This is a genomic window from Nocardia jinanensis (assembly GCF_014645735.1).
Classification (GTDB): domain Bacteria; phylum Actinomycetota; class Actinomycetes; order Mycobacteriales; family Mycobacteriaceae; genus Nocardia; species Nocardia jinanensis.
In genome coordinates this window covers 337,566-452,264 of the sequence record NZ_BMMH01000003.1, presented here as the reverse complement: position 1 = coordinate 452,264, position 114,699 = coordinate 337,566, and the positions used below count along the sequence as shown (strand labels likewise).

106 protein-coding genes, 1 tRNA gene and 3 pseudogenes (2 of these 110 running past the window's edge) are annotated in these 114,699 nt (G+C 68.0%); 50 read left to right on the top strand and 60 right to left on the bottom strand.

Annotated features, from left to right (window positions below; genetic code table 11):
* Positions 1–281: the 3' end of a PEP-utilizing enzyme gene (locus IEY68_RS10945; RefSeq protein WP_058854185.1), read on the top strand. Its footprint begins 1,330 nt before the window's first position; 281 of the gene's 1,611 nt are visible here — the last part of the coding sequence; the start codon falls outside the window, past its left edge; its stop codon occupies positions 279–281.
* Between the two features lie 68 nt (positions 282–349).
* Here IEY68_RS10945 and IEY68_RS10940 read toward each other — a convergent pair whose 3' ends face one another.
* Positions 350–985, bottom strand: coding sequence for a TetR/AcrR family transcriptional regulator (locus IEY68_RS10940; protein WP_058854186.1), 636 nt, complete (start codon positions 983–985; stop codon positions 350–352).
* Positions 986–1,320: 335 nt separating this feature from the next.
* Between IEY68_RS10940 and IEY68_RS10935 the strand changes: the two genes are divergently transcribed.
* Positions 1,321–2,487, top strand: a complete 1,167-nt coding sequence (locus tag IEY68_RS10935) for a cytochrome P450 family protein (RefSeq protein ID WP_229718709.1) — start codon at positions 1,321–1,323, stop codon at positions 2,485–2,487.
* Positions 2,488–2,587: 100 nt separating this feature from the next.
* Here the strand turns inward: IEY68_RS10935 and IEY68_RS10930 are convergent, their stop codons facing one another.
* Both IEY68_RS10930 and IEY68_RS10925 read right to left on the bottom strand, forming a co-directional pair.
* Positions 2,588–2,845, bottom strand: coding sequence for a hypothetical protein (locus IEY68_RS10930; protein ID WP_229718708.1), 258 nt, complete (start codon positions 2,843–2,845; stop codon positions 2,588–2,590).
* A 358-nt stretch (positions 2,846–3,203) separates the two neighbouring features.
* Entirely contained in the window at positions 3,204–3,542 is a 339-nt protein-coding gene (locus IEY68_RS10925; RefSeq protein ID WP_058854189.1) for a hypothetical protein, read from the bottom strand.
* A 307-nt stretch (positions 3,543–3,849) separates the two neighbouring features.
* On the opposite strand from IEY68_RS10925, the gene IEY68_RS10920 reads away from it, so the two are divergent.
* Complete coding sequence (locus IEY68_RS10920; RefSeq protein ID WP_058854190.1) at positions 3,850–4,278, top strand: hypothetical protein; 429 nt, start codon at positions 3,850–3,852, stop codon at positions 4,276–4,278.
* A gap of 179 nt (positions 4,279–4,457) precedes the next feature.
* On the opposite strand, the gene IEY68_RS10915 is transcribed toward IEY68_RS10920, so the two are convergent.
* Positions 4,458–5,711, bottom strand: coding sequence for a cytochrome P450 family protein (locus IEY68_RS10915; RefSeq protein WP_058854191.1), 1,254 nt, complete (start codon positions 5,709–5,711; stop codon positions 4,458–4,460).
* 395 nt (positions 5,712–6,106) lie between these two features.
* Positions 6,107–6,676 (bottom strand): TetR/AcrR family transcriptional regulator, encoded by a 570-nt coding sequence (locus IEY68_RS10910; RefSeq protein ID WP_199804900.1) that lies wholly within the window; start codon positions 6,674–6,676, stop codon positions 6,107–6,109.
* Positions 6,677–6,753: 77 nt separating this feature from the next.
* On the opposite strand from IEY68_RS10910, the gene IEY68_RS10905 reads away from it, so the two are divergent.
* Positions 6,754–7,218, top strand: a complete 465-nt coding sequence (locus tag IEY68_RS10905; protein WP_063000215.1) for a cupin domain-containing protein — start codon at positions 6,754–6,756, stop codon at positions 7,216–7,218.
* On the opposite strand, the gene IEY68_RS10900 is transcribed toward IEY68_RS10905, so the two are convergent.
* Positions 7,215–8,051, bottom strand: coding sequence for a class I SAM-dependent methyltransferase (locus IEY68_RS10900; protein WP_058854253.1), 837 nt, complete (start codon positions 8,049–8,051; stop codon positions 7,215–7,217). The two genes, IEY68_RS10905 and IEY68_RS10900, sit on opposite strands and share 4 nt — an antisense overlap.
* A gap of 409 nt (positions 8,052–8,460) precedes the next feature.
* Here IEY68_RS10900 and IEY68_RS10895 point away from each other — a divergent pair, with 409 nt between their 5' ends.
* From IEY68_RS10895 to IEY68_RS10885, 3 genes are all read left to right on the top strand, one after another.
* A complete protein-coding gene (locus IEY68_RS10895) occupies positions 8,461–9,282 on the top strand; it encodes a class I SAM-dependent methyltransferase (RefSeq protein ID WP_229718707.1) in 822 nt (273 codons plus the stop codon).
* 115 nt (positions 9,283–9,397) lie between these two features.
* Positions 9,398–9,862: a peptide-methionine (S)-S-oxide reductase MsrA gene (msrA, locus tag IEY68_RS10890; protein WP_373292967.1), complete on the top strand. Its 465-nt coding sequence runs from the start codon at positions 9,398–9,400 to the stop codon at positions 9,860–9,862.
* A 206-nt stretch (positions 9,863–10,068) separates the two neighbouring features.
* A complete protein-coding gene (locus tag IEY68_RS10885; protein ID WP_229718706.1) occupies positions 10,069–11,577 on the top strand; it encodes a bifunctional phosphatase PAP2/diacylglycerol kinase family protein in 1,509 nt (502 codons plus the stop codon).
* Positions 11,578–11,798: 221 nt separating this feature from the next.
* Here IEY68_RS10885 and IEY68_RS10880 read toward each other — a convergent pair whose 3' ends face one another.
* Positions 11,799–13,445, bottom strand: a complete 1,647-nt coding sequence (locus tag IEY68_RS10880; RefSeq protein WP_058854195.1) for an MFS transporter — start codon at positions 13,443–13,445, stop codon at positions 11,799–11,801.
* A gap of 17 nt (positions 13,446–13,462) precedes the next feature.
* The gene (locus IEY68_RS10875; RefSeq protein WP_058854196.1) at positions 13,463–13,888 is read right to left on the bottom strand and encodes a VOC family protein; all 426 of its coding nucleotides are present in this window, start codon (positions 13,886–13,888) and stop codon (positions 13,463–13,465) included.
* A 365-nt stretch (positions 13,889–14,253) separates the two neighbouring features.
* On the opposite strand from IEY68_RS10875, the gene gad reads away from it, so the two are divergent.
* Entirely contained in the window at positions 14,254–15,693 is a 1,440-nt protein-coding gene (gene gad, locus IEY68_RS10870; RefSeq protein ID WP_058854255.1) for a glutamate decarboxylase, read from the top strand.
* A gap of 108 nt (positions 15,694–15,801) precedes the next feature.
* On the opposite strand, the gene IEY68_RS10865 is transcribed toward gad, so the two are convergent.
* The 5 genes and pseudogenes from IEY68_RS10865 to IEY68_RS10850 all read right to left on the bottom strand — a co-directional run.
* Positions 15,802–16,221 carry a hypothetical protein gene (locus IEY68_RS10865; RefSeq protein ID WP_058854197.1) on the bottom strand — a complete coding sequence of 140 codons (420 nt, stop codon included), beginning with the start codon at positions 16,219–16,221 and terminating at the stop codon, positions 15,802–15,804.
* A 176-nt stretch (positions 16,222–16,397) separates the two neighbouring features.
* Positions 16,398–17,603 (bottom strand): NADH:flavin oxidoreductase, encoded by a 1,206-nt coding sequence (locus IEY68_RS10860; RefSeq protein ID WP_058854198.1) that lies wholly within the window; start codon positions 17,601–17,603, stop codon positions 16,398–16,400.
* On the bottom strand, positions 17,600–18,178 hold the full coding sequence (locus IEY68_RS10855) for a TetR/AcrR family transcriptional regulator (protein WP_058854256.1): 579 nt from the start codon (positions 18,176–18,178) through the stop codon (positions 17,600–17,602). Before IEY68_RS10855 ends, IEY68_RS10860 begins: the two co-directional genes overlap by 4 nt.
* 773 nt (positions 18,179–18,951) lie before the next feature.
* Positions 18,952–19,137, bottom strand: a pseudogene (locus tag IEY68_RS36090) (hypothetical protein); the annotation flags it as partial.
* Between the two features lie 35 nt (positions 19,138–19,172).
* Positions 19,173–19,394, bottom strand: a pseudogene (locus IEY68_RS10850) (AAA family ATPase); the annotation flags it as partial.
* A gap of 215 nt (positions 19,395–19,609) precedes the next feature.
* On the opposite strand from IEY68_RS10850, the gene IEY68_RS10845 reads away from it, so the two are divergent.
* Positions 19,610–19,948 carry a hypothetical protein gene (locus IEY68_RS10845; RefSeq protein WP_156426107.1) on the top strand — a complete coding sequence of 113 codons (339 nt, stop codon included), beginning with the start codon at positions 19,610–19,612 and terminating at the stop codon, positions 19,946–19,948.
* 115 nt (positions 19,949–20,063) lie between these two features.
* Here IEY68_RS10845 and IEY68_RS10840 read toward each other — a convergent pair whose 3' ends face one another.
* Positions 20,064–20,414 carry a DoxX family protein gene (locus IEY68_RS10840; protein ID WP_058854199.1) on the bottom strand — a complete coding sequence of 117 codons (351 nt, stop codon included), beginning with the start codon at positions 20,412–20,414 and terminating at the stop codon, positions 20,064–20,066.
* A gap of 110 nt (positions 20,415–20,524) precedes the next feature.
* Between IEY68_RS10840 and IEY68_RS10835 the strand changes: the two genes are divergently transcribed.
* A complete protein-coding gene (locus IEY68_RS10835) occupies positions 20,525–21,424 on the top strand; it encodes a LysR family transcriptional regulator (RefSeq protein WP_058854200.1) in 900 nt (299 codons plus the stop codon).
* 102 nt (positions 21,425–21,526) lie between these two features.
* Here IEY68_RS10835 and IEY68_RS10830 read toward each other — a convergent pair whose 3' ends face one another.
* Entirely contained in the window at positions 21,527–21,970 is a 444-nt protein-coding gene (locus IEY68_RS10830) for a helix-turn-helix domain-containing protein (RefSeq protein WP_058854201.1), read from the bottom strand.
* A gap of 57 nt (positions 21,971–22,027) precedes the next feature.
* Between IEY68_RS10830 and IEY68_RS10825 the strand changes: the two genes are divergently transcribed.
* A complete protein-coding gene (locus IEY68_RS10825) occupies positions 22,028–22,657 on the top strand; it encodes a class I SAM-dependent methyltransferase (protein WP_199804901.1) in 630 nt (209 codons plus the stop codon).
* Positions 22,658–22,699: 42 nt separating this feature from the next.
* Here the strand turns inward: IEY68_RS10825 and IEY68_RS10820 are convergent, their stop codons facing one another.
* Positions 22,700–23,467, bottom strand: coding sequence for an IclR family transcriptional regulator (locus IEY68_RS10820; protein WP_058854202.1), 768 nt, complete (start codon positions 23,465–23,467; stop codon positions 22,700–22,702).
* Between the two features lie 111 nt (positions 23,468–23,578).
* On the opposite strand from IEY68_RS10820, the gene IEY68_RS10815 reads away from it, so the two are divergent.
* From IEY68_RS10815 to dmpG, 3 genes are all read left to right on the top strand, one after another.
* Entirely contained in the window at positions 23,579–24,427 is an 849-nt protein-coding gene (locus IEY68_RS10815; protein WP_373292964.1) for a 2-keto-4-pentenoate hydratase, read from the top strand.
* Entirely contained in the window at positions 24,424–25,386 is a 963-nt protein-coding gene (locus tag IEY68_RS10810; RefSeq protein ID WP_082681238.1) for an acetaldehyde dehydrogenase (acetylating), read from the top strand. The genes IEY68_RS10815 and IEY68_RS10810 overlap by 4 nt, the downstream gene beginning before the upstream one ends.
* Before the next feature lie 80 nt (positions 25,387–25,466).
* Positions 25,467–26,516 carry a 4-hydroxy-2-oxovalerate aldolase gene (gene dmpG, locus IEY68_RS10805; protein WP_058854203.1) on the top strand — a complete coding sequence of 350 codons (1,050 nt, stop codon included), beginning with the start codon at positions 25,467–25,469 and terminating at the stop codon, positions 26,514–26,516.
* A 162-nt stretch (positions 26,517–26,678) separates the two neighbouring features.
* Here dmpG and IEY68_RS10800 read toward each other — a convergent pair whose 3' ends face one another.
* A complete protein-coding gene (locus IEY68_RS10800; RefSeq protein WP_058854204.1) occupies positions 26,679–27,263 on the bottom strand; it encodes a TetR/AcrR family transcriptional regulator in 585 nt (194 codons plus the stop codon).
* A gap of 132 nt (positions 27,264–27,395) precedes the next feature.
* On the opposite strand from IEY68_RS10800, the gene IEY68_RS10795 reads away from it, so the two are divergent.
* From IEY68_RS10795 to IEY68_RS10785, 3 genes are all read left to right on the top strand, one after another.
* Positions 27,396–27,722 carry a hypothetical protein gene (locus IEY68_RS10795; RefSeq protein ID WP_058854205.1) on the top strand — a complete coding sequence of 109 codons (327 nt, stop codon included), beginning with the start codon at positions 27,396–27,398 and terminating at the stop codon, positions 27,720–27,722.
* Positions 27,723–27,759: 37 nt separating this feature from the next.
* Positions 27,760–28,185: a nitroreductase family deazaflavin-dependent oxidoreductase gene (locus tag IEY68_RS10790; protein ID WP_058854206.1), complete on the top strand. Its 426-nt coding sequence runs from the start codon at positions 27,760–27,762 to the stop codon at positions 28,183–28,185.
* A gap of 360 nt (positions 28,186–28,545) precedes the next feature.
* Positions 28,546–30,342 carry a hypothetical protein gene (locus tag IEY68_RS10785; RefSeq protein ID WP_058854207.1) on the top strand — a complete coding sequence of 599 codons (1,797 nt, stop codon included), beginning with the start codon at positions 28,546–28,548 and terminating at the stop codon, positions 30,340–30,342.
* A gap of 38 nt (positions 30,343–30,380) precedes the next feature.
* Here the strand turns inward: IEY68_RS10785 and IEY68_RS10780 are convergent, their stop codons facing one another.
* Entirely contained in the window at positions 30,381–30,890 is a 510-nt protein-coding gene (locus tag IEY68_RS10780) for a GNAT family N-acetyltransferase (RefSeq protein WP_058854208.1), read from the bottom strand.
* 71 nt (positions 30,891–30,961) lie between these two features.
* On the opposite strand from IEY68_RS10780, the gene IEY68_RS10775 reads away from it, so the two are divergent.
* On the top strand, positions 30,962–31,591 hold the full coding sequence (locus IEY68_RS10775) for a TetR/AcrR family transcriptional regulator (protein ID WP_058854209.1): 630 nt from the start codon (positions 30,962–30,964) through the stop codon (positions 31,589–31,591).
* A gap of 211 nt (positions 31,592–31,802) precedes the next feature.
* Here IEY68_RS10775 and IEY68_RS10770 read toward each other — a convergent pair whose 3' ends face one another.
* Positions 31,803–32,597 carry a thioesterase family protein gene (locus IEY68_RS10770; protein ID WP_058854210.1) on the bottom strand — a complete coding sequence of 265 codons (795 nt, stop codon included), beginning with the start codon at positions 32,595–32,597 and terminating at the stop codon, positions 31,803–31,805.
* Positions 32,598–32,756: 159 nt separating this feature from the next.
* Here IEY68_RS10770 and IEY68_RS10765 point away from each other — a divergent pair, with 159 nt between their 5' ends.
* Both IEY68_RS10765 and IEY68_RS10760 read left to right on the top strand, forming a co-directional pair.
* Positions 32,757–33,410: a GntR family transcriptional regulator gene (locus IEY68_RS10765; protein WP_058854260.1), complete on the top strand. Its 654-nt coding sequence runs from the start codon at positions 32,757–32,759 to the stop codon at positions 33,408–33,410.
* A gap of 26 nt (positions 33,411–33,436) precedes the next feature.
* Positions 33,437–34,609 (top strand): MFS transporter, encoded by a 1,173-nt coding sequence (locus tag IEY68_RS10760; RefSeq protein WP_229718705.1) that lies wholly within the window; start codon positions 33,437–33,439, stop codon positions 34,607–34,609.
* Positions 34,610–34,629: 20 nt separating this feature from the next.
* On the opposite strand, the gene IEY68_RS10755 is transcribed toward IEY68_RS10760, so the two are convergent.
* The gene (locus IEY68_RS10755; RefSeq protein WP_082681239.1) at positions 34,630–35,844 is read right to left on the bottom strand and encodes an NAD(P)/FAD-dependent oxidoreductase; all 1,215 of its coding nucleotides are present in this window, start codon (positions 35,842–35,844) and stop codon (positions 34,630–34,632) included.
* An 87-nt stretch (positions 35,845–35,931) separates the two neighbouring features.
* Positions 35,932–36,405, bottom strand: coding sequence for an RrF2 family transcriptional regulator (locus IEY68_RS10750; RefSeq protein ID WP_058854212.1), 474 nt, complete (start codon positions 36,403–36,405; stop codon positions 35,932–35,934).
* 66 nt (positions 36,406–36,471) lie between these two features.
* Between IEY68_RS10750 and IEY68_RS36740 the strand changes: the two genes are divergently transcribed.
* From IEY68_RS36740 to argS, 5 genes are all read left to right on the top strand, one after another.
* Complete coding sequence (locus IEY68_RS36740; protein WP_267886562.1) at positions 36,472–36,606, top strand: hypothetical protein; 135 nt, start codon at positions 36,472–36,474, stop codon at positions 36,604–36,606.
* Positions 36,607–36,755: 149 nt separating this feature from the next.
* Entirely contained in the window at positions 36,756–38,345 is a 1,590-nt protein-coding gene (locus IEY68_RS10745) for an AMP-binding protein (RefSeq protein ID WP_058854213.1), read from the top strand.
* A gap of 719 nt (positions 38,346–39,064) precedes the next feature.
* The gene (locus IEY68_RS10740; RefSeq protein WP_189094202.1) at positions 39,065–42,013 is read left to right on the top strand and encodes a beta strand repeat-containing protein; all 2,949 of its coding nucleotides are present in this window, start codon (positions 39,065–39,067) and stop codon (positions 42,011–42,013) included.
* Between the two features lie 603 nt (positions 42,014–42,616).
* Positions 42,617–43,138 (top strand): hypothetical protein, encoded by a 522-nt coding sequence (locus IEY68_RS10735; RefSeq protein WP_058854215.1) that lies wholly within the window; start codon positions 42,617–42,619, stop codon positions 43,136–43,138.
* A 240-nt stretch (positions 43,139–43,378) separates the two neighbouring features.
* On the top strand, positions 43,379–45,148 hold the full coding sequence (gene argS / locus IEY68_RS10730) for an arginine--tRNA ligase (protein ID WP_229718704.1): 1,770 nt from the start codon (positions 43,379–43,381) through the stop codon (positions 45,146–45,148).
* Between the two features lie 75 nt (positions 45,149–45,223).
* On the opposite strand, the gene IEY68_RS10725 is transcribed toward argS, so the two are convergent.
* The 6 genes from IEY68_RS10725 to IEY68_RS10700 all read right to left on the bottom strand — a co-directional run bounded on the left by IEY68_RS10725 (position 45,224) and on the right by IEY68_RS10700 (position 50,410).
* Positions 45,224–45,922: a TetR/AcrR family transcriptional regulator gene (locus IEY68_RS10725; RefSeq protein WP_229718703.1), complete on the bottom strand. Its 699-nt coding sequence runs from the start codon at positions 45,920–45,922 to the stop codon at positions 45,224–45,226.
* Between the two features lie 10 nt (positions 45,923–45,932).
* A complete protein-coding gene (locus IEY68_RS10720) occupies positions 45,933–47,132 on the bottom strand; it encodes a thiolase C-terminal domain-containing protein (protein ID WP_058854217.1) in 1,200 nt (399 codons plus the stop codon).
* 132 nt (positions 47,133–47,264) lie between these two features.
* Entirely contained in the window at positions 47,265–48,419 is a 1,155-nt protein-coding gene (locus tag IEY68_RS10715; protein ID WP_082681241.1) for a thiolase family protein, read from the bottom strand.
* Positions 48,416–49,486, bottom strand: coding sequence for a thiolase family protein (locus IEY68_RS10710; RefSeq protein ID WP_058854218.1), 1,071 nt, complete (start codon positions 49,484–49,486; stop codon positions 48,416–48,418). The genes IEY68_RS10715 and IEY68_RS10710 overlap by 4 nt, the downstream gene beginning before the upstream one ends.
* On the bottom strand, positions 49,479–49,952 hold the full coding sequence (locus tag IEY68_RS10705; RefSeq protein WP_058854219.1) for a Zn-ribbon domain-containing OB-fold protein: 474 nt from the start codon (positions 49,950–49,952) through the stop codon (positions 49,479–49,481). The genes IEY68_RS10710 and IEY68_RS10705 overlap by 8 nt, the downstream gene beginning before the upstream one ends.
* Positions 49,952–50,410: a hypothetical protein gene (locus IEY68_RS10700; protein WP_058854220.1), complete on the bottom strand. Its 459-nt coding sequence runs from the start codon at positions 50,408–50,410 to the stop codon at positions 49,952–49,954. Before IEY68_RS10700 ends, IEY68_RS10705 begins: the two co-directional genes overlap by 1 nt.
* 219 nt (positions 50,411–50,629) lie before the next feature.
* Here IEY68_RS10700 and IEY68_RS10695 point away from each other — a divergent pair, with 219 nt between their 5' ends.
* Entirely contained in the window at positions 50,630–52,165 is a 1,536-nt protein-coding gene (locus IEY68_RS10695) for an aldehyde dehydrogenase family protein (RefSeq protein WP_058854221.1), read from the top strand.
* A 24-nt stretch (positions 52,166–52,189) separates the two neighbouring features.
* On the opposite strand, the gene IEY68_RS10690 is transcribed toward IEY68_RS10695, so the two are convergent.
* Complete coding sequence (locus IEY68_RS10690) at positions 52,190–52,864, bottom strand: VTT domain-containing protein (RefSeq protein ID WP_082681242.1); 675 nt, start codon at positions 52,862–52,864, stop codon at positions 52,190–52,192.
* 126 nt (positions 52,865–52,990) lie between these two features.
* On the bottom strand, positions 52,991–53,509 hold the full coding sequence (locus tag IEY68_RS10685; RefSeq protein WP_058854264.1) for a UCP032817 domain-containing protein: 519 nt from the start codon (positions 53,507–53,509) through the stop codon (positions 52,991–52,993).
* Between the two features lie 288 nt (positions 53,510–53,797).
* On the opposite strand from IEY68_RS10685, the gene IEY68_RS10680 reads away from it, so the two are divergent.
* The gene (locus IEY68_RS10680) at positions 53,798–54,097 is read left to right on the top strand and encodes a hypothetical protein (protein WP_199804906.1); all 300 of its coding nucleotides are present in this window, start codon (positions 53,798–53,800) and stop codon (positions 54,095–54,097) included.
* Between the two features lie 520 nt (positions 54,098–54,617).
* Here the strand turns inward: IEY68_RS10680 and IEY68_RS10675 are convergent.
* Complete coding sequence (locus IEY68_RS10675; RefSeq protein ID WP_058854223.1) at positions 54,618–55,064, bottom strand: nitroreductase family deazaflavin-dependent oxidoreductase; 447 nt, start codon at positions 55,062–55,064, stop codon at positions 54,618–54,620.
* Positions 55,065–55,299: 235 nt separating this feature from the next.
* Between IEY68_RS10675 and IEY68_RS10670 the strand changes: the two genes are divergently transcribed.
* Positions 55,300–56,136, top strand: a complete 837-nt coding sequence (locus IEY68_RS10670; RefSeq protein WP_058854224.1) for a helix-turn-helix transcriptional regulator — start codon at positions 55,300–55,302, stop codon at positions 56,134–56,136.
* Positions 56,137–56,260: 124 nt separating this feature from the next.
* Here IEY68_RS10670 and IEY68_RS10665 read toward each other — a convergent pair whose 3' ends face one another.
* Together IEY68_RS10665 and IEY68_RS10660 are read right to left on the bottom strand one after the other, a co-directional pair.
* Positions 56,261–57,244: a saccharopine dehydrogenase family protein gene (locus tag IEY68_RS10665; RefSeq protein WP_058854225.1), complete on the bottom strand. Its 984-nt coding sequence runs from the start codon at positions 57,242–57,244 to the stop codon at positions 56,261–56,263.
* 16 nt (positions 57,245–57,260) lie between these two features.
* Complete coding sequence (locus IEY68_RS10660; RefSeq protein WP_058854226.1) at positions 57,261–58,004, bottom strand: SDR family NAD(P)-dependent oxidoreductase; 744 nt, start codon at positions 58,002–58,004, stop codon at positions 57,261–57,263.
* Between the two features lie 278 nt (positions 58,005–58,282).
* Between IEY68_RS10660 and IEY68_RS10655 the strand changes: the two genes are divergently transcribed.
* The 4 genes from IEY68_RS10655 (at position 58,283) to IEY68_RS10640 (ending at position 61,497) form a co-directional block, all read left to right on the top strand.
* Positions 58,283–58,356, top strand: a tRNA-Ile gene (locus IEY68_RS10655).
* A gap of 423 nt (positions 58,357–58,779) precedes the next feature.
* A complete protein-coding gene (locus IEY68_RS10650) occupies positions 58,780–59,298 on the top strand; it encodes a DinB family protein (protein WP_058854227.1) in 519 nt (172 codons plus the stop codon).
* 313 nt (positions 59,299–59,611) lie between these two features.
* Entirely contained in the window at positions 59,612–60,811 is a 1,200-nt protein-coding gene (locus IEY68_RS10645) for a GNAT family protein (protein WP_189094201.1), read from the top strand.
* 479 nt (positions 60,812–61,290) lie between these two features.
* Positions 61,291–61,497 carry a hypothetical protein gene (locus IEY68_RS10640; RefSeq protein WP_058854230.1) on the top strand — a complete coding sequence of 69 codons (207 nt, stop codon included), beginning with the start codon at positions 61,291–61,293 and terminating at the stop codon, positions 61,495–61,497.
* Between the two features lie 388 nt (positions 61,498–61,885).
* Here the strand turns inward: IEY68_RS10640 and pip are convergent, their stop codons facing one another.
* The 7 genes from pip to IEY68_RS10605 form a co-directional block, all read right to left on the bottom strand.
* On the bottom strand, positions 61,886–62,857 hold the full coding sequence (gene pip / locus IEY68_RS10635; RefSeq protein ID WP_229718702.1) for a prolyl aminopeptidase: 972 nt from the start codon (positions 62,855–62,857) through the stop codon (positions 61,886–61,888).
* Between the two features lie 69 nt (positions 62,858–62,926).
* Entirely contained in the window at positions 62,927–63,583 is a 657-nt protein-coding gene (locus IEY68_RS10630) for an ADP-ribosyltransferase domain-containing protein (protein ID WP_058854232.1), read from the bottom strand.
* 218 nt (positions 63,584–63,801) lie between these two features.
* Entirely contained in the window at positions 63,802–64,590 is a 789-nt protein-coding gene (locus IEY68_RS10625) for an ABC transporter ATP-binding protein (protein ID WP_058854233.1), read from the bottom strand.
* Positions 64,587–65,651 carry a taurine ABC transporter substrate-binding protein gene (locus tag IEY68_RS10620; protein WP_058854234.1) on the bottom strand — a complete coding sequence of 355 codons (1,065 nt, stop codon included), beginning with the start codon at positions 65,649–65,651 and terminating at the stop codon, positions 64,587–64,589. Before IEY68_RS10620 ends, IEY68_RS10625 begins: the two co-directional genes overlap by 4 nt.
* Complete coding sequence (locus tag IEY68_RS10615; RefSeq protein WP_082681244.1) at positions 65,648–66,526, bottom strand: ABC transporter permease; 879 nt, start codon at positions 66,524–66,526, stop codon at positions 65,648–65,650. The genes IEY68_RS10620 and IEY68_RS10615 overlap by 4 nt, the downstream gene beginning before the upstream one ends.
* A gap of 169 nt (positions 66,527–66,695) precedes the next feature.
* Positions 66,696–67,640, bottom strand: a complete 945-nt coding sequence (locus IEY68_RS10610; protein WP_058854235.1) for a TIGR03564 family F420-dependent LLM class oxidoreductase — start codon at positions 67,638–67,640, stop codon at positions 66,696–66,698.
* Between the two features lie 102 nt (positions 67,641–67,742).
* Positions 67,743–68,912, bottom strand: a complete 1,170-nt coding sequence (locus tag IEY68_RS10605) for an NAD(P)/FAD-dependent oxidoreductase (protein ID WP_058854236.1) — start codon at positions 68,910–68,912, stop codon at positions 67,743–67,745.
* 215 nt (positions 68,913–69,127) lie between these two features.
* Here IEY68_RS10605 and IEY68_RS10600 point away from each other — a divergent pair, with 215 nt between their 5' ends.
* Entirely contained in the window at positions 69,128–70,552 is a 1,425-nt protein-coding gene (locus tag IEY68_RS10600; RefSeq protein ID WP_058854237.1) for a WGR domain-containing protein, read from the top strand.
* A 111-nt stretch (positions 70,553–70,663) separates the two neighbouring features.
* On the opposite strand, the gene IEY68_RS10595 is transcribed toward IEY68_RS10600, so the two are convergent.
* Genes IEY68_RS10595 through IEY68_RS10565 form a run of 7 tightly spaced genes read right to left on the bottom strand, consistent with a single transcriptional unit; the run spans position 70,664 to position 77,680 of the window.
* Positions 70,664–71,410: an SDR family NAD(P)-dependent oxidoreductase gene (locus tag IEY68_RS10595; protein ID WP_058854238.1), complete on the bottom strand. Its 747-nt coding sequence runs from the start codon at positions 71,408–71,410 to the stop codon at positions 70,664–70,666.
* Positions 71,397–72,737 carry an FAD-binding oxidoreductase gene (locus IEY68_RS10590; RefSeq protein WP_189094200.1) on the bottom strand — a complete coding sequence of 447 codons (1,341 nt, stop codon included), beginning with the start codon at positions 72,735–72,737 and terminating at the stop codon, positions 71,397–71,399. Before IEY68_RS10590 ends, IEY68_RS10595 begins: the two co-directional genes overlap by 14 nt.
* A gap of 8 nt (positions 72,738–72,745) precedes the next feature.
* Positions 72,746–74,221: a styrene monooxygenase/indole monooxygenase family protein gene (locus tag IEY68_RS10585; RefSeq protein ID WP_058854240.1), complete on the bottom strand. Its 1,476-nt coding sequence runs from the start codon at positions 74,219–74,221 to the stop codon at positions 72,746–72,748.
* 53 nt (positions 74,222–74,274) lie between these two features.
* The gene (locus IEY68_RS10580; RefSeq protein ID WP_058854241.1) at positions 74,275–75,177 is read right to left on the bottom strand and encodes an aminotransferase class IV; all 903 of its coding nucleotides are present in this window, start codon (positions 75,175–75,177) and stop codon (positions 74,275–74,277) included.
* A complete protein-coding gene (locus tag IEY68_RS10575) occupies positions 75,174–76,214 on the bottom strand; it encodes a GNAT family N-acetyltransferase (protein WP_189094199.1) in 1,041 nt (346 codons plus the stop codon). Before IEY68_RS10575 ends, IEY68_RS10580 begins: the two co-directional genes overlap by 4 nt.
* A gap of 55 nt (positions 76,215–76,269) precedes the next feature.
* Positions 76,270–76,647: a nuclear transport factor 2 family protein gene (locus tag IEY68_RS10570; RefSeq protein WP_058855267.1), complete on the bottom strand. Its 378-nt coding sequence runs from the start codon at positions 76,645–76,647 to the stop codon at positions 76,270–76,272.
* Positions 76,637–77,680, bottom strand: a complete 1,044-nt coding sequence (locus tag IEY68_RS10565; RefSeq protein ID WP_058855266.1) for a cupin domain-containing protein — start codon at positions 77,678–77,680, stop codon at positions 76,637–76,639. The genes IEY68_RS10570 and IEY68_RS10565 overlap by 11 nt, the downstream gene beginning before the upstream one ends.
* A 478-nt stretch (positions 77,681–78,158) precedes the next feature.
* Here IEY68_RS10565 and IEY68_RS10560 point away from each other — a divergent pair, with 478 nt between their 5' ends.
* Together IEY68_RS10560 and IEY68_RS10555 are read left to right on the top strand one after the other, a co-directional pair.
* The gene (locus IEY68_RS10560) at positions 78,159–78,374 is read left to right on the top strand and encodes a hypothetical protein (protein ID WP_058855265.1); all 216 of its coding nucleotides are present in this window, start codon (positions 78,159–78,161) and stop codon (positions 78,372–78,374) included.
* 254 nt (positions 78,375–78,628) lie between these two features.
* Complete coding sequence (locus tag IEY68_RS10555) at positions 78,629–79,951, top strand: NtaA/DmoA family FMN-dependent monooxygenase (protein ID WP_062998594.1); 1,323 nt, start codon at positions 78,629–78,631, stop codon at positions 79,949–79,951.
* Between the two features lie 11 nt (positions 79,952–79,962).
* Here the strand turns inward: IEY68_RS10555 and IEY68_RS10550 are convergent, their stop codons facing one another.
* Genes IEY68_RS10550 through IEY68_RS10540 form a run of 3 tightly spaced genes read right to left on the bottom strand, consistent with a single transcriptional unit; the run spans position 79,963 to position 82,047 of the window.
* Positions 79,963–81,246, bottom strand: a complete 1,284-nt coding sequence (locus IEY68_RS10550) for an ArsB/NhaD family transporter (protein ID WP_058855263.1) — start codon at positions 81,244–81,246, stop codon at positions 79,963–79,965.
* Positions 81,247–81,277: 31 nt separating this feature from the next.
* The gene (locus tag IEY68_RS10545) at positions 81,278–81,775 is read right to left on the bottom strand and encodes a CBS domain-containing protein (protein WP_229718701.1); all 498 of its coding nucleotides are present in this window, start codon (positions 81,773–81,775) and stop codon (positions 81,278–81,280) included.
* A complete protein-coding gene (locus tag IEY68_RS10540; protein ID WP_058855262.1) occupies positions 81,772–82,047 on the bottom strand; it encodes a cation:proton antiporter regulatory subunit in 276 nt (91 codons plus the stop codon). Before IEY68_RS10540 ends, IEY68_RS10545 begins: the two co-directional genes overlap by 4 nt.
* 176 nt (positions 82,048–82,223) lie before the next feature.
* Here IEY68_RS10540 and IEY68_RS10535 point away from each other — a divergent pair.
* A pseudogene (locus IEY68_RS10535) lies at positions 82,224–83,236 on the top strand (sensor histidine kinase).
* A complete protein-coding gene (locus tag IEY68_RS10530) occupies positions 83,233–83,892 on the top strand; it encodes a response regulator (RefSeq protein ID WP_082681400.1) in 660 nt (219 codons plus the stop codon). Before IEY68_RS10535 ends, IEY68_RS10530 begins: the two are co-directional and overlap by 4 nt.
* Here IEY68_RS10530 and IEY68_RS10525 read toward each other — a convergent pair.
* From IEY68_RS10525 to IEY68_RS10510, 4 genes are all read right to left on the bottom strand, one after another.
* The gene (locus tag IEY68_RS10525) at positions 83,833–85,185 is read right to left on the bottom strand and encodes an MFS transporter (protein ID WP_063916315.1); all 1,353 of its coding nucleotides are present in this window, start codon (positions 85,183–85,185) and stop codon (positions 83,833–83,835) included. The genes IEY68_RS10530 and IEY68_RS10525 overlap by 60 nt on opposite strands.
* A 249-nt stretch (positions 85,186–85,434) precedes the next feature.
* Positions 85,435–85,977 (bottom strand): YaeQ family protein, encoded by a 543-nt coding sequence (locus IEY68_RS10520; protein ID WP_058855261.1) that lies wholly within the window; start codon positions 85,975–85,977, stop codon positions 85,435–85,437.
* A gap of 290 nt (positions 85,978–86,267) precedes the next feature.
* Complete coding sequence (locus IEY68_RS10515) at positions 86,268–86,930, bottom strand: MspA family porin (RefSeq protein WP_058855260.1); 663 nt, start codon at positions 86,928–86,930, stop codon at positions 86,268–86,270.
* A gap of 66 nt (positions 86,931–86,996) precedes the next feature.
* Positions 86,997–87,644 (bottom strand): MspA family porin, encoded by a 648-nt coding sequence (locus tag IEY68_RS10510; protein WP_058855277.1) that lies wholly within the window; start codon positions 87,642–87,644, stop codon positions 86,997–86,999.
* Between the two features lie 573 nt (positions 87,645–88,217).
* On the opposite strand from IEY68_RS10510, the gene IEY68_RS10505 reads away from it, so the two are divergent.
* The 8 genes from IEY68_RS10505 to IEY68_RS36735 all read left to right on the top strand — a co-directional run bounded on the left by IEY68_RS10505 (position 88,218) and on the right by IEY68_RS36735 (position 102,189).
* Positions 88,218–89,249: a FecCD family ABC transporter permease gene (locus IEY68_RS10505; RefSeq protein WP_058855259.1), complete on the top strand. Its 1,032-nt coding sequence runs from the start codon at positions 88,218–88,220 to the stop codon at positions 89,247–89,249.
* Positions 89,246–90,325 (top strand): FecCD family ABC transporter permease, encoded by a 1,080-nt coding sequence (locus tag IEY68_RS10500; RefSeq protein ID WP_229718699.1) that lies wholly within the window; start codon positions 89,246–89,248, stop codon positions 90,323–90,325. The genes IEY68_RS10505 and IEY68_RS10500 overlap by 4 nt, the downstream gene beginning before the upstream one ends.
* Before the next feature lie 43 nt (positions 90,326–90,368).
* Positions 90,369–91,196: an ABC transporter ATP-binding protein gene (locus tag IEY68_RS10495; RefSeq protein WP_058855275.1), complete on the top strand. Its 828-nt coding sequence runs from the start codon at positions 90,369–90,371 to the stop codon at positions 91,194–91,196.
* A gap of 152 nt (positions 91,197–91,348) precedes the next feature.
* Entirely contained in the window at positions 91,349–98,470 is a 7,122-nt protein-coding gene (locus IEY68_RS10490) for a non-ribosomal peptide synthetase (protein WP_058855258.1), read from the top strand.
* Positions 98,471–98,596: 126 nt separating this feature from the next.
* On the top strand, positions 98,597–99,595 hold the full coding sequence (locus IEY68_RS10485; protein ID WP_058855257.1) for an ABC transporter substrate-binding protein: 999 nt from the start codon (positions 98,597–98,599) through the stop codon (positions 99,593–99,595).
* Positions 99,592–100,932: an enterobactin transporter EntS gene (gene entS, locus IEY68_RS10480; protein ID WP_082681397.1), complete on the top strand. Its 1,341-nt coding sequence runs from the start codon at positions 99,592–99,594 to the stop codon at positions 100,930–100,932. The genes IEY68_RS10485 and entS overlap by 4 nt, the downstream gene beginning before the upstream one ends.
* Positions 100,932–101,771 (top strand): siderophore-interacting protein, encoded by an 840-nt coding sequence (locus tag IEY68_RS10475; RefSeq protein ID WP_058855256.1) that lies wholly within the window; start codon positions 100,932–100,934, stop codon positions 101,769–101,771. The genes entS and IEY68_RS10475 overlap by 1 nt, the downstream gene beginning before the upstream one ends.
* 175 nt (positions 101,772–101,946) lie before the next feature.
* A complete protein-coding gene (locus IEY68_RS36735) occupies positions 101,947–102,189 on the top strand; it encodes a phosphopantetheine-binding protein (protein WP_058855255.1) in 243 nt (80 codons plus the stop codon).
* Positions 102,190–102,236: 47 nt separating this feature from the next.
* On the opposite strand, the gene IEY68_RS10465 is transcribed toward IEY68_RS36735, so the two are convergent.
* Positions 102,237–103,889 carry a (2,3-dihydroxybenzoyl)adenylate synthase gene (locus IEY68_RS10465; RefSeq protein WP_058855254.1) on the bottom strand — a complete coding sequence of 551 codons (1,653 nt, stop codon included), beginning with the start codon at positions 103,887–103,889 and terminating at the stop codon, positions 102,237–102,239.
* Between the two features lie 86 nt (positions 103,890–103,975).
* On the opposite strand from IEY68_RS10465, the gene IEY68_RS10460 reads away from it, so the two are divergent.
* The 3 genes from IEY68_RS10460 to IEY68_RS10450 all read left to right on the top strand — a co-directional run bounded on the left by IEY68_RS10460 (position 103,976) and on the right by IEY68_RS10450 (position 106,678).
* Positions 103,976–104,782: an SDR family oxidoreductase gene (locus IEY68_RS10460; protein ID WP_058855253.1), complete on the top strand. Its 807-nt coding sequence runs from the start codon at positions 103,976–103,978 to the stop codon at positions 104,780–104,782.
* 9 nt (positions 104,783–104,791) lie between these two features.
* The gene (locus tag IEY68_RS10455) at positions 104,792–105,940 is read left to right on the top strand and encodes an isochorismate synthase (RefSeq protein WP_058855252.1); all 1,149 of its coding nucleotides are present in this window, start codon (positions 104,792–104,794) and stop codon (positions 105,938–105,940) included.
* An 81-nt stretch (positions 105,941–106,021) separates the two neighbouring features.
* Positions 106,022–106,678 (top strand): isochorismatase family protein, encoded by a 657-nt coding sequence (locus tag IEY68_RS10450; protein ID WP_058855251.1) that lies wholly within the window; start codon positions 106,022–106,024, stop codon positions 106,676–106,678.
* A gap of 54 nt (positions 106,679–106,732) precedes the next feature.
* On the opposite strand, the gene IEY68_RS10445 is transcribed toward IEY68_RS10450, so the two are convergent.
* The 4 genes from IEY68_RS10445 to IEY68_RS10435 are packed head-to-tail and all read right to left on the bottom strand — an operon-like array spanning position 106,733 to position 111,661.
* Positions 106,733–108,706, bottom strand: a complete 1,974-nt coding sequence (locus IEY68_RS10445) for a 5-oxoprolinase/urea amidolyase family protein (RefSeq protein ID WP_058855274.1) — start codon at positions 108,704–108,706, stop codon at positions 106,733–106,735.
* Positions 108,707–108,759: 53 nt separating this feature from the next.
* Positions 108,760–109,383: an urea amidolyase associated protein UAAP2 gene (locus IEY68_RS36080; RefSeq protein WP_058855273.1), complete on the bottom strand. Its 624-nt coding sequence runs from the start codon at positions 109,381–109,383 to the stop codon at positions 108,760–108,762.
* Positions 109,380–110,132, bottom strand: coding sequence for a DUF1989 domain-containing protein (locus IEY68_RS10440; RefSeq protein WP_058855250.1), 753 nt, complete (start codon positions 110,130–110,132; stop codon positions 109,380–109,382). Before IEY68_RS10440 ends, IEY68_RS36080 begins: the two co-directional genes overlap by 4 nt.
* Positions 110,133–110,164: 32 nt before the next feature.
* Complete coding sequence (locus tag IEY68_RS10435; RefSeq protein ID WP_063916314.1) at positions 110,165–111,661, bottom strand: high affinity choline transporter 1; 1,497 nt, start codon at positions 111,659–111,661, stop codon at positions 110,165–110,167.
* Between the two features lie 183 nt (positions 111,662–111,844).
* Between IEY68_RS10435 and IEY68_RS10430 the strand changes: the two genes are divergently transcribed.
* The gene (locus IEY68_RS10430; protein WP_058855249.1) at positions 111,845–112,504 is read left to right on the top strand and encodes a TetR/AcrR family transcriptional regulator; all 660 of its coding nucleotides are present in this window, start codon (positions 111,845–111,847) and stop codon (positions 112,502–112,504) included.
* 83 nt (positions 112,505–112,587) lie between these two features.
* Entirely contained in the window at positions 112,588–113,382 is a 795-nt protein-coding gene (locus IEY68_RS10425) for an acyl-CoA thioesterase domain-containing protein (protein WP_058855248.1), read from the top strand.
* A gap of 13 nt (positions 113,383–113,395) precedes the next feature.
* On the opposite strand, the gene IEY68_RS10420 is transcribed toward IEY68_RS10425, so the two are convergent.
* Complete coding sequence (locus tag IEY68_RS10420) at positions 113,396–113,863, bottom strand: MarR family winged helix-turn-helix transcriptional regulator (RefSeq protein WP_058855247.1); 468 nt, start codon at positions 113,861–113,863, stop codon at positions 113,396–113,398.
* Between the two features lie 146 nt (positions 113,864–114,009).
* On the bottom strand, positions 114,010–114,699 hold the 3' portion of the coding sequence (locus tag IEY68_RS10415; protein ID WP_058855246.1) for an NAD-dependent epimerase/dehydratase family protein. 330 nt of this gene lie beyond the right edge of the window; the window shows 690 of its 1,020 coding nt (coding positions 331–1,020); its start codon lies beyond the right edge, outside the window — the gene reads right to left on this strand; the stop codon is at positions 114,010–114,012.

Here is a 114,699-nt window from a genome sequence, read left to right as displayed (position 1 = left end):
TCGAGGGTCGGGCCCGGGTGGTTCGTGATCCGTCGACCACCGAGCTCGACGACGGCGATATCCTGGTCTGCGAGACGACCGACCCGAGCTGGGTGTCGCTGTTCCTGGTCGCGGCCGGGGTCGTCACCGATTACGGCGGCCTGCTCAGCCACGGGCCGATCGTGGCCCGCGAACTCGGAATTCCCTGTGTCTGTGGCACCGAGAACGGCAGCTACCGGATCCGCGACGGCCAGCGCATCCGTCTGGACGGCGATGCCGGCACCGTCACCGTTCTCGGATGAATCCGACGATGCGATATCGTGCCCGCCTCACCGGCCGATGGGACGGGCACCGGGCGCACTGTCCGCGGTTACCAGAGAGCGCCGCGCAACAGGGCGGTGAGATGGTCGATCATCGGTTCGAGCCGGCCGTCGGTTCCGACGAATCCCGCGTACATGCTCATTCCCCACACCACCGCGATGAGTACCTCGGTGGCGGTCGCGATATCGACATCCGGCCCGATAGTCCCGTCCGCCACGGCGGCCTCCAGTGCCGGCCGGATGAAGCCGCGCACATTGTCGATCTGGCCCTCTGCCCAGTCGCCGAGTTCCGGGTTGCGCAGGGCGTCGAACAGCGAGGCCGCGAGAAACCTTACGTAGGTGCGGTTCTCGGAATCGGCCCGCATGGTGATGCGCAGAAACGCGGCCATCCGGTCGGCGAGGTCGCCCGCCGCGCCGGCGTCGGCGATACCGGCCGTGATCACACTGTCCTTGTCCGCTTCGAACAAGGTGCGGTAGAGCTCGTCCTTGCTCCGGAAGTAGTGGTTGATATTGGTGCGGGACACCCCGGCCCGGGTCGCGATATCGGTGAACGTCGCACGGTCGTAGCCGACTTCGCTGAACAGTTCACGCGCCGACCGCAGGATAACGTCCCGCGTTTGTGCTCCGTCGGATCCGGGCGGGCGTCCCCGGCCGCGACGGGGTTGCGCTGCCGAGCCGGTCATCATCGCGCCACCTCCTGTCGGCCGCTTCTCGGGCTCGATCACCGACCGTCACACCGCCCCGGCGGAATTCCGGAAGCGAATACTCGCGGCGCGCACACCTTCCGCACGGACAGCACCGGAAAGAGTCTAGCTGTCCGATCTTCCGTGGTCCGGGAGCCGTCCTACGGGGTTCACGCCGAGTGTTCGGGAGCACGGGAGATCGGGCAGAGACATGGTTCATCGTTCGTCGTCCGCAACAGCTGTCTGGAGTCTTTTTCTTGAGCACCGTCCCACCCGGAACGCCCGACCGGTCGTGCCCGGCCCGTCATATCTCACCGTTCGATTCCGATGATCCACGAATGCCGCTGTTCGCCCCGGAGTTCGCCGCCGACCCCCACGCTCACTACCGTGAAATGCGCAAGCAGAACCAGTCTTTGATGCCGGTGGAACTGGCGCCCGGTGTTCCCGCCACACTGGTGATCGACTACCGGACCGCGGTGCGGATCCTCAACGATCCCGAGCATTTCCCGGCCGATCCGCGCACCTGGCAGAAGGATATGCCCGCCGACTGTCCCATTCTGCCGCTGCTGGAGTGGCGCCCGATGGCTACCCGGAGCGCCGGTGCGGAGGCGACACGCTATCGCCAGGCCACCACCGAGAGCGTCGGCACGGTCGATCTCTACGCCCTGCACGCAACGGTCGAGGAGATCGCCGTCTCGCTGATCAACTCCTTCTGCGAGGAGGGCAGTGCCGATCTGATCAGCCAGTACACTTTTCCGCTGATCTTCGGAGTTCTCAATGTGCTGTTCGGCTGCCCGCCGGAGCTGGGCCAGAAGATGGCTGCCGGTATGGCGTCGGTAGTCGAGGGTGTCGATGCCGATCAGGGCAATCTGATGATGAGTGAGGCGATGCTGGAGCTGGTGGCCCTGAAACGGGCCGAACCCGGCGACGATATAACCTCCGCGCTGCTACGGCATCCGGCGGACCTCGACGATCTGGAGATGGTCCATCAAGTGGCGTGCCAATACGGCGCCGGGATCGAATTCCAGCAGAATTTCATCGTCAACACGCTGCTGTTCATCCTCACCGACGACCGTCTGGGCGGCGGGGTGCTCGGCGGGAGTCTGTCGACCCGAGAGGCGCTCGACGACGTTCTCTTCAACGACCCGCCGCTGGCGAACTATCTGCTCACCTACCCGCGGCAGCCGATCCTCATCGACGACGCCTGGCTGCCCGCTCATCAGCCGATTGTTGTCAGTATCGCCGCCTGCAACAACGATCCGGCGGTCCGCAGCAGTGATCGCACCGGCAACCGCTCCCATCTCGGCTGGGGTGCCGGCCCGCGCACCTGCCCGGCCCAGTCCATGGCATACCTGATCGCCCAGGACGCCATCGATCAGCTGCTCGACGCACTACCCGAAATCCAGCTGGCCGAGGCCCCCACCTGGCGGCCCGGCCCCTTCCATCGATCGCTGGCCTCACTGCGCGTGGAGTTCCCGGTATCTTCCCCGCTGCACATATCCTGACGAGCCCACGTCGGCCGGCCGCCGGGAGGCAGATCGCCGGCGGCCGCGCACCGCGGTCCGGGACGAGATCGTCGCAGACCGCGGCGTACGCCCATCCGGGTCAGTTCGCCCGGCAGACGAACATCCATTCGGTGCCGTAGTGTTCGGCGGCACTGCCCTCGAGGTGCACCCACTCGTAGTGACCCGGCTCGCCGCCACCCGCGGTGCACGGGTCGCCGACCTTCTTGCCGTCGGGCGGTGGGGGTGGTCCGGGCTGTTCCGTGCCCGGGAGCCCGGGCAGCTCGGCACTACCGGAAGGGATCGCGGCGGCGGTAGCCCCCGAGAACCCGATGACTGCCAGGGACATTGCGGCGATCACGCAGGCCTTCTTCATAAATGCGTCTCCACTCGACGTGCGTGCACGGTCGGCCCTGTCGACCGATGCGGTTGTCAGGGGTGAACCGGAGCACGCCGCCTGCGTCCGAACCGGTCGGTCGTAGGAGCCGGTGCCATGGTAGCCGCACGGGTCGGTACCTGCGTCCTACGGTTTCCTCGGCGGGACTGCGGGTTTCGCCGGATCCTCGGCGGGAAAAGGTATTCGACCAGGTCCTGTGATCAGCGGTCTTCTTCCGCGCGACCAGCGGGCCGTGGATCGCTAGCCGGGGGTGCCGTCGGCGCCGGGCGCTGCCGAGTTCGCGGTATCGCTGGGCAGCGCCCGGGTTCCGGTCGGCGCGAACTCAGCTCTGGCCGCCGAGTACTTCGCCGATGGGGACCGGTGGCAGGGCGCGAACCAGCGTCATCACCGCATTGCAGTACGCGGTGCGGGCGGGCTCCCACTGGTTGGTGTTGCAGACGTAGTTGCCCATTTTGTCGTAGTGCGAGGAATGGCCCTTGTAGGACCAGGTGAGGCCGTCTTCGGAGTGGCTCCACGGGCATTGGTTCGGGGCCAGTCCCTTGCAGGGGCCCTCCACGCCCCATGGTCCGGCCGGATAGGCCATCGCCTGCGGTGTGCCGACAAAGGTCAGGGCCGCGAATGCCGCCGCGCCGGTGAGCAGGTATCTGACGGTCGAGTTCACAGCTGTCTCCTTCGGTACGCGGGCCGGTGACCCGTTGCCTGCCGTATCGCGTCGGCGCCGATTGTGTTAGCCGCTCACGGAATACTGCCACTGCCCGGTTGTCACGCTCGTGGCGGCCGTTCGCCGTGCCGGCCGGATCCTGATCGCGTGAGACCGGGCGAGTTCGACCGCGCGGCTGTGGAGGCCGACCGTGCGCCCGCGGAGCGCGCTACATCACGCCGTTGCCCTATTGGTAAACATGTGCCTATTGTAGGCGTATGTTTATTAATATCTGGTCCGCTGTCCGATCGACCGTGCGAGCGGCGTCGTGACCGCCGCGCTGCCCTTCTCCGAAGGCACAGTGCTCATGCCGTGGAAACCTGGTCCAGCCGCGGACTCCGCCGGGTCGGTATTCGTCAGCGTGACGGACTTCCTGGCGAAATCGGAGCCCGACGTCCAGCAGATCTACCAGCTCGGGCTGGAACTGGGTGAGACCTGGCCGGTACTGCAGGGTGCGGTCGGTGTATGGCTGTGGGGGCGGCCCGCGCAATTACGTGGCGGTTCGATCTCGGTATGGGACAGCGAGCACGATATGCGGCGATTCGTGCGCTGGCCGGTACATACCCGGATCATGCGGACCTGGCACGGTAAGGTGCGGGTCGCCGCCGATTCGTGGCAGGCCGAACGTTTCGATATCGAGAGTGTGTGGGCGCGAGCAGGGAAGACTATCGAACGCCCGCACCCCGGCGCCGGCTAGGGCCGGGGTGGCGGCGTCGATCGGTGTTCGCAGTGTGACGAGAAGCCTTGGTTGCGTTCGCCGTGCGGTTCGACGATGTGCCGTGACCGAGTGCTACGGCTCCGCATCCGGCGACTCGGAGCTCTGCCGGAAAATGCCGGCGGTGACAGGCCGGTTCGACCGGACCTGCCACCGGATCATCAGCGGAATGTGAACGGCGGTGACGGCGGAAATTTCACGGGGAGAGCCGTCAGGGACCGGTGGAAGGGGCCGGGCCGCCAGGAGGGCCCCTCGGACGGCAGGTCGAGTTCGAGTTCCGGCAGGGCATCCAGCAATTGGTCGATGGCGTCCTGCGCGACCAGGTAGGCCAGCGTCTGTGCCGGGCAATTCCGTTGTCCGAGTCCCCAGGACAGGTGGGAGCGGTTGCCGTGGTGCTCGTCGGCGCGGATGGAGGGGTCGTGGTTGCAGGCGGCGATGCTGATGACGACGGGTTGGTGAGCGGGTAGCCAGACGTCGTCGATGAGGATGGGTTGGCGGGGGTAGGTGATGAGGAAGTTGGCCATGGGTGGGTTGTCGAAGAGGACTTCGTCGAGGGCGTCGCGGGTGGAGAGGCTGCCGCCGAGGACGTGTCCGCCGAAGCGGTCGTCGGTGAGGATCAGCAGCAGGGTGTTGGCGATCAGGTTCTGCTGGAGTTCGATACCGGCCCCGTAATGGCTCGTCACCTGGTGGATCATCTCCACCTCGTCCAGTTCGGCGGGGTGCCGGAGCAGGATCGAGGGGACATCGTTGCCCGGCTCGGTGCGTTTGAGCGCCACCAGTTCGGCCAGGGCCGCGCCGATCATCTGGTTACCCGCGTCGGCATCGACCCCTTCGAACATCGCGGCCATACCCGCGGCGACCCGCTGGCCGATCTCGGGTGGGCACCCGAGCAGGGTGTTACATACCTCGAAGGCCAGTGGAAAGGCGTACTGCACGAGCAGATCGGCCCGACCGGTCTGGCAGAAAGAGCTGATCAGCGGTACTGCGATCTCTTCGACGGCGGCCCGGATGGCGTGCAGGTCGATCTCCGCCAGCGCCGTGACATTCGCCTCCCGGTAGCGCTGCTGGTCTATTCCGGTGCTGCGCGCCGCGATCGGCCGCCATTCCATGATCGGCAGCACGGGGCAGTCCGCGGGCATCCCCTGCTGCCAGGTGCGCGGGTCGGCCGGGAAGTGTTCGTGGTCGTTGAGGATGCGGACGGCGGTCCGGTGTTCGATCACCAGGGTCGCGGGGACGTCGGGTGCCAGGTCCACGGGCACCATGGCGCGGTGTTCGCGGCGCATCTGCTGGAACACCCGGTGGGGGTCCTCGGCGAATTCGGGTGTGTAGAGGGGGATGCGGGGGCCGCCGTCGGCGAGGGGTGAGCCGTGGACGGGGCGGGGTGGAATGTGGGCATCGGGCGGTGTCGTGCTCAAAGGGTGACTCCATACTGGTCGCGACATGTGCCGAGACCTCTCGGGCGGTTGTCCCGTCATCTCGGCACGATGTAGCACCCTACTGGATGCGCTCTCGAATTATGTTGTGGCGCTGTGTGTTTGAGAACAATCACGTCAGCCCGGGTAGACGTCCGGCTGCCGTCCCGGTCGTCGGATATGTGCGCGGAACCGGTGGGAGAGCCGGGGATTCCGGAGAACTCTACGGTCGACCACGGCCGCCTGCCAGCCGAGCGACGGTCACGCGGCCGCGCGCTTCTCTTCGGCCGTGGGAAGGGCGGTCGTGATCTCCGCCGGTGGGCCCGCCCGGCGGTCGATGCTCCGGAGCCGTTCTGTCGCCCGGATTTCCGGCTGGGCGGCCGGACTCTCGCGTCTTGCTACCGGCGTAGACCGTCGAGCGTGATGGCGAGCAATCTGCGCCAGTCGCCGCTGGAGGTGCGAATGGTCGCCGACAGGGCGCCCACGATCATGTAGACGTCGGTCACCGTGCAATCGGCGCGCAAGGTGCCTGCGGCGCGGTCGAGTTCGATGATCTCGCCGATCACGGTTTCGAGGCGGGCGCGGGTCTCGCCCCGCGGCTCGCTACCGGCCGAGTGCCGAGTCGATTCGATGGCGGCGGACAGGCCGCGGTCGGCTGCCAGGATCTCACCGACACGATTCAGGTAGCGGGCGAGGGCGGACCCCGGTTCCGCGCCGTCGAGGCACTCCCGGCGGGCGAAATCCTCGATTTCGGCGAACCGTTGCGCGGCGGCCGCTTCGACGAGGTCGCCATGGGTGGGGAAGTGGCGGTAGACGGTGCCGATGCCGACGCCGGCCGCGCGGGCGATCTCGGGTAGTTGGACGCCGCTTCCGTGTTCGGCGAAAAAGGTTCGCGCGGTGGCGAGTATGCGATCCCGGTTACGCGCCGCGTCGGCGCGCGGGGTGCGGCGGGGAGTGGGTCTTGACAACCGTGAACCTCTCGTGGCTAGCATTAATCGGAATCGGAATCCGCTTCCGATTCTAGCTCGTCGAGAGGTGTGAGTCCATGTCCGAGGATCGTTTTCGAGTGCTGGCGCCGCAGGAAGTGCGCCGCGGCCGGGTCCCCTTGCCACCGGCCTTCGCGGTGAAGGCGCTGACCGGTGATACCGAAGGAAGGTTTTCGCTGCTGGAGGTGACTCTCGCCCGCGATATACCCCGGCATACGCATCACGTGGCCGACGAATGCATCTATGTGCTGGACGGGGAGCTGGGCGTGGATTTCGCCGACCGGTCGCTCACCGTGACCCCCGGTATGTTCGTGCTGCTGCCGCATGGGGTCCCGCACGCGCTGCGCGCGGTGTCGGTGCCACCGCCCCGGCTGCTCCAGATCTCGTCGCCGGGCGGGTGGGAATGCTATCTGGAGGATCTCTTCGAGGCGGGACCGTCGGTACTCACCGACGGGGTGCTGGATCCGGTGAAGATCAATCCGATCGCGGCCCGCTACGACATCCGGTACGAGGAGTCCGCCTAGGACCGCAGCGGTGTTCGCGCGCCGTGGTTTCCGGCTCGGGCGCGGCGCGCGGACACGATCCAGGCACGGGAGTCGAACCGGACACCGTCCTCGTCCCGGTGCGCCGCGAGCTCCGTGCGCAGCCGGGCGATCGCATGCGCCGCGTCGGCCGGGCCCAGCCGGCCGAGCGCGTTCGCGGTACAGGTGAAACCGCGCACCCAGTCGAGAGCGGTGTCCGGGTCCGGGCCGTAGTACACGGGCTCGCGGACGTCGGTGAAGGAGATATCGGCGAACCCCGCACCGTCCAGCAGATCCAGCACCGCCATCGGGTCGGCGAGGGAGAACGGATCCGGTCCCGCGGGCGGGGGCGCTGCCGCTGCGCGGGGTTCGCCGAGAGCCCGGCGGATCGCGACGTCCCACTCGTTTCGCTCACCGGCCTGCCAGACCAGCATCACCAGTCGTCCGTCCGGACGCAGTGCCCGCCCGATGTTGGCGAAGGCAGCGGCGGGATCGCCGAAGAACATCGTGCCGAATCTGCTGATCGCCACGTCGAAGTATTCGTGTGGGAAGCGGTGGACCTGTGCGTCGGCCTGCTCGAAGGTCACATTGGGAAGCCGGTCGGCGAGTTCGCGGGCCCGGTCGATCGCCGACGCGGAGATATCGACACCGAGCGCGCTGCCCGCCCGGGCCGTGCGCGCGGCCTGCCGGGTGGTGTGGCCGGACCCGCATCCGATATCGAGGATGCGGTCGTGGAAGCGGAGGTCACCGGCACGACGCAGGACGTCGTCGTGGCGCCGCAGCTCGGCGTCGTAATCGCACGAACTCGGGCGCTGTTCGCGATCGGCGTTGGTCACGACCGGCGCCGGTGTTCGGTCCGCGCCCCGGCGACCGGCGGCGGTCCGGCTGGTACCGGAGGCCGGTGCCGAACGGCTCCGTCGACGCACACGATCCTGGCCACCCGGGCCCCTTCCGTCTGTCCCGATCCAAGCCCGGGTCCGGCCTGTACCCCGTCCCGGCCGGTCGGCCGGGTCGTCGCGAAGGCGTTGTTCCGGTATCCGGTCAGGCTACACAGGCCGGCGGTGTCCGCGGTTGGGGATCGGGCGGCGGGGTTTGCGGCGGCGGGTGGCCGGGGCAGACAATGAGACGTGCTCGGCACCGGCTGAGCTGGTGGAACGACTACAAGAGGCGGCCGCGAAAACAGCATCCGAGGGCGCGACCTGCCGTGAGCGGATCCGAGGTTCGATCGATCCCGAGGAGCAGATGATGACGCAGTTCGCGCCCAGTGATCTCAAGGGCAAGCACAGAGCGATGTGGGCGTCCGGCGACTACCCGCGGGTGGCCGCCGACGTGATTCCCGAACTCGGCAGGAGGCTTGTCGAGGCCTGTCGTATCCGACCCGGTCAGCGGGTACTCGATATCGCCGCCGGAGCCGGGAACGCGGCCATTCCGGCCGCGGAGGCGGGCGCGGAGGTGGTGGCCAGTGACCTCACACCCGAATTGTTCGAGGTCGGCCGGCGCAATGCGGCCGCCGCGGGCGTCGAGCTCACCTGGGAGCAGGCAGACGCCGAGGATCTGCCTTTCGACGCGGCCGCCTTCGATGCCGTCCTGTCCTGCGTGGGAGTGATGTTCGCGCCGTTCCACCAGACCGCCGCCGACGAACTGGTCCGGGTGACCAGGGCAGGTGGGACGATCGGACTGATCAATTGGACACCGGAGGGGTTCATCGGCCGGATGTTCGCCATCATGAAACCGTTCGCCCCCACCCCGCCGCCCGGCGCCCAACCGCCGCCGCTGTGGGGCGACGAAGCGCATGTCACGGAACTGCTGGGGGACCGGGTGACGGATCTGGAGTTACGACGGGAGCGCGCTGTCGTCGAATGCTTCGCCGACGGCGCCGCTTTCCGTGACTTCTTCAAGACCAACTACGGTCCCCTGGTCACGATGTACCGGACGCTCGCCGGCGATCCGGACCGGGCCGCGCAGCTGGACCGCGAACTGGCCGACCTCGGCGCCGCGCACGACCTGGGCGGCGGACGGATGGAATGGGAGTATCTGCTGGTGACCGCGCAGCGTGCTCGAGCGTAACGGCGGCCGGGATTTTCCCGGCCCGGTCGCGAGTTGTACACGGCGCAGACAACGCGAAGGAGGAAGCGTGACCGAAACGCGCAAGGCGATCCTGGCCGGTGGGTGCTTCTGGGGTATGGAGGAGCTGATCCGTAAGCAGCCGGGGGTCCTGTCGACGCGCGTCGGCTATACCGGCGGGCATAACGACCACCCCACCTACCGCAACCATCCGGGGCACGCGGAGGCCGTGGAGATCGTCTACGACCCGGCGCAGACCGATTACCGGGCGCTGCTGGAGTTCTTCTTCCAGATCCACGATCCGACGACCAAGGATCGGCAGGGCAATGATATCGGTAGCAGCTACCGCTCCGAGATCTTCTATGTCGACGACGAACAGAAGCGGGAGGCGCTGGCCACCATCGTCGATGTCGAGGATTCGGGTCTGTGGCCGGGCAAGGTCGTCACCGAGGTGACACCGGCGCCGGAGTTCTGGGAGGCCGAACGCGAGCATCAGGACTACCTGCAGCACTTCCCGAACGGCTACACCTGCCACTTCCCGCGGCCGGGTTGGAAGCTCCCGCGGCGGCAGAGCACCGCCTGACGGACGACGCGGCGCGGGGGGGCCTCATCCGCGTGGCCGGAGCGCAGCGAGGTCCACCCGATGCGGCATCGCGGACCGGGGGCGGCCCGGTGGATTCGAACCGGACCGCTTCGGTTCGCGGCCCGGCCGCGGCAATGAGTAGTCTCGGGCACGTGAGTGGTTGGGCGCGCCGTAGGTTCCAGAGGATCGGACGATTCGATCGCGCCGTGGGCGGCGCCGTGGCGGAACTGCCCGCCTCCCGGGTGGACACCGGGTTGCTGCGCCTGACCGGAAGCGCCGACCACAGTGTGCTGTGGATGGCCTGTGCGGGGCTGCTCGCCGCGCGTGGGGGAGCCACCCGGCGTGCCGCGTTACGCGGGGTCCTCTCGGTGGCCGGTGCGAGTTTTGTCGCGAATATCGTTCTCAAATCCGTTTTCGCCCGGCGCCGGCCGGCCGCGGAACTGATGCCCGAGTACCGCCGGCTCTCGCCGGCACCGTCCTCGTCGTCGTTCCCGTCGGGCCACAGCGCCAGCGCCGCGGCCTTCGCGACCGCTGTCGCGATGGAGAGCCCGCGTACCGCGCTGGCCGTGGCGCCACTGGCGGCCGCGGTCGTCTACTCCCGGGTCCACACCGGTGTGCACTGGGGTTCGGATGTCCTGGTCGGTGCCGCCGTCGGTTCCGGGATCGCGCTGGCCACCCGGCGCTGGTGGCCGGTGCGGGAATCGGACGAGGCGCAGGCGCGGCTGGTCCGTGAGGCGCCGGTACTGGCCGAGGGCAAAGGGCTCGTCGTCATCGTGAACCCGGTATCCGGTGATGCCAACTACGACCCGACCGACGATATCGCCGCGGCGCTGCCCGCGGCTGTCGTACTGCGTACCCAGCCCGATGTCGACTGCACCGAGCTGCTCGAACACGCCATCGCCGAACAGCCGGAACCGGTCGTGGCCCTCGGAGTGGCCGGTGGTGACGGCACGGTGGCAGCCGTGGCCGCGGTCGCGTTGCGTTTCGAATTGCCGCTGGTGGTGATCCCGACCGGCACGCTCAATCATTTCGCCCGCGATCTCGGTGTCTATGATCTGCTCGAAGTCGTCGACGCGACCGGTGTCGGAGAAGCGGTGGCGGTGGATATCGCCGGTGTCGAATACGGCGACGCGACCGAGATGCGGACGCGGCACCTGATCAACACCTTCAGCCTCGGCTCGTACCCGGATCTGGTCCGGCTGCGCGAGGAATGGCAGCCGCGCTGGGGCAAATGGCCCGCTTTCGCGGCGGCACTCGTGGTCACGCTGCGCCGGGCCGAACCGATCGAGATCTATCTGGACGATCATTGGCAGCGGGTGTGGTTCCTGTTCGTCGGTAACGGTCCCTACCATCCGCACGGTGCCGTTCCGGCCTTCCGGGACCGTCTCGATTCCGGACTGCTCGATATTCGCTGGCTGCGTGCGGATCTGCGCTGGTCGCGCACCCGGGCGGTGATCGCACTGCTGTTGGCCGCCATCGGGCACAGTCGCGTCTACGGGGAACGGCAACTGCCCGAACTGTTCGTGTACCTGCCCCGGGCCGAATCGCTCGCGGCCGACGGCGAGGTGTTCGGCAGCGCCACCCATCTGCGGTTTACCGTGGCCGGCCAGCTCACGGTCTACCGGCGTGACGAATCGAATCCGCTGTGGGTCAACCGTGCCCGGCCGCACCACCGCCGGGCACCCTGGCTACCCGAGATGTTCCGGTTCCGCTGAGCGGATTCCCGGTCGCGGACTCTTCGCCGTGGTCTCCGGCACCGTGGCGGCCGGTGGGTGGCCGGTCCGGGTGACACCGTGGCGCGCCCGCCACCGTCTCGCCGTACTCACCGCGGCGGCGGCGCCGCGGGACGCGGACCGGAGATCGTATCGACCGGCCCGGCGGGCTTCGCTGCCCGGATCAGCGGCTGAACCCGGTGCCCGCCGAGTGAACCGGCCGATCAGTCCCCTTCCGGGGGGACCGCGGTATCCGGCTCCGGCGGCGCGGTCGGCGAGCGTGCCGGGATCCGGCGGGTTACCAGCAGTGCCGCCGTCGCGAGCAGAGCGGTGACCGCGAAAGCGGTGTGCAGGGCGTTCAGGCGCGCCTCGGAGTTGACCGCGACCACCGCGTCGGTGGTCGGCCCGTCCACACCCGCGTCGGCGAGGGCGTCGCGTAACTGGGTATCGGAGAGAAAGGCGACGCCGTCGGCCAGTTCGGTCGTGGCCTGCTGTTGCACCGCGGCGGGTACGGCGGGGTTGTTCTCGATACCGTCGACGACCGATGAGGTGAGCGTCGTGATCAGGATGGAGCCGATCAGCGCGGTTCCGAGCGAAGCACCGAGATAGGTCGCCGTATTCTGCAGCCCGCCCACTTCGGCGCTGCGCGCTTCCGGCACCGACGACACCGTCACCGCGCCCAGCTGCGAGGCCAGCGCGCCCAGGCCCGCGCCCATCAGCAGCATCGGCACCGCGACGACGCGCGCGTCGGCTCCCGGGTCCATTCCGGCGGCGAGCAGCAGGATGCCGAGGATCATCGACAGCAGGCCGTTTCGAACGACCGTCCGGGGGCCCGCGCGCGGGGCGAATCTCGGTATGCCCACCGCGGTCACGATCAACGCCACCGAGAGCGGCAGGAGACGGGCGCCGGTCCCGAGGGCGCTCAGTTGCAGCACCACCGACAGGAACAGCGGTACCGCGAAGAACACCCCGGCCTGCACACAGAACTGGGCGAAGAACATACCGAGGCCGCCGGTGAGCTGCCGATTGCGCAGCAGATCCGGATCGAACAGTGGTTCGTATCCGCCGCGTACGCGGGCCGCCAGCCGTTCCCGGAGCAGGTACAGCGCGAACAGCCCTCCGAGCAGTAGCCAGACGACCGGCGACAGCCCGAACACCGTGGGCGCACCGGGCCGCTCCCGGATCCAACCCCATTCACTCGAGCGCAGGACGCCGTACACGATCATGGCCAGGCCGCCGACCGACAGCGCCGAACCCAGCAGGTCCAGCTGAGCGGATTCGACGGGGGTGTCGGTCATCCGGCGCAGCATCAGCATGATCACCACCACCACGACGACCTCGCCGAAGAATACGAACCGCCAGGAGGCGTAGGTGGTCACGGCGCCGCCGAGCAGCGGCCCCACCGCGACCGCCGCGGCGCCGGCTGCCGCGACCAGGCCGTAGGCGGCCGGTCTGCGTTCGGCCGCGACGTTCGCGGCCACCAATGCCACGATCGCCGGCATGATCAGCGCGGCTCCGATACCCTCCAGCAGCGACCAGCCCAGCAGCAGGACGCCCAGATTCGGTGCGAGGCCGGTGACGAAAGATCCCACGCCGTACACGACCAGGCCGATGCCGAACACCCGTTTACGTCCGGCGATCGCGCCGATTTTGCCGCCGGTGATCATCAGCGAAGCCATGACCAGCGTATAGAGGGTGATCGCGGTCTGGATGCCGGTGATGGTGGTGCCGATGTCGCGGGCCACCGTCGCCATCGACACATTCATCACCGAACTGTCCAGAGTCATCAGGAACTGCCCCGCGCACAGCACTCCCAGCACCAGCCCGGAACCCGGCCGGGTCGCGGGTGCCGCGGGTTGCTCGATGCTCATGGTGATTCGCGGGTGGGCTACTCGGCAGAGTTGTAGTCGATCATCCAGGGGATCGAGAACTTGTCGGTGAGCATGCCGAACAGTTCGGTCCATTCGGTGGTGGCCAGGTGCATATCGATCGACCCGCCCGCGCTCAGGGCACCGAAGACGCGCTCGGCTTCGTCCCGGTCGCTGACCTCCAGGCAGACGGTGAAGTTCGGCCGCTGCGGAACTTCCACAGTCTGTCCGGGCGGGCAGTCCGAGCCCATCAGGATCTGGCCGGTCCCGGCCAGCGGCAGCGCGGTATGAGCCACCAGGGTCTTGGCCTCGTCCGGCAGGTTCGCGCCCTCACTCATATCGCCGAACCGGATCAGCTGGAGTTCGCCACCGAACACCGACTGGTAGAAGGTGAACGCCTCTTCGGCACTGCCGTTGAACATGAGATACGCGTTGACGGATTTCACGGGTCTCCTCCTCTGGTGATGCGAATGAGCGGATGTCGTGACCAGGGGGAATCGGCACAACCCGAGGGCGCCGGCCGCGGTGGGCGGTGCCGCACGGACTGATCGGCCGAGCGTATCCCTCGCCACCTCGTTCCGGGGCAGATCCCGCCCACATGCGGATGCGTGACCGGCCCGGTTCCGTGGCACCGGCCGAAAGGGCGTCGGAGCTCGCGGCCGCGGAACGGATGGCAGGGGTCCCGGATCGCCGAGCCGACCCGCCGGGTGGCCCTCGTACGCCGGAACAGTCGTGCGCCAGGTGATACTCGGAGGTATCCCGCCCATCCCGGGCGAGCGCTCATCCGGCCCGAATGCTTGTGGAGGTCTCCATGGCATTGACCCATCCGTCTCGGTCCGATGGCCCCGGCCGTGACGATATCTCGGTGAATCCGGTGTTCACCCGGGAGCCGGTCGAGGTGCCCCGTAACCGGTTGCCGGCCCGGGAGATGGACAGCGATACCGCCTATCAGATCGTGCACGACGAACTTCTGCTCGACGGCAACGCCCGGCTCAATCTCGCGACCTTCGTCACCACGTGGATGGAGCCCGCGGCGCGGATCCTGATGAGCGAATGCTTCGACAAGAACATGATCGACAAGGACGAGTACCCACGCACCGCCGAACTCGAGCAGCGGTGTGTGCGGATCCTCGCCGATCTGTGGCACGCCGCCGACCCCGATCACGGCGTCGGCTGCTCGACCACGGGGTCCAGCGAGGCGTGCATGCTGGCCGGGCTGGCGATGAAACGCCGGTGGCAGAAGCGGCGGCGGGCGGCGGGGCAGTCCACCGAGCGGCCCAACCTGGTGATGGGGATCAATGTCCAGGTGTGCTGGGAGAAGTTCGCCGAGTACTGGGACGTCGAACCGCGCGTCGTACCGATGTCGGGGGGCCGGTTCCACCTCACCGCCGAAGAGGCGGCAGCCCGGTGCGACGAGAACACGATCGGTGTGGTGGCGATTCTGGGATCCACGTTCGACGGCAGCTATGAACCGGTCGCCGAGATCTGCGCCGCACTGGATCGCGTGCAGGCCGAACGCGGCTGGGATATCCCGGTGCACGTGGACGGTGCCTCGGGCGCGATGATCGCGCCGTTCTGCGATCCCGAGCTGGTATGGGATTTCCGGCTGCCCCGGGTCGCCTCGATCAACACCTCCGGCCACAAGTACGGGCTGATCTATCCGGGGGTGGGCTGGGTGCTGTGGCGCGACGCCGACGCGCTACCCGACGAGCTGGTGTTCCGGGTGAACTATCTCGGCGGTGAGATGCCGACCTTCGCGCTGAACTTCTCCCGGCCCGGTGCGCAGGTGGTGGCGCAGTACTACACGTTTCTGCGGCTCGGTCACCGCGGCTACGCGCGGGTGCAGGGCTATTGCCGGGAGGTCGCGTCCGCGCTCGCCGACCGGATCGCGGGTCTGGGCCCGTTCCGGTTGATCACCGACGGACGGCAGTTGCCGGTGTTCGCGTTCACCCTCGCGGCGGGCGAGACGGGCTACTCGGTCTTCGATGTCTCGGCGGCGCTGCGTGAACAGGGCTGGCTGGTTCCCGCCTACACTTTCCCGGCCGACCGGGAAGACCTGGCAGTACTGCGTGTGGTGGTCCGCAACGGTTTCAGTCACGATCTGGCCGATCTGCTGATCGAGGCGCTGGAACGGGCACTGCCGAGGCTGCGGGCTCAGCAGGCGCCGCAGCGGGGCCCCGAGGCCGCCTCGTTCTCGCACGGCGCCGATATCCGTCCGCATCATTCGGGTGTGCGGCACGCGGATTCCTGACAGAGCGGAACCGGCCGATCCAGTCGCCGCGGTCGGCCGGTTCCGTTCTTCCCGGGCCGGGCCGACCCGAGGCTTATCGACACTTGGTTGATGTGCCGTTGTTCAGGTTCAGAATGCGCTACCGGAGCCCGGCAGGAAGATCCGCGGGAAGGGCAGGCCGAAACCGTAGCCGGGGCGGTCGTAGCCGCGATCCCAGTTGTTGTGCCGGCCGTGATCCCAGCCGCGATCGTGATGGCGGCCGCGATCCCAGCCGCGATCGTGATGGCGGCCGCGATTCCAGTCGATCGGGTTGTCGTGCCGGCCGTTCCAGCTGCGGTCGCCGCGGCCGTTCCAGCCGCGATCGCCGTGGCCGTGTCCATGGCGGCCGGGGCGGCTGACATCCTGGACTTCGGTCGCGTTATCGGTGACCACGGGTGCCCCGTTATCGGCGAGTGCGGGTGCGGCGGTGACGGCGAGCGGCGCCAGGATGATCGCGGCGGTGGCCGCGATCCGGACGGCGAGTCGGCGGGTGCGTGCGGTTCGATGCATGATTCGGTCCCTCGGTCGTAGCACCGCCCGGAGGCGATTGCGGAAGCAGTTGCACTGGGGAAGTGCGGCTGTGATGACCTGAACCGTACCGTTATTCAACGGCGCATTCAACAGGTGTTCGTTAATTGGGGCTGACAAATCGTGTGAGCAGCGGATTCGCCGGCCTTGTCGTGCACCTATCCACCGGTGGTGGGGGTATCCAGGGTCGTGGATTCGAGTTGATCGAGGCGGAGTACGCACCGGGTGCGGCTGTAGATGGTGGGCATACATTCGTTGCAGTGCACGCAGGCCGACTCGGTACGCGCGTCGGATCGGATACGGTGCAACAGATCCGGTTCGCGCAACAGCGCCCGGCCCATGGCGACGAAATCGAATCCTTCGGCCATGGCCAGGTCCATCGATTCCCGGTCGGTGATACCGCCCAGCAGCACCAGCGGCATGGCCAGTTCCCGGCGGAACTGGCGCGCGCGTTCGAGCAGATACGCCTTCTCGTACGGGTATTCGCGCAGGAACGCCTTCCCGATCAGCCGGAAGCCCCAGCGGGTCGGGCCCGGAAGCGTTTTCGCGAACTCCCGGCGTGGAGCCGCGCCGTGGAACAGCAGCATCGGATTCAGCAGCGAACTGCCCGCGGTCAATTCCAGCGCGTCCAGGGCGCCGTCGGCCTCCAGCCACGCGGCCACCTGCAACGAATCCGGCAGGGTGAGTCCGCCGCGGACGCCGTCCTCCATATTCAGTTTCGCGGTGACCGCGATCCGGTCGCCCACTGCCTCGCGCACCCGGCGGGCGATATCGCGAGCCAGCCGGGCCCGGTTCTCGAGGGTGCCGCCGTAGCGGTCCTTGCGCCGGTTCAGCAGCGGGCTCAGGAACGAGCTCACCAGGTAGTTGTGTCCGAAATGTATTTCCACCGCGTCGAATCCGGATTCGATCGCCAGCAGTGCCGCGTCGGCATGGGCGATGACGAGTTCGTGGATCTCGGCCGGATCGGGCACCTTCATCGGGCTCATCCCGAGTGGGCTGAACATGCGGCTCGGCGCCAGCGCGGGCAGACGGTTGGACGCGGAATTGGCCACCGGCCCCGCATGACCGATCTGCGCACTGGCGGCCGCGCCTTCGGCGTGCACGGCGTCGGTGAGCCGCCGTAGGCCCGGCACCGCCTCCGGTCGCAGGTAGATCTGGTGCCGGTCGGTGCGGCCGCCCGGCGCGACCGCGCAATAGGCGACCGTCGTCATCCCGACACCGCCCGCCGCGATCTCCCGGTGGAATTCCACGAGGTCGTCGGTGACCAGCGCGTCCGGGGTGCGTCCTTCGAAGGTCGCGGCTTTGATAACCCGATTGCGCAGGGTGAGCGGGCCCAGCGCGGCGGGTGCGAATACATCGGTCACAGTGTGTCTCCTGTCGGTGCGGTCAGGCCGGCCACGACGAATGCGCGCAGCGTCGCCACGGCCTGCGGGCTCAGGGCCCGGTCCTCGGCGGCGGCTCGGCCGAATCGCATGATGACGAGGTCGAAGGCGAGCATCCAGCGGCGCCGGCTCTCCCGTTCGCCCAGCTGGGGCAGCAGCCCGGCCCACGAGTCGATCCGGAACCACTGCTGCTGCCACGGGCCCACCTGCCGGTCGATAACGCATTGCGCGAGCAGCCGGAGATGTAGTCGGCCCAGCGGGTCGGCGGCCAGATCGGTGAACGGGGTGAGGACCGCGTCGACGATGCCGGCCACTGGCCCGGCCGCGGCGGTGACCTCGGTGAGGCGGTCGGCCCACAGCGCCCCGAGACGTTCCTCGAGCAGAGCCGCCACGAGGGCTTCCTTGGATCCGAAGTGGTAATGGACGGCGGCGGGGTTGGCCCCGGCCTCGGTGCAGATGCGGCGCACCGAGACATCGTCGTAGCGCTCGGTGAGCAGCAGTCGTTCGGCGGCGGTGAGCAGACGCTCACGGGTCGCGGTCGAAACTCGCTGGGGCATGCGGCCAGTGAACCACCGCGCGGGATGCTTTTCAATCATTGATTGAAATACTGTTTGAAAACGCAGGTCGAAGCGCACGGAGTCAGTGGTTATCCGATCGCAAACGGCTTCGCGGACCACTCACCCGTCGCGACGGGCCGACCCTGTTCCACTGGTTCCGGGTGCGGTAGGCGGAACCCTACGTTCTCCTCGTGTGAAGCCCTCCGGCTTGTATCCGAGTTCGGATCCGAGCTCCTATCCAAGAGCTACGCGGTGCGCGATTCGTCCGGATGGCACGTGGACACGACTGCACTACGGTGCGCTCACCGCCTCCGGGCCCCGGCCCGGCCCGGGCAACCCGATATCCCGCACAGCCCGTCGTGGCGCGGCCGGACGAACGCCGAAGTAAGTGGTGTCGTCACGCGCGCGGACCCGACCGGCCCTCTCTGCGCCCGGTGGCATCCGATGTCACCGGACCGAGGTACGGTTCGCATGCCATCACTACTGGGGCCCCGGAATCCGGGCCTTGTAGTCCCGGGCCCGGTCACCGATAGTCGACCGATATGCGAACCGAAACCTCGAGTACTCGTTTTCGAAGATCTCTCACGACTGTCGTCGTCGGGCCGGCATTGGCCGGAGCCGGCGCCCCTGCCGCCTCGAAACCGGCCTGCTACACCGACGCGCCGACTCTCTGACACGCGCCCTTAGTAGCCACGAGCCGTACGCCTCGCCCTCCGCCCGATGTGCGCCGGCAGGGCCGGGCTGCCGGTACACATCGGAAATCCGTCTCCGCGTCAGCGGGGCGGTGCCTCCGGCGTGGCCTGCCGGGCGAGGCGGTCCTCGTGGATCCGGACCAACTCGCGGAAACCGATCCGGTCCCATCCCGGTTTCGGCTGAATACTCCATTCGTCCTGCGCCGTCCGTTGACCGGCCGCCTCGGGCGGTCCACCGAAGGGCGGGCCCGAGAGCGGATACGGGTTCGGCGGGGCCGGCGCGCCCGGTGAGAAGGGCTGGGAATCGTGAGGGTCATGAACCGCTGTCGGAAAGACGGTTTCAGCTCCTTGAGCGAACTGCGGTAGGCCGGGTTGTAGGAGCAGGCCAGCATGAACGTCTCCGGTGCGTGGACAACCTCGTCGGCCCGGTCCAGGTAGAGCGCGCGGCGATGGTCGGTGAGCGAATGCAGGATCGCCAGCGAGTCGTGCCGGGCCTCGACCACCTCGTCGAGATAGCAGATCGCGCATGTCAACGACACTTGTCGTTACGATGGGAGGGTTCGCCGCAGCGGTCCAGTGGCGGTGCGCTCGGTGGGGCAGCGGGTCATTGTCACCGCTCTGGTCGAGACCGGAGCGCGTCGCCGCTCGTGGGGGTCGCTTGCCGCCCCGGCGCTCGTCGCACGCGCGAAGTGATATCCGGCGCGATAACCCTCGCGCCGGCCGTTCTTCTGATTCTCAGATGACCGTAAAAACCGCGGCTGTGGATCGCAAAACCGCCACTGCCCCCATTAGATTGGCGATCGGCGCCGTTCGGAGCTACGTCGATATCCGGAGAGAGAATGTTATGAAACGTATCCAGATTACAACTGCGGCGGTAGCCGTTTTCGCCACCATTTCGGTAGGTATGGCCGGGACCGCGAACGCCGAATTCGTATCGAACCATGACAGTCAGAAAGAATGTAAAGCTGCGATGGCAGCTGCCATCGCCCATCCGGCCAAGAAAGTGACCAGGGCCTGTTACAGCTGGAGGAACGGCCCGCAATTCCCGATCCATTGGAGTTTCAGATACGATATGTAGCCGCGATCTTCGACGGTCACACCGGCTTCGCCGGTGGCGTCGGAATATCCCTCGGCTGACCGGTGGTCGTCTCTCGCCTTTCACTATCGACTTCGCGGCCGCTGGCATGGCGATACTACTGAACGACTATGAGTGCCGCGGTCGCGAGAGCGAGGGCGAAATATGTTCCCGGGAAGGCGATGTTGTAGAAGACACGGGCGCGGAGATGTGCGATGAGTGCGCCGATGAAGAACAGGACCAAGCCGACCGCCGCGGCAAGACCCACTCCTTTCATGCCCAGGATGCCGAGCACCACCCCGGCCGCGCCCGCCAGTTTGAGTACGCCGAGCCAGGGCAGCCAACTGCGCGGCACACCCACCTCGGCGGAGTTGGCGAGAACGAACTTCGCCCGGGCGAAACCGGCGAATGAGTCCGCGGCATTCAATACGGCGGTGACGATCGCGACGACGAGGTAGGTGGTGTGCACTGTTGCGCTCTCTGTTCGGGGGCGGTCCGAAAGACCACGATTCGCTACTGAAACCCATCCTGTCCGGCCCCGGAGAGATGCACCAATACCTGCATTCATAACCTGATGGAATGGATGTCGACACCCGATTACTGCGCTACTTCGCCGCAGTCGCGGCGGAAGGGAACCTGACCCGCGCGGCCGAACGGCTGTACGTCTCCCAGCCCGCCTTGACCAAACAGATCAAACAGCTGGAGAACCTGCTGGGTGTGCGGCTTTTCGTGCGGTCGCGGGCGGGTATGGCACTCACTGCCGCCGGGGAAGCCCTGGCGGGCCGGACGGCCTCGCTGCTCACCGGATGGGACCGGGCACTTCAGGAGACCCGGCGCGCCGCCGCGCAGGCCGACCGCTTACTACGCGTCGGGTTCCTCGCCAGCGCCGCCAACGAGGCGACACCGCGGATCATCGCGGAATTCTCCCGCCGGCTACCGGGCTGGCGGGTGGATATGCGGCAGGCGTCGTGGGCGGATCCGACCGGTGGGCTGGCCGACGCCGAAGTGGATGTCGCGTTGCTCCGGTTACCGTTCCCGGCACAGGACCGATTCCGGGTGCGTGAGTTGTTCGGTGAACCGCGCTGGGTGGCGGTGGCCTCGGCGCACCCGCTCGCGGCCCGCGAGGCCATTGCCTTCGAGGACCTGCTGGACGAACCCTTCGTGGCGGCCCCGGCGGAAACCGGTGCCTGGCGCGATTACTGGCTGAGCGCGGACGAACACACGGGCTGGACACCGCGGATCGGCGCGGTCACCGATCAGCCGGACGAGTGGCTGAGCGCGATCGCCAACGGCTACGGTGTGGCGCTGGCGCCGGAGTCCAGCGCACGATTCTATGCGCGGCCCGGGATCACTTACCGCCCGGTGACCGGGGTGGCGCCGAGCCGGGTGGGTGTCGTGTGGCACGCGGAATCCGATACCGACTCCGCAGTGCAGGCATTCGTCGATTGCTGCACGGAGTCGAGTGCCGGTACTACCTGATCTCAGTCTGCCGAACGAAGACGATGCCCACGACAAAGTCATCGGGAGATGCCCGACTCGCGGAGCCGGGAGTGTCACTCGATGGACAGTTCCCGCACTGTTCTATTCGCAATTGTCTCCGCAGGCCGCGAGGATCTCCGATCGGAATCGGGGGCATTCGGTGAAATCCTCGTAGCGGCAGTCGAGTACATGGGCTATCAGGTTCTTCGATGTCTGGATTCTGGTGAGCTGCTCGTCGAGTTCGTCCAGATGCGATCGGAGTACGCGGCGGCGGCCGGGACCGTCGCAGGCGTCGAGTAGCTCTCGGGTGCGGGACAGGCCGAGGCCGACCTGCTTGCTGTGCAGGATCAGCGCGACCCGGGCGATATGTGCCGGTGAGTAGCGGCGCCGCCCGCTGACCCTGGTCGCGGGAGTGAGCAGGCCGACGCTCTCCCAGTGTCGGAGCACATGGGTCGCGAGTCCGAAGCGAGCGGACAGTTCGCCGATGGAATAGGTCGTGTCGGACCGCTCGGGAGTCGACTTCGTGGCACCGCGGGTTGACTTCATGTTCACATTAACTTGCAGTCTGGGTGTAGACGTCAAGCACGAGATTCAGGAGCGATGATGGCAATGCCCGGAGCGGCCGAGATGTGGAACGAGCGGTATGCGGAACCGTTCCTGTCCTACGGCACCGAACCCAATGACTATCTACGCGAAGTGGCCGACCGCATACCCGAGGGCCCAGTGTTGTGCTTGGCCGAGGGGGAGGGTCGCAACGCGGTGTTCCTCGCCGGTCGGGGGCACTCCGTGACGGCTGTGGATCTGTCGGAGGTGGGGCTGGCCAATGCCCGTGAGCTGGCCGTGCGACATGGGGTGGAGATCGAAACCGTGGTCGCGGATATGACCGAGTTCGATCTGGGCGAGGCGCGCTGGTCGGGGATCGTTTCCATCTGGGGGCATCTGCCGTCGGCGCTGCGGCCCGGAGTGCACGCGGCCTGTGTGCGCGCGCTGCGGGCCGGGGGTGTGTTCGTGCTCGAGGCCTATACGCCGCGCCAGCTGGACCGGCCCGGGGTCGGGGGTCCGCCGGTCGCGGACGGAATGCCGACACCGGACGAGCTCCGTCGCGATCTGGCCGGGCTGCGCCTGGAGCACTGCCGGGAGGTGGACCGCGATATCGCCGAGGGCGTGTTCCATCACGGTCCCAGTACGACCGTGCAGGTCTTGGGGGTGAAGCCGAGCGGGCTCGGCGCTTAGCCGGGTGACCGGCCGCTCGCGACATGGGGTAACCGCCGCCGTTCACGCAGTGTTCTGGGCACGCCGGGCCAGGATGGACGCGACCCCCGTCGCAGCGGCCTGGACCGAGGCCGCATGCGCCTCGGGGTGGAATCGGGTGACCGGGCCGGTGACCGAGATGGCCGCCAGCGGTTGGTCGTCGGCGCTGAGTACGGGTGCGGCTACGCAGACGATGCCGAGGGCCGACTCCTCGCGTTCGTAGGCCAGCCCGCGTTCGGCGATCTGGGCCAGCTGGGTTCGTAGCAGGCCGGGAGCCACCACAGTGCGGGGGGTGCGCCTGATCAGCGGTCCGGCCAGGATGCGGTCGATCGTCTCGGGTCCGGAATGGGCGAGCAGCGCCTTGCCGATCGCGGTGCAGTACAGCGGCATCCGGCCGCCGATCCGGGACGGGGCGCGGGCCTGGCGGTGGCCGCCGATCTTGCTGATGTAGACGACCTCGTCGCCGTCGCGTACGCCGAAGTGCACGGTCTCCCGGGTGCGGGTGAAGAGGTCCTGGAGGAAGGGCACCGCGACTTCGAGCAGGGTGCGTTCGGTGGCCGCCCGCATCCCCAGTTCGAACAGTCCGCGGCCGAGCCGGTAGCCGTCCGGCGAGGAACTCAGTAGACGCGCGGTCACCAGATCGCGGCACATCCGGTGCACGGTGGCCTTCGGCAGCGCGGTGCGGCGGGTGAGTTCGGACAGTCCGACGGCCTGGTCCTCCACCCCGAACGCCTCCAGGATCAGCAACGCCCGGCCCAGCACGGACCGCTCGTCGAGTCGGTGTTCCGGCATGGCGGCCCTCCTGGTGAAACTGGTCCAGTCAGTGGACCATTTTACTGTTCAGCTGCCCTTCCAAGGTGTGCACTGGTCAATACCCCAACGAAGAGGAGAACGGAGGTCGTGGTGGCAACCACTGTCGACAGCATCAGCGACAGCGGGCCCGGTATCGACGAATCGATCGTCGCCCGGGCCGCGCAACGCCTGATCACCGCCGCGGAGACGCGCCGCACCTGCGCGCCGCTGCGGGACGGGTTGATCAGCCCCGACGATGTCGCCACCGCCTACCGGATCCAGGAGCGGTTCAATGCCGCCCGGGTCTCCCCGGAGGTCACGGTGGTCGGTCGCAAGATCGGCGCGACTTCGCAGGCTGTGCAGCAGCAGCTGGGTGTGGACCAGCCCGACTTCGGGGTCCTGTTCTCCGATATGGCCTACTCCGATGGGGATGTGATCCCGATCGACCGGCTGCTGCAACCCCGGGCCGAGGCCGAGATCGCGTTCATCCTGGGCGCGGACCTCGCCGACGGGCCGCTCGATATCGCACAGTGCCGGGCGGCCGTGGCCGAGGCGGTAGCCGCGCTGGAGATCGTGGACAGCCGGATCACCGACTGGAACATCTCCTTCGCCGATACCGTCGCCGACAACGCCTCGAGCGGGCTCTACGTGCTCGGGACCGAGCGCCGGACCCTCGACGATTTCGAGCCCGTCGATGTCGCCATGAGCATGCGTATCGATGGGGACGAGGTATCGACCGGTAACGGCGCCGCCTGCCTCGGCGACCCCCTCAACGCCCTGTCCTGGCTCGCCCAGCAGGCCCGCACCTTCGGCGAGCCGCTGCGCGCCGGACAGGTGATCCTCTCCGGTGCGCTCGGTCCGATGCGGCCGCTGCACCCGGGCGCCACCGTCACCGCCGCCATCTCCGGCCTGGGGACGGTTACGGCTTCCTTCACCACCGCCTCGGAGGTATCCCAGTGAGTGACAACAACAAACGCACCAAGGTCGCGATCATCGGGTCGGGCAATATCGGCACCGATCTGATGATCAAAGTGCTGCGCCATTCCCGGTTCCTGGAGATGGGCGCCATGGTCGGTATCGACCCGGAGTCCGACGGCCTGGCTCGCGCCGCCCGGCTGAAGGTGCCCACCACCCATGAGGGGGTGGAGGGCCTGATCGCGCTGCCGAATTTCGACGAGATCGAGATCGTCTTCGACGCGACTTCGGCCAAGGCGCACAAACAGAACCACGAGCGGCTGGCGCCGCTGGGTAAACGCCTGATCGACCTGACTCCTGCGGCCATCGGCCCGTTCGTGGTGCCGCCGGTGAACCTCGAGGAACACCTCGGCGCGCCGAACGTGAACATGGTGACCTGCGGTGGTCAGGCGACGATTCCGATCGTGGCCGCGGTTTCACGAGTGGTGCCGGTGCCCTACGCCGAGATCGTGGCTTCCATCGCCTCGAAATCGGCCGGGCCGGGTACCCGCGCCAATATCGACGAATTCACCGAGACCACCTCGCACGCCATCGAAACCGTCGGTGGGGCCGAGCGCGGTAAAGCGGTGATCATCCTGAATCCGGCCGAACCGCCGCTGATCATGCGCGATACGGTCTTCTGCCTGGTGACCGCGCCCGACGCGGATTCGCACGAGCAGATCAAGGCCTCCGTGGTGAAGATGGTCGACGATGTGGCGGCCTACGTCCCGGGCTTCCGGCTCAAGCAGGAAGTGCAGATCGACGCGATCCCGCCGGACCAGCCGGTGCACACGCTGCTCGCCAAGGACAATGTCGCGTTCCCGACCCACCGGGTGTCGGTGTTCCTCGAGGTCGAGGGTGCCGCGCACTACCTGCCCGCCTACGCCGGCAACCTCGACATCATGACCTCGGCCGGGTTGCAGGTCGCCGAGCGGATCGCGCAGAACACCCAGCAGGCAGCATGAGCGAGTCAGGCCCGGAGGCGGGAGCGCAGCGTAGCCATGCAGGGCCCTCGCTCATGCACGATAGACAAGGAGAACGCACGATGGGCTCGCCCGAAGCTGTGCCATCCGTTTTCGTCCAGGATGTGACCCTGCGCGACGGTATGCACGCCATCCGGCACCGGATCTCCCCGGAGAACGTGGGGAAGATCGTGGCCGCGCTCGACGCCGCGGGTGTCGACGCCATCGAGGTCGCGCACGGGGACGGACTCGCCGGTGGTTCGGTCAACTACGGGCCGGGTTCGCACAGCGACTGGACCTGGCTCGAGGCCGCCGCCGCGAACCTGAAGAACGCGCGGCTCACCAGTCTGCTGCTGCCCGGTGTCGGGACTGCCGAGGATCTGCGGCGGGCTTGGGGTCTCGGCGTGCGCTCGGTGCGCGTCGCCACCCATTGCACGGAGGCGGATGTCGCGGCCCAGCACATCGCGACCGCGCGGGAGATCGGCCTGGACGTCTCGGGATTCCTGATGATGAGCCATATGGCCGAACCGGCGGAATTGGCCGCTCAGGCCAAGCTGATGGAGAGCTACGGCGCGCACTGCGTCTATGTCACCGATTCCGGTGGCCGGCTCACCATGAACGGTGTGCGCGATCGGATCCTGGCCTACCGTGACGTGCTCGACCCGAACACCGAACTCGGGATCCACGCGCACGAGAACCTCTCGTTGTCGGTAGCCAATTCGGTGGTGGCCGTGGAGAACGGGGTGACCCGGGTCGATGCCTCGCTCGCCGGGCACGGCGCGGGCGCGGGCAACACCCCGATCGAGGCGTTCGTCGCGGTCGCGGATGTACTGGGCTGGAAGCACGGCTGTGATGTCTTCGCGCTCCAGGACGCGGCCGACGATCTGGTCCGGCCGCTACAGGACCGGCCGGTCCGGGTGGATCGCGAAACTCTCACGCTCGGCTACGCCGGGGTGTACTCCAGCTTCCTGCGGCATGCCGAGGCGGCCAGCGAACGCTACGGCATCGATGTCCGCACGCTGCTCATGGAAGCCGGCCGGCGCCGGTTGGTGGGCGGCCAGGAGGACATGATCGTCGATATCGCACTCACCATGCTGGCCGAGCAGAAGGCAGCCGAGCAGCAGGCCGTCTGATCGTTTCACCCGCTGTGGCGGGTCGCCGCCGGAGCGCCGGGTCCTGACCCGCGCATCCCGGTGGACGACTGGGGCATCCGGTTCCCTACCGGGTGCTCCAGTGGCGTGTCCGGGGGCGAGACGGAGCGGCTGCTGTCGTGGAAATCATTGTGGAAGAGCTGCTCACGACGCCGGGTTCCGGTCGGTGTCGCCGTGGGCGATCTCGTGGAAGGCCGGGCGTAGCAGTTCCACGATGCGGTCGGGGTCGGCGTCACCGACGGAATCCAGGTGCAGCAGGTGCCGGCTGATGACGACACCTATCGTGAGTGCGCCGATCAGTCCGGCGCGCAGTTCCGCGTCGTCGGGGCCCAGATGCCCGGCGGCCTGGCGCTGCCGGGCGGTCATCGCCTCGCGCACGCTCTCGGCGGTATCGGAGTGGGTGAGCATGGTCCGGATGGCGGCCAGCGTGGCGGTATCGGGTTCGCCCTCGATCTTCGCCGCGAGCGCGGCGAGCAGTTGTTCGGCCGCCTGCTCCGGTGTGCCGCTGATCGGCGCGTCGGGTTCGGGGACCGCGACTCGGGCGAACAATTCCTCTTTCGACCCGAAATATCGCATGACCAGGCTGGGATCGGTTTCCGCAGCGGCCGCGACAGCGCGGATGGTGGTGCGCTCGTATCCGGTTTCGGCGAACAGGCGGGTGGCCGCCCGCAGTATGCGTTCCTGGGTGCGGCGTCGCTGTTCGGCTCGGGTCGGTCGGGTTTCGGACACCCGACCAGCCTAGGGCCCGCTCGGTCGCGACCCGGGCGCGCGATCGGTGACGTTCGGACTACGTCTGTTGACTGAAATCGGCGTGGCTGATAGTTTCAGACTACAAGTGTTGACTGAATTAGGTGGTTTCCGATGTTGCTGACGGTGGTCCTGGGCTTGGCGGCGGGCGTGATGGGCGCGAACGCTTTTCCGCATTTCGCCAAGGGGATGATGGGTGAGGAGTTTCCCAATGTCACCGGAAACGCGCCCCTACGGAACGCGATCGCGGGAACGCTCGGCTTCGTGATGGCGGCCCTGCTCGGGTACGGGGCCGATCTCGCCTCGCATCCGTGGGCGGGATTCGCGGCATTGAGCGCCGGTGCGCTCGTTATGGCTGTTTTTCACGGGTTGCGCGGGGCATTCTGGTTGAACCGGGTGCTGGGCAAACCGAACCCCGCCCCGGCGATCGCGCTCCGCTGAACAGCGGTCCGCAGTATCCGACGCGGAGGACGCAGCCATGGCCGCCTGGGACGACGAGGTCATCGAGGAATTTCGTGCGGGTGAGGGGCGAGTCGGTGGGCCTTTCGCGGGCTACGATCTGCTCCTGCTCACCACGATCGGCGCGAAATCCGGTCTACCGCATACGAAACCGGTGATGTACCGGCGTGACGGCGACCGTCTCGTGATCGTCGCCTCGAACGCCGGTGCGCCGCGGAATCCGGCCTGGTTCCATAATCTGCGCGCACATCCCGCGGTGACGGTTCAGGTGGGGGTCGAACTCTTCGAAGCCGACGCCGAGGTGATCGAACCCGGACCCGAGCGCGATCGTCTCCATGCCGCGATGGTCGCGATCCTGCCCGCACTGGCCGAGTACGAACACACGGCCGGCCGGGCCGTACCGGTGGTCGCCCTCACCCGGCGCCCGGTGGGGGACGCGGGCTAGCGGTTCTCGATCCGTCGACTGGACGCGCCGGCTCATATCACGCGAAGCGTTCCCGGATCTCTCGGCGACCTGCTGAGCACGGCGTAGGCGTGGGCTGCAGTCTCGGCTCCGGTGGCGCCGAACCGGCCGCGATACCGGCACGGCGGCCCCGGAGATGAAGGCCGGACCGGAAGGCGAAGGTCGGCGGATAACCGGCGGTGCGGCTTCGATCGCGCTGGTTGTGTCGGTGCGGCTCAGACGGTGGCCGGGTGGTCGGCGGCGCGCTGACCGGGTGTACGCACCCGTCAATATGCCTGGAACGCCCGTTAGGGGTGCGTCAGGGCTCATCCATGCTCGCTATATCCGAAAATACCTTGCGGTGTGGGCATTTTCGGTTTCACCTGGGCGGATGGCGGCGCGTTCGTCGGTGGTGCGCTCGGTGCGGCCTTCTTCGGACCGCCGGGGGCAATGCTCGGGTCGGCGGTAGGTTCCTTCGCGGGCGGTGTATGGGGTGACGACAAGGGCAGTGGCGCTGCGGCGGAGGAAGCCCTCGTCGCCGGAATCGGAGCCGCGGGCGGGGCTTGGGCGACCAACCTCGCCGGGAAACTACTGAGGGACGGGATCGCTTCGGCGGCGACGAAGAAGCTGTCCGCCGGTGCCGCGCAGCGAGTGGACCGGATCGCCACCAAGGCGCTGATGCCCTGGAACTCGCACGGCGGCGGGCCGATCGCAGCGCTCGGCGGAGCATTCGGCGGATACGAGGTTTCGGCGCAGGCCCGGCTTCCGGTGCAGATCGCCACCACCGATATCGGAAACGGTGGCTGTCCCGCGCAGATGGCGAACCTGCGGATGCCGGCAGAGCTCACCGGTTCGGTGGGCGATATGTACCGCGATCTGCCCAGCTATCTGTGCGATGTCTGGCAGAGCTTCGGAACGGGTTCGCGCAAGGCCCCGCCCGCGCCGCAACCGCCGGCGCAGGTGTCCGGTACCGACGCCGGGATCCCCGGATACGCGGCGAAAGCGCAACGGCTGAACACGATGACGGCCGGTTTCGCGGAGCTCGACGCCCGCGCGGTGGAGCTGATCGCGAAAGGCGCCGACCGGATCTCCGATGAGGGGCACGTGGCGGTCGGCGCGCTCATCGACACCGTGAACCGCCGGGCGGCCGAGGCACCGCAGTCGGGCGCGTGGGTGCAGACCCACGCCCTGGACCTGCTGAACGAGGCCTTCGGGCGGGGCCGGGAGATACTCGGCCAGGCGGTGACATCGAGCGACCGGGTGGGCGGGCGGGCGAAAGACCTCGCCGACGAACTCGACTCCCTGCGTGCGGAGTTCGAATCCCACGAAAAGAGGCACGTGGACGAGCACCGGTCGCAACCCGTACCGCCGCCTGCGCCGCCTGCGCCGCCTGCGCCGCCTGCGCTGCCTGTGCCGCCGGTGGTGCTAGCGCCGCCGGTGGTGCCCTGCGTTATCCCGGCGCCGCTGTACAGCGGAACGTCCGTCCCGGACGGGGCGGACGCCGGAGGTACACAGCGGCAGGGTCGGGCCACGGATTCCGGCGTAGCGGTATCCGCGCCACCGCAGACCCGCTCCGGTCCGGGAAGAGCCACGGAGGTGCCCGGGTCGGCGGCTCCGATGCCGGTGCCGTCGACCCCGCAGATCGCGGCCGGCCGGCCGGCTCCCGATTCGCTCGACTCACGACCTCCGGCGCGCGCCCCGCGGGTGGCGGAGTCGGCCGCACCGATCCCGGCGATCCTCGGCCGGGTCGTACCGTTCTCCGTTCCGGCAGCCTGGTCCGGAGCCGGAGCCGGAGCCGGAGCCGGAGCCGGAGCCGGAGCCGGAGCCGGAGCCGGAATCGGAATCGGAATCGGAATCGGGACTCCTAGTGGGACCAGTGCTCCGAGTGGGCCCGCTGCTCCCGTCCCGTCAGGACGCACGCCGTGGACCGGACTCGACATCTCGCCGGTTATCGCGATGGCCGCGGTACCCGCCGGATCGTGGGGGGCTCCCGCCCCAGGGAGCGGTGGCGGCTGTACCAGAGGTGACACCGAGCGGGAACCCGGCACCGATGATTCCGAAGGCCGGCCGCCGGATGACGACCCGTACGCGGTTCTCGTCGACGCGCTGCCCGGGCCCTACTACACCGGTGTGTTCGTCGGGCACGAACCTCCTCGATAGGGCCGCCCGGAGACGAGCCGGTGGGATCCGCGCCGGCACTACAGCTCGCGGGACCAGTTCTGTCCGACCAGGTCCCGGCCGAAGCTGTGATGGCGGTATTCGTCGTCGAGCTCGAACCCGGGTGCCCGGTAGATCCGGCGCGCCGAGGTGAGCGCATCGTTGGTCCAGAGCGTGATCCGGCGGTAGCCGCTGGTGCGCGCGAAGTCCAGGCATGTCGTGACCAGTCGATCGCCCAGACCGCGACCGCGGGCCTTGGGATCCACCAGCAGAGTCCGCAGTCTCGCGGTCTCGTCGTCGCCGTGGGTGCAGTGCACGCACCCCACCCGTTCACCGTCGAGAGTGGCGATCCAGGCAGCTTCGCGGCCGGGGTCGTGCTCGGTCGCGTAACCGGCGACGATCTGGGCCACGAGTGCTTCGAAGCTGCTGTCCCAGCCGAACTCGGCCGCGTAGATCTCACCGTGCGCCTGCACCATCCAGACCGGATCACCCGGTTGTCCGAGGGCGCGGATCACCGGGCCGGGCTTCGTGCCGGCGTCTGTCTCGATCATGTCCGTCCTCCGGGTACGGCCTAGGCTGCCCACCACTGAAACGACTGTTTCAGTGGTGTCAGAACGCATGTATGGCGGACTCGGACGCAACCCCCTCGGCCCGGCGGAGCGAACCGCTCGAAGCGGCCTATCGGTACGTACTGGCCCATGGGCTGGCGGAGATGTCGCTGCGACCGCTGGCGAAGGAGATCGGGAGCAGTCCGCGGGTGCTGCTGTACCTGTTCGGCAGCAAAGAAGGGCTGGTCCGTGCTCTGCTCGCGCGGGCCCGGTCCGAGGAACTCGCGCTGCTGGCCGCCGTAGATGTGCCCGCATCGGGCCCGCCCCGCGATCGGCTGCCCCGGGTTGCGGCGGTGCTGTGGGCGTGGTTGTCCGACCCCGCTCGGCGAGCTCTGCTCACCCTGTGGCTGGAGGGTTACGTCCGGTCACTGGTCGAACCGTCCGGCCCGTGGGCCGATTTCGCCCGGGAGACCGTCGCGGACTGGCTGGATGTGTTGGCGGCGGCGCAGCCCGGGCGCATCCGGGACACCGATCAGGGCCGGGCCGAACGGACCCGGGTACTCGCGGTGCTGCGCGGGGCGCTGATCGACCTGCTCGCGACAGGTGAGGACGACCGGGTGGGCGCGGCGATCCGGCGGGAGTTCGGTGCACCGGCACTGGGGGAGCTGGGGGTCGAACCGGTGGTCGGCGCCTCGGGAGAGTAGGCGGGCGTCACCCGTCACGGTGGTCCGGATCGCGGCGCGACGGGCACCGATTCCGCGCCCGCACCGCGGCCGGCCGGCGGTATGACGGGCCGGTGGGGCCGGTCGGCGCGGGCCGAGTTCGGTGCGGGCCGAGTTCGGTGCGGGCGATGCGTGCCGTCGTCGGAGGGCCCGCGCGGTATGACGGCGGATGCGCGGTATGACGGCGGACGGGTCAGCGTGGCCCGAGGAAGAGGGTTTGGGTACTGCGGCCCAGCGGTCCCTTCTCGTCGAAGAGCGCGGATTCGGCCAGGCCGATCCCATGCGGCTGCGGATGAGTGACGGCGTCGAGGCATACCCATTCGCCCACCGGCTGGCGGTGCAGGGTCACGGTCAGATCGGTGTTGATGAACAGATAGCGGTCCCAGTCGAGGACCGCGCTCACGCCGTTACCGGAATCCGCGGCGGCGAGCGCGCGTTCCAGCGGGCTGGGTGCGGTGCCCGCGACGACCGGGTACTTCAACCGGATCCAGCACACCGCGGGGCCGGGTTCGCGGAACGAGCCGGTGATGTACCGGTATTCGATACCGGTGTGGAAGCCCACCGCCTGGGCCGAGGGGAACGGTTCGGGTGCGGGGGTCTGATCGGGGCCCGGTCGTGTCCCGGTCGGCAGCAGATGTTCGGGGATCGCGAGTTCGGGATCGGCGAGTTTGAAACGCCATGCGTTCGCTCGCATCACCGGGCCGCGGTCGGTGGACAGCGTCGCTTCGATGAGTTCCACGCTGCGACCCGGGCGGACGAGACGTGCCTGCGCGGTGAGTGGTGCCAGGGGGACCGGGCCGAGGATCTCGACGGCGACGCGGCCGACCTGGAAGCCCGGTCGTGGTTCGCACCGTTCGATCACATGCCCGAGCAGCGCCGAGGGTGGCCCGGCGTGCTGGGCGTCCGGTGACCACGGACCGCGCGTGAGCTCGGTGGACACGAACCGCTCCGGATCCGCCCGATCGGGTAGGTAGAAGGCCTCGTTCATATCGTGTCCGTTCGTCCGGTCGGCGGTCGCGCCGTCTGTTCGGTCGCTGTGCCGACCGTACCGCCGGGCCGGGACCCTCCCGCGCCGGTATCCCGTTCGGGCGCATGGACGAGTGCACGCTTGCATGCAAGCTTGTATCCATTCGATACAGTGGGCGGTGTGCAGACCTCCTCGTACCCCGCCGAAACGCCCGGACAGAGCGCGGCCGACCGGGCCTATCAGCTCACCAAGGAACTCGTCCTGTCCGGTGAGCTCCCCGGCGGTCACCTGTTCAGCGAGACCGAGATCGCCGGACGGCTCGGGCTCAGCCGGACGCCGGTACGGGAGGCCTTCGTCCGGCTGCAGGCCGAGGAACTGCTCACCCTGGTGCCCAAACGCGGTGCCATCGTGGCCCCGGTGCCGCCGGGCGAGGGCGAGGACGTGCTGGACGCCCGCGAAGCCATCGAGACGGCGGCCCTGCGCCGGCTGCTGCGCACTCCGGAGCGGATCCCCGCCGCGATCGCCCGGATGCGCGAGGCACTCGAGGTCCAGCGTGGGTACGCCGAACTCGGGGATTTGAACGCCTTCGCCGAAGCCGACGAGCTCTTCCACCGCACCCTGGTCGCCGCCGGGGACAACGCGCTGCTGATCCGCTTCTACACCGGCCTGGCCGACCGGCAGCGCCGGATGAACATCGCCGCCCTGGGCCCGGTGCCCGGCCATATCCCCGTCGTATTGCGGGAGCACGGCGAGTTGATCGACATCATCGAATCGGGTGACGAAGTCGCGTTCGCCACCGCCCTGCGCGCGCACCTCGACGGGACCCATCGGTGATGAGGCCGGGTACGTGGTGCGGTGCGGTGGCGGCGATCTTCATCTGCGCCTGGGGCGGTAACCAGTTCACGCCACTGCTGGTGATGTACCGGGACGAGGGCTGTTCCGCGCTCACGGTGAACGCGCTGCTCGGCGCCTATGTTCTCGGCTTGGTGCCGGGACTGCTGCTCAGCGGCTCGCTGGCGGCACGGTTCGGGCGGCGGCCGGTGGCGGTCGCCGGGGTGCTGGCCTCCCTGGTGGCCAGTCCCTTACTGGCGGCCGGGGTGTACGGCGTCGGCTGGATCGCGGCCGGGCGGCTGGTCTCCGGATTCGGAGTGGCCGTGGCCATGGCGGTGGGCACCACCTGGGTCACCGAGCTCGCCGCCGGTACCGGCCGCGGCCCGGCGGCTGGAGCCCGGCGGGCCGCGCTCTGGCTGACCCTGGGCTTCGGATTCGGAGCGGGGGTCGCCGGATTGCTCGCCCAGTGGGGACCGGCTCCGATGGTGCTGCCGTACTTCGTGCACGTACTACTCGCGGCGGCCGTACTGCCGGCGGTGTTGCGGACGCCGGAGACCCGGCCGGCCGGGACAGGCGCGGGCGGCCGATTCTCCGGGCTGCGTCATCCGCGCTTCCGGCGGGTCGTGCTGCCGATGGCCCCGTGGATCTTCGGCTCGGCCGGGGTGGCCTACGCGGTCATGCCGCAGCTGGTGGGCGACCGGGTCGGCGAGTGGGGACTGGTCTATTCGACCACGATCACGGTCGCCACTCTCACGGTCGGTGTCCTGGTGCAGCCGCTTGCCAAGCGGCTCGACCGGACCACCAGCGCGCGCGGTGTCGTGGTGTCGATGTCGGTCCTACCGGCCGGGCTGGTGGTCAGCGCGCTCGCCGCGATCGTCCGCTCGCCTGTACTCGCCCTGGCGGCGGCTCTCGCCCTGGGCTGCGCGTACGGTATCGCGCTGGTCTCCGGTCTGCTCGAACTGCAGCGGATGGCCGCGCCGGCGGAACTGGCCGCGCTCACCGGCGCCTATTACGCGCTGGCCTACCTCGGCTTCCTCCTGCCGTGGCTGCTGAGCCTGCTCAGCCCCGCCGCGGGTTACCCCGTGTTGCTCGGCGGGCTGGTACTGGTGGCGCTGTCGGGAACCGCTGTCATCACGCGGCATTCCCGGGCGCACCTGCCCATCGCTGCCGTACCGGAAAAGGAGCTGGTCGCGGCGCGGTGAGCAGGGCGCGGCCGCCGGGTTCAGGTGCTGGGCGCGGTGATCTGCCGGACCGAGAAGCGGTAGTCGGCCTGCCGCAGCAGTTCGGCCGGATCGTCGGTGGGCGGATAGATCCACAGCTCGTTCACCTTACGTTTGCGCGCCTTGGCGATCTCCCCGGTCGCCACCACCCGGCGGTCCCAGCCGTTGGTGAAGACCGCTCCGGCGGCGCCCAGGTCGAGACAGGTGACATACGGTGTCGCCGCGAACGGTACGGACGGCAATCCGAGGAGATCGGCGGCGGCGTTGTGGCCGGCGAACTTGCCGAGTTGCAGCGCGTGCTGACAGCACTGCAGCACGCGCTGCCCGGATTCGGCGCGGGTCGTCGCGGTATCGCCCGCGGCGTAGACGCCGGGCACCCCGGCGACCTCCAGTCGCTCGTTCACCTCCAGGCGTCCCAGCCGGTCGCGTCGAGCCGGGATATCGGCGGTGAGCGGACTCGCCTGCACCCCGGCGGTCCAGATCGCCGTGCGCGCCGCGATCCGGTCGCCGTCGGAGAGGGCGACGCCCGCGGGCTCCACCGCTGCCGCGCTCACGCCCAGTCGCAGTTCCACGCCGAGCGCGGCCAGGGCCGCGAGGATCTGCGGGCGCGGCCCGGGGCCGAGTTCGGGGCCGACCGTTGCGGCGCGCTCGACGAGGACGATCCGGACCCGCTCACTCGCCGCCCGGGGCAGCGCACCGAGCCGATCCACCAGTTCGGTGGCGATCTCGAGGCCGGTGAAGCCGGCGCCGATGACCACGGCGGTCAGACGGCCCTCGTCCCGTGGGAGTTCCCGCAGGCGGTGCAGGTGTTCGTCCAGTTTCGTCGCCGCGGGGAGGGTGTCCACATCGAAGAGCAGCTCGGCGCCGGGCACAGTGGGCCGGACGAGTCGGCTGCCGGTGGCCAGGATCAGCCGCTCCCACTCGATTTCACGTTCGCCGCCATCGCGTTCGGAGACGGTGACGGTCCGGCGCGCGGTGTCGATCCCGGTCGCGGCCGCCGCGATCCGGCGGACGCCGACGGGCCCCAGAATGTGATCCAGCGGCACTCGCATCCGGTCTGGATCGGCTTCGTAGAGGCGTGGGCGGATCACCAGGTCGTCGCCGGGGTCGATCAGGGTGACGGGCAGATCCCGTCCGGCCGCGCGAGCGACCCGGACCGCGGCAGCCGCGCTCCACACTCCGGCGAACCCGCCGCCCAGTACCACTGTTCCGGTCATCTTCTCCTCCTGAGAATAATCGGGATATCAAATGTCTCTATTAGGTGCCCGCGGCGGCGTGGTGTGATCTCGGCGGATCGCCGCCGGTCAGGAGTTCGCGAATCCGCGCCGGGTGCGTTCCGCGGAAGTGGCCGGTGCTCCGGCGGCGAGGTCGGCGATGGTCTGGGCGGCGAGTTCACGCCGCCACGCCAGCTCCGCGCGACGCATGGCCAGTGCGATACCGCACGGCTGGGTGAATTCCGCGCCCGTGGCGCGCCCACTGCCGCCGCGCTGCCGGATCTCGGTGCAGCGGAAGGGGTCCACGCCGCCCTCGATGGCGGTGACCACCTCGAGTACCGTGATCCGCTCGGGGGGGCGGGCGAGGCCGAACCCGCCCCGCACCCCCGCGGTGGAGGTGAGGATTCCGGCGCGGACCAGCGCCTGCAGCCGCTTCTTCAAGTACTCGACCGGCAGGTCGAACCAGGTGGCCAGCCGGGCGATCGGGACCGGCCATTGATCATCGAGCCAGGTCAGCGTGACACAGCAGTGCAAGCTCCATTCGACGCCCTCGCCCATCTTCATAACCGGGATACTAACTATCCCTATTTGGGTTCCGCAAGGTCGTGGGCGTCGCGGCCGGTGCGCGGGGTGAGCCCCAGCGAACTGGCGCTGGCCTGGCGGCGCGCGGACGCCCGTCCGCTGGTGCGCGGCTATGCCGAGGCCTGCCCGACCGCGCTCGCCGGTATGTCCGGGTCGGCGGGATCGGCCACGGAATCAAAGTAGAACGTGTTATAGTTTTCCCGGTTTGCGAGCCCCGTGTGTGGTTCACGGGCCGTGGCGCCATGTGGCGGTGCCCGCGGCCCGTGACCGCGCCGGGGCGCCGGTCGATTTTCACTGGGCCGCTTCTACGGGCCGGCCCGAAAGGCAGACGAATGAACACTGAACCGCACGTCGACGACACCGCCCTGCTGCACCGCGAGCCGCTCGCGGTGGATCTGCTGGGCAAAGCTCTCGAGCGTTATGCCGACCGCACCGCGGTCCATATCGACGACGCGACCCTGACCTACCGCGACGTGCGCGATCAGATCAGCCGCTTTGCCCAGGCGCTGGCCTCGACCGGACTCGGCGTGGGCTCTCCGGTGGCGGTGCTCTCGGCCAACCGGCCGGAGGTGATCTTCGCCCAGGGCGCCAACAACGTGAACGGGTCGCGGGCCATGGCGCTGCATCCCATGGGCTCACTCGACGATCATGCCTACGTCCTCCAGGACGCGGGTGTGGAAACCCTGATCTACGATCCGGCGGGTTTCGACGAGCGGGCCGCGCAGTTGCGCGAGAAGGTGCCCGGTTTGCGGAACTTGTTCTCGTTCGGTCCGTCGGCGGTGGGTACCGATCTCATCGAACTGGCGGCCGGCTTCACCCCCGAGCGGGTCCGCGGTCCGCGGGTGGATCCCAACGCGACCATGAGCCTGGCCTACACCGGTGGTACCACCGGTAAGCCCAAGGGCGTGGAGATGAGCTTCCGCGGCAGCACCACCATGCTGCGTATCCAGATGACCGAATGGGAATGGCCCGACGAGGTCCGGTTCCTGGTGTGCACCCCGCTCAGTCACGCCGGCGCCGCCTTCTGGAACCCCACCGCCCAGCAGGGCGGTTCCATCGTGGTGCTCCCGTACTTCCAGCCGGCCAAGGTGCTCGAGGCGATCGAGAAGTACAAGATCACCGCGACCATGCTGGTGCCCACTATGCTCTACGCCCTGCTGGACAGCCCGGACCTGGACAAATACGACCTGTCCAGCCTGCAGACGGTGTTCTACGGCGCGTCCGCGATCTCCCCGACCCGGCTGGCCGAGGCGATCGAGAAGTTCGGTCCCATCTTCTTCCAGTTCTACGGTCAGGCCGAGAGCCCGATGACGATCTCGGTGCTGCGCCGCGGCGACCACGATCTGAACAAGCCGGAACGCCTGTCCAGCTGCGGCCGGCCGGTGCCGTGGCTATCGGTGGCCCTACTCGACGAGAAAGGCGGCGAGGTACCCCAGGGCGAGCCAGGGGAGGTGTGCGTCCGCGGGCCGCTGGTGATGAACGGGTACCTGAACAAACCCGAACAGACCGCGGAGGCCACCGAATTCGGCTGGCTGCACACCGGTGATATCGCCAGGCAGGACGAGGAGGGTTACCTCTATATCGTCGACCGCAAGAAGGACATGATCGTCTCCGGCGGGTTCAACGTGTACCCGCGCGAGGTCGAGGATGTGCTGTCGGCGCATCCGGCGGTGAGCGCGGCAGCCGTGATCGGTGTCCCGGACGAGAAATGGGGCGAGGCGGTCAAGGCGGTAGTCGTGCTGCGTGACGGGCAGAGTGTCGCCACCGAGGAACTGCAAGCGCTGGTGAAGGATCGTAAGGGCGCGGTGTACACACCGAAGACGGTCGATTTCGCCGAGAGCATCCCGGTCAGCCCGCTGGGCAAGCCGGACAAGAAGGCGCTGCGCGCGCAGTATTGGGGCGAGGGCCGACAGGTCAACTGAGGCGGGGCCGATCGGCCGGTCGGGCGCCGGGCAAGTTCGGGCAGGCGCGGCAGTGCGCCTGCCTCAGCAGCGAACTTCGATTACAGCGGCACAGTGCGACGAAGGTCCGCGCCCCGTCCCGGCCGGGGCGCAGCACCCCGGCCGGGGTGCCGGTCCATTTCCGATAACGCTCATAGGCGCGCTCGTCGACCGGCCCTCAATAGCGTCGCCGCCGCTCCGTCGGCCATCCGACAGTTCGTCGGGCGGAACTCGTATGACCGCGACCGGTCTGCCCGAACGCGATCATGATCTCCGAGAACGCGAACGTCCGGGTGCCGTCTGCCGTTGTGAATTCTGAATCCTCTCCTCCAGCGACTCGAACGGGTCGCCGCGGGCGATGGCTCGCGTGTAGGCACCACCCATACTGTGCGAAAACGAAAGACAGACGCACAGCTTCCAGGGTTGGTTGCAACCCCTCAGCTCTGTGACGTACGTGATGGGAACACGCCAGGCTCGCGTGGGTCGTAAACATCAGGGGCACAGTGGGTTACAGGTTGATCGTTCGCAGTAGCGGTGCCTTCGGCGCACCGGAACGCGTCCGAAAACGGACGAAAACGGATCGGCCGAGGCATTGCCCGGTAACCGACACAGGGTGTTAATGGAAAGAGCCGGGATTCAATAAGAGTCGGGCGCCCCCCGGTGCAGCGGAATCATCAACTCAGCAACAAGGAGGCAGCACCATGCCTACCATCACTTCCCTCTCGCCGACCTCCGGGCCCGCCAATACCAGTGTCACGATAACCGGCACCGGCTTCGATCCTATTGTCACGAACGTGAAGTTCGGTAATGTGGCGACATCCTTCACGGTGGACTCGCCCACCCAGATCACCGCCATCGCCCCCGCCTTTCTGTCCGGTACGGTGCTGGTCACCGTTACCACTTCGACCGGTGGCACCAGCAACGGGGTTCCCTTCACCTATGTCCCGGTGCCCGCGTTGAACAGCATCAGCCCCAACCAAGGGTCGACCTCGGGCGGGACGACGGTCACGCTCACCGGGTCGGGTCTGACGGGAGCCACCGCGGTCGCCTTCGGTGGCACACCGGCGACTTCGTTCACCGTCGACTCCGATACGCAGATCACGGCGGTATCCCCTGCCGGAGCCGGGATCGTGCCGGTCACGGTCACCGGCCCAGGTGGTACCAGTGGCGCGGTCCCCTTCATCTACGTCGTGATACCTACTATCACGTCCATCTCGCCGACCGCGGGGCCCGCCTCGGGCGGTAACACTGTCACGATAACCGGCACCGGGTTCACCGGTCCGCTGACCGTGCGGTTCGGTACCACCGCGACCATTTTCACCATCAACTCCTCAACGCAGATCACCGCCATCGCCCCTCCCGGGACCGGAACCGTCCAGGTCACCGTCACCGGCTCGGGTGGAACCAGTAACGGGGTGTCCTACACCTATGCCGCGGTCCCCAGCCTGACCTCCCTGACTCCCGGTACCGGGCCGACAGCGGGCGGGACGACGGTCATCCTCACCGGGACCGGACTGTCCACTGCATCCGCGGTCAACTTCGGTGGTACACCGGCGACTTCGTTCACCGTCGGCTCCGATACGCAGATCACCGCGGTCGCCCCGGCCGGAACAGGCACCGTGCAGGTCACCGTCACCACCGCGGGTGGAACCACCAACGGTCTCGCCTACGTCTACGTCGCGGTTCCCACCCTGACCACGCTGGTTCCGAGCTCGGGCCCGGCCACCGGCGGGACGACGGTCGTCCTCACCGGAACGGGATTGACGGGAGCCACCGCGGTCACTTTCGGTGGTACGCCGGCCACTTCGTTCACCGTCGGCTCCGATACGCAGATCACCGCGGTCGCCCCCGCCGGAACAGGCACCGTGCAGGTCACCGTCACCACCGTGGGCGGAACCAGCAACGGCCTCGCGTACACCTACATTCCGGTGCCCACCCTCACCACGGCGGTTCCCAATGTGGGCCCGGTAACGGGCGGGACAACCGTCGTTCTCACCGGGACCGGACTGACCGGAGCCACTGCGGTCACTTTCGGTGCCACACCGGCGACTTCGTTCACCGTCGACTCCGCTACGCAGATCACCGCGGTCGCCCCGGCCGGAACGGGCACCGTGCAGGTCACCGTGACCACCGCAGGTGGAAACAGCAACGGCATCGCCTACACCTACGTCGCGGTTCCCACCCTGACGACGGTCGTTCCGAATGTGGGCCCGGTAACGGGTGGCACGACGGTTGTTCTCACCGGAACGGGATTGACGGGAGCCACCGCGGTCACTTTCGGTGCCACACCGGCGACTTCGTTCACCGTGGACTCCGCTACGCAGATCACCGCGGTCGCCCCGGCCGGAACGGGCACCGTTCAGGTCGCCGTGACCACCGCGGGTGGAGTCAGTAACGGCGTCGCCTATACCTACGTCGCGGTTCCCGCCCTGACCACTGTGGTTCCGAATGTGGGCCCGGTCGCGGGTGGCACGACGGTTGTCCTCACCGGGACGGCGCTGGCGGGAGCCACCGCGGTGACTTTCGGTGCCACACCGGCGACTTCGTTCACCGTGGACTCCGCTACCCAGATCACCGCGGTCGCCCCGGCAGGGACCGGGACCGTGCAACTCACCGTGACCACCGCGGGTGGAGTCAGTAACGGCGTCGGCTACACCTACGTCGCGGTTCCCGCCCTGACCACTGTGGTTCCGAATGTGGGCCCGGCGTCCGGCGGGACGACGGTTGTCCTCACCGGGACGGGGCTGGCGGGAGCCACCGCGGTGACTTTCGGTGCCACACCGGCGACTTCGTTCACCGTGGACTCCGCTACCCAGATCACCGCGGTCGCCCCGGCAGGGACCGGGACCGGGCAAATCACCGTCACCACACCCGGAGGAACCAGCAACGGTGTCGCCTACACGTACATTCCGGTACCCGTTCTGACCACGGTGCTTCCGAATGTGGGTTTGGAAGCCGGCGGGACAACGGTCGTCGTCACCGGCACCGGGCTGGCCGGAGCCACCGCGGTCAGCTTCGGTGCTACACCGGCGACTTCGTTCACTGTGGACTCGGCAACCCAGATCACGGCCGTCGTCCCCGCCGGTACGGGAACGGTGCAACTCACCGTCACCACACTCGGCGGTACCAGCAACGGCGTCGCCTACACGTATATTCCGGTACCCGTTCTGACCACGGTGCTTCCGAATGTGGGTTTGGAAGCCGGCGGGACGATAGTCGTCCTCACCGGGGCTGCGCTGTCCACTGCCTCCGCGGTCAGCTTCGGTGCCACACCGGCGACTTCGTTCACTGTGGACTCGGCAACCCAGATCACGGCCGTCGTCCCCGCCGGTACAGGTACCGTGCAGGTCACCGTGACCAGCGCAGGCGGGACCAGTAACGGCGTCGCCTACACCTACGTCGGGCTTCCCAGCCTGACCGTGGTGATACCGAATACCGGGCCGGAAAGCGGTGGAACGACAGTCGTCCTCGCCGGGATAAACTTGACGGGAGCCACCGCGGTGAACTTCGGTGCCACACCCGCGGCCTCGTTCACCGTGGACTCCGGCCTCCAGATCACGGCCGTCGCCCCCGCCGGGACGGGTACCGTACAAATCACTACAACCACCGCAGGAGGAACCACCAACGGTGTCGCCTACACCTACGTGTGACGACTGATGGGGCTGGGCCGTCGCAGGGGTTATTACCGGCGGCCCAGCCGCATTGTGGTGTGGGTTGAGCGAACAGCGACAGGCGGCCGTGGGCGCAAGCCGCAGGGGTAAGGGGTTTCGTTGGCAACCGTACTCAAGATGCTGCTGGCGGAGCGGCACCTCAATAGTCATCCAGATTTCCTCGCGGCGTACGACAGGTGCGCGGCACAGCTGGACCCACCCGTTCTCCGCGGTCACGGTCCGGCCAAAGCGCAGTACTACCAATGGCTCTCGGGCCGAATGGTCGGCCTTCCCCGCTACTATCACCGCCGGGTTCTCGAGAAAATGTTTCCGGGGTGGACGGTGGAAGGATTGTTTCAGATGGCCGATTCGGCCTCTGCCGCCCCTGGCTCGCACCATGCCGGGCAAACGGGTGCCGACATTCAACTTCAAGAATTCCTCGGCGCTGAGGCGGCCACCCTCGGGACAACCCTGGTGTACCCGACTCTCGAGCTGACCGGGCCATCCGTGGAAGCACGCTGGGAAGCCGAAATTCCCCGGCAGCGCCGATTCGGGAGGTCCGCCGGTCTTCTCACGCCTCATCGTCGCATAGACGCTCCGACCATGTTGCCGGAGAACGATATTCGCGGGCTGCTGTATGTGTTCTCCTTACTCCAGCGCTACACCAGGTTCCCGATCTATTTCCAGAGCGACCGCGAAATGGCCGCGCACTTCGACCGTCCGTATATCAGCTTCGGGTTCACGAGCAACGACTGCACACGTAAGCATCTCGAAAGCGTCGAATTCCCGCTGGCCACCATCCGGGACTGCCATGCCGACAGCGGCTTCTATCCGGGGCGCCTGGAGTTGAGCGATGGAAGCAGCTATGAGTCGAGCAGGGACCGCAATATCGGCATCATCGTGCGGTCGCGACCGAGCCCGGACCTGTACCCCGGTCGATACTGCATCTATTGCGCGGGATTGGGGCCGCGCGGTACTCCCGGAGCGAGTTGGTATCTGGCCAACAATTGGAGCTTGCTGCAGCGCCGTGCCGGTGATCGCGAGTTCGTCGCGGTCATCGGTGTCCGCAGCTACTCCGACCGGACTGCCAGCTTGGAGCATCTGCTGATGGAATCGACCGATTAGTACTCCGGAGGGTGCAGCCCGGTCGGCGTACCGCGCCGACGATGACGCGGACCGGGTCCGGTCAGTGCCTTCACGTCCACGCCATCGCGGCGGTAGCGGCATCGCCCAGTAGCGTCGACGCGACCGGCCATGTGCACCGCTGCCGTTCATCGATGCGAGCCGGAAACGGCGATTCGGTACCCCGTGCTGAACGAGTGGTGCTGCGATACTGAGCCTTTCCCTCCCACGAAAGGATCTCGGGTGCCCTCCACTGGTGTCGTGCCGCTGCTCGGACTAGTTCGCATTGCCGTATCCGAGGCGATGGTCCGAGTCCGACCGGAATTCGCCGGAGCCGACCCGGCGGTGCGCCGATCCGAGCGCGCCGATTTCCAGGCCGACGCGGCGCTTCGGCTGGCGAGGAAATCCCGGACGGCCCCGGCCGAGTTGGCCGCGGCCATCGCCGCGGAACTCGGCCTCGCCGATGGTTCGGCCCTCGCCGCGGTCGAACGCAGCGGGCCCGGGTTCCTGAACATCGACCTGGCCGACCACACGATATGGGAGCAGGTCGCGGCCAGGCTGGCCGATGACCGGCTCGGAATGGGCGCCCCCGAGACCGGCCGGCGGGTGGTGATCGACTATTCCGCGCCGAACGTGGCCAAGGAGATGCACGTCGGCCATCTGCGCACCACGATCATCGGTGACAGCCTCGCGCGGGTGTTCGGGTTCCGTGGCGCCGATGTCGTCCGGGTCAACCACCTCGGCGATTGGGGCACCCAGTTCGGCATGCTCATCCAGTATCTGGACGAACACCCCGAGCTGCGCTGGCATACCGCGGAGATCGACTCGGCGACCAGTGCGGTCTCAGCACTCGACGCCCTGTACAAGGCCGCGCGCGCTCGTTTCGACGCCGACGGCGAATTCGCCGACCGGGCCCGTACCCGGGTGGTGGCGCTACAGCGCGGCGATGCGGACACTGTGGCGCGGTGGCGGGATATCGTCGCGGAATCGGAGAAGGCGTTCGGGGCCATCTACGCCCGGCTCGGTGTGCTGCTCACCCCGGACGACTATGTCGGGGAATCGTTCTACAACGAGATGCTCGCCGACACCGTCGACGAACTCGTGAGCAAAGGCGTCGCGGTGGACAGTGACGGCGCGGTCGTCGTCCTCTCCGAACAGGTCACCGGTCCAGATGGCGAACCAGCGGTGCTGATGGTCCGCAAGAGCGACGGTGGCTACGGTTACGACAGCACCGATCTCGCCGCCATCCGCTACCGGATCACCGAGCTGCGCGCCGACCGCCTCCTCTACGTGACCGATTCCCGGCAGTCGCTGCACTTCCGGCTGGTCTTCGAGGCGGCCCGGCGGGCGGGCTGGCTCACCGACACGATCGGGGTCGATCATGTCTCCTACGGCACGATTCTCGGTCCCGATGGAAAGCCGTTCAAGACGCGGGCCGGTGGCACTGTGCGCCTGATGGATCTGCTCGACGACGCTGTTGCCGGAGCCCGCGCCGTGGTCGCCGAGAAGAACCCGGATCTGCCCGCACACGAGCTGGACTCGATCGCCGAGCAGGCCGGGATCGGTGCGGTGAAATACGCGGACCTGTCGACCTCACGGGTCAAGGATTATTCCTTCGATCCGGTGCGGATGACGGCGTTCAACGGCAACACCGGCGTGTACTTGCAGTACGCGCACGCCCGTATCCGCTCGATCCTGCGGCGTGCGGGTGAATCGACCGCGGCGGTGGTCGAAGCGGCGGTGCCCCTGGAGCCCGCGGAGCGCGAACTCGCGCTGGCACTGGATGGTTGTGCGACTGTCCTCGACGAGGTCGCCGCGACCCTCGAACCGCACCGCCTGGCCGGCTATCTCTACGACCTGGCGCGCGCGTTCACCGCGTTCTACGACTCCTGTCCGGTGCTGGTAGCCCCGGAACCCGTGCGCGGCAACCGGATCGCGCTGTGCCACTTGGCTGCACGCACCCTGGCCCAGGGTCTGGATCTGCTCGGTATCGCCGCACCACAGCGTCTCTGAACCGGCCGCCACTGGCCCGGGGGTCGGGGCGGGCGTCCGTTCGGCGAGGCAGGTCCGCACGGCCACCCGCGATTCTCATCGGTCCGGAGGGCCGGTGAGGATCGCGGTGACCGTATCGATCAGTTCGGTGAGTAGTTCACCGGCGGAGAGCCGGGTTCCGCTGAGCGCGAGCATGCCCCGCAGACCGTCCGGGTCGCCGAGGGTCTGGAAGGTCAGGTTCATCGCCTGGGTGAGCCGGAAGCGCCGCGTGCGGGGCGCGGTTTCCGGAGCGATCTGCTCCAGCAGGGCATTGAAGCGCTGGGCCTGTGGGGCGAACCCCTCGGTCAACCGGGCCAGGGCGGGGTGATTACCGCTCATGATGCCCGCGACCAGGCGGATCCACGGAGTCCCACCCGTGGCGGCGAGTTCACCGACCGGGCGGACGAAGGCGTCGGCGAGGGCGCGGGCATCCGGCGTACCGGAGGCCTCGACCGCGTCGAGCAGTTCGGCGCGGCGGGTGTGCAATTGTTCGCTGCGCCTGCTGATCAGCGCTTCGACCAGCGCGTCCTTGGAGCCGAAATGATAATGGACCGATGCGACGTTCGCGCCGGCCTCCGCCATCACCGAACGCAGGGATACCGCGTCGATCCCGCGTTCGGCGAAAAGCCGTTCGGCGGCCAGGACCAGGCGTTGATCGGTCGGTAGGGCCGGATCGTCGGCCGGATCCGGCCCGGACGAGGCCGGGACGGCAGGCGGCGGCACCTCGTCCATCGCCTTCGCCCGGGCTCGCGTCATGATCGAAACTCTAGGAGACCGTGCCCGGTGCCCCGTACAGGGTCACCACGCAGGCTCCGCCGAGACCGAGATTATGGGCGAGTCCCAGCTGTGCGCCCGCCACCTGCCGATCCCCGGCGTTCCCGCGTACCTGGGTGACCAGTTCGGTGCACTGGGCGAGCCCGGTGGCGCCGAGCGGATGGCCCTTCGAGATGAGCCCGCCCGACGGGTTCACCACCCAGCGTCCGCCGTAGGTGGTGGCGCCCGATTCGACCAGCTCACCGGATTCGCCCGCACCGCACAGGCCCAGCGCCTCGTAGGTGAGCAGTTCGTTGATGGAGAAGCAGTCGTGCAGTTCGAGGACGTCGATATCGTCGATCCCGACCCCCGCGGTTTCCAGGACCCGCCGCCCGGCCGCCCGGGCCATGGGCGCGCCCACCACGTCGATCATCGAACCCGATTCGAACGAGGCGCCGGTATCGGTCACCAACTCCTGGGCCAGGATCGGTACCGCACGATCGAGCCCGTGCTCCCGGACGTACCGCTCGCTCACCAGGACTGCCGCGCCCGCGCCGTCGGACATGGGGGAGCACTGCGAGCGGGTCAGCGGATCGGAGACGAGTTTGTCGCCGAGTACCTGGTCGAGGGTGTAGGCGTCCTGGAACTGGGCTTTCGGATTGCGGGTGGAGTGTTCGTGGTTCTTCACCGCGACCTGGGCGAGTTGTTCCCGGGTCGTCCCGTATCGCAACATGTGTTCGGCGGCCGCGGCGCCGAAGAACTGGGCGGTCATCGGGGCGCCGCTGAATCCGGCGGCGGCCTTCAGCGCGTCCATATGCCAGTCGACCGTGGTGACCTTCGGGATGGTGCCGTCACCGGCCATCGCCTGTTTGGTCATCTGCTCGAATCCGACCGCGAGCACGATATCGGCCAGCCCGGCCTGCACCCATTCGCGGGCCAGGACCAGTGCGGTGGATCCGGTGGCGCAATTGTTGTTCACGTTCACCACGGGGATACCGGTGAGCCCGATTTCGTAGAGCGCCCGCTGACCCGCTGCGGACGGCTGGAAGACGTAGCCGACCGCCGCGCGTTGCACCTGGTCGTAGGACACTCCGGCGTCGGCGAGCGCCTGGCCGGTCGCTTCCGCGACCATCTCCGGATAAGTCCAGTCCCGGGACTGGATCTTCTCGAATTTCGTCATCCCGACACCGGCGACGTACACCCGCTCGGTCATAAGCTCTCCTTAGAAGCTGATACCTGTGATCTGCGGAGGCCGCAGCGAAGGCGGAGATATCGCATCAGGGTCTCTCCTTCGAATCTGTTGCGTGCGGTCCGCGGAGGCCGCGGCGTCGGCGGAGGTATCGCATCAGGACTCCGGTGGTTCGGACCCGACCACCCACAGTGCGTGGAACTGCGCGGCCCCGCCCATGGCGTGCCCGATGGCCCGGCGCGCGTCCGGGACCTGATGCTCGCCCGCGGTGCCCCGCACCTGCATGGCCGCCTCCGCGAACCGCAGCAGACCCGTTGCGCCCGTTGGGTTTCCGGATAGCACACCTCCGGAGGGGTTGATCGGAAGATCTCCGCCGAAGGCGGTGCGGCCCGAATCCACCACCTTCCAGCCCGAGCCGACCTCGGCCAGACCCACGTTCTCCAGCCAGATCGGTTCGAACCAGCTGTAGGGGATGTAGAGCTCGGCGGTATCGATCTCGCCGGCCGGATCGGTGATACCGGCCTGCCGGTAGGCCTCGGCGGCGCACTGCCGTCCGGCCTCGGGGTTCACTTCGTCGCGTCCCGCGAAATGCCCGGTCTCGGTGCGCCACGCCATACCGTGGATCCAGGCCGGGGGCCGGCCGGTGTGGTTCGCGTCGTCCTCGCCGGTGATCACCACCGCGCACGAACCGTCGGAGGACGGGCACGATTCCAGGAAACGGATCGGATCCCACAGCATCCGGGATTCGCGCACCTGCTCGACGGTGATATCCGGCAGTTGTAGATGCGCGTACGGGTTGCGGGTGGCATTGAGCCGGTGGTTCACCGCGATCTGCCAGCCGATGTGCTCGGGCGCTTCGGAGCGGCGGATGTATTCCCGGATCACCGGCGCGAAATGCGCACCCGCGCCGGCGCCCAGCTGTGCGCTGAACGGCAGTCCCCGTGAGAGCGCCCAGGTGAAATCACCCTCGGACTCCTTCGAGTACGCGACCACCAGCACCCGCCGCGCCAGCCCGGCCTGTACCAGGTGGGCGCCGTAGATCGCGGCGTGCCCACCGACACTGCCGCCGGTGAACACCCGGGTCACCGGCAGTCCGCGCGCACCCATGGCGTCGGCCAGATACAGCTCGGGGTTCATCACGCCGTCGAACAGGTCGGGGGTCTTCGACAGCACGATCGCGTCGATATCACCGAATTCCAGTTCGGCGTCGGCCATTGCCTCGTCGACGGCTTCGCGCACCATCGCACCAATGGTGACCTTGCGCTTCTTTGCCTGTTTGCTCTGTCCGATTCCGACGACCGCGAGTTTCACCGGTCTCCCTCCAATAGGCAGATCATGTTCTGCTGGAGCGCGGGCCCGCTGGTGGCGTGCGCCAGCGTGCGGTCCGCGCGACCGGTCAGGATGTGCTGTGCCGCGGCACCGATCCGGATCAGGCCGGTGGCGGTCGTGGGCCGGGCGACCAGCGGCCCACCGCTGGGATTGACGATGGCTCCGGACAATTCGAGTGCCTGTGCCAGTAGTGGTTCCTGGTAGCTGTACTCGGTGTGCAGTTCGGCGATCTGGACCTCGCGGGCCGTGAAACCTGCCTGAACGGCCGCTTTTTCCGCCGCCAGTGTCACCGTGTCGACCCGGGTCAGATCGCGGGTGCCCGGATAGTGCGAATCCATCCGATGGTCGGCGCCGCGCAGCCAAGCCGGGCGCCGCGCCAACCGGCGCGCGGTATCACCGGCCGCGAGCACGATCACCGCGGCGGCATCGCCGATCGGTCCGCGATCGTGTTCGCGTAGCGGTGACGCCAGATACGGGGCGGCCAGTAGCTCGTCGACCGTGACCTCCCCGGACACCTGTGCGCCCGGATTGCCCACCGCGGCGGCCCGGGCCCGGACCACCACCTCGGCCATCTGCTTCTCGTCGAGCGCCCCGGCGGCGACCAGCGCCTGTGCCTGGAGGGCGGCGAGCGCGTCCTGATGCGGCCGCAGTGGGGCCAGGAAGTAGGGGTCGAGCTGGGTGGCGGTCACCTGATCGAGATCGTCGGCCAGCGATCCGCGTCCGACGCCGTAGACCACCGCGATCTCGCCCTCGCCGAGCTGCAGCCACGACCACGCCTCGTAGGCGGCCCAGGCCGCGTCCATCTCGACATGTGATTCCGAGATCGGCGGCCACGCGCCCACCGCGTCGAGCGATTCGATGTAGGCGAAGGTCCGGCCCTCGTGGAAATCGTGGCTGCCCGAGGCCCAGAAATCGACCTCGCTGCGATCTATACCCGCCGTTCCGAGTGCTTCGCGCATGACCGGCAGCAGGATCTCGGCCATATCGTCCTGCCGGTCGGCCGATGTCCCCGGCGACTGCGCGAATGCCACCACCGCGATATCACGCATCGGAACCTCCTGCGACCGGCCGGTAGTAGCGGATGCTGTTCATGGATGTGTCCAGGTCCTCTTCGGCGCACCACACCGGTTCCACCCGCAGGCCGATATGCACATCGGCCGGTTCGACATCACGAACCAGGTGCATGAGCGTGGTGTCCGCGCCGTCCACCTGGATGTAGGCGACCAGGTACGGCGGGTCGATCATCTGGCCGGGGAACGGAAAGTTCACCACGCAGAACGTTTTCACCACGCCGGTGCCGCCGAGTTCGAACGGTGCGCAGAGTTCGGCGAGGCAGCGGGAGCAGAACTCCGGTGCGGGCAGATAGACGCGGTCGCAGGCCGGGCAGCGCCGGGCCAGCAGCCGACGCCTCTTCAGCCCGCGCAGGAACGCCGACCGGCCGGTTCCGGCGACGAAGGTGTAATCCACCTTGTGCGGGCTGGTGAACGATTCCACGGGGGTGGGCAGGCCGCTCATCACGCCTCCACCGGTTCGAAGCAGACGATATCGCGGATACTGCCCACCCGTTCGGCACGCCAGCGGGGTGCCACCCGCAGGCCCGCGGTGAGGCGGGACGGGTCGCCGCCGGTATCGACGGCATGGAACAGCGCGCCCTCGGTGCCGTCGATGGCGATCAGCGCCCAGGCGAAATGGTCGGCCTCGATATCGTCGCCCGGCCGGGTGGGAACCCAGGTCCAGTTCGTGACGGTGCCCGAAGGCGTCAGCCGGACCAATTCACCGGTGGGGGCGGCGGTGGCCGGATCGAACTCGAGGGCGGGGCAGAGCGCCGCACCGGAGGCGGTGCGCACCCCGTACAGCTCACCGTCGCGCAGACCGCCGAGGAACGTACCGATCTTCTCGCCGACAGTTCTGTTGTACGGGAATTCGATGCTGTAGGGCGCGGTGAGGCTCGCGTCCGAGGGCTCGGCTGTCATCGGTCTCCTGCCGATCGGGTGCGCGGTCCGGCACTGGACCGCGTTTCGATCGTGTCCCCCTCAGCGGCCTGTGTCAATCACTTGATTGAATCGTTCGATAGATCCATCGTAGGAAGTCCGGAGCGTCGGGGCGATCCTTGGTGCGTTGCCCGCGGGCATGACGTAAGCTCCGGATTAAAGTAGAACCTGTTCCAATTCCTCCGGTGAGGAGAGATCACCATGGCCATCGTTGAACAGCTGGAGCCGACCGCCGAGGGACGCCGGCGGCTCGAGCTGCGCAGCCCCGCTACTCGTGAACGCGTCGGCGAGATCGAGGTGAGCACGGCCGACGATGTGGCCGCGGTGCTGGCCACGGCGCGCGCCGCGCAGCCCGGCTGGGCCGCCCGGCCGATCGCCGAGCGTGCCGCGATCATTCGCGACGCGGTATCGGTACTGCTGGCCCGCCGCGACGAGATCGTCGAAACGGTGATGCAGGAGACCGGTAAACCCCGGGTCGAGGCGCTGGCCGTGGAAATGGTGCCGGCCTGCGACTTCCTGAACTACTGGAGCGGCCGCGCACCCAAGGACCTCGCCGACGAGAAGCGCCGCCTGCACGGCTACATGCTGCCGCTGAAGAAACTCGTCATCAACTATCAGCCGCTCGGTGTGGTCGGGGTGATCACGCCGTGGAACGGCCCGTTCATCCTCTCGCTGAACCCGATCGCACAGGCCCTGCTGGCCGGTAACTCGGTGGTCCTCAAACCGTCCGAGGTCACCCCGCATTCGGGTGAATGGGCGGTCAAGGTGCTGCACGAGGCAGGTGTCCCCGCGGATGTCCTGCAGGTCGTGCACGGCGACGGCGAAACCGGCGCGGCGCTGGTCGACGGGGATATCGACAAGATCTCGTTCACCGGCAGTGTCGCCACCGGCAAGAAGATCGCCGCCGCCTGCGCGAGCCGGTTGATCCCCGTCACCCTCGAACTCGGCGGCAAGGACGCGATGATCGTCTGCGCCGACGCCGACCTCGATCGGGCCTCGCTCGGCGCGGTGTACCTGTCGATGTTCAACACCGGTCAGGTCTGTGTCGGGGTCGAGCGGATCTACGTGGTCGAGAGCATCGCCGACCGGTTCATCGAAGAGGTGCGCAAACGTGCCGCCGAGGTCACCTATGGTGCCGTCGGCAAGGATGTCGGCCCGCTGTTCTGGGACCGGCAGCTCGAGATCGTCGAGAAGCATGTCGAGGACGCCAAGGCCAAGGGTGCCACCATCCTGCTCGGCGGCGAATCCGATACCGCCGAGGGCGTGTTCTTCAAGCCGACGGTCGTCGTGGACGTCACCCACGATATGGACATCATGCAGCAGGAGACCTTCGGCCCGATCGTCGCGATCATGCGCGTCCGGGACGAGGAAGAGGCCGTGAGAATGGCCAACGACTGCCAGTACGGCCTCAGTGGCAGCGTGTTCACCAAGGACAAGGCCAAGGTTCTGCGGCTGGCCAAACAGCTGAAAACCGGGTCGGTCGTACAGAACGACGCGTCGGTGATCTACGGCGTCGCCGAGGCGCCCTTCGGCGGCCGCAAGGACAGCGGACTGGGGCTGGTCAACGGGCGCGACGCGCTGCGCGGCTTCGCCCACCCGCAGCCGGTACTGCTGGACCGCTGGGGCCTGAAGAAGGAGAACATCTGGTACCCCTACAGCGAGGCCACCGCCGCCACGCTGGAGAAGACCATCGGTACCCTGTTCGGTAACAAGATCCTGCGCCGGCTGGTGCGCTGACCGGTGCCCCGGCCGCCCGCACCGTCAGGCGGCCGGGTGGTCGGCCGGTTCGTCGTCGCCCACGGCCGGGGACTTCCCGCGGCCGGACCGATAGCGCTTGACGACCTCCCACACGATCGGCAGTACCGAGACGGCCACGATGAGCAGGAAGATCAGGTCGACATTGTCGCGCACGATCGCGATCTGGCCGAGCAGGAAGCCCAGCATCGTGACCCCCGCGCCCCAGAGCACACCGCCGACGACGTTGTAGGTGAGGAACACCGAGTACTTCATCTTGGCCGCGCCCGCCACCAGCGGCGCGTAGGTCCGCACGATCGGTACGAACCGAGCCAGCACGATGGTGATCGGCCCGTGCTTCTCGAAGAACGCGTGTGATTCGTCGATATAGGACTTCTTCAAGATCTTCGCGTCGTCGTTCTTGAACAACGCTGTCCCGCCCTTGGTGCCGATCAGGTACCCCACCTGATCGCCCGCGATGGCCGCCAGCGGGATCAGCACCAGTAGCACCCCGATCGGTGCGAAGGGCTCGATTTCCGCCGATTTCGAGGCCGCGATGAGCCCCGCCGTGAACAGCAGCGAATCACCGGGCAGTAGCGGGAACAACAGGCCCGACTCGATGAACACCACGACGAGCAGGCCCAGTAGCACCCAGGTGCCGAAGGAGTTGAGCAGATTCACCGGGTCCAGAAAACCCGGCATCAGGGCAAGTTCGGTGGTGGCCGCTGCGACGGCTGAGTAACTCACCCAGCCGAAGATACCGCAGCAGAGTCCGTCGGGTTCATCCGGATTGCCCGATTAGTGAATATATAGCGAATGGGTAGCCGCTCAGTGGTCGACGGTTTGCCGCCGCAGAGTTTCCTCGATTGCCGCCACGCGCTCCGCGGGGATCCCCCAGGGTCGCTCCAGTCCCAGCCGGGAATCCAGATCCCACAGCACGCACTCCTCACCCGGCCGCGCCACCAGCGACCAGGCCACGACCGTGCGGCCCAGTCGGCCCGCCATATCGCCCTGCTCGGTGCTCGGCGTGGCAGCGTCGCCGTCCGGATAGTGGTGCAGGAACCGCCCGTAGGCGCTCTCGCAGAACCGCCCGTACCGCCGGGTGCACAGGATCAGGCCGTGCCATGCCTCGTCGACCGCGTGTGACGGCATCCCGATCACCTGGTCGTCGGCCATCGCCGCACCGCAGCAGCGTAGCCATTGCCGCAGCCCGGTGGCGACGAGTTCCCGCGGTTCCCAAGGGCAGGTCTTGTAGACGGCCTCGGGGAGTTCGAGTTCGCCGACCGCGCGCTCCACTGCGGCGGGGTCGATACCGCGGTGGCGCCGGGGCCGGGTGAAAGTGAACACCTCGCCATTATTCCGCCCACACTCGCCGGGCGTGTTCATCCATCAAACTTCCGGCCCGCGGACGGGCAGGACACCTCCCGGCACGCCCTGGTCCCTCGGCGAGCAGATGCGTGCCCTGTTCCCGCGCAGGCGGTGGCGACCGGGATCGCGGGTTCGGCGATGAGCGGGCCGGTGCCGAGGATGTGGAAGAAAAAGGTGAGCAGCGCGCTGCCGGACCAGGTGGCCCATGTGACGGTTTCCGGCGAAAAACGCTCTGTGTCAAATTGTTCTCCCCGGTACCGTTGAGTAATGGATCTGGCACCGTTGATCATTCTGCTGGCGTTCGGGGTGGGCTGCGTCGCAGTGGTCGTGGGGATCGTGCTGGTGATCGTCAAAACGAGTTCGCCGCGCGGCGGTGCGCGGACGCGGGCGCGGCGGCGAGGCGGATACGCCTCGTCCGGCGGTGTCTGGTTCGCCGACGGTGGTTCGGGCGGTGGCGGTTCCGGCGACAGCGGTTCGTCCGGTAGTAGCTGTGGCGGAGGCGGCAGCAGTTGTGGGGGAGGCGGCGGCGGAGGGGGTTGTGGCGGTGGAGGAGGAGGCGGTAGCTGACCGGTCCGCCGGTGAGCGCCCGAATCGCACCGTCCGGGTACCGTCCGACTGTTGGCTGTAACCTGAAGTTGCGTGTAACATTTCGAGTGAATGAGCCGAAGCGGATTGTGAGAGTGCACTCCCCGTCGATTGCCGACTGAGACTTCGCCCGCCGAACCGGATGTCCCGGAAGGTTTTCGGCGCGTCCGATTTATACCAATTTGGTATATGTTGAAACTCAATGGTTTCACACTGTATCGAGTGGATTCGCTGTAGGCCCCAAAATATTCGGCGGATGCGTGATGTGACGGAAGAAACCGAAATGGATCGTATTCGCTGCTCGCTGAACGGGATCCGCCGGACACGCCGTAGACCGTTCTCGGATGCGGCGCCATCTTGCGATCGTTACTGTGCGTGCCGTGGTTACCGCATTGGTAGTGCTCGCAATCCTGATTCTTGTTGCCTCCGTAGTTCATCTCGCCAGCCGCCCGCCGGAGGACCTGCGCCCCCGGAGAGAGCGGGCGCGGGTCGGCTCGGAGAGCTACTCCGACTGACCCGCATTCGCGGGCGATAGCACCACCACCGCAATCGGACGCTTCGTCTTCTTCTGGTACTCGCTGTACCGGCCATGATTCACAGCGTCCACCAACCCCCAGCGGCGCGCGTACTCCGGATCGTCGGGCAGAGTGGCTCGGGCCCGAACCGGAAACGCGCGCCGCCCGACTTGGATCTCGCACTCCGGCCGCGCTTTCAGATTCGCCAACCACCCCGGCGGCCGCGGCGACCCGCCGTTGGACGCGGTAACCAGATAATCGGCCCCATCCTCGGCGTAGGTCAGCGCGGACGTCCGCTCCAGCCCCGTCTTACGTCCCACGGTCCGCAGCAGCAGGGTCGGATTCCCGAACAGCAGCCGATGCCCCACCAGCCCGCCGCTCTTCTCGTACAACCACTGATGTGCCTGCAACGCCCGTACGAACAGCCCGGCCACACGCCCTCCTTTGTGCTGGGTCGACGATCTCACCCTATCGAGCCGCCGGGACAGGCGCCGCCGCGGCGACGAGCGACCGGGCCGGCGCCCTCGCCGTCCGGCCGGGCAGCCGCTCCTTCCCGGACCCGCACGATCCGGGGAACGGGCGCGGCGCCCGGAAAGATCTGTGAGAGGGAGTACCGCACCCAGGAACAGGTATCGCCGCGGTAGCCCGGGCGGCGGTAACGTCGCTCTCATGGTGGATGTGTCGAGTAACCCGCTGGGCCGGTTTCTGCGTGCTCAGCGTGCCAAGGTGACTCCTGCCGAGACGGGACTTCCCATCGTGGGTGGTCGGCGCGTCCCCGGTCTGCGCAGGGAGGAGGTCGCCGTCCTCGCCGGTGTCAGCGCGGACTACTACACGCGGCTGGAGCAGGGGCGCGAGCGCGCGCCGTCCGCCCAGGTCGTCGACGCTCTGTGTGAGGCGCTCCGGTTGGCGCCGGACGCCCGCGAGCACGTTTTCCGGCTCGCCAAGCTCACCCCCAGCGTGCGGCGCACCGAGGAAATGGTCGCCCCCGAACTGCTGCAGACCATGGATGCCTTCCCGCACGCGGCGGCCTATGTGACCAATGCCGCCTTCCGTGTCCTCGCGGCCAACCCCACCGCTGCGGCCCTGATCGCGCCCGTGCAGGGGGACGGCAATGTCCTCCGTACGATCTTCCTCGACAAGGCGGCACGCGACTACTACCTCAACTGGGACGATGTCGCCCGCGCGGCCGTCAGCGCGCTCCGGTTGGCGCACGGCTTCGTCCCGCCCCATCCGGAGGTGAGCGATCTGGTGTCGGGCCTGTACGGGGGCAGCTCCGCGTTCCGTGGTCTGTGGGACGACCAGACCGTCGCGGGTCTGACCATGACGCGGAAGTCGATCCACCATCCCGATGTGGGCCTGCTCCACCTGAACTACCAGACTTTCGACGTCCGCAGTGCCCCCGGCCAGCAGCTCACCGTGGCGACCGCGGCCGCGGATTCGCCCAGCGCCGACGCCTTGGCGCTACTGGGCGCCCTCCACGTCACTCGTCGTGGGGCCGCCACCTGAGCGTCCTCATCGAGTCCTGACCTCGTCGACCCATTCCGACAGCCGGGTGAAGATCCGGTCCGTGGTGGTGCGCCGCCCGGCTCCGTATCGAGGCCTGGCCCTTCGCTCGGTCCAGGTGCTGCGATCACAGCGTCACGATCCGGCTGTCGGCGATGGTTTCGACGAATCCGTTGCCGAAGAGCTCCGCCGGTGTGTGGAAACCCGGACGGTGTTCGCCGTCCAGCACCCGGCGCGCGGCCTCCGCTGCGGCCATGGGCGTGAATGTGTAGCCGTTCACCGTGTCCAGGACCGATCTGACGACCGAGCCGTCCGCGCCGGCCACTTCCACCGAAGCCTGGTATCGGGCGCGCCGCCGCTCCGCGGCGGTGGGGCCCTCCGGCAGCAGTGCCGGATCTCCCTCCGGGAAGGCGTCGCCCGATACATGCACGTAGGTGCCGATATCCGGTGCCTTCGTCGCGCGCCAGAGAGTGACCAGATCGGGCAGTGTCGTCGGGAAACAGGCCACGGGCCCGGCACCGAAGTCGAAGTCGCGCGGCTGTTCCGGGTCGTGTGGCACGAGTTCTCCGGCGACCCGTCGCAGGCACCGCGTCGTCAAGCCTTCGGCCGCGCTCACCGCCGATCCGCGTGACATACCGCCGGCGATATGGAGCGCGATAGCGATACTGCGGATCCCGTCCATTCCTTCGGCCGCGCGGCCGGCGAGGCATCCGAGCATGGCGACGCTACCGCCGCTGCCCGGCAGTAACAGCACACCCGCCGCCGTAGCCTCTTCGTCGAGTGCTTCGGCCAGGTGGTAGCTGTCGAGTTCGGCGGCGATATCCAGGTAGTGCGTACCAGTGCGGACGGCGGCCGTCATCAAGGGCTCGGCGGTCCGGGCGAAGGGGCCCGCACAGTTCAGCAGCACATCGATATCCGCCAGGGCATCCGCGGTTCTGTCCTTTTCGTCGAGCCCGAAGCCGCGATATCCGGTGCCGAGTTCCGCGGCGAGCGCCGCCACCCGTGCTTCGTCGCGCCCACCGAGAATCACCTCCGATCCCGCCGCCACGGCATATTCGGCAGTCATCCGGCCGGTGTAGCCGGTCGCTCCGTAGACCATGAGTGCAGCCATGCGATGTTCCCTCCTGTCAGATGTTGTAGCCGCCGGCCACTTCGATCGATTGCGCGTTGATCCAGCCGCTGCCCTCGGAGAGCAGATTCGCGACCACCCCGGCGACATCCTCGGGTTCGCCCACCCGGCCCAACGCGGTCCGACCGGCCAGCAGCGCCTCGAACTCGTCGTTCAACCCACCACCGAGCTCGGTGCGGATGGCCCCCGGCGCGACCGAATTGGCCCTGATCCGCCGATCGCCGAGTTCTTCGGCCAGATAGCGGGTCAACACCTGCAAACCACCCTTGAAGCTGGCGTAGGGCGCCACCCCGGCGGTCGCGACCCGGGATGTCGCACTCACCATATTGACGATCTGACCACCGTCCGCCATCACCGGAAGCAGCGTCTGAGTGAGGAAGAACGGACCCTTCAAATGCACATCGAACAACCCGTCGAACTCTTCCACGGTCACAGTCGTGAACGGGTGATACATGCCGTAACCCGCATTATTGACCAGGTATTCGAAATCGGTGCGATGCCAGGTGGTGTCCAGTGCCTGCCGGACGGCGTCGCGAAAAGCCGGGAAGGAAGAAACGTCGGCCACATCCAGTTTCAACGCGACCGCGGTGCCGCCGGATTCGGCGATCGTGGCGACGACGCGGTCGGCGGAGCCGGGATTGTTGTTGTAGGTGAGGATCACGCCCATACCGCGCGCGGCGCATTCGACTGCGGTAGCCGCTCCGATACCGCGGCTACCTCCGGTGATGATGACGACGGACATGTATGTCTACTTTCTCGCGTCGCGGTGGCCGGGGTTCTCACCTGTGTATCCCACCGGCGGCCTCCCCGACCCTGCGGATTTGTCGGTTCGAACCGAGTCAACGCCGAACGCGAGATCGGGAGAAGGGTGCGTTTGCCCGGGTGCGCCACACCCAGGCACGCCCCGGGCAGCGGCGCCCCACCGTGCTGCCTGCCCGCCGCGCACAACTCGCCGGAGCGGTTGGCCCTCACCTTTCCGAACGGGTACCATCCGGAACTTGCGGCCCCAGGTCGCTGCGAGGGGCGGTAGCTCAGTCGGTTAGAGCCGTGGACTCATAATCCATTGGTCGTGGGTTCGAGCCCCACCCGCCCCACAAATAGGGTTCTACCAGCGGAAACGCTCAACTCGACAGCCGGGTTGGTCCGGGACGACGCTGCTCTCGGGTACGATTCGAGCAACGCTTGCGCGCGGTGTCAGAGGACGGTGACATCCCGAACCCCCGCGACGCGCGGATCTTGCGACTCGAGGCTGGCAACCGCGCACTCAGCGAGCGACCGGTCGAGGTCAGCACGCTCGACGAACTCTCCTACTTCCGTGCACAAGCTCTCGTACACTCGGCCACCCGATACGGGAAATCATCCGTCCACGCCCGACGGCGGCCGCCGCCGGAACGTCGATCCCACGCCTGAGAGGGCACAACGCCCGCGTCGGTCCGCCGACGAGGTGAAAGACCTGAAAGACCTGCCGCCCGAGTACGACATGAAGATCCGAACCGACCGACAGAATCGAGCCGACAATGACATGGTCGATACCGCAGATCACCACCGGCGCCGAACGCCACCTGCTCGAGTGCATGCTCGACCGCAATCGCACCGAATTGATCCATACGGTGCGCGGTCTGTCCGACGATCAGGCTCGCTACCGTCTCGTTGCGTCGCGGACCACCCCGATCGGGCTGCTCAAGCATGCCGCGGTCGCCGAACGGATCTGGTTCCAGCACGTCCTGGCGGGCCTGCCCGAGAGCGAATGTGGCGGTGGCACGGCGGGGGGCGACGCCAGTTTCGTGGTCGGCGACAACGAGACATTGGCGGATGTGATCGCTGAATTCGAGCGCGCCAGTGAGCGTTCCCGCGTGGTCGCCGCCGACTTCGACCTCGACGATATCAAGACACACCCCCGCGTCGGCGACGTCAACCTGCGGTTCATCTACCTGCTGCTGAGCGAGGATTTCGCGCGTCACGCCGGCCACGGTGACATCCTCCGCGAGCAAATCGAGCATTCCACGCCGCTGACCGATATTCCCGAACAGCCGTAGTCGAATGGTTCAGTCACGCCGGCCCGCTGCACACCCTGGCAGGGGTCAGGCGGTGACGCCGAGCCGTGCCGCGAGCGCCCGCGATTCGCGCTCATCGAGCCGACCGCCGTGCGTGACCGGTTCGGCCGCCGGCGACCGCGCCGGCGGGTGACACCGGGTTTCGACGGGCGAGAGCTGTCGTTACGGTGATCGGCCCGGTCAGGCGCGGGGGATGTCTTTTCCGGCCGGGCGGTACTCCGGTCCTCGCGCGGTATAGCCGAGTTCGGTCGTGACCTGGACACAGGTGTGCACAATGCACTGACCCCGGTCCGGATTGTGGCCCGTCGAGACATACCTTCGACTTCGTACCCGCATTAGCCTTTGCAGAACGACTCTTCATGATCCGCTCGGACTGCAGCCCACCACGACGCACCGGGCGATCGAGGAGAACAGCGCCCGGCTCGCCGACAACGATATCCACTGGAGGCGAAGTGAACGATCGCTCCGTACACCGGTTACCGTCGCGCCTTCTCGTTCGCCGCCGCCTGGCGGGGCAATGCCCCGGACCGTGCGGACGATGATCGGGGTGAGCCGCGGGCCGGCGTCCGGTGATCTGTTCGAGCAGTCGCCCAGTCGGCTGCTCGAACAGCACGGCGCGCTGCTGACCCGGCGGATGTATAAGTGGTCGGCGGGTTTCGAACACGAACTGCGGAACTACTCGGGTGTGATCACCGGGATCGCGCGCAGTCAGGTCGACAACGACGTGACATCCGCCGTGAAAGTCTATTCCGTGCCGTTCGGCGCGGACCGTGCACGGCGTGCAGATCTCGATCGGGTACCACGGCACCCGATCACCGACCTGTCGGACCTGTCTCCGCTCGGTGAACTGGTGGACGGGGCCTATTCGCGATCGATGGACCATACCGCGCTGACAGCTGCCGTGGCCGGGCTGGAACGCCGGTTCGGTCCCTATCGGCTGAAACGAGTATCCCTGGGGCTCGATACCAATGACTTCGGTGAAGAAAAACTCTACTTGGATGCGGAAATCGTCGCCGACGACGGTGCCCATGCGGGGGCTGTGTTCCGAAGCTTCCGCCGGGACAGCCGAGGAGATCTGGTGGTGTGCAACGAAAGTATGCGGCTGAAGGAAGGGTATCGGAAGCAGGGATTCGCACGCTCGCTGTCCGCGTCACTCGAGGAGTACTACCGGCGTTGCGGAGTGGCCCGTATCGAGGTGAAAACCGAAGACGACGGCGGGCTGGTCTGGGCGAAGGAAGGCTATCAGTGGAACTCGCGCCGCGATCTGCTCGCCGCGTCCCTGGCGAATATCCGGACCCGTCTCGACGCCGTCGTCGACAGCGGGACGATTTCGTCCGCCGACAAGAGTCTGCTGGAGGACTATCGCGGTCGGCTTCAGGTGAACAGCGAGACCATCCCGACTCCGGCGGAACTCGCTGCGCTCACCGGTGATGCGCGCGATCTGGGTGAGCGGATCATGAAGGATTCCGTATGGCACGGCGTCCGCTATCTGTGAATATCTCGTGGCGGCTCGGGGCGGCCGCCGCCGGCCGGGCATCGACTCCGCTATCTCCTGGACGGACGGAGATTCAGGGCCGGCAGCCGTGGCGGTGTCCCGCCGCATTCTCGACGAGTCCAGCGGAACCGAAGCGTCCACGAGAGCTGCGGGATGCCTTGACCGAGCTTCGTCGAGCGGTGACCGGCGATGTCTCGCCTGAGGGCTCGATCGGCGTAGATGTGGCCGTCCGCGGTACCGGGTTCGAGGCTGCGCTGTCGGCACAGCGGTCCGGCGGATTCGGGGGCGTCCGGCTGAAACGCGCGCGGCCGGGAACGAGGTCCGGTCAGCGGTGGGAATTTCTCGTCCTGCCGAAATAGTCCCCCGGGGATAACATATTCTGCGGTGGACAAATTGTGCGCGACAATGCCACATCTTGGAGACCACACCGACACCGAGTGCGCAGCCGTCACCGGTGACCGTTCCCGAAGGGAAATAACATGTTCAGTACCGTTGTGAAATTCGTCGGTCTTCCCGTGGTGGCAGCCTCCGCTGCTGTCATGATTTCGGCGGGCGCGGCCTCCGCGCAGCGCAGCGATGCCGCTCCGCCCCGTGTCGATCTCGATGTCGTCGCCGACCAGTGCATGATGGAATCCGCTGGTTACAGCCAGTTCCTGGCCTGTGTTGTCGCGTCGCTCGAGTCCTGACGACCGGATCGGGTAGTGTGCCCGAACCTCGTGAGAGGTTCGGGCACACTCGGCTGTCGAACATCCAGGAGTGATTGTTCACGTTTCTCGTGGGGGACGCCTGTGGCGACGGCGGGTGCGAGTGTTCACCAATTCGGAACCGGGTCGAAGAAACCTTCCGGCTCGATTCTTATGCGCAATGGACTCACTAGGAATTACCGAATATATGGGCACGTGGCACAAATAGATAATGCGTCTTTGTCCGCACTGCACAAAAGGCCGTAGTCGGCTGATCTCCCGGTCGGAATCAGCGGTCGGCGATATCGGCCCGGGCGAGTACGCTGCTGAGCGCGATGACCAGGAGGGCACGTACGAGCCGTGCTCGGTGCGGATGCGGTCACGGCCGGATTCAGGTGGCGAAGCGGGCGATCGCGTCGAGGATGCTCGCCGACAGTTCGGGGCTGCCGGTATGCCCCGAGTCCTCGATGATCCGTAGTTCGGCGCCGGACCAGGCGCGTGAGAGTTCCCACGCTGTGCGCAATGGTGCGGACAGGTCGAGGCGGCCGTGGATGAGTACCCCCGGTATGGCGGCGAGGCGGTGGGCGTCACACAGCAACTGCCCGTCTTCGAGCCAGGCGGCGTGCGCGAAGTAGTGGGTGCAGATCCGGACGAACGCCAGTCGTGCCGCATCCGGTTTCGTGCTGTACTGGCCCGGCGCGCCGAGGGTTTCGTGTGCGATCACCGCGTCCTCCCACGCGCACCACTCCCGGGCCGCGGCTGCGCGCACCTCAGGATCCGGGTCCTCCATCAGCTGCCGATAGGCCTCTACGGGATTCCCGTCCGGGGCGGTGCCCGGGGCGCCGCCACGGAACCGCTCCCATTCGGCCGGTAGCAGCAACCGCAGGCCGCGGTAGAGCCAGTCGATCTCCTGTGGGCGGGTCGTGGTGACACCGGCGAGCACGATCCCGGTGACCCGCTCCGGATGACGTTCGGCGTAGGCGAGGATCAGGGTCGACCCCCATGAGCCGCCGTAGAGCAGCCACCGGTCGATACCGAGATGCTCGCGCAGCGATTCCATATCCGTCAGCAGATGTGCGGTGGTGTTGTTCCGCATATCGACCGCCGGATCCGATGCGTGCGGCAGGCTTTCGCCGCAGCCACGCTGATCGAACAGGACGATCCGGAACACATCCGGATCGAACAGAGTGCGCGCGCCGCGGCGGCCGCCGCTGCCCGGCCCGCCGTGGACCACCAGCGCGGGCCTGCCGTCCGGGTTTCCACTGGTTTCCCAGTAGATCCGATTATCGGCACCGACATCGAGCAGACCCGAATCGTACGGTTCGATTTCGGGAAAGGGCTGTCGCGCTCCGGAAGTGGTCACGGTGCCCAACGGTAGTGCGCTGTCGCCACCGAGATATCCGGGCGGTAGTCCGGTGCCTCGTGGGGCGGCCTACCCGGCGATACCACGGTCCACCAATTCGATATCCGTTCTGCGCCAATGCTTGTTGTACTTCACGTCGACGACTTCGAATCGTGTGCCGGGCGGAAAGATCACCTCCTTCTCGTGCGGTTTGGCAGAATATCTACCCAGAACCTTTCCGGTGCTGGACCGGATCTTGAAGTGCGTATTTCCGCCGAAGGCGCCACTTTTGCGCTTGCTCGTGCTGGTGAAGGCCGGCTCTGTGACGATGCTGCCCTTCTGATAGCGCGCCAGTGCGTCCAGGTAGAGGTGCGCGCCGCGGAACACTGTCCCGGAGTAGCTGCGCAGCTTTGCTATGGCTGTGCGGAGTTCTTCGACGAAGGCCCGGTCGGAGGGGCTGAGGTTCCCTGACCTGAGCCCCCTGCCGATTCTTTCGAAGAGATCTGTCCCGGCCGTCATTTTCTGTATGACACCGATATCGCGGTCTGTGATCCTCGAAGATTCGGTGCTCGGGTTCTCGTCTCGTCTGTTCCCCTGCGCCGATGGATGGGCGGGGCCGGATTCGGTTGTGGAGGAGTTCGACTTCGACACGACACCATCGCCGAGGCGGTCGGCGTCGGGCAGCTGCTCCGATTCGCGGACGAATTCGGCGCCCTTCCTGCTCATCCCGGCCGCACCGGTACTCATTCCCTGAGTCGTATTGAGCATGCGGTCACGAATCCGCCGCCCGAGTCCTGCCAAACTGCCGAATTTCAACACCACTCCTGCCCAATGGTGAGGATTCTGCACCACGGCCCCCCGTGGCAGCCTCGCCGGTTCCCGATCCTGGAGATTGCGGGATACGGGACAGGTGCGGTTCGGTCGGCCGATATCGCACACCCCCGGATACCGCGAGCGAGAACCTCTCAGGCGGCGTGGGCGGTATAGATGTGCCGGGCGACCTCGTCGCGCATCGCGATGAACCCGGGGTCCGCGCGGATCCCCGGGAAATCCGCTTCGCCGAGACCTGTCTTGAAGGCGGTCGGTTCGTCGTAGATGATCCGGCCCGGTCGCGTTCCCATGACGATAACGCGGGTGCCCAGCAGTAGCGCCTCGTCGATGCTGTGGGTCACGAACAGGACGGTCTTGCGGCGTTCCCGCCACAATGTCAGCAGTTCGCCCTGCAATTTCTCCCTGGTGAGGGCGTCGAGGGCACCGAAAGGTTCGTCCATGAGGATGATCCGGGGATCGTTGATCAGGACCCGGGCGATCTGGACCCGCTGCTGCTGCCCGCCCGACAGTTCATAGGGGCGCCGGGCGCCGAGATGGTCGAGACCGACGAGGGTCAGCAGACGGTCGGCCTCGAGCTGCCGCCGGGCGCGGGCCACGCCGCGGGCCCGCGGACCGAATTCGACGTTCTGCCGCACCGTCAGCCATGGGTAGAGGGTGGGCTGCTGGAACACTACGCCGCGATCGGGGTCCGGTCCGGTGACCGGTTCGCCGCCCACCCGGACCGTGCCGCCGGTGGGTTCCAGGAATCCGGCGAGAATGTTCAGCAGGGTGGTCTTCCCGCAGCCGGACGGGCCGGCCACACAGACGAATTCACCGTCCTCCACGGTCAGATCGGTGGGAGCGAGTATCGGGGCGGGCGTTTCCCCACCCGGGTAACTCATGGTCACCGACGACAGGGTCACCCGGTGGGTGGTGGATGTCATTGCGCCGCTGCCCGCGCCGCGTCCGGGTAGATGGCCGCCCGATACGCCTGTTCGCCGCCGACCTCCTCGATACCGCCCTGGCTCAGCAGGAATTTCGCGGTGTTGTGCAGGGCGCCGGCGAAATCTCCGCCCAGATAGTCCGGTCCGGCCTGCTCGGCCGCGGTCGGATAGGTGTAGCCGGCCAGCTGGGGCCGCACCTTCTCCGGGGCGATACCGAGCTGGGCGCCGAGCGATACCGCGGCTTCCTCCGGATTGTCACGCAATCGCCCGATCGCATGGCTCTGGACCTTTGCCCATACCGCCGCGAAAGCGCTGTTCTGGTTCAAGAACGGGGTGGTCGCCGCGGCGACGTCGAAGGTCGGGGCGCCCTGTGCCGCGGTCTCTTCGCTGGAGGTGATCACCGTGCCGCCCGCGCCGGTGAGTTCGGACAGTGTGGGGTCCCATACCCACGCGGCATCGATCTGACCGCCGGTCCACGCGCCGGGGATCGCGGCGGGCTGCAGATTGATCAGGTTCACCTGGTCGGCCAGTCCTGCCTTGCCGAGCGCGGCGAGCAGGCTGTAGTGCGCGGTACTGCCGAACGGTGTCGCGATCCGCTTTCCGCGCAGACCCGCGATCGAAGTCACCGACTTGTCCTTGACCACCAATGATTCCGATTTCCCGATCACATCGTGGATCCACAGCACCCGCACCGGCAGGTTCAGCGGTGCTGAGACCGCTTTGGTCGCCGGGCTGGACCCGAGGGTGCCGATATCGATGCTGCCCGCGCCGAAGGCCTGCACCACATCGGCGCCGGAGGAGAACTGACTCCAGGTGATCGTCGCATTCGGCAGGCACGCCTCCAGCAGACCGCGGTCCTTGACGTACAGGTCGGCGTTGGGGATGGCCTGGTACGCGATGCGCGCCGTCGCGGTGACACCGGTGTCCGGGGTGAACGGGCAGGCTGCCGCGCCGCTCTGGTCGCCGCTGTCGCCGCGTCCGGATTCGACACAGCCGGCCGTGGCGGCGGCCACACCGAGGGCGGCGACCAGCGCCGATACCGTGCGAAGAGTGCGTTTCATGCCTTGCCTTTCCAGGGGACCGCCACGTCGCCGGCCAGTGTGAGAAGAGAGTCGAGGACCAGCGCCGCGCAGCCGATGACGATGATGCAGGCGATGGTCAGCGGGGTGTCCAGCTGGGTGCCGGAGATATAGGCCAGTCCGCCGATACCGGGAATGCCGTTGTTGAGTTCGGCGGCGACCACGGTCGTCCAGGCGAACGCGGTGGCGATACGGATACCGCTGATGACCTCCGGCAGGGTCGCGGGCAGTACGACCCGCGTGATCACCTGGACGCGGCCGGCGCCCAGTGAACGGGCGGCGTGGAGATAGTCCTGCTTTACGCCGGTGACGCCGTTGAGGGTCGCGATCGCGATGGGTGGGAACGCGGCGAGGAACAGCAGCCAGATCTTCGATACGTCACCGATGCCGAACCAGACGATCAGCAGACCGATATAGCCCAGCGGGGGCAGCGCGCGCAGGAAGTTCAGGATCGGCTCGGTGATCAACCGGACCGGGGCCAGCATGCCCATGACGAACCCGGTCAGCGGTCCGGCCACGACGGCCAGTCCGACACCGGCGCCGATGCGTTGCAGGCTGGCGACCAGATGTTCCCACAGGTAGTAGTTCTGTTCACCGACCACCGTCCGGTCGACGCCCGCTGCGATCGGGTGCCGGGTACTGGCACGGACGAACGCGTCCCAGACCGCCCCGGGCGGCGGCAGATACAGCGGATCGACCAGCCCGGTCGCGGTGACCAGCACCCAGAGCGCGAGCACCAGTACGAGTGCGGCCAGCCGTGCCGCCACCGGCCGGATCAGTCGCCGGTAGCCGGCCCGGCGTCCGGCCGGAACCGGTTCCACCGCGGAGGTCTCCGCCGCGAGTCCGGTCGCGGTCATCGCTCATCCCCGGGGATTCGACCCACGTCGGTCACGACACACTCCACACTTCCGCCCGGCCCGGGCCACTGAGCCGATCGTCGGCGAACGGCGGAAGTGGGGACGGTACCGGTCGCGGTCGCCCACGGGCAGGGTTGCGCGCGGCGTGATCGAAAACCGGTGGCCGGGGTCAGGCCGGGATACCGCCGAGCGCGCCGAGAAAGCGCCAGGTCGTGAGCTCGTCCGCGTAGCCGCCGAGTTCGGTCTGGGTGACCAGCAGTTCGGTCGCGCCCGCCGCGACGTAGCGCCGCAACTGTGCTTCGACCTCGGCTTCGGTACCGATAACGGCCAGTTCGGCGGCGGTGGCGACACCTTCGCGGTCCAGGACCGCGCGGTAGGAAGGTATCGCGTCGTAGAAAGCCATCTGCTCGGCGGCGCGGGCCCGTGCTCGGTCGGGGTCGTCGGTGACCACCACCGCGACTCCCGCGATCACCCGGGGACGGGGCCGGCCGGCATCCCGGGCGGCGCGCTCGACTCGCGGCACGATATCGCTGTCGAGGGTGCGCGGCCCGGCCAGGAACGGCACGATTCCGTCGGCGAGTTCACCGGCCGCGGCCAGGGCCTGCGGGCCCATGGCCGCCACGACGATATCGGGACTGTCGCCGCCGGCCACAGCCGCCGGAAGCGGGGGTGCGGCGGTGACCGTTTCGCCGGCGAAGTCGACGGTGCCCGTGGTGAGTATCGAACGCAACACCGTCAGATACTCGCGCAGGCGGCGGATCGGGCGCTCGGTGGTGATCCCGAACGCCGGTTCCTCCAGCGCGCGGGCCCCGAGACCGAGTCCGAGCGTGAAGCGGCGGTGGCTGGCGGCGTGGGCGGTCTGCGCCTGGCTCGCGACGACCAGCGGGTGGCGGGGATTGATCGGCACCACCGAGGTGCCGACGTGCAGACCGGGAACGGCCGCCCCGACCACGGCCGACAATGACAGCGAGTCGAAATCGAACCGCTGCGCGAACCAGGCCCGATCGAGCCCGACCCGCTGTAGCAGGCGGGCTCGATCGATCACATCGTCGACGACGTTCGGTGCGTCGGGGCGGGGGCCGAGGGCGATTCCGATCGGTGCGCTGAGGGGCATGCCGGCGCCAACACCGTTGGCGGCGAATCGTATTCCAACTCGATTCACGGTGAGTCCGAACGCAGACAACCGCGCGTGGGACTGGTATACCGCCCGCGCGGTTCACGGTCGGGCGGTTGCCTCCGCAGTCGCGGTCTTCCGGCCGCCCTTCAACCAGATCGACGAGCCGGGTTTCTTCATCTCGCGCCGGATCTGCCACAGCGTGGCATTGCAGATCGTCTCCTTGACGGCCGCCGCGATCCGGCCGCCGAGGAATGCGTTCACCGGGGTGTCGTCGCGATGGGCGAGCTGGACGACCGCACCGCCGCGGCCCAGGCTGACACACGATCCGACGAACGCCTGGTCGATGGGTGCGGGTGTCCGGCCGGTGAGCCGGCTCGATACGGTATCCGCGGCCTGAGCGCCCAGCGGGATCGCGGCCTGGCAGCTCATCCGCAGCGGCCGCCCCGACGGTGCCGCGGCGTCCCCGGCCGCGATCACCCGGTCGTCGTCGACGCTGGTGAGGGTTTCGTCGGTATGCAACCGCCCCAGCGCATCGGTGCTCAGGCCGCTCACACGGGCCAGGTCGGGGACTCCGAAACCGACGGTCCAGATGGTCACCGCGCTCGGCAGCACGGTGCCGTCGTCCAGTACGACGGCGTCGGCGCGCACTTCGGTGACGACCGCGGTGCGCAGGATCTCCACGCCCAGCCGGCGCAGTCGCGTGGCCACCGATCGGCGTCCCGGGGCGCTGAGCGCGGGTGCCAGGACACCACCGCAGATCAACCGCACCGTCCGGCCGCGTTCGGCGAGTTCGGTGGCGGTCTCGAGTCCGGTCAGACCCGCGCCCACGACTGTGACGGGCGCGTCCGCGGCGGACCGCGCGATCGCCTCGTGGAGTCGTCGTGCTTCTTCGAGTTCGGCCAAGGGGTAGGCGAATTCGGCTACGCCGGGCACCGCCGATCCCACGGCCGCGGTACTGCCGACCGCGTAGACGAGGTAGTCGTAGGGCAGTGCGGCGCCGGAGGCGAGGTGGACCGTGCGGGCTCCGGTATCGATACGCGTGGCGGTATCGACCAGCAGACGAGTCCCGTCGCCCAGTAGTGAGTCGTAGCCGACGGTCGCGGTACCCGTATCGGCGACGAGTTGGTGCAACCGGATACGTTCGACGAATTCCGGACGCGGATTCACCAGGGTGATCTCGAGGTCCGGCTGTCGGCGCAGCCGGTTGGCCGCCAGGGTTCCGGCGTATCCGCCGCCGATCACGACCACATGGGCGCGCTGGTGGGGCATGGTGGCTCCGTTCTCTCGGGTTCCTGCTACCTCGGACGAGACCGGGCGGCGGTTCGTAACGCGGTGTGAGCAGCGTCTCCGCCGGTGTCGCCGCGTGCCGGCGCGCATATCGGTCGATACCCGCCCCGCTGTGGCCGTCGGCGAAGGTATTCCGTATGTCGGTGCCGCTTGCTAATTTTCGCGTCGAAGCGCAACGACGACGAGCGGGACCAAGTATGACCACGGCAATCACGACCTATCTCGAACTGTCCGAGGAAGGAGGATCAGCGCACAAGTTCTACGAGGTCGCCGTGGACGGCACCCAGGTGACCATCCGGTACGGCCGGATCGGTGACCTGGGGCAGCGCAAGGTCAGTTCTTTCGCCGACGCGCAGAAGGCGCAGGCAGCGGCACAGAAGAAGATCGGTGAGAAGGTCCGCAAGGGTTATGCCCCCGCGATCGCGGGGGCGCGGCCGGCACGATCGGTCACCCGGCGGGCGATCACCAGCAGTCGCTCCACCGCGCGCACGGCGCCGGTGTTGTGGACCTTCGATTCGGGTGCCGCGGCATTCGGTATCTTCATCGACGCCGAACGCTGCTGGGTCGGTAACGAGAGCGGCGATATCTTCACACTCACCCCGGCGGGCGAGGTCACGGGCCGGTTCCGGCTGCCGGACGCGGTGAAATGTATTGTCGCCGACGATTTCTGGATCTACGCGGGCTGCGACGACGGCCGGGTCTACGATCTGTCGGGCAAGGTGCCGCGGGCGGCCTACGATATCGCCGCCGATGTCGATATCTACTGGCTCGACATCCACGACGGGATCCTCGGTGTCTCCGATGTCCAGGGCGGTCTCACCGTGATCGACCACGAGGAGGAATCCCTGTGGTCCCGGCGCAGCGACGGTGATTCGGGCTGGATGGTGCGGATCGACGCGGACGGGGTGTACCACGGGCATTCGGGCGGGGTCACGAAATACGACCTGGGCACCGGCAACCACCAGTGGCACCGGGGCACCGGCGGCGCTGTGCTCTTCGGCTGGCAGGAATCCGATGCGGTGTACGCCGGTACCGCTCGTCACCAGGTGCGGATGCTGGACAAGGGCGGCCACGCCGACCGGACGTTCCAGTGCGACGCCGCCGTCTACTCCTGCGCGGCCTCACCGGACGGGCGCTATGTCTTCGCCGGCGACAACTATTCGTCGGTGTACTGCTTCGACGCCGCCGGCCGCCGCCTCTGGAAACTCGGCACCGGCTGCGGTTCGGCCTATTCGATGCAGTACCACGATGATCGGCTGTACCTGGTCACCACGGCCGGGACGCTGGCCTGCCTCGATGTGAGCGAGGCCGCGGTCCATGACGCCGAGCAGGGCGTACTGCCGCAGACCGTCTCGGTGAAGGCGCCGCGTTTCGAGGCGGTGGTCCCCAGTAGCACGGTGGAGGTGGTCACGGATGCCGGTGGCGGTGTGGTCGTCGAATGTACCGATGTGGGCGGGCGGCTGCGGGTCCATATCGTCTCGCCCGGCTATCGGCGGGAATGGAATGTGCAGTTTCCCCGGGATATCCGGCAGGCCGGGACACGCTATGTGGTCGACGGGGTGGCGGAATCGGCGCGTGGCGGATTCTACCGGGTGCGCGGTGATATCCGCCGGTTGAACTGAGCGTGGATCAGGCGCTGCGGACATCGCTCTCGGCGTCGCCGTGCTGCCCGCCCCTCTCTGATCGTGCCCGGTTCGCCGGGCCGGGCGATACCGTTCACGGCGGTGACGGCGCTACCGGAGACCACCGTCCACGTCGATGACCTGCCCGGTGATCCACCCCGAGTCCGGGGATGCCAGAAACGCGATCACGCGGGCGATATCGACCGGCTGTCCGATTCGGCCCAGTGCGGTCGCGGCGATCAGGGCGTCACGCTCGGGCCCCGGTGGCAGGCTGCCCGCGAGCTGCGCGGTCTCGACGATACCGGGTGCCAGCGCGTTGACCGTGATACCACGGGGACCGAACTCGGCGGCCTGGCAGCGGGCCGCCGCTTCGATGGCGGCCTTGGACGCCGCGTACGCGGTGCTCGTCGCGGCCAGGCGCCGCGCGAGGCCCGAGGAGATATAGATGATCCGCCCGCCGGCGCCGAGTAATCCCGCGGCCGCGACCGTGGTGAGAATCGCGCCGTGCACATTGTTGTGCAGATGGTCGCCGAGGTGCTGCTCGTCGATCTCCTCGGTCGCGCGGCGGGAATAGATCGCGGCGTTGTTGACGAGAATATCGAGCCGCCCCTCGCGTTCGGCGATACTGCCGATCAGGGCCCGGCGCTCCCGGTCGACACGAATATCGGCCGCCATCAGCCTGACTCGGCCGCCCGCCGCGGTGATATGGTCGGCGACCTCCTCGGCCTCCGCGCGATAGCTTTCGTCCTGGTAGTCGACCACGACCCGCGCGCCGCGCCCGGCGAGTTCTACGGCCGTCGCGGCCCCGATACCGCGCGAGGCTCCGGTGACCAGGGCGACCTTGTCAGTGAGCGGCATGGTCGTCCTCCGGCGGAATATTGCGGTTGAACCGGAACATATTGTCCGGGTCGTAGCGGCGTTTGAGCGCTCGCAGCCGCGGGTAGCCGGCACCGAAGGCACCCGGTATCCGGTGGTCCTCGTCGTAGTCCAGATAGTTCACATAGGCACCGTGCGCCGCGTGCGGACGAACCGCGTCCCCGAACCCGCGAGTCCAGGCGATCCGGTCGGCGTCTTCCGCGGGCGTATCCCAGCCGTTGATGACAAGGAACGAGTAGCCGGCGTGCCGTCCGGCGAACGCGCTGTCCGCGAGCGGCTGCCGGGCGACGGCACCGCCCATATGTTCCACGAAGACCTGAGTGAAGGGCGCGGTGACCGTGCGGCAGCGGTCGAGCACGGTCGCGCAGACGCTGTCGTCCAAATCCGGCAGGTAGTGTGCGCGCAGATGATAGCGGGCACCGCGCGGGGTACTGCTGTCGTGCACTGCTTGCAGTTCGCCGACCCCCATATCCCGGACCGAATCGTGGACCGGCCGGCCCAGCGGCGCCAGCGGCGCCAGAATCGCGGCCAGGTCCGCCGGATCGCCGGTGTAGCACAGCCCGATTCCGGTGCTGTGGGTTCCGTCCGGGCTTCCGTTGTAGTAGAAGTGCGTCACCAGTTCGTCGCCGGCGGCTGCGGTGATGGTGCGGTACGCGTCGAGTACGGCCGGAGCGACGTCGCCCGGGTACAGCATCATTCCGGCCGTCACCCTGCTGATCGGATACAACTGCAGGGTCAGTGCGGTGACTGCGCCGAAATTCGACCCGGCGCCACGCATCGCCCAGTAGAGATCCGGCTCACTGTCGCCGGAAACGCGTCGCAACATCCCGTCCGCGGTGATCACTTCGAGCTCGCGGAGGTTGTCGCAGGCGGGGCCGAATCCGCGCATGAGCCAGCCGAGCCCGCCGTGCAGGGCGAATCCGGCCACGCCGACCGTGGCTACCGACGCTCCCGTAGTGGCGAGACCGTACCGCGCGGCCGCCGCCGCCAACTGGCCCCACTGTGCTCCCGGTGCGACCACGGCCAGGCGTCGTTCGGTGTCTATCTCGACGCGGGTCAGGGCGGCGGTGGACGCCACGATCGCGTCGTCGGGCATGGATCGGGCGGCGATATCATGGCCCGCCCCCGCTATCGCGAGGGGCAGCTGTCGCCGGGCCGCGTAGTCGACCAGACTCCGCAGGTCCGAGGTATCGGCGCAACGGACGATACGAGACGGTCTGCGGTCCACGCCCTTCCAGATGCGCCTGGCCTCGTCGTAACCCGCTTGCCCGGGTGCGAGTACCTCGCCGCGGACGGGTATCGAGCTCACGGACACTGCTACTCCTCGGGGTTCGGGGACCGGTGGTGGACCGCGGCGGTCCATCCGATGTTCGGATCACGCCGCCACACCGTCGAGCAGTGTCGACCACGCTGCCGGTAGGTCACCAACTCGGCGCTATCGGTCAGCCGGACCACCGATAGGCCGACCGGGGGACCGGCCGCGTCCGGATTCCACTGCCGGCCGCCCGGTGAACGGCAGCCGTGCTCGTCGACCAGTACGCCGTCGGGCGCCATGAGGGCGGAAATCGTCTGTGGTCGCCCTGACCTGAGTGCGTCGAGCAGGCGGAGTTCACGATCGACGACGGCGCGATCGGGGATCTGTGCGCTGATCCCCGCGATCACTCGATCGAGGAAGGCGGCCGCGCGCTGCGGGGTCGCCATCGCCGACCACATCGCCCGCGGATCGTCGAAGTTGTCGAGGTAGGCGTCCGCGACCTCTTGATGTTTCGCGGCCGCGCGGAACACGTCGAACACCTGGTCGGGCGGTGGGCCGAGCGCCGAGGAGGTCCATTCGGTGACGTCCCGGCTCATCTCCCACAATCGGTCCGCCCACTCTCGGCAGAAGCGTTCGTCGAATACTGTCTCGTCGACGATGGCCCGGCCCAGTTCCCATGCCGCGGTGACTGCGAGATTTCCACCCTGCCCGGTGACCGGGTCATTGAGCACGGCGGCATCACCCACTGCGACCGCGTAGCGGTCCGGCCCGAGCTGCGCCCACGGGACGCGCACGGTGGAGGTGACCGTGCCCTGCAACAGATCCAGGGGACGTGTCAGCGCGAACTGCCGCGGATCGAGACGGTCGGCGATCTCGGTACCGGCTGTCAACTCCCGAACCGCGTCGGCGCAGGCTCGAGGGTCGTCGTAATAGTTACGGCCGACGAGATCGCTCCACGGTCCGTCCGGCACCGCCTCGAATGTGACGCCCGCGACCCGTCCGATCAGCGAATACACCGGTGTCTGAAAGATCTCGCCGGCGCCGGGGACGATTTCCAGATGCATGCCCATCGGATCGGTATGGGCGACACCGTGGAACAAGCCGGCCATCAGCAGCCGCGCGGGGCGGTCGGCACTGCGTTCCGGTATCCGCGGGAAGAGTTCGTCGCCGAGGCCGCGGCCTCCGGTGGCGACCACGGTCAGCGCGTGGTCGCCGCCGAATCGTGTCACCGCTGTTCGGGCATCCGCGACCTCGACCACGACGCCGCCCCGATCGCGGTAGTCGGCGAGCAATCGCGGAAGATACAGCCGGAAGTCGACGAATGCGGCCCGGCTGCGCAGATCGCCGCGAAAGGCGATGGGTGGATCCGCGCCGACGCGGACATGAGCGCAGTTCATTCCGAAATCCGGGAAATTCCAGTGGTCGACACCGAGCGCTCGCTCGCGCTCCCGGGTCCGGCCGAAGCGGCATACGTTGTTCGGCAGGCGGCCGTCGCGGATCTGCGCCGGGGTCCTGTCGGTGTAGAGGGTGACGGCCACCCCGTGCTGCTGGAGGAGCAGCGCCAGGTGCAGGGCCGATATCCCGGTGCCGATTATGCCGATGGTATTCGTGGCGTCTCCTCGGTGCGATGGGCGTGAACGAGCTGGAGATAGGCCTCGGCGAGGGCGCGGGTGCGGGGGCGCGTCGTCGGGTAGGTCGTATCGGCGATCTGCGCGACCGGAGCCACCCCGGATGCCGTGCCGGTGAGGAAGACTTCGTCGGCATCGGCGAGATCCGCGAGAGTTATGCGGGCGACACGGGTCGGGATCTCCATCCGTTCGGCCAGGCGCAACACCGTTCGGCGGGTGATTCCGTCGAGGAAGGTGTCGGCGACGGGCGTGACGAGCTCACCCTTCGTGACGAGAAAGATATTGGCTCCGGTGGCCTCCGCGACGTAGCCGCGGTGGTCGAGCAACAGCGCGTCGTCGTAGCCGTTGTCGTGTGCCTGCGCCAGCGCCAGGGAGCCGACGAGATAACTCGCCGAGGTCTTCGCCTGTGCCGGCGCCATGGTCGGCGCGGGGCGCTGCCACCGTGATATCTCAAGGCGCAGTGGTGGTCTCGGTCCGCTGGGCGTCGGCCAGCGGACGACCCCCACGGCGAGATGGACACTGGTGCCCGAATAGTCGATACCGATCATCTCCGCGCCGCGCCAGGCCACCGGCCGCACATACGCTTCCGCGCATCCGGCGGCGACCACCGCGGTATCGATGGCCGCCTCGATCCGGGCCACGGACCAGGGCAGTGTCATACCGATCGCGGTGGCCGAGGTATGCAACCGCTCAGCATGTTCGGTCGCTGCGAAGGCTCGTCCGGCGTGAACCCGGATGCCCTCGAAGACGCAGTGGGCATTGTGCAGTCCGAAACTGAGGACCGGAAGGGTGGCTTCGGCGGGGTCGACCAGTTCACCGTCCAGCCATATCGCCGCCACGGCGCCCGCTGTCGCCAGGCCGCTCATCCGGCACCGCCGGGCAGCAGCACGGCGGCGGCGCGGCCCCGGCGCCCGGTAGTCGACGCCAGTTCGCGCAGCGGCCGGTCGATCGCGGCCCGCGCGGCCTCGCGCAGCGGGCCGGCTCCCGATTCCGCGGGATCCGCGTCGTCGACGTGGATCAGCGCATTGGCCACCACATGGAATCGATTCGCTCCCAGATCCAGTTTCACGCGTTCGGCGCCGCGGCCGAGGGCGAACCGGTGGATACCGTGCGCCTGCCCCCAGTGGTAGATGCGATACAGCGCGGTCGCGTACAGGTTCTGTGCGGACGGCACGGTCGCGTGGTCGATCCCGTGCACGAGCACATCGAGCGTATCGAGGTGGCTGCCGCGCAGAGCCAGGACCGCCTGGACCGGTGCACCGCCGGATCCGCGGCGCCGGAAGACGCACAATCGATCACCCAGTGCCGAGGCGGCGAGATCTCGCAGAATCGGGAGTGCGAAATGGTTGTGCCGGTGCCCGTACTTGGCCAGGTTCATCCGATGCAGCCGGTCGAACGAGACCAGCACCTCGTCGTCGATATCGGTGCCCGTGAACACCTCCCAGGTGTAGTGTTCGTCGGCTCGGCGGACGAGCCGTCGCAGATCGCGGAACCGTGCTCCGCCCAGCAGGGTCCGCAGGTCCCGGTCGACCTCGCCGGCCGGAACATAGTCGGCCTCGAGGAACCATGGCAGCAGCGTGGCGCCGTGATCTGCGAGCTCGTCGGCCGCATCGAGACGGAGCACCGGATACAGCACCCACCGCGCCCCGAGTCGGCGCGCGGCGTCGCGGTCTGCCCGCAGGTCGGCGAGTCCGGGGATTGCCGTATGCGGTTGATAGAAGAACCCGCGGGTGACGAGCGCGCGGTCGTGATCCAGGCCCGCGCCGATGCCCAGGGTGTCGACCACCGCGCGCCAGTGCACGATTCGCCCGAGGGGGACATCACCGGCCGGAGTGTCATAGAGCCGCCGCCACGCTCGCCGCCACTGTTCGGTGTCGGCGTGCGCACCCGGTGGGTGCGTCATCGTGGTCCGCGTCCGCGGGCCGCGGGTTGTTTCCATAGTCGAACCCTTCGAACTATCAGGCCGTGCGGGCCGGCGTCTCGTGATGGAACACGGCCTGCCAGCCCACCGGTCCGTGCCGCCAGACACTGCTGCAGAACACGACCGCGGGTAGCGGGGCACCGCCGAATTCGCCCCATTGGCGAAGGCGGTAGGTGAGCGCCGCCGCCCGCGGACCGGCGTCTACTACCCGGATCTCATCGGCGATATAGCGCGCGTCCGGCGTCAACGCGTCTATCCCGGCGATCAGCGCGCGCTGGCTCACCAGGCCCATGGTCGCGTCGAATCCATAGCCGTCGGGGTGCATCAGTTCGGCCATCGCGCTCTTGTCGCGCTGGAATATCGCGGTCAGGATTCGCTGTTCCAGGTCCGCGAACCGTGATTGCTCAGCGGACATGGTCGGTGCGGGCGGCGGTCCGCGCGCGATCGGCGATCCGATCGCACAACAACTCCATCATCTGCCATCCCCGGCGCAGCACATCGCTCACCTGCTCGGGCGTCCAATCGCGACGTTCGGCCAGTTCGCGGTAGCCCATCTCGAGATGTTCGGCATCGGCGCCGTCGTGTAGCCGGAAGTACTCGCTCGCCGCGAAGGCGTGCACGCCGGTGGCGTGGAAGATCATTCCGCTGCCCTCGAGGACGAGATGGGCCAGAACGGTGCGCTCCACGCTGGAGCCCGTGGTCATCCGGTCGAGGAACCACGAGGACACCGCGGCGATCACCGGGTCCCAGCGAGTCTCGCGTCCGTCCCGGATATCGGCGAGCAGACGGTGGTGTCCGACCTCCTCGACGAGGTGCTCGTCGGCCAGGTCACGGGCCGGACCGTCGCCCTCTCCGACGATCCGGGCCGCGATGACGCGCTGGAACGCGTTGGACCATCCCTGCAGGTGATCCAGCAGGCTCTCGCGCACACCGTCGGGTTGCCCATCGATATCGCTGATCATCCGGACGAGCGCGTTGTCCGCGTAGGCGCGCATGTACTTGTCGTTCTCGATTCGGACCGCGGCGATATCCGGACGGTCGCCGACGAACGTGACGCGGGCATTGTCGGGATCCTCGTACAGTCCGGCGCCTTCGAATTGCACCGACAGTGCCCAGAACCCGCTCGGTTCGGTGCCGGCGAAACCGTGCCGGGACCCCGGTGGCACCACGACGATATCGCCGGAACGGATATCGGTGGTGGTATCGCCCATCGTCCTGCCGGTGCCCTCGGCGACGATGATCATGCTCTTGGTCGGATGCTCGTGTACCGACAACTCTTCGCCGGGACGCAGTCGCACCCAGCTGATGGAGACCCTGGCGAGATCGGGAACGAACGCCGCCAGAGTGGGGTTCCGGTGGAAATCCTTGAGCAGGCCGATGTTGTGCACGGCCCCGTCGACCACTACGGATGTGATCTGTTCCAGGACGTCGCGTTCGATAACTTCCATATGTTCTCTTCCCACTACCGGAGTGCCCGTGGACGCTCCGGAATCCAGGCAATGCTCGCACTGCCATCACTGCTGTACAGGTGCTCGATACTTCCTGGCTATTGATCGGCGCACTGTGATTCGAGTGCGCCGATCAACCTTCGATTCGGTTACCCAGGCGAAATGTCTACGCAATGTCGTGGGTAACGGGGGCGGTGGTGGCCGCACGGCAAAAGAGAGTTCGAGCCGTTCTGTCCTGCCGGTCGGATAACGCGTATTGTGCTGGGTCTAAGCAAACAGTCGGCATTCGGGGATTCCTATCGCTGGGGACAGGGCCACCCCTCGCTACGGCGGGCCGTCCGGACTGCCACCCCGCGGCGGACCGGACCGGGTGCCGCCCGATGCTCCTCTCAGTGGGCCGGTCCGAGAGGTGTTCCGCAAATGCACCTATTCGTCTCGAGCTACGGCGAACCGTGATCGGTAGCGTTTCAGCGAGTTCGTGATCGGGGTGAACGCCGATTTCGGTGGTGCGGACGTCTATTTCGACGATCCCGCCCTGTTCCCCCCGCTCTGGATCGTGCCCGGTGCGCCGGCCGTCCCGGAGCCCGTCCCGAGTGCGACGAAATGGGCGCGCATCCGCCCGGACGTCATCCCGAAACATCGGGTGAAGTTCTGGCAAGTGGTGTCCGCGGTTTCGAGGGCTTTGCGCAGGTAACCGAGTGAGCAATCGAGGGCGGCGGCGAGGGCGTCGGGGGTCAGCGCCGGATCGTCGGAGTACCGCAGGACATAGCGCAGAGCTCGACCGAACCGGAGCGACGTCCACGGTGTCGCGTCCCCGCGTCAGTGTCAGGATCCCGCGGATCGGGGTGACGAGCCGGGCCCCGGCGCCCTCGTCGCCGGCGGTATGCCTCCGGATCACGCTGAGCGCAAGGCTACCGGCGGCGGCCGGCACCGTCCTATCGTCGGACGGTGGTATCGCGCAGCAGACCTCGACGGCATCTCAAAACGGTCACCGGAGTCAGCGGAGGTACCGATATCTACGCGGCGGCCGTGGACCCGGCCCGCTCGACACTGGATACCGCGATCGCCGTCGCGAAGGTCGCCGAGGACCACCGGATCGACGCGCTCTTCGCGGCCGATCTGCTCAGCTTCGGCGCCCAGGGCGCGATCGGCGCGCAGGAGCCGCTGATCTACCTCTCCGCATTGAGTTCGGTGACGACGCATATCGGTTTGATCGCCACCGTCACCACCACCTTCCACCATCCCTACAACCTGGCCCGGCTGTTCGGCACCCTCGATCATGTGAGCAACGGGCGTTCGGCCTGGAATGCCGTGACTTCCTCGCTCGGCGAGGAGAATTACAGCGATCGGGAGCTGCCGAGTCCGGAGCAGCGCTATGCGCGGGCGGCGGAATCGCTGGAAGTGACGCACGCGCTCTTCGACTCGTGGGGCCGGGGCGCGCTCACTCCGGACGGTCGCGGTGGTGCCGTACTCGATCCGGCCCGGGTCCGGCCGATCGATTACCGGGGCGACCATTTCACCGTGCGCGGTCCGCTGAACATCCCGCCGCTGCCGCAGCGGCGGCCGGTGCAGTTCCAGGCGGGACAATCGGCGGGCGGGGTGGAGCTCGGCGCCCGTTACGCCGAAGCGGTGTTCACCTCGCTCACCACGCTCGACGATGCGCTCACCTACACCCGCGGGATCCGGGCCCGCGCCCGGGAACTGGGCCGTCCCGAGGGACTGCCGTACATCTTCAGTTCCCTGCACGCCACCTACGGCGCCACCGAAGCCGAAGCCGCGCGGCTGGTCCGCGAACAGGAGGAGTCCTTCGATTTCGACGCGGGTCGCCGGTTGCTCGCGGATATGTTCGGCGGCGGGGTGGATCTCTCCGATCTCCCGCTGGATCGGCCGCTCCCGGAAAGCCTGCTGCCCGAGCTCGATTCGGTGCACCGTCGGCGCGGCCGGGTCGAGATCTTCGCCCGTCTCGCGGCTTCCGGGCGCACTCTGCGCGAGTTGATCCTGGAAGCGCGGCATACCGGCCACTGGTCGGCGGCGGGTACGCCGGAACAATTGGCCGACGCCATCGAGGAACGCTATCGCGCGGGTGTTCTCGATATCGTCACCGTCGGTGGCCTCGACGATCCGCGCACCCGCGATTTCGTCACCAACGGGTTGCTGCCGGAACTGCGCCGCCGCGATATCGCCGGCTCCGACTACCTCGGTGCCACTTTCCGGGAGAATCTGGAACTGCCGCCACTGCCGGATTCGGAGACCGACCGCGTCGCGGTGTAGCCGGACGGTATTCAGAAATAGCGGACCGCCACGTAGATCCAGGCGAGCACACAGCTGAGCGCGGTGACCACGATTCCGTATCTGGTGAACTGCCAGAAGGTGATCCGGTGCCCGGCCCGGCGCGCGATATCGAGGGCCACCACATTGGCGCTCGCGGCGACCGCGGTGCCGTTACCGCTGAAGTCCGCACCGAAGGCGAAAGCCCACCACAGCGCCCGGCTCTGCCCGTGGTCGGGAGTCTGTTCGACCAGGCCCTCGACCACCGGGGCCATGGTGGTCGTATAGGGGATGTTGTCGATGAAGGCGGCCACGACGGCGGAACCGAAGACGAGGACCGCGGAGGCGAGCAGCGGATTGTCACCGAAAGCGGCGACCGCGGCATCGCCGAGGAGGTCGATGACACCGGTATGTACGAGCCCGGCGACCATCACGAACAGGCCCATGAAGAAGACCAGGGTCCCCCATTCCACTTCGCGCAGGATATCGCCGATATCGAGCCGGGAGATCAGCACCATGGCGCCCGCGCCCAGCAGCGCGATGATCGAAGGCGCCACGTGCAGTACCGAATGCAGGCCGAAACCCACCACGACTCCGGCGAGTACCAGCAGGGCGCGGGTGAGCAGACGCGGGTCGGTGATGGCGCGGCGCTCCTGCAAGGCCGCCACGGTGTCGATGTGTTCGGAGCGCGCCCGCAGATGCGTGCGGAACAGCCAGCGGGTGAACAGGACGAACAATGCGAAGATCACGGCCACGGCCGGGGCCATGTGCAGCAGGAAATCGTTGAAACTCAAACCCGCCCGGCTACCGATGATGATGTTGGGCGGATCGCCCACCAGTGTCGCCGCACCGCCGATATTGGCCGCCAGCACCTCGGCGATCAGGAACGGTTGCGCGGCGAAACCCAGCCGCCCGCACACCACAATGGTGACGGGCGCGACCAGCATGATGATGGTGACGTTGTCGAGTAGCGGTGAGGCGACCGCGGTGATGATCATCAGCATCACCATCAGCCGGAACGGGCTGCCGTGCGATCGTTTGGCGGCCCAGATGGCGAGGAAATCGAACAGGCCCGTGTGTTTGACGACGCCGACGATGATCATCATGCCGAGCAGCAGGAAGATGACGTTCCAGTCGATGCCGACGTGCGAGTTGTAGAAGACCTCCTCGCCGGGCACCAGGCCGAGAACGGTCATCAGCCCGGCCGCGACCAGGACGACCTTCACCTTGTCCGCGCGTTCGGTGGCGATGAACCAGAACGCCCCGACGAACACTGTTACCGCCAGGATCTGGCTCATCCCTCACCTCACCTCCCCAGCGCCCGGCGGATCAGTTGTCGGGACCGGCGACGGCCAGGCTGATCAGCAGCCGTTCGAGGGTGATACCGCCGACGAGGGCGTACGCCCGATCGACGACCGCGACCAGGGGACTGTGCCGCTGCGCCATCAACGCGGCGATCTCGAGCAGGGTGGCATCGCGGTGGACCACGGCCGGCCGGGGCGCGTGTTCGGGCAGGCAATCGCCGACGGTCAGATCACCGGGTTCGCGCCAGAACACTTCGGCGTGCAGTTCGTCGATGGTGCGCACCAGCGCCGGATCGTTCTGGTAGGAGCTGGGTATCGCCAGCCGCAGCACCTGGGTGCCGGGCAGAACCGCTACGGGCCGGTCGGCTCCGTCGACCACGATGAGCCCGGGCAACCTGTTGACCACCATCAGCCGCATGGCTTTGGCCACGGGGTCGCCGGTGCGAACGGTCGGCAGCTGGACGGCGATCTCGTGTGCTTGCATCGGATGGTCCCGTCGCGCGTGCGGGGAGAAGGTGGTCATGGCCGCAACCTGTCGCCGGCGAGCTGGCCCATCAGTCGCTCCAGCCGTGCCACTCGGTCGGGGAGGGGGCTGCTGTGCAGCAGTTCGGCGAGCTGATCGGCTTCGTCGGGGCCCAGGGCGATGGATTGGACGGGTTCGTCGCGGGCGGTGCGGTAGACGTGGATGTGCTTCGCGCCGTCGGTGCCGGTGACCAGCGCGAAACGGTCACCACTGCGGGTCAGCAAGTGGTGCACGGTGCCCTGGCCCGGTACGGTGCCGCGGTCGATATCCACGTCGAGCGCTCCTCCCGCGACCGGTTGTCTCCGGCCCTCAGTCTCGGCCCGCGGGGGTGTCTCCGGACATCGGTGCCGGCACCCATCTCCGATGGCCGGGGCTGTGTAGCGGCGCGGCCAGAAGATGGGTGTCACGCCCCATGGACAGCCCGCGCGTCGGCCGCCACACTGAGGTGATGGACCGTCCGGATAGTGGAAACGGCCTGTTCCGGCGGCATACCCGGACCCCGGTCGACGCGCTGTTCCGGCGGATCTTCCTCATCAACGGCCTGGTGTTCACACTCGGCACCCTGGTGCTGGCGGTATCGCCGGCGACAGTGTCGTCCCGGGTGCGGCTCACCGAGATACCGGTACTGGCGGTGGGTCTCGTGGTGATCCTCGCGGCCAACGCCTTCCTGCTGCGATCCAGCCTGGCGCCGCTGGATCAGTTGGTCGTCTCGATGCGCGGAGTGGACCCGCTGCGCCGTAGCGGTCGGCTCGACGACCGGGGCAACGGTGACCTGTCCCGGGTGATCGACTCGTTCAACGCGATGGTCGAACGGCTCGAATCCGAACGGGCGGCGGCCAGTGCCTCCGCGCTGGCCGCGCAAGAGGGCGAGCGCCGGCGGATCGCCCGGGAACTGCACGACGAGATCGGCCAGAGCCTGACGTGGCGCTGCTGTCGATGAAACGGGCCGCCGACCGTGCGCCCGCCGATGTGGTGGATGTATTGCACGGCGCGCAGGAAACCGTGCGCGCCTGCCTGGACGAGGTGCGGGGGATCGCGCGGCGGTTGCGCCCCGATGTGCTCGACGATCTCGGCCTGTCCAGTGCGCTGAGTGCCCTGTGCAGCGAGTTCAGCTCGACGGCCGGGATCGGGGTCACACGCGATGTCGACCGGAATCTGTCGCGGCTGGCGCCCGATATCGAACTCGTCTGCTACCGGGTGGCCCAGGAGAGCCTGACCAATATCGCCCGGCACGCCGACGCGCGCCGGGTCGGGCTGAGCCTGCGCGTGCGCGGTGACGCGCTGGTGCTGCGTGTCTCCGACGACGGTCGCGGCGGGGTGTCCGAGGACGGTTCCGGTATCCGCGGTATGCGCGAGCGCGCACTGCTGGTGAACGCGACCCTCACCATCGAATCGCCACCGGGGCACGGCACCGAGGTCTGCCTCGACGTTCCGTATCGAGGCGAAAGGAATACGCCGTGACGACCCCGGCCGTGGCCCGTGTCCTGCTCGCCGACGATCACGCGCTGGTCCGTGCCGGGCTGCGGATGATCCTCGACACCGAACCCGATCTCGCGGTCGTCGCCGAGGCCGCCAACGGTCACGAGGCGGTGCAGCAGATCGGTCATGTCCAGGTCGACCTCGCGATCCTGGATATCGCCATGCCGCGGCTGACCGGGATCCAGGCGGCCCGCGAAATCCACCGCGCCGCACCGGAGGTGCGGATCCTGATGCTGTCGATGTACGACAACGAGCAGTACTTCTTCGAATCGCTACGCGTCGGCGCCTCCGGTTACGTGCTGAAATCGGTCGCCGACCGTGATCTGCTCGAGGCCTGCCGGGCGACATTGCGCGGCGAATCGTATCTGTATCCGGGCGCGGTGAATTCGCTGATCCGGGACTGGTTGCAGCGCGCCGACCGGGCCGAGCCGCTGCCACGCAGCCTGCTCACCCCGCGTGAGGAGGAGATCGTCAAACTCGTCGCCGAGGGCTACTCGTCGCGCGAGATCGCCGGTGACCTCGTCATCAGTGTGAAGACCGTGGATCGGCATCGCGCGAATATCCTGCAGAAACTGGGATTACGTGATCGACTGGCCCTGACCCGCTATGCCATCCGGGCGGGACTCATCGAGCCCTGATATCGGTCCGCCGGCCGCCGGGCCCTGGACTTGGTTCTCGTGCCCGTACCCCCAGGGCAGCAGGGCGGAACCGGCGAGCAGTGCCAGTGCGGCCACGCCGATCGCGGCGCGTACCCCGATCGCGGCCGCGAGGACGCCGCCGAGGGCGATGAACGCCGGCTGGACGCATCGCGCGCTGATAGACCAGGCGGTGCCCACGCGCACCATATGGTCGTCCGGGGTGTGGCTCATGCGGTAGGCGCTGAACACCGGGTTGAACACACCGGCGGAGAAGAGCAGCAGAGTCGAGGCGACGAGGATTACGCTGAAACCCAGCGGGCCGGGCCCGGCGAGAACGACCGACCCGAGCCAGCAGGTACGCAGAGTGCCGAATCCGAGCAGTACCGGCCGTTGGCCGAACCTGGCCACGAGTCTCGGGGCGCACCACGATCCCAGCAGGCCGCCGAGGCCGGGTATTCCCAGTGCCAGCCCGTACTGCCATGGCGGGAAACCCAGTTCGCGGAGCATGAGCAGCGCCATCAGCGGTGAGACGAGCATCAGTGAGCCGCCGAAGAGCATCGCGTTCCAGAACAGGCGGTGCAGGGTGGCGTGCGCGGCGATATAGATCCAGCCGGCCCTGATCTCGGACCGGACGCGGTGTGCGCGGTCCGGTCGCGTGGGAACCGTCTCGGGTGTCCGGATCCGGCGGATGCCGAGCGCCGAGGCCAAGTGGCCGAGCGAGTCGACGATCAGCGTGGTGGTCGTGCCGAATACCGCGATGAGCAATCCGCCCACCGGGCCGCCCAGGGCGGTCGCGGTCCAGAAGGTGGTCTCCAGCCGGCTCGCGGCCGGGACCCGTCGCGCCTCGGGGACGAGCGTTTTGAGGTGGGCATCGCGCGCGGCGTTGAAGACGATGCCGCACAGGGTCTGCACCGCGGCGGTCACGCACAGGTGCGCGTAGGTGAGAACGCCGAACCAGGCGGCGAGCGGCACCGAGGCCAGCGCGGTGCACGCCGCGAAACCCGCACCGGCCATGACGCCGCGTTTCCGCCGGAACTCGATGAGGGGTCCCAGTGGAAGGGCGATCGCGGCCGCGGCGAGTCCGGCGAGTGCCGCCATCAGGGAGACCTGCAGATCGGAGGCATCGATCAGCAGGATCGCCACGAGGGGCAGCGCACCCGCTCCGACGGCTCCCCCCACCTGTCCCGCGGTGAACGAGGCCCAGAGCCGGTAGAAGTCGGGCGGGAGGCCGGCGGCGGTGTGTGGCCGGTGTCCGGCGAGTTCATCGGTGCAACGGTGGCCCCCAGTGCGCATCGTCCGATGGTGCACCACTGGAGGTCGGGCAGGGCGCGATCCCCGCCTGTCGGATCACCCGTGTCCGGAAGCGCGGCCGTGGCTTTCAGTCGGGGTGCGGTGTGGTGCCGGCTGAACTACCCGGCCTCGACGGGATGTGACGACCGCGCGGTGTCATCGATCCGCGGTGGTGGTCCGGTCGGGGGAGAAGTCGTCCAGGTACGGGCTGCCGGCGTGGCCCGGAGGGCGGCTGCGTCGGTCCGGCCGAACCTATGCGAGGTGGTGTTCCTCGGCCGCAGTGCTGAGCGAGGTGCCGTTGAGTTCCAGATAGAGCTGCCGTTCGGTGACCGATACCGTGGCGGTGTTGCGGCGTTCGAGGGCCGCCGCCGCGGCTTCTATGAAAGCGCGATCGAAGGAGACGAGGGGTATCGTCTCGGCGCGGTGGATCCGTTTACCGGTCAGCTGCGCCAGCACCTTGGCGGGGTCGCGATGGGTGTACACCGCGACTCGCTCGGCCCGTTTGCTGCCGCGGTGCACCCGGTCGGAGTCGGGTGCGCCGACCTCTATCCACGCGGTGATCCGTCCGGTGAGATCGCGGACCAGTACCGCCGGTTCGTCGGTGGAGGACACCCCGCCGTCGCTGAAGGTGATGCCTTCTTCGTATTCGAGGCAGTAGGCCAGCAGACGAGTGATCAGGAATTCCGTGGTCTCGGAGGGATGCCGGGCCAGTCGCAGCTCCAGTTCCTGATAGGCGCCCCGGTCGATATCGGACAGGGACAGAGCGAAGGTGTGCAGAGTCGCGCCGGTAGCCATAGGACGTTCAGGGTAGCTCGCGGGTCGGTACGGATGAGCCCGGACCGTCGGCTCGCGGCGATCCGGGTTTTTGTGCGGTGTCACAAACAGGTCGGGACGCAAGGCCTGCGCGGCGCAATGGTGCCGGAGCGCCACGGACCGGGTCCGCGGATGTCCGGGTGTCCGCCGACGGGATGGATCTGCGCCGCTGCGGCACCCGGTTCCGGGGGGAGTCCTGCCGTACACACAGCGGTAGCCCCGGCCGCTGGGCCGGGGCTACCGTCGTCGCGAATCCGCTGGACTCGTCGGGATCAGCCGATGCTGAAGGGCTGGCCCCAGACGCGGAACTCGGAGATGCCCTGCTCGGTGGTCGTCTCGACGCGCACGAAGGAGCGGGCCTGGGCGTATCCAGCGCAGCCGTTGAGACCGATGGTGGAATCCGTCCAGGTCACCGAGCCGTCCTTGCCGGTGAACTTGACGGCGAAGGTATGGCCTTCATCGCCGTAGACGTCCGGCTTCTCGATATCGAGCAGCAGGAACGAGGTGGCCTGACCCGGGCCGAGGGTCAGGTTGGCACCGGAGCTGAGGTTGCCGCTCAGGTTCTCACCGGACTGGGTGAGCCCGGCTCCGCCGTTGCCGGCGCCACCGCTGATATCGACCTGGCAGCCGACGACATAGCCGGGGGTGATCTTGGTGCCCTTGTGGGGACCGTGCACCTCGACCTGCGCGCTACCGGAGACCCAGGTGTTGCGGTGCAGCGGGGTCGAACCCAGCGACGGGTTGATCGTCGCCGACTCGTTGGCGATACGAGCGGTGATGCTCAGCCCGTTGGGCAGGGTGTGGTTCAGCTCGGCACCCGGCAGCGGGACGAAGGTGTCGGCATTGGCCGCGCCGGTCGAGAACAGGCCGACCGCGGCGACGGACGCGGCTGCGAGGCTCGCGGCCCGTACGACGCTTTTCTTGATGACAGACATGACAGTTTCCCTCTCGGAAGAGAATTCCGTTCAGCGACGGATTTGATCGACCAGATACGACGTGCGTCAGCCGATGCTGAACGGAGCTCCGTACAGGGTGGTCTTCGAATAGTGGTCGCCGATGATTTCGACGACGGCGTAGGAACGGGCCTGGGCGTATCCGGCGCAGCCTTCGATCTGGATTTCGACGTCTTTGTAGTCGACCCAGTACACGCCGGGCTTCGGGATATCGACGCCTTCGACATTGATGAATTTGACGTCACCCGGGCCGAGCTTGATACCGAGCGAACCGCTGATACCCAGACTGGAGGTGCTCGCGCTGGCCGATACGCCGGCGGAGATGGCGTTGTCGGCGATGCTGACCTGGCAGCCGACGATGTATCCGGCGCTGACGCGGGAAGTGCCGTGCGTCGAGGAGTTGTTGGTGCCGGGGGCGTTGGTGGGGCCCTTCCAGGGGCCTGGGGTGCCCTCCGGGGTCTGGCTGACGTCCGCGAAGACCCGGCCGCTGAGCCAGGCGACCCGGCCCGCGCCGTTGGCGGACAGCGACGGCGAGATGAGCGCGCTCTCGTCGACACGGCTCAACTTGACGCCGGGTCCGAGCTTTTCGCCGCCGGGGAGCGGTACGAAGGTGTCGGCATTCGCCATGCCTCCAGTGACGCCCAGTACCGCCGCCGCCGTCATCGCCGCTGTGGCAGCAATCGACTTGATATTCATCGTGATTCCCTCATGGTTTTGCGAATAGTCGCCGAATACCGGCCGGACGGAGCCGGCCGGCGAAAACGGCAGCAGAGATCCCCGGGTCCTGCGCGCACGCGCGCGGACCACGGTTCGGGGGGGTTCTGCCCAATCGCAGGTGAAATCCGGTGGTTACGGATAACCCACCGGTGGTGTCAGATCGTCGTCCTGGGCGATCAGGTGACGAATGGCTGCGTCATCTATCCCTCATCCCTGTCCATCTTCTTACAACCCGGTCGGGTTCGACCGGAAACTGTGCGGGCGAGGGGGGAAGGCAGGCACATGGGCGTCAGCAGCGTCGGAGTCCACATCCCTCACACCTCTCGCTCGTGCGTCGTTGCGCCGAACGGACGCTCGCCCCGGTCGGGACGAACGCCGTTCGCGGACACCGGGGTGCGGTGTCGGCGCATTCTGTTGCCAGCCCGTAAGTAGTTAGGTTAGCCTTCGCTCACTATAAAGGGTTGCTAACAATTTTTGTGAGCGATGACAGTGACCTACGTCATACGGACCGGAAGGGGACGATTCGATGCACAGAGGTTGTGACACCGCCTCATGACCGCCGGTTCGTCCTATGAATACCACACACATGTGGGTGTCCGCAGGTGGTCTGGATGGTTGCTGGCAGTCATCGTTCTGGTAAGCGCCTGCATACTGAGCCTTGTGGTCGGGGTGAAGCATATTCCGATCACGGAAATCATTAGTGCACTGTGGGACCCCGACGGATCGCCGGATGACCTGGTGATAAGCGAATACCGCTTGCCCCGTACGCTGCTCGGATTGCTCGCGGGTAGCGCACTCGGGGTCGCGGGCTGCCTGATGCAGGGCCTGACCCGAAATCCGCTGGCCGATCCGGGACTGCTCGGAATCAACGCCGGCGCTGCCTTCGCCATCGCGATCGCCGTCGCCTACCTGGGAGCCGACGGGATATCTTCCTATGTCTGGTTCGGTTTCGCGGGCGCCGCTGTAGTCTCGGTGATGGTGTACCGGCTGGGAACCGTCGGACGCGGCGGGACCGATCCGATTCGGCTCACCCTCGCCGGTGTCGCGGTGACCGCCGTGCTCACCGGTGTCACCAAGGGGTTGATCCTGCTGAACTCGACCGCCTTCGACAAGATGCGGCAGTGGGACGCCGGTGCGCTGACCGGCCGCGGATACGACGTACTCGCCGGAGCGACCCCCTTCATCGTGGTCGGCCTGATCCTGGCCTTCGTCGCCGCCCGCTCGCTCAATGCCGTGGCGCTCGGCGACGATCTGGCCCGCGCGCTGGGCGTGCACGTCAACCGGACCCGGGCCTGTACCGCGCTCGCGCTGATCCTGCTCTGCGGCACCGCGACGGCGGCGGTCGGCCCGATCACCTTCGTGGGGCTGGCGGTACCGCATATCGCACGCTGGATCGTCGGCCCCGACAATCGCTGGATCGTCGCCTACTCCTTGGTCCTGGCCCCCGCGCTGGTGCTCTTCGCGGATGTGGTGGGCCGGCTCGCCATCCCGCCCGACGAACTGTCCGCGGGCGTGGTGACAGCGTTCCTGGGTGCGCCGGTGCTGATCTGGCTCGCCCGGCGCTCGGAGATGAGGCAGTCGTGACCACGGTGCGCAAGCCGTCGCGTTTCGGCATCGCCTCGACCGTCGATTTCGGCCGTTCGGTACGGGTGCTGCGGTTACGCGGTTTCACTACCCGTTTCGGTGTGCGCGGCCTCGTGGTGACGGTCGTGCTGCTCGTCGCCGCCTGTGTGGTGGCGCTGCTCGCCCTCGGTACCGGCGATTTCGCCATTCCGCCGGATCGAGTGCTGCGGGCGCTGCTCGGCGACGGGGTGGGCGGTGACGAACTGGTCGTGCGGGAATGGCGGTTGCCCCGAGTGCTCATGGCGCTGGTACTCGGGGCGGCGCTCGGGGTCAGCGGCGCGATCCTGCAGTCGGTGACCCGCAATCCACTGGGCAGCCCGGATATCGTCGGATTCAATTCCGGCGCCTACACCGGTGCGCTGCTGGTGATCCTGTCCGGCGGCGGCTACTACGCCACCGCCGCCGGGGCGGTCGGCGGTGGCCTGCTCACCGCGCTCGCGATCTTCCTGCTGGCCTTCCAGCAGAGCGTCAAGGGTTTCCGGCTGATCATCGTCGGTATCGGCGTCGGGGCGATGATGGCCGCGGTCAACACCTGGCTCATCCTGCGCGCCGATCTCGACGAGGCGATGTCGGCCGCCGCGTGGGGGGTGGGGACGCTGGACGGGCTCACCTGGGACGAGATCGTGCCGGCCCTGATCGTGCTGGCGATCCTGGCCGTCGCGGTGATTCCCGCCGCGTACCGGCTACAGGTCCTCGAACTGGGTGACGACGCGGCCCGGGCCCTCGGTATCCGGGTGGGCCGGGCGCGGCTGGTGCTGACCGTGTTGAGTGTCGCGTTCACGGCGGTCGGCACCGCGGTGGCGGGCCCCATCGCCTTCGTCGCTCTCGCGGCACCGCAACTGGGCCGGCGGCTGGCCCGTACCCCGACGACCGCGTTACTGCCGGCGGCGGCGATGGGGGCACTGCTGCTGGTGGCCTGCGATTGGATATCGCGGCGGCTGTTCGCGCCGACCAGCGTGCCGGTCGGTGTGGTGACCGCGTCGGTCGGCGGCGCGTATCTGGCCTATCTGCTGGTGGCCGAGGCCCGACGGAACTGAGGGAATCATCGTGAACGAAAAACTCGAGCACAGCGCCGCCGACGTGACCGTAAGCGCATCGGGCACCGGGACCGGGGCGCGGCTGCGGGCCGACCGGCTACGACTGGGCTATCGCAGCAGGGTCATCAGCGACGAACTGACCGTCGGTATCCCCGACGGCACCTTCACCGTCATCATCGGTCCCAACGCCTGCGGTAAATCCACCCTGCTCCGGGCGCTGTCGCGACTGCTGGCACCCGAATCCGGCGCGGTACTGCTCGACGGTAAGCAGATCGGCAGCTACCCGGCCAAGGAAGTCGCCCGGCGGATCGGGCTGCTGCCGCAGACCTCGACCGCGCCGGAGGGGATCCGGGTCGCCGATCTGGTGGCCCGGGGCCGCTATCCGCACCAGTCGCTGATCCGGCAGTGGTCGCGCCGGGACGAGGAGGCCGTCGCCGCGGCCATGGCGGCCACCGGTGTATCCGATCTGTCCGGGCGGCTGGTCGACGAGCTGTCCGGTGGCCAGCGGCAGCGGGTATGGATCGCGATGGTGCTCGCCCAGGAGACGCCGATCGTGCTGCTCGACGAACCGACGACCTTCCTCGATATCGCCCACCAGATCCAGGTGCTGGATCTGTGCCGTGAACTGAATCGGGAGACCGGCCGGACGGTGGTCGCGGTGCTGCACGATCTGAATCATGCGTTCCGGTACGCCGATCACCTGATCGCCATGCGCGACGGCGCGGTGGTCGCGGCCGGGCCGCCGCGCGAGATCGTCACCGCCGAACTGGTCAGGCAAGTCTTCGACCTCGGCTGTCGGGTGATCGACGACCCCGAAACAGGGGCTCCGCTGGTTGTTCCGCTGGCCGAGAAGGCAGTGCGCACGGCCTGAACGAGACAAACTGGGACAGGGCCTATTACATGGTAGATGTTTTACTTTAGTAAAGGTTAGGCTAACCTCAACTGTGGTTGTGTGTCGTGCCGGTCGATAGGGAACGGGTATCGGCATCGCACCGAAAGTGGTTCACAGCGAAGGGAGTTGCCGTGCCGGCGGCAGTGCAGGACGCCTCGAAGGCAAGCGATCCCGGGTTACCGCTCACCGGCCCTCAGCTGGGGATTTGGAACGCACAGCAATTCGATCCGGAATCCGGTCGCTATCTGGTCGGTGAGGTTCTCGAGATCTCCGGCGATACCCCGATCGACGTCGAGGCGCTGGCCGAGGCGATCCGCCGTACCGTGGCGGAGGCGGAGAATATGCGGCTGCGCTTCCGCGATACCGCTGCGGGTCCACGGCAATTCGTCTGTGACGAATCCGCGGTATTGCAACCCGTGATCGACCTGCGCGGTGCGGCCGAACCTCATTCGCTGGCCCACGAGGCAGTGGCGCTGGAACGCCATCAGGCGGCCCAGCGGTGCCGCGGCATGGTCGACCGGCGCCTGTACAACTACACGCTGATCCGGCTCACCGACTCCGAGGTGTGGTGTGTGCAGCTCTACCACCACCTGATCGTCGACGGCTACAGCGCGGCGCTGCTGTCCCGTCGCGTCGCCGCGCATTACACCGCCCTGCGCCGGGGCGGTGAACCGCCCGAGGCGACCTTCGGCGCGATCGCCGAACTGGTCGCCGATGAACAGAACTATCGCGACAGTGCGCAATTCGCCGACGACCAGCGCTATTGGAGCGAACAGCTCAGTCCCGCACCCTCGCTCGAGGGTCGCGGTTCCGCACTCGGCGGAGCGGTGGAACGCACCATCCGTGCCGAGGCGATCCTGCCGGTGGAGACGCTGGAGCGGCTGCGCACTGTCACCGAGCGTTACCGGATCACCTGGGCCGACGGGCTGATCGCCTGCTACGCCGCCTATGTGCAGCGGCTGCTCGGTAATTCCGATGTCGTGCTGTCGATGCTGATGATGGGCCGGGTCGGACGAATCGCGCTGAGTACGCCCGCGATGGCGGTGAACGTGCTGCCGCTGCGGTTGGCTGTGCACGCCCACGAGACCGTCGGCGAACTGGGTGTGCGGGTCGCGGAGACCTTGAAGGAGATGCGCCGGCATCAGCGCTACAGCGGCGCGGATCTGGCGCGTGATCTCAGTGGTTTCGGTGCGGGCGAACTGTTGCACGGAATCGGGATGAATCTCAAGGTCTTCGATTTCGCGCTGGATTTCGACGGCGCCAAAGGCGTCCTGCGCAATGTGGCCGGTGGGCCGCCGGAGGACCTCGGACTGGTCGTGACCCCGCTGCCCGATAAATCGCTGCTGCTGGGTTTCGAATGCGATGCGCGGACCAACGATCCGGAGACCGCCTACCAGCGGGTGGCCGGTCTGGTACGGGTCGTCGAGGCCTTCGCCGAACTGGACAAGGTCGCGGTCGGGACACTGGAGCTGATCGACCGCGCGGAACGCGACCGTCTGCTCGCGGACCGATCCGGTTCGGCGGCCGCCGCGGCCGCCGAACTTGTCCCCGCGGCGCTGGACCGGATGGTCGCCGAGTACACCGATGCCACGGTCCTGGCCGATGGGACACAGCGCTGTACCGGTGGTGAACTCGGTGAGCGGGTGTACCGGCTGGCCCGGTACCTGCGGGAACGGGGCGTGACACCGGGCAGGCTCGTCGGCGTCGCGCTGCCGCGGACTGCCGGACTGGTGGTCGCGCTGCTCGCGGTCTGGCGGGCCGGCGGTACGTATCTGCCGCTCGATCCCGAACATCCGGTACCCCGGTTACAGACCATGATCGACGATGCCCGCCCGGTGCTGGTCCTCACCGACAGCGCCCTGGCCGGTGCACTCGATTGCCCGGTAGCCGAACTCGACAGCGCATCGGTGCACGAGACGTTGCGCGGGTACCCGGGCACCCCGCTGACGGCCGCCGAAGCCGGGGAGATCCGCGGCGATCACCCGGCCTACGTTCTCTACACCTCGGGTTCCACCGGCACCCCGAAGGGGGTGGTGATCGATCACGCGGCCCTCGCTCAGCTGGTCGCCGGCCACCGGTCCGGGATCTACGCCGAGACCGTCGAGCGGGCCGGAGGCCGTCGTCTGACGATCGCCCACACCACTTCGTTCGCCTTCGACGCCGCCCTCGACCCACTGCTGTGGCTGCTCGACGGGCACCGGATCCACTTGTACGACAGCGAGATCCGGCGGGATCCCGCGGCGCTGGTGGCCGCGTTCGGTGCCGACGGTGTCGAGGTCGTGGACGGAACCCCGACCTTGGCCGCCGCACTGTTCGCCCACGGTCTCGCCGAACTCGCGCCGCGGCTGCTGGTGCTCGGCGGTGAAGCCTGCCCACCCGATCTGTGGCAGCAGGTCCAGCGCGCCGGAATCACCGCGATCAACCTCTACGGCCCGACCGAGGCCACCGTCGACGCCATCGGCGCGCCGGTGCGTGGCGCGGATCCCCATATCGGTTTCCCGCTGCCCGGGGTGCGGGCCTATCTGCTGGACAACGGCCTACAGGCCGTGGCCGACGGCCGATCCGGCGAGTTGTACCTGGCGGGCACGGGTCTCGCGCAAGGCTATCTGGGCCGGCCCGGTGTCAGTGCCCAGCGTTTCGTCGCCGATCCGTTCGGTCCGCCGGGGTCGCGGATGTACCGCACCGGCGACCTCGCACGCTGGGTGCCCGGTAGCGGCTACTTCTACTCCGGCCGGGCCGACGCGCAGGTGAAGATCCGCGGGCACCGGATCGAGATCGGTGAAGTGGAAGCCGCGCTGAGCGGGCTGCCGGAGGTGGCCGCGGCGGCCGCCGATATCCGGGATATCGCGGGCCGGGCGAGCCTGATCGGCTACATCGTCGCGGCGCGGGAGCCGCGGGACGGGGCCACCGGGCCCGGCGATCTCGGTGCCCGGTCGCGCAACCGGCTGGCGGAATCGTTACCCGACGCCATGGTCCCGACGCGCATCGTGGTGCTGGACGAACTGCCCTGGACCGTCAACGGCAAGGTGGATCGCGCGGCGCTACCCGAACCGGCCGAACCGACCGGCGGACGCGAGCCCGCCACCTCGGCCGAAGGCGCGGTGGCCGAGGTGGTCGCGGAACTGCTCGGTAGCGATACCGTCGATATCGACGACGATTTCTTCGGCGCCGGCGGTGACAGCATCACCGCGATCGGGGTCTGCACCCGATTGCGGGAGCGCGGGCTGATCCTCGCCCCGCAGGATCTGCTGACCCGCCGCAGTCTCGCCGATCTCGCGGCAGCCGCCGGAACCGCCGATCTCGCGGCCGGTTCCGGCGCCGAACCGGCACCGCACGCCGATACCGTGTCGATCGTCCTCCCACCGCGCAGCGCCGCCGAACTGGCCGCCGCGCACGGGCCGATCGCCGATGTCCTGCCGCTCTCGCCGCTGCAGGAGGGCCTGCTGTTCCACGCGCTGCGCGACGGCGCGGCCGATGTGTACACACTGACGGCTCGTTTCGAACTGTCCGGTCCGCTGGATCCGGATCGCTTGGGCGCGGCGTTCGCGACGGTGCTGCAACGGCATCCGAACCTGGGCGCGGCCTTCCAGTACGAACAGTTCGATCAGCCGGTCCAGGTGATTCCGCGTGTACCGCGGGTGGCCTGGCGGGTCGAGGATCTGCGCGACCGGTCGCCGGCGGAAGCCGCGGAAGGCGCGCTGGAACTGGAGCAGCTGGCCGGCGCGGAAACCTTCGATATCGCCGCCCCGCCGTTGCTGCGGGCGCTGCTCATCCGGGTCTCCGATACCGCGCATCGGCTGGTGCTCACCGCCCACCATCTGCTGGCCGACGGCTGGTCGGTGCCGATCGTGCTGCGCGAGATGCTCGCCCTCTACCACGGTGAGCGGTTACCCGAACCCGGTTACTACGGCACCTATCTGGCCTGGCTCGCCGCGCGCGACAGCGAGGCGTCGATCCGCCACTGGGGTCAATATCTGGGCGGGCTGTGCGCGCCGAGCCTGGTCGGAGCTCCCGGACCGCGGTCGGCCGCGGTGGGCCTGGACGTACCGCTGGCCGAGGAGACCGCGGCGGCGCTCGAATCATTCGGCCGGTCCAACGGGCTCACCATGAACACCCTGCTGCAGGGCGCGTGGGCCCTCACACTCGCCGAACAGCTGGGCCGCGACGATGTGGTCTTCGGCGCGGTGGTGTCGGGGCGGCCCAGTGAGCTGCCGGGTGTGGCGGGGATGGTCGGGCTGTTCAGCAATACCGTCCCGGTCCGGATGACCCTGGATCCCGGGCGCCCGGTGGCCGAGCAGTTCGCCGAATTCCAGCGGACCACCCTCGAATTACAGAACCAGGGCTATCTGGGTCTGGCGACCATCGAGCGGGCGACCGGGGTCGGACGGCTGTTCGACACCCTCGTCGTCTACGAGAACTTCCCGAAAACCGGCGTGCAGGGTAACGATTCGCACGAGGTCGGAGTGGCCGGCGTCACCGTGCACAGCCTGACCCACTATCCGGTGACCGTGACGGCCCTGCCCGGCGACCGGTTCCGCCTCATGCTGCACCACGATCCGGGCGCGGTGGACGCTGATTCCGCCGCGCGGATGGCCGCGCGGCTCGGGGCGGTGCTCACCACGCTCGTAGCAGACCCCACGGCCACCGCTGGTGCCGTTCTGGCGGGAACCCGGCACCCGGGTACCCGCGGCCGCACCATGGCCGACTGGGGGCCGCTCACACCGCTCGATCCGACAGCCCCGGCGATCACCGTCGAGGGCGCGACGATCGATCACCGTGAATTCGGGGCGCGGAGCAATCGGCTGGCGCGGTGGCTGGTGGCGCGGGATATCGGTCCCGAGACCGTGGTGGTGGTCGCCATGGCGCGCAGCGCCGATTCGGTGATCGCCGCGCACGCGATCTGCCGGGCCGGTGGTGTGTACCTCCCGGTGGATCCGGGGCAGCCCGCCGAACGAGTGGACACCATCCTCGCGACCGCCGCCGCCCCGCTGGTGCTGACCACGAGCGCCGACGCCTTCGAAACCGGCCGGGCGCCTGTCGTATCCATCGATACGCTCGACACCGCGGCTTTCGCGGACACACCGCTCACCGATGCCGACCGGCGCGCGCCGTTGCGGCCGGACAATGCGGCCTACCTGCTGTTCACCTCCGGCTCCACCGGTGTGCCCAAGGGGGTGACGGTGGCGCACGAGGCCATCGTGAACACTTTCGCCTGGCTGCAGGAGCAGCACCGGTTCGGGGTGGGCGATACGGTGCTGTACCGGACCCCGGCGACCTTCGACGCCTCGCTGCTGGAGATCTTCCTGCCGCTGCTGGTGGGCGCCCGGATCGTGGTGGCCAAACCCAACGGTCACCGCGATCCCTACTATCAGGCGCGGTTGATGGCCGACGAGCGGGTCACCGCCATCCAGATGACCTCGTCCATGCTCACCACGACCGCGGAGGAGAGCGACCTGTCCGGTTGTGGCGCGCTGCGCTGTGTGTTCACCGGCGGCGAACCACTACCGCCGTCGACAGCGCGGCGCTTCCGTACCGCGACCGGCGCCCGGGTGAACAACCTGTACGGTCCCACCGAGGCCGCGGTCTGCATCACCTACCACCCGAGCAGCGACGCCGATACCGTGACGGTGCCGATCGGCCGGCCGCCGGGCGGCGCCGGTGTCCGGGTGCTCGACGACAAGCTGCTGCCGGTGCCCTTCGGTACGGTCGGTGAGCTGTACCTGACCGGGATCCAGCTCGCCCGCGGCTATCTGCACCGGCCGGAGCAGACCGCGCGCACCTTCGTCGCCGACCCCGCCGGGAGCGGTGAACGGATGTACCGCACCGGGGATCTGGTGCGCTGGGGTGCCGACGGTGAGCTCGAGTACGTGGGCCGCACCGACAGCCAGGTGAAATTGCGCGGGCAGCGGATCGAACTCGGCGATATCGAATCGGCGATCATGCGCCGTCCCGAGGTCGCCCAGGTGGCGGTGATCCTGCGCGAGGACAATCCGGGTGATCAGCGCCTGGTGGCGTATCTGCGGACGCGCACCGGTGCTGTCCTGGACACCGACTCGGTCCGGTCCACGGTGCGTGAAGCGCTGCCGGAGTACATGATTCCGGCGGCCTTCGTGGAACTCGACGAGATCCCCATGACGATCAGCGACAAACTGGATCGCAAGGCGCTCCCGGTTCCGGACTATCCCGTGGAAGTGCCCATCGTCGCCGTCGCCGCGATCGTGGATCCCACGCTGCCCGCGGTCACCGGGGCGGTGCTGGCGGCCATGGCCGCGGTGCTCGGAGTCGCCGCGATCGGGCCGGACGACGATTTCTTCGGCGCGGGCGGCCATTCGCTCACCGCGGTCCGGCTGGTCGGCCGGCTGCGCCGGGCGGGTCACGAGGTCGTCGTGGACGATATTTTCGAGGCACCCACGGCGCGCGCACTCGCGGCGCGGATCGAGGGCACCCCGATCGACGCGGCGCCGCGGGCTGCTGGATCGCCGTCCGACGCGGGGATCGACGCCCCCTCCGAAGAGATCGCCATGCTGGGCCGGCGCCTCGACCATGTACTCGAACTGCGGACCCGGGGATCCGCCGAACCGCTGTTCTGCGTGCACCCGGTGGGCGGAACCGCGTGGCAGTTCACCCCGCTGGCCCGCCGGCTGCGCGCCGACCGGCCGCTGGTCGGATTGCAGTTGCCGGCACTGCGCGGCGAGGAGTCCGGTGCCACCACCATCGACGAACTCGCCGCACGCTATCTGGTGACCATCCGGGAGATCCAGCCCGCGGGCCCCTACCATCTGCTCGGCTACTCCCTCGGCGGCAATATCGTGCACGCGATCGCCGCGGCCCTCACCGCGAGCGGGGAGAAGGTCGCCTTCGTCGGACTGGTCGATTCCCATCCACTGGCGAATCTGGCCGACCAGGCCGCCGGGGCGCTGGCGGATCCGAGCCGGCTGGCCGAGCTCCTCCCGGAACTCCCCGAGGACGCACCCGATCTCGCGGCCCTGATCCGGGGCGCGGCCGGTGAACTGCTGCGCATGGTCACCGTATCCGAGACTCCGAGCTACTCCGGGCCGATGGCGCTGTACGCGGCCGATCCCGGTGGATCCGACGATGCCGCGCGGGTCGCCGCTCAGCTGTCGGGCTGGCGCGGCGCCGGCGCCCGGATCACCTCGCGCCGGTTGCCCTACACCCATTTCGGGATCGTCTCCGAGGACGGCTGGTCGGAGGTCGCGGCGCTGCTCGACACCGAACCGGCCCTACGGACCTGACCGTGCGTCCCGGTACCGACCACGCTGTGCGTCTCCGATGCAGGCATACCGTGCGTCTCCGACGCCGAGACTTCGCCGCGGCACCATCCGGTACCCCGGCGGTTCGAGAAAGAAAGTAGAACACCTATGTCGCTGTTATCCCACAGCCGCTTCGCGGCCCGGCTACGTCTCGTGGTCGGTCTGTTCGTCGCGGTGGTCGCGGTCGCGGGCTGTAGCTCCGACGCCGAGCCCGCAGCCGAATCCGGGACCCGCCCCGTCCAGACCGAGAAGGGCACTATCGAGGTGCCCGCGGATCCGCAGCGGATCGTGGTGCTCAACGGCGCACTGGCCGGTTATCTCTACGACCTGGATGTTCCGGTGGCCGCGGCGGACCCGCGGGTGCTCGGGGTCAGCGGCCGTAATGCCGATTTCCCGCAGACCTGGGCCGACGCCGCGAAGGAGCAGGGCACCCAGATGGTGCCGGTGGGCCAGGCGGTGAACGTGGAGTTCGTCGCCTCGGTCCAGCCGGATCTGATCATCGGTGGTGGACAGGGTTTCCCGGCCAAACAGTCGGTGGACGCCTACGACCAGCTCAGCGCGATCGCGCCGACGGTGTTGCTGCCCGGCAACGTGACCGGTTGGCAGGATCAGCTGAAGCAGATCGCCGATGTCGTCAACCGTGCCGACAAGGTCGGTGACCTGATCTCGGCCTACGACGTCAAGGTCGAGGAAGTGTCCTCCGCGATCAAGGTCCCGGCGCAGCAGGTCGGCTACTTCCAGTCCGCCGCCGACGGGCAGCCGAAGATGATCCTGCCGAATGCCGCGCTGCCGACCCTGCTCACCGAGCTGGGCTTCAAGGCCGACGACCAAGTGCTGGCCAAGGCCGGTAACCCGGAACTGAACCCGTCCGCCGACTGGTTCGGTTTCAGTCCCGAATTGCTGACCAAGGTCGTGGACGCGCCGGTGGTGTTCGTCGTTCCGCTCAGCGGCGCCAAGGGCGCGGCCGATCTCGCGAAGGATCCGCTGTACGCCCAGCTGCCCGCCTTCAAGGACAAGAAGGTTTACGAACTGCCGGCCACCAGCTACCGGCCGGACTACCGCGGCGTCATGAACACCCTCGACCTGATCTCGGAGCAGTTCAAGTGAAAGCCCCCGCCGGCCTCCTCATCGATATCTCTCCGTTGCGGGAGAGCCGGCGGTTTCGCTGTGCCTTCGGTGCGCGACTGGTCTCTGTACTCGGTATCGGCCTCCTGATGGTGGCCCTGCCGGTGCAGGTCTACGAGCTCACCGGATCGAGTCTGCACGTCGCCGGGGTGTCCACGGCGATGGCGGTCGCACTGTTCGCCGGCAGTCTCGGCGGCGGCGTGATCGCCGACCGGTACGACCGGCGCACCGTGATCTCCTTCTCGCGGTCGGCCGCGGGGCTGGCGTTCCTGGCGCTGGGAATCAATGCGCTGCTGCCCGATCCGTTCCTCGCGGTGATCTACGCCGCGGCCGTGACGGACGGACTGGCCGGAGGTATCAGTGGTTCGGCGCTGATGGCGCTGGTGCCGATGCTGGTGTCGCGGGAGAAGGTTCCCGCGGCCGGGGCGCTCACCACACTCACCTCCGATCTGGGCACCATGATCACCCCGGCCGTCGCCGGTGTGCTCATCGCGCAGATCGGGGTGTCGTTCGCGTTCTTCGCCGCCGCGGCGGCCACCGTGGGGACGGTAACCCTCATCCGGGCCATCGGGCCCGCACCACCGCCGGCCCGCGAGATCCGCAATCCGTTGGTCGAACTGGGCCACGGTATCGCGTTCGCCGCGCGGCACCACGTTATTCGCGCGGTACTGGTGAGCGGACTGCTCGCCATGCTGGTCAGCGGACCCCTGGTACTGCTCCCGGCATTCGCCGATCGGGCCCTCGACGCGGGACCCACCACACTGGGTCTGCTCTATGCCGCGCCCGGCGCGGGTGCCGTGCTGGGCTCGCTCACCAGCGGCTGGATCGGCCGGTCCCGGCGCAGCGGACTGGTATTGCTGGGCTCGCTGGCGCTCATGCCGCTCGGTGTCGTCCTGGCCGGTATCTGGCCGCAGGCCGCGTGGAGTTTCCTCGGGCTGGCCGCGTTCGGTGTCGCCCGGGCGGTCAACGGCATCCTGCGCTACGCGGTCCTGCAGCAGAACGCGCCGGAGGATATGCGCGGCCGGATGTCCGGGCTGCTCATGGTGCAGTCGGTGGCCGGAACCGCGGTCGGGTCCATGGCGGCCGGGGCCATCGGCAACCTCGTCGAACCGGGGACCGCGCTGGTGGTCTACGGCGCGGCGGTGCTGGTGCTGTTCGTATTCGCGCTGGTGCTGGTGTGGCCGCTGTACGGGCTCACCGCGCCCGCGGGCGGGGCGCCGCAACCGCCGGCGCCGCCGGCGCAGGTTCCGGTCGGCGGGAACCTGGTCGAGGAGAAGGCCCCCGGGAACGTTGTCGAGGAGAAGAAGGACGGAGTGTGATGGTGGATCGCGGAGCCTACCGTGAACGGATCGCCGAGGTGCTCGCCGGTTCGCACGGTGCGAAGGTCGGGTATCCGATCGGGTTGCGGGAATTGGAGGTGATCCGTACCTCCCCGGTGGGCTCCGGCCTGATCCGGATCACCTTCGGCGGTCCGGAACTCGCCGGTTTCCACAGCTATGTGCCCGACGAGCACGTGCGGCTGGTGTTCCCGGATACCGACGGCACGCTGCGGCTGCCGGTCCGCGACGGCCTGTCGCTGGATTGGCCCGCACCACGGCCGATCTCGCGGGAGTACACGGTGCGGCGTCTCGACGCGGACGCCGGGGAACTCGATATCGATTTCGCCCTGCACCCCGGCGGGCTCGCTTCGGATTGGGCCCTGGCTGTGCGGCCGGGAGATCGGATCCACCTCGCCGGACCGCCCGGCGGCGTAGTGGTGCCCACCAGCTACGACAACTACCTGTTCGCCGGCGATATCACCGCGCTGCCCGCTATCGCCCGGTGGCTGGAATGGCTGCCGCGCGAGAAAACGGGCTGGGTGTTCGTCGAGGTCGTCGACGAGAGTCAGGAGATCGAACTGGCCGCACCGGCCGGTGTCGAGGTCCAGTGGCTGCACCGCGGCGAAGCCCGCGCCGGGACCGGGGACTTGCTGGAGAAAGCGATCCGCACCGTCACCGTGCCCGACGGGCAGAACGTGTACGCGTGGGTCGCCGGTGAAGCCGGGCAGTTGCGTCCGATCCGTAAATGGATCCGCGGCGAGCTCGGTGTCCCGACGAAGGACTGCCTGATCGCGGGCTATTGGAAACATGGAGTCGCGGATTTCGACCGCGAGGAGTAGCGGTTCTCTCGCCCGCGGCGGGAGATTCTCGGCTCGGACCGCAGGCGGAGCCGGTACGCATACCGCACCACCTCGTCCACTCGAACATGCTATCGAAGAATATTCAGATGAACGAAGGGAGGGAGCGGCGTCGACTCCGCGGCCGCAAGGCGCGGGAATTCACACCGCGAACCGAATGACGAACGAACCTGTAGTGGGGGCCGACCGCGACCATTTCATCCGCGATGTGGCCGATCTGCTGGGCGTCGCGCCGGAGGAACTGTCCACCGACACCAATCTGCTCGACGCCGGACTGGATTCGGTGCGCATCATGCAGCTGGTGGAGAAGTGGCGGTCGGAGGGACACGAGACCGTCGACCCGTTGATGCTGGCCGGTGACCCCGTTCTGGAGTCCTGGCTGGAGGTGCTGTGCCCGTGACCGGGCGCCGCGGACCGCGCGCCCGGCGCGGTCCGCGGCACCGGGGGTCACGGCGCGCGATGGCCCTCGGCGAGCAACCGGCGCAGATCGCGGCGGCTGGTCTTGCCCACTCCCGTTTCGGGGAATTCGGCGATGGTGACCACCGCGTCGGGCATCTTCCAGGCCGCGATACCGCGTTCCCGGACGAAGGTGCGCACGGTGGTGAGCGTCGGCGGGGTCTGCGGGTCGAGCGGTTGGACGAAAGCGCAGATACGCTGGCCGAGTACGGGATCGGGAGTGCCGACGATCACCGCGTCCCGGATCCCGGGATGTTCCAGCAGATAGGCCTCGAGCTCTTCGGCCGAGACCTTCTCGCCGCCGCGGTTGACCCAGTCGCCCGCCCGGCCCTTCACCACCAGATTGCCGTCCGGTCGCAGCGAGACGATATCGCCGGTGCGGTACCAGCCGTCCGCGGTGAAACTGCGGGCGTTGGCCTCGGGATTGTCGTAGTAGCCGCGAATGGTGTACGGGCCCTGGGTCATCAGATTCCCGTCGGTGCCCGGCTCGACTTCCTCGTCCGCGTCGTCGACGATCCTGATCCGGTCGTAGTCCGACATCGGCCGGCCCTGGGTGCCGACCACGACATCGATCGGATCGTCGAGCCGGGTGTAACAGACCAGGCCCTCGGCCATGCCGAATACCTGCTGAAGGGTTACGCCCAGCGCGGGACCGACCCGGCGGGCCAGTTCGTCCGGGCAGCGGGCGCCACCGACCTGGACCACTTTCAGGCTGGACAGATCGGGCAGTTCGCCGCCCTTCTCGGCGCGTTCGACCCACAGTCGCGCCAGCGGCGGCACCAGACCGGTGAGGGTGACACCGAAACGTTCTATCGCCGCGAACGCGGTCGTCGGGGTCGGGTCGGGTGTCATGGCCACCGTGCCGCCCGCGTAGATCGCGCCGAGGATGCCCGGGGAACTCATCGGGAAGTTGTGCGCTATCGGCAGTGTCGCCAGGTAGACGGTATCGGGACCCAGGTCGGTGATCTCGGCGCTACGACGCACGCTGTACAGGTAGTCGTCGTGGGTGCGGGGGATGAGCTTCGGGATCCCGGTACTACCGCCGGACAGTTGCAGGAAGGCGACATCGCCGGCATCCACTTCCGGGAGGTCCCCGGGTTCGTCCCGGTAGTCGGCGAGGTCGTCGGCGCCCTCGGCGAATTCGTGCGCGGTATCGTCGACGACCAGCAGCACATGCCGCAGAGTCCCGACCGCACGCCGGACCGTATCCGCCAGCGCGGCATGGTCGAAACGCTGGTGCTCAGCGCAGGTGACCATCGCCACCGCCCCGCTCGCCGCGGCGATCGGGATCAGCTCGGCCTCCCGGTGCGCGGGCAGGCAGAACACCGGCAGCGCGCCGAGCTGGAACAGCGCGAAGATCACCTCGACGAATTCGGCGCGGTTGGGCAGCTGCACCAGGACGCGATCCCGCGGGCGAATTCCCAGCCGGGCGAATCCGGTGGCCAGCGACCGGGACCGGCGATCCAGTTCGGCGTAGGTCCAGCGGTTCGCCGCGTCCACGACCGCGATCGCCTCGGGGCTCGCGGTGGCGCGAGCGGTCAGCAGGGCTCCGAATGTCTCACCCGTCCAGAGTGTTTCAGCTCTGTAGTGGTCGATCTGGTCCGGTGGCCACGGGGTGAAACCGGGGAGGGCGGGCGATGACATGGAGCACCTCTTTCCGATCAGCGATCTTGTTACACGTCACACCGGAATGCTAGCCTTACGGTGTAACTTCAGGTTAGGCTAACCTAATGGTCACGAAGCAATGGGGCGAAGGGGTCATCGTCACCGGAGCCGCAGGGGGAATTGGCGCGGCGATCGCAGCCGAACTCGCCGGCGATTCCGCGAATATCTCCCTGTGGGACCGGGATTCCCGGGTACACGAGATCGCCGCACGGCTCGGCCGGCAATACGAGGGCACCGGCGTCACATCGGCCGAAGTCGATGTGAGTGACCCGGCAGTCGTCGCCACGGCATTCGACAAAGAACTCGCAGAACGCGGTACACCCCGGGTGGTCGTACACGCCGCCGGTTCGATGATCGGCGGATCCGCACTGGACACCTCCCCGGAGGAATGGCAGCGCTGTGTGGCCGTCAATACCAACGGCGCGGTGTACGTGGCCCAGCGCGCGGCCCGCGAAATGGTCACCGCCGGGCGCGGATCCATCGTGGTCGTCTCCTCCAACTCCGCCACCGTTCCTCGCGTGAACCTCGCCGCCTACGGTGCGGCGAAGGCCGCGGCCACGGCGTTCACCCGCTCGCTCGCGCTCCAGGTGGCACCGCGCGGGGTGCGGGTCAATCTGGTCTCCCCGGGTTCCACCGATACCCCGATGCTGCGCGGAATGTACGCGGACTCCGATGACAGCGGTCTCGGCGAAGCCGGGCGGGCGAGCCTGCTCGACGGCGACCCCGAGAACTACCGGCTGGGAATCCCGTTGCGGCGGATCGCCGAACCCGCCGATATCGCCGCCGCCGTCCGCTTCCTGGTTTCCGATGCCGCGCGCCACATCACCATGCACGACCTGCGGGTCGACGGCGGCGCAACGCTGGATATGTGACACGAGAGGATGATCACCATCAACGCCGAGAACCCCGCTCATCCCGCGGATCCCGCCTTTGTCCTGTCCCGGCCGCAGCGCACTGTGACCGCGTCTGCCGCAGGACGTGTCTTCCACAGCGCAGCCGAGGCCGTCGCGCAACTGCGCGCGCGCCGGGTGAGCCATATCGTCGGCGCGCTACCGTTCAAACCGGGTGCGCCGGCGGCGCTGTGGGCGCCCGATATGATCTCGGTGACCGATGGTCCCCGGGCCGTGTGCCCGGTCACCGCACCCGATATCGCGGTCACCGAACATCTGCCGGAACCCGAAGAGCATCTGCGCCGGGTGGGCGCCGCGGTGCGGCTGCTGGCCGATCCCGCCCACCCGCTACGGAAGGTGGTCCTCGCCCGCGCGCTGCGGGCCCGGGCCGATCGCACCGTCCGCGCGGCCGATCTACTCGATCTGCTGGTCTCCACCGACCCCGCCGGTAATGGCTACCTGGTGGACCTGACCGCGGCGGGTGGTCTGTTCACCGGCCGCCACCTGGTGGGTTCCAGCCCGGAGATCCTGGTGCGGCGGATCGGTACGGAGGTCACCAGTCATCCACTGGCCGGTTCGGCCCGGCGAGTACCGGAGAACCCCCTGGCCGACCGGATTGCCGCCGAGACGCTACTCGGTTCGGCGAAGGATCAGCACGAACACGGCTATGTGGTCGACCATGTGGCCGGTGTCCTACGGGACCGGTGCACCGATGTACGCACACCCGCGCGACCCGATCTCACCGAAACACCCGCCATGTGGCATCTCGGTACCACGCTGACCGCGACCGTTCCGGCCGGCGGGCCTTCGGCACTGGAACTGGCCGCCGCGCTACATCCCACACCGGCGATCTGCGGTACCCCGACGGTCGCCGCCGCCCGGCTGATCGCCGAGCTCGAGGGTGAGCGCGGTTTCTACGCCGGCGCCGTCGGCTGGTGTGACGCCGAAGGCAACGGCGAGTGGATGGTCAGCATCCGCTGCGCCGAACTCGCCGCCGACAACCGGACCCTGGTGGCCTACGCCGGTGGCGGCATCGTCGCGGAATCCGATCCGGAGGACGAACTGGCCGAGACCACCGGGAAACTGCAACGGGTCCTGGGACCGCTGGGGGTCGCCGGAAGTCCCGCGGCGGTGCCCTGACCGACCGCCTTTTCGTTACTGCGCCCGGGCCCGCAACCCTCCAGAAGGTTGTGGGCCACAAGAAGATGAGGAGTTCTGGACATGCCCATGCAGCCGATCGCACCCTATGCGATGCCGTCGTTGGACGACGAGATCACCAACAGAGTTGGCTGGAGACTCGACCCCGATCGCACCGCTCTGCTGATCCACGACATGCAGAACTATTTCCTCACTGCCTACCAGCTGGATCGCGATCCCGCCCGGACGATGATCGACAATATCGTCCGACTACGCGACCGGTGCCACGAACTGGGCATACCGGTGATCTACAGCATGCAGCCGGGTGACCAGCATCCCGACCGACGCGGGCTGCTCACCGATTTCTGGGGCACCGGTATGTCGGACGGGCCCGAAACCGAGGTGATCGCCGAACTGACGCCCGATGAGCGGGACATCCAGGTCACCAAATGGCGGTATTCGGCGTTCCAGCGCACGGATCTGCGTCAACTGCTCGGCTACCGCAACCGGGACCAGCTGGTGGTCACCGGTGTGTACGCCCATATGGGCTGCATGCTCAGCGCGGCCGAGGCGTTCATGAACGATATCCACGCGTTTTTGGCACACGACGCGGTGGCCGATTTCAGCCGTGAAGAACATCAGATCGCCCTCAAGTACACCGCCCGGCGCTGCGGCATGGTGCTCAGCACCGAGGAGATGCTGAACCAGTTGCAGCCCGCGGTGGTCGCTTCGGGGGCCTGACGACGGAGGTAGCGCCCGGCGTCGCGGCCCCGATGGCCGAGCGGAGCCGGGCGTTCAGCGTGTCTCGCCCAGTTCGCCGGAGCGGCGCCAGGATTCGCGCTCGGCCGAGAAAGCGGCCGATTGCCGGGTCCGGAACGATGCGATCGAGCCGTCCTGCTCGGCCAGGAAACGGCGGTATTCGGCGAGACGGAATTCACCCGGACCGGTACGCATATCGCCGCGTCCCGCGGCGATATCGGCGCGCAGGTCGAGCAGTTCCGCCGCGCTGACCGGATACCAGCGGATCCGGTCGAAGAACCGCAGCAGCCAGGGGGTCTCGGTATCGGTGCGCCGGCTCCAGACCTGGGTGGTGCGGCCGACGAACTGATATCCGCCCGGGCCTTCCATCCCGTATATGCACAGGTACGCGCCGCCGATACCGACCGCGTTCTCCGGGGTCCAAGTACGTGCCGGGTTGTATTTGGTGGTGATCAGCCGGTGCCGGGGATCGATCGGGGTGGCCAGCGGTGCCCCGAGATAGACATCGCCGAGGCCGAGGACCAGGTATTCGGCCGCGAAAACGGTATCGAAGACATCGCCGACGGTGTCGAGCCCGTTCATCCGCCTGATGAATTCGATATTCCACGGGCACCACGGCGCATCGGCACGCACACCGTGCATGTACCGGGTGATCGCCTCCCGGGTCGCCGGATCGTCCCAGGACAGCGGCAGATCCACGGTACGGCTCGGAACGACCAGATCGCCGGCGGCCGGTAGTCCGGCTTCGACCTCGGTCAGCAGGTCCAGGGCGGAGGCGATACCGCGCGCCCGCGGATCGACCCGGACCTGGAGCGAGCGGACGCCAGGGGTCAATTCGGTGATACCTCGTTCCCCGCGGGCGCGCAGGCGCTCGTGCAGGGCGTGGACGCGGGCGCGCAGTTCGAGATCCAGTGTCATGGGCCCGTATTCGACGAGGATTCCGTCGTCACCGGCCCGGCGATAGGTCACCGGTGTACCGTCCGCGGTTTCCGCGTGCCGCAGCACCCCGTCGTCGCCGTCGCCGCCGCGCGACAGCACGATCGGCCATCCCGCCCGGCGCGCGGCGCCGAGTTCGTGCGGTGAGGCGGTGCGGTCCGCGCGCACGGGGACGAAACGCACTCGGTCGCCGGGGCACAGCTGCCCGAGTTTCCACAGTTCGGCGGCCGCCACCGTCACCGGGCATACGAAACCACCCAGGCTCGGACCGTCGGGACCGAGCAGGATGGGAGTGTCGCCGGTGAAATCGAGTGCCCCGACGCTGTACGCGGTGTCGTGGATATTCGACGGATGCAGACCGGCCTCGCCGCCGTCGGCGCGGGCCCAGCGCGGTTGGGGCCCGATGAGCCGGACACCAGTGCGGTCGGAGTTGAAATGCACCTCGTAAGCGGTGCTCAGGAGCGTATCGATATCGTCGCGGGTGAAGAACTCGGGTGCCCCGTGCGGGCCCTCGGTGACGGCGATTTCCCAGTCGCGGGTCAGCACCGGTTGCTCCTCGCCGGGTACCGCGCCGACCGGTGGGCCCGCCGCGGGGCCGACCGGCAATACATCGCCGGCCGTCAGCGCGCGCCCGTCCACCCCGCCGAAGCGGCCGAGGGTGAACGTAGCCGTGCTCCCCAGGTAGCCGGGTAGCCGCAGACCCCCGGACACCAGGACGTAGCAGCGCATCCCGGGCCCGCGGATCGGGCCGACGTCGAGCATCTCCCCGGCGGGCACGAGAACCGGCCGCCACAGCGGCGCGGCCCGTCCGGCCACCGTCACCGTGACGGGCGCCCCGGTCACGCATACCCATGTCGGTTCCGAGAACCGTAGCGCCGGACCGGCCATGGTGCATTCCAGCCCGGCCGCACCCTCGGCGTTACCCAGCGCGCGGTTGCCGAGCCGGAAGGACAGATCGTCCATGGGCCCCGACGGTGGTACCCCGACATGCCAGTAGCCGGTCCGGCCGGGCCAGTCCTGCACGGTGGTGAGCAGACCCGGGCGGTCGACCGTCGCGCAGCGGGGGTCGGCCACCGGCTCGGTGACCGGGGCGAGGACCGCCGAAGGCGCCGCCGAAAATACGGCGGTCACCGGGTCACCACCATGCGTACGGGGGTGGGATCGAATCCGTTGCAGGGGTTGTTGATCTGCGGGCAGTTGGATACCAGGACCAGAGTGTCGATCTCGGCGCGCAGCGATACGGTCTTGCCCGGGGCCGACAGGCCGTCGACGATGCCCAGAGTGCCATCGGCTTCGACCGGAACGTTCATGAACCAGTTGATATTGGATACCAGATCCCGTTTGCCCATACCCCATTTCGCCGCCTCGGCGAGAAAGTTCTCCACACAGGCGTGCTGGTGGCGGGTGTGCTGGCCGTAGCGCAACGTATTGGACTCCTGAGAGCAGGCGCCGGCGATGGTGTCGTGATTGCCGACCTCGTCGGCGATCACCGTCATCAGCGCGGTTCCCGCGTCCGTCCGCAGCACGCTTCCGGTGGTGAGGAAGATATTGCGCTGTGCGGTGATCGTGGCCTGTGCGCTGTAGCGGTCGGTGTGGTCGGCAGCGGAGTAGAGCAGGCAGTCGACGGCCTGGTTGCCGTGCAGGTCGATGATATCGAGACGTTCACCCGCCCGGACGATCGCCGACCACGGCGCGCGGGCCGGGACCACTTCGTCGAGCACGACTGTCGCTGTCGTGGCGGCGCTGTTCATATCCACTCCTGTCGGGTGCGGGCGGCCGACCAGGCCTGTTCGGTGTTCTGGACGGCCCGCTGATATTCCGGATCGGTGTTCACGGCGGCCGCCGCGGCGCGGTCGCCCGGCCAGGCGACCAGATCGAGTTCGGTGACCGGGGAGTCGTCGAGGGGGTGTGCGGTGGCCGCCACCAGGATGGTTACCGGCAGCTGGACGATCAGATCGACGTAGGCGCCCGCGCCGGCGGACCCCGACGCGGTGAGCGCGCCGTCTCCGCCCACCCGCACGCCGCGGAAGAACGAGAGTGTCGGGCCGATATCACGTGGGGACAGTCCGTGTTTGGTGGCGGCGCGTTCCAGCAGCAGCCGGCCTTCGCGGGTGGGGCCGCAGAGGGCGTCGTGCCGGCCCGAGGTGTCGGCGACCACGGTGGCCAGCAGCCGGCCCTGATCGGACAGCAGCGGATGGCCGACCCCGAGGTAGGCCTGCCAGGGAACTTTCACGGTGTCGGCGATATTGAGCCGCTCCCAGGGGGATCGCGCGCGCAACAGGAACAGGTGCGCGCAGGCCGAGCCGTGCGGGTCGGCGAGCCGCAGTCGGGTTCCACGCCCCAGCACAGTGCTGGTGTAGCCACCGGGTGGTAGCCGTACGGTCCAGGTGGTGTCGTCGAGCGGAACCCCGTCGGGCAATGACGGAATGGCCGTGGTCGCCGTCGCCTGGGCGCGGGCGTGGGCACGGGCGCCGGTCGTCGAGGCTGTCGTGGGTGTCATATCTTTCCTTGCTCGTCGGGTCGGGAGGAGGATCAGCCGGGCTGGACGACGGGTTCGGGAACGGGCGGTGCCGCGGGTCGCGGTTCGTGGGCGGGCTTTTCGGCGGGGGTGCGCAGCCGCTGTACGGCGAGAGTGCCGAGGAAGGCCAGGAGCGAGGCGAGGAAGCCGAAGAAGGTGGGCCAGCCGTCGAAGCCCGGGCCGATCAGCGAATTGTCGATATGCAGAACAGTGTTCGGCACCCCGTACATCGTGGGAGTGAGCACGAACAAGACCAGCCGCACCCCGAGCCCGGCCACCATGGCCGCCACCGCGGCGGCGGTGGTGATCCGGGCGGTGAGATGGGCGGCGACGAACGGGACGATCAGACCGGCCAGCATCAGATCGAAGGCCAGGGTGAGCAGAATGCCGGTCTGCGGCACCTGCACCGCGAAGAAGATCGCCACCGCGACGACCGGGATCATAGTGATCCGCACATCCCGCAGCAGGGTGTCGCGTCCGGCGGTATCGGTGCGTTCGATGCGCCCGGCGACATTGCGGGTCGCCACCGACGCCGTGCCGAGGATGGCACCGTTGGCCGTGGAGCACGAGGCCGCGACGATCGCCGACAGCACCAGGATCGCCAGGCCCACCGGGGCGTGCTCGTCCAGCAGGGCCAGCAGTCGCGGGCCACCGCCGTCACCGGTGAGGTCGGTGGTGGCGAGCGCGACCAGGGCGTAGGGGATACCGACCAGGGCGGTGCCGGCGGCGCCCACGAAACAGGCGCGGCGGGCGATCTCGGGGGAGCGGGCCGAGAAGATGCGCTGCATGAAGTCGATGGCGACGATATCGCCGATACCGAGCGCGATCAGTGTCGCCCAGTTCACCACCGCGCCCTGGGAACTGTCACCGAGCTGACCGAGGTCGAACGGGCCCATACCGTCGGGAATATGGATCCCGTAGGTCGATCCCACCCAGATCAGCAGGGCGAGCGAGCCGATTACGGTGATCACCATCTGGGCGAGCGCGGTGTAGGCGTCGCTGAACATTCCGCCGGTCACGGTGTAGGTCATCACGATTGCCACGATGAGCAGGACCCCGGCGGTGTAGGGGATGCCGAGGAAGCGTTCGAACAGGAAGCCGCCGGCGACGAGATTGCCCGCGAGCAGGATGCAGAAGCTGAAGATCATCAGAATCGACGCGCTCAGCTCGACTCCGCGCCCGTATTTGATCCGATAGAAGTCCGGCAGGGTCAGCAGGCCCATCCGGTTCATCGGTGCGGCGAAGAAGAGCCCCGTGAGCAGGAGACACAGACCGAGTCCGAGCGGCAGCGTGGCGCCCGCCCAGAATCCGAGCGATCCGGCCAGATCGGTATTGCCGAGGGTGGCGTTGGAGTCGACCGCCTGGCCCATCAGGCCCGCCGCCACCAGCGGTAGGCCCAGCGATCGTCCGGCGACGAGGAAATTGACGCTGTCACCGTCCACCTTGCGAGCGACCAGTAGGCCGATGCCGATTACCGCGAGCACGCTGATCGCGATTCCGAGAATGATCATGGCCGGGGCCCTTCATCCGACACGAATATCTATCGCTCGAAAGTTTTCCCGGGACACGCGACGTGGTGGTGACGGCGATGTATCCGTATCGGTGCCGCGCGTAACGTCTGCGTTGCTCGTATTTCTATCAAGTGACAGGAATGGGTGCGCGGAGCTGATCGGCCGGTCGGCGACAATGGATTCATGACCCAACTCGGTCCGGGCCGCCCGCGTCTCGCGCCACGCCGCCGCCAGGGGCAGACCCCGCGTGCCGAAATCCTCGACGCCGCAGCGGAACTGTTCACCACGCACGGGTACGGCAGTACCTCGACCCGGGCCATCGCCGAAGCTGTCGGTATCCGGCAGGCCTCGCTGTATCACCATTTCGGGGCCAAGGACGATATTCTCGACGCCCTGCTCGGCGAGACCATCGCGGCGGCCGCCGAACTCGCCGAACGCCTCGGCCGGCGGCCCGAACCGGCGACGGTCCGGCTGTACACCTTGGCCCGCTTCGATATCGGCCAGCTCTGCGAGGCGCGCTGGAATATCGGCGCGCTGTACTTCCTGCCCGAACTGCACGGCGAACGGTTCACGCGGTTCCGGTCCCGGCGTGACGCACTCCGGACGAGCTATGAAAAGCTGGCCGCGCAGGTGGTGGCCGGGGCGGGCGAGGCGATCGAAGCGCGGACCCTCCCGTTCCGGTTGGTGGAGACGGTGATCAATATCCGTTCGGATGCCGGCGGGGTGCCCGAGGAGACTCGGCGGGCGATCGCCGAGGCGGTGCTGCGGGTGCTGGGCGTCGGTGACGATCTCGCCGGTATCCGGGAAGCGGCCGAGATTCTGGCTCGGGAACTGCGGGTGTGAACCGACCGCGACCGGCACCTTCGCGCGACCGAAAAACTAGAACGTGTTGTAATTCGGAGTACGGGTTCGCGTGAGAGGAGCCGATGGGCGTGTTCGCGTTCTTCACCAGGAAGGGTGAGCAGTACCTGCCCACCCGCATAGCCATGTCCAGCTGGAGCCCCACCCAGGTGGGTGGTCCGGCGGTCTGCGGGCTGCTGGCGCGCGAACTGGAGACGCGCTCCCCGGGTGCGGAGTTCGTCCCGGCCCGGGTCACCGTGGACCTGTTCCGTCCGGTCGTCGACGAACCGGCCACCCTGCGCAGCGTCATGGTGCGGGAGGGTAAACGGATCTGCGTCGCCGACGCCGAGCTGGTGCAACGCGACGAGGTGCGTTCGCGGGCGACGGTGGTGTTCCTGCGCACCGGCGAGGTGCCCGGCGGCGATCTGTGGCAGCCGCCGCACGATTTCCCGGTCCCCGAAACTCCCGATACCTCGGAAGCGGGCGCGCGCCCGCTGTTCAAGAGCGGCGACGGCGACTGGACCCCCGATTTCACGGCCACCCAGAACGCCGAGCGCAAAGCGATCTGGCAGAACATGCTGCCGGTGGTCGCCGGGGAGCCGGTGACCCCGCTACAGCGGGCCGGTATGGCCGGCGACGCGGCGAGCCTCATGTGCAATTGGGGGACCGCCGGGGTCGGGTATATCAACTCCGACGTCACCTTGACGCTGGCCCGGCTTCCGGCCGGGCCGGGCATCGGGGTACTGGCCCAGGATCAGATCGCCCACGCGGGTGTCGCCGTCGGTACCACCACGCTCTACGACCGGAGCGGCCCGCTGGGCACCGCCGTGGTGACCGCGGTGTCCAATGTGCGGCGCCAGGTCGATATGCGGCGCTACTGACCCGGCGCTGTGACTAGGACTGCTGTTCGGTCCGCGAGGGGCGCGGCCAGGGCCGCGCTTCCCGGGCCTCGAGGTCGGTGTTGAACCGCTCGAGGTAGGCGGCGAAAGTCCGCACATCTTCCTCGCTCCAGCCGCCCAGTATGCGGTCGAGTGCGTTGATGTTGTAGTCGCGGTCGGCCAGGACCCGGCGTTCGCCTTCGTCGGTGATCCGGAATTTGCGCGCCATGCCGCCGTCCGGATCGGGAATGCGTTCGACCAGTCCGGCCTTGAGCATGGCCGCGGTCTGCCGGTGCACGGTCGAGGTGTCCAGGCCGAAGGCCTCGCTGAGTTCGCCGATGGACATAGGACCTTCGATCCGCAGCCGGCGCAGGACCAGATAGGCGCTGCGCTCGAGGTGGTCCGGCCGGCGCAGATGGGCGTTGAGACTGTGCCGGCCCAGGAGCATGGTCTCGAATTCGATCAGATACGTGGGTTTGTCCATGGCGGGTGTCCTGCTCGTTCTCGGATGCCGTGGTGGCTCGGAGGGCGTCCCGCAGTCGTTATATCACGCGGCTGGGAGCATTTTGCATCATACACATCATATGTAGGGTACAACTCGTATGCAGCGTGCATCAGGGCGACTCGGCCTCAGCCGGCCCGTTCGCTCTCCCGCCGCCGCGAGCGGCGCTCGACGAAGAACCGAGCGGCGCGGGCCACCGAATCCAGCACGGGTTCGGGTCTCCAGCCGAGTTCCCGTTCGGCCTTGCTGTGGTCCATCCGGGACATGATGTGCATGAGATTCACCGAGGTCACTGTGAACCGGCTGTCGCGGCCGCGCAACCGGGCCGCGGCCGAGGCGATACCGGCTGCCGGATAGAGCAGCGGCAGCTGGACGGCGGCCCGTGGTGGTTCGCGGCCGGCCGCGTGGGCGGCGGCGGTGAGCAGCTCGGTATTGGTGAGGTAGCGGTCGGAGACGATATAGCGTTCGCCGGGGCGCCCGGCCGCGCCCGCCAGGATCAACGCGCGGGCCGCATCTTCGACTCCCACCGATTCCGCTCCGGTCCCGGTGAAACGGAACGGGAGTTTGCCGAGCGCGGCGGCCGCCACGAAGGAACCGTGCGGGGTCGGCTGCCAGTCGCCGGGACCGTAGGTGTTCGCGACACACATCGCCACGGCGGGCAGGCCGCGCTCGGCCGCGTAGCGCAGCACCAGGTTCTCCGCCTCGACCCGGGAACGGACGTACGGGCCGCCGAGGCGAGGCCAGTCGAACGGTACGGTCTCGTCGGTGACGCCGCCCGGCCGGCGCCCGATGGTGGCGGCGGAACTGGTGAAGACGAA

Bases quoted from the DNA above. Each gene is read 5' to 3' on its own strand.
- IEY68_RS10940 (WP_058854186.1), bottom strand. From the start codon at position 985: ATGATGACCGGCTCGGCAGCGCAACCCCGTCGCGGCCGGGGACGCCCG.
- IEY68_RS10935 (WP_229718709.1), top strand. From the start codon at position 1,321: ATGCCGCTGTTCGCCCCGGAGTTCGCCGCCGACCCCCACGCTCACTAC.
- IEY68_RS10905 (WP_063000215.1), top strand. From the start codon at position 6,754: ATGTCCGAGGATCGTTTTCGAGTGCTGGCGCCGCAGGAAGTGCGCCGC.
- IEY68_RS10895 (WP_229718707.1), top strand. From the start codon at position 8,461: ATGACGCAGTTCGCGCCCAGTGATCTCAAGGGCAAGCACAGAGCGATG.
- msrA (WP_373292967.1), top strand. From the start codon at position 9,398: ATGGAGGAGCTGATCCGTAAGCAGCCGGGGGTCCTGTCGACGCGCGTC.
- IEY68_RS10880 (WP_058854195.1), bottom strand. From the start codon at position 13,445: ATGAGCATCGAGCAACCCGCGGCACCCGCGACCCGGCCGGGTTCCGGG.
- gad (WP_058854255.1), top strand. From the start codon at position 14,254: ATGGCATTGACCCATCCGTCTCGGTCCGATGGCCCCGGCCGTGACGAT.
- IEY68_RS10865 (WP_058854197.1), bottom strand. From the start codon at position 16,221: ATGCATCGAACCGCACGCACCCGCCGACTCGCCGTCCGGATCGCGGCC.
- IEY68_RS10855 (WP_058854256.1), bottom strand. From the start codon at position 18,178: ATGCCCCAGCGAGTTTCGACCGCGACCCGTGAGCGTCTGCTCACCGCC.
- IEY68_RS10845 (WP_156426107.1), top strand. From the start codon at position 19,610: ATGACCGTAAAAACCGCGGCTGTGGATCGCAAAACCGCCACTGCCCCC.
- IEY68_RS10835 (WP_058854200.1), top strand. From the start codon at position 20,525: ATGGATGTCGACACCCGATTACTGCGCTACTTCGCCGCAGTCGCGGCG.
- IEY68_RS10830 (WP_058854201.1), bottom strand. From the start codon at position 21,970: ATGAAGTCAACCCGCGGTGCCACGAAGTCGACTCCCGAGCGGTCCGAC.
- IEY68_RS10825 (WP_199804901.1), top strand. From the start codon at position 22,028: ATGGCAATGCCCGGAGCGGCCGAGATGTGGAACGAGCGGTATGCGGAA.
- IEY68_RS10820 (WP_058854202.1), bottom strand. From the start codon at position 23,467: ATGCCGGAACACCGACTCGACGAGCGGTCCGTGCTGGGCCGGGCGTTG.
- dmpG (WP_058854203.1), top strand. From the start codon at position 25,467: ATGGGCTCGCCCGAAGCTGTGCCATCCGTTTTCGTCCAGGATGTGACC.
- IEY68_RS10795 (WP_058854205.1), top strand. From the start codon at position 27,396: ATGTTGCTGACGGTGGTCCTGGGCTTGGCGGCGGGCGTGATGGGCGCG.
- IEY68_RS10790 (WP_058854206.1), top strand. From the start codon at position 27,760: ATGGCCGCCTGGGACGACGAGGTCATCGAGGAATTTCGTGCGGGTGAG.
- IEY68_RS10780 (WP_058854208.1), bottom strand. From the start codon at position 30,890: ATGATCGAGACAGACGCCGGCACGAAGCCCGGCCCGGTGATCCGCGCC.
- IEY68_RS10775 (WP_058854209.1), top strand. From the start codon at position 30,962: ATGGCGGACTCGGACGCAACCCCCTCGGCCCGGCGGAGCGAACCGCTC.
- IEY68_RS10770 (WP_058854210.1), bottom strand. From the start codon at position 32,597: ATGAACGAGGCCTTCTACCTACCCGATCGGGCGGATCCGGAGCGGTTC.
- IEY68_RS10755 (WP_082681239.1), bottom strand. From the start codon at position 35,844: ATGACCGGAACAGTGGTACTGGGCGGCGGGTTCGCCGGAGTGTGGAGC.
- IEY68_RS10750 (WP_058854212.1), bottom strand. From the start codon at position 36,405: ATGAAGATGGGCGAGGGCGTCGAATGGAGCTTGCACTGCTGTGTCACG.
- IEY68_RS10745 (WP_058854213.1), top strand. From the start codon at position 36,756: ATGAACACTGAACCGCACGTCGACGACACCGCCCTGCTGCACCGCGAG.
- IEY68_RS10740 (WP_189094202.1), top strand. From the start codon at position 39,065: ATGCCTACCATCACTTCCCTCTCGCCGACCTCCGGGCCCGCCAATACC.
- IEY68_RS10735 (WP_058854215.1), top strand. From the start codon at position 42,617: ATGTTGCCGGAGAACGATATTCGCGGGCTGCTGTATGTGTTCTCCTTA.
- IEY68_RS10725 (WP_229718703.1), bottom strand. From the start codon at position 45,922: ATGACGCGAGCCCGGGCGAAGGCGATGGACGAGGTGCCGCCGCCTGCC.
- IEY68_RS10720 (WP_058854217.1), bottom strand. From the start codon at position 47,132: ATGACCGAGCGGGTGTACGTCGCCGGTGTCGGGATGACGAAATTCGAG.
- IEY68_RS10710 (WP_058854218.1), bottom strand. From the start codon at position 49,486: ATGCGTGATATCGCGGTGGTGGCATTCGCGCAGTCGCCGGGGACATCG.
- IEY68_RS10705 (WP_058854219.1), bottom strand. From the start codon at position 49,952: ATGAGCGGCCTGCCCACCCCCGTGGAATCGTTCACCAGCCCGCACAAG.
- IEY68_RS10700 (WP_058854220.1), bottom strand. From the start codon at position 50,410: ATGACAGCCGAGCCCTCGGACGCGAGCCTCACCGCGCCCTACAGCATC.
- IEY68_RS10695 (WP_058854221.1), top strand. From the start codon at position 50,630: ATGGCCATCGTTGAACAGCTGGAGCCGACCGCCGAGGGACGCCGGCGG.
- IEY68_RS10690 (WP_082681242.1), bottom strand. From the start codon at position 52,864: ATGCCGGGTTTTCTGGACCCGGTGAATCTGCTCAACTCCTTCGGCACC.
- IEY68_RS10680 (WP_199804906.1), top strand. From the start codon at position 53,798: ATGGATCTGGCACCGTTGATCATTCTGCTGGCGTTCGGGGTGGGCTGC.
- IEY68_RS10670 (WP_058854224.1), top strand. From the start codon at position 55,300: ATGGTGGATGTGTCGAGTAACCCGCTGGGCCGGTTTCTGCGTGCTCAG.
- IEY68_RS10665 (WP_058854225.1), bottom strand. From the start codon at position 57,244: ATGGCTGCACTCATGGTCTACGGAGCGACCGGCTACACCGGCCGGATG.
- IEY68_RS10660 (WP_058854226.1), bottom strand. From the start codon at position 58,004: ATGTCCGTCGTCATCATCACCGGAGGTAGCCGCGGTATCGGAGCGGCT.
- IEY68_RS10650 (WP_058854227.1), top strand. From the start codon at position 58,780: ATGACATGGTCGATACCGCAGATCACCACCGGCGCCGAACGCCACCTG.
- IEY68_RS10640 (WP_058854230.1), top strand. From the start codon at position 61,291: ATGTTCAGTACCGTTGTGAAATTCGTCGGTCTTCCCGTGGTGGCAGCC.
- IEY68_RS10630 (WP_058854232.1), bottom strand. From the start codon at position 63,583: ATGAGTACCGGTGCGGCCGGGATGAGCAGGAAGGGCGCCGAATTCGTC.
- IEY68_RS10625 (WP_058854233.1), bottom strand. From the start codon at position 64,590: ATGACATCCACCACCCACCGGGTGACCCTGTCGTCGGTGACCATGAGT.
- IEY68_RS10620 (WP_058854234.1), bottom strand. From the start codon at position 65,651: ATGAAACGCACTCTTCGCACGGTATCGGCGCTGGTCGCCGCCCTCGGT.
- IEY68_RS10615 (WP_082681244.1), bottom strand. From the start codon at position 66,526: ATGACCGCGACCGGACTCGCGGCGGAGACCTCCGCGGTGGAACCGGTT.
- IEY68_RS10610 (WP_058854235.1), bottom strand. From the start codon at position 67,640: ATGCCCCTCAGCGCACCGATCGGAATCGCCCTCGGCCCCCGCCCCGAC.
- IEY68_RS10605 (WP_058854236.1), bottom strand. From the start codon at position 68,912: ATGCCCCACCAGCGCGCCCATGTGGTCGTGATCGGCGGCGGATACGCC.
- IEY68_RS10600 (WP_058854237.1), top strand. From the start codon at position 69,128: ATGACCACGGCAATCACGACCTATCTCGAACTGTCCGAGGAAGGAGGA.
- IEY68_RS10595 (WP_058854238.1), bottom strand. From the start codon at position 71,410: ATGCCGCTCACTGACAAGGTCGCCCTGGTCACCGGAGCCTCGCGCGGT.
- IEY68_RS10580 (WP_058854241.1), bottom strand. From the start codon at position 75,177: ATGAGCGGCCTGGCGACAGCGGGCGCCGTGGCGGCGATATGGCTGGAC.
- IEY68_RS10575 (WP_189094199.1), bottom strand. From the start codon at position 76,214: ATGACGCACCCACCGGGTGCGCACGCCGACACCGAACAGTGGCGGCGA.
- IEY68_RS10570 (WP_058855267.1), bottom strand. From the start codon at position 76,647: ATGTCCGCTGAGCAATCACGGTTCGCGGACCTGGAACAGCGAATCCTG.
- IEY68_RS10565 (WP_058855266.1), bottom strand. From the start codon at position 77,680: ATGGAAGTTATCGAACGCGACGTCCTGGAACAGATCACATCCGTAGTG.
- IEY68_RS10550 (WP_058855263.1), bottom strand. From the start codon at position 81,246: ATGAGCCAGATCCTGGCGGTAACAGTGTTCGTCGGGGCGTTCTGGTTC.
- IEY68_RS10545 (WP_229718701.1), bottom strand. From the start codon at position 81,775: ATGACCACCTTCTCCCCGCACGCGCGACGGGACCATCCGATGCAAGCA.
- IEY68_RS10525 (WP_063916315.1), bottom strand. From the start codon at position 85,185: ATGCGCACTGGGGGCCACCGTTGCACCGATGAACTCGCCGGACACCGG.
- IEY68_RS10520 (WP_058855261.1), bottom strand. From the start codon at position 85,977: ATGGCTACCGGCGCGACTCTGCACACCTTCGCTCTGTCCCTGTCCGAT.
- IEY68_RS10515 (WP_058855260.1), bottom strand. From the start codon at position 86,930: ATGTCTGTCATCAAGAAAAGCGTCGTACGGGCCGCGAGCCTCGCAGCC.
- IEY68_RS10510 (WP_058855277.1), bottom strand. From the start codon at position 87,644: ATGAATATCAAGTCGATTGCTGCCACAGCGGCGATGACGGCGGCGGCG.
- IEY68_RS10505 (WP_058855259.1), top strand. From the start codon at position 88,218: ATGACCGCCGGTTCGTCCTATGAATACCACACACATGTGGGTGTCCGC.
- IEY68_RS10485 (WP_058855257.1), top strand. From the start codon at position 98,597: ATGTCGCTGTTATCCCACAGCCGCTTCGCGGCCCGGCTACGTCTCGTG.
- IEY68_RS10475 (WP_058855256.1), top strand. From the start codon at position 100,932: ATGGTGGATCGCGGAGCCTACCGTGAACGGATCGCCGAGGTGCTCGCC.
- IEY68_RS36735 (WP_058855255.1), top strand. From the start codon at position 101,947: ATGACGAACGAACCTGTAGTGGGGGCCGACCGCGACCATTTCATCCGC.
- IEY68_RS10465 (WP_058855254.1), bottom strand. From the start codon at position 103,889: ATGTCATCGCCCGCCCTCCCCGGTTTCACCCCGTGGCCACCGGACCAG.
- IEY68_RS10460 (WP_058855253.1), top strand. From the start codon at position 103,976: ATGGTCACGAAGCAATGGGGCGAAGGGGTCATCGTCACCGGAGCCGCA.
- IEY68_RS10455 (WP_058855252.1), top strand. From the start codon at position 104,792: ATGATCACCATCAACGCCGAGAACCCCGCTCATCCCGCGGATCCCGCC.
- IEY68_RS10450 (WP_058855251.1), top strand. From the start codon at position 106,022: ATGCCCATGCAGCCGATCGCACCCTATGCGATGCCGTCGTTGGACGAC.
- IEY68_RS36080 (WP_058855273.1), bottom strand. From the start codon at position 109,383: ATGAACAGCGCCGCCACGACAGCGACAGTCGTGCTCGACGAAGTGGTC.
- IEY68_RS10440 (WP_058855250.1), bottom strand. From the start codon at position 110,132: ATGACACCCACGACAGCCTCGACGACCGGCGCCCGTGCCCACGCCCGC.
- IEY68_RS10435 (WP_063916314.1), bottom strand. From the start codon at position 111,661: ATGATCATTCTCGGAATCGCGATCAGCGTGCTCGCGGTAATCGGCATC.
- IEY68_RS10430 (WP_058855249.1), top strand. From the start codon at position 111,845: ATGACCCAACTCGGTCCGGGCCGCCCGCGTCTCGCGCCACGCCGCCGC.
- IEY68_RS10425 (WP_058855248.1), top strand. From the start codon at position 112,588: ATGGGCGTGTTCGCGTTCTTCACCAGGAAGGGTGAGCAGTACCTGCCC.
- IEY68_RS10420 (WP_058855247.1), bottom strand. From the start codon at position 113,863: ATGGACAAACCCACGTATCTGATCGAATTCGAGACCATGCTCCTGGGC.